Annotated in this window: 123 protein-coding genes and 3 tRNA genes (1 of these 126 cut by a window edge); 55 read left to right on the top strand and 71 right to left on the bottom strand. The window is 31.9% G+C overall.

Going from position 1 to position 114,478, the window contains the following annotated elements; all coding sequences use genetic code 11:
• On the bottom strand, positions 1-2,303 hold the 5' portion of the coding sequence (locus tag EU92_RS01100; RefSeq protein ID WP_032514626.1) for a RelA/SpoT family protein. 7 nt of this gene lie to the left of the window's left edge; the window shows 2,303 of its 2,310 coding nt (coding positions 1-2,303); it begins with the start codon at positions 2,301-2,303; its stop codon lies beyond the left edge, outside the window.
• A 55-nt stretch (positions 2,304-2,358) separates the two neighbouring features.
• Between EU92_RS01100 and EU92_RS01105 the strand changes: the two genes are divergently transcribed.
• Complete coding sequence (locus EU92_RS01105) at positions 2,359-3,957, top strand: ABC transporter ATP-binding protein (protein ID WP_032514624.1); 1,599 nt, start codon at positions 2,359-2,361, stop codon at positions 3,955-3,957.
• On the opposite strand, the gene EU92_RS01110 is transcribed toward EU92_RS01105, so the two are convergent.
• Both EU92_RS01110 and ylqF read right to left on the bottom strand, forming a co-directional pair.
• Positions 3,950-4,909: an RluA family pseudouridine synthase gene (locus EU92_RS01110; RefSeq protein WP_032514623.1), complete on the bottom strand. Its 960-nt coding sequence runs from the start codon at positions 4,907-4,909 to the stop codon at positions 3,950-3,952. The two genes, EU92_RS01105 and EU92_RS01110, sit on opposite strands and share 8 nt — an antisense overlap.
• Entirely contained in the window at positions 4,900-5,772 is an 873-nt protein-coding gene (gene ylqF, locus EU92_RS01115; RefSeq protein ID WP_032514622.1) for a ribosome biogenesis GTPase YlqF, read from the bottom strand. Before ylqF ends, EU92_RS01110 begins: the two co-directional genes overlap by 10 nt.
• Before the next feature lie 213 nt (positions 5,773-5,985).
• On the opposite strand from ylqF, the gene EU92_RS01120 reads away from it, so the two are divergent.
• On the top strand, positions 5,986-7,194 hold the full coding sequence (locus EU92_RS01120) for a phosphoglycerate kinase (protein WP_032514621.1): 1,209 nt from the start codon (positions 5,986-5,988) through the stop codon (positions 7,192-7,194).
• A gap of 1 nt (position 7,195) precedes the next feature.
• On the opposite strand, the gene EU92_RS01125 is transcribed toward EU92_RS01120, so the two are convergent.
• Complete coding sequence (locus EU92_RS01125; RefSeq protein ID WP_032514620.1) at positions 7,196-7,921, bottom strand: hypothetical protein; 726 nt, start codon at positions 7,919-7,921, stop codon at positions 7,196-7,198.
• A gap of 41 nt (positions 7,922-7,962) precedes the next feature.
• Between EU92_RS01125 and murG the strand changes: the two genes are divergently transcribed.
• Positions 7,963-9,054, top strand: coding sequence for an undecaprenyldiphospho-muramoylpentapeptide beta-N-acetylglucosaminyltransferase (murG, locus tag EU92_RS01130; RefSeq protein WP_032514619.1), 1,092 nt, complete (start codon positions 7,963-7,965; stop codon positions 9,052-9,054).
• Here the strand turns inward: murG and EU92_RS01135 are convergent.
• The 10 genes from EU92_RS01135 to EU92_RS01180 form a co-directional block, all read right to left on the bottom strand.
• Positions 9,033-10,157 carry a pyridoxal phosphate-dependent aminotransferase gene (locus EU92_RS01135; RefSeq protein ID WP_032514618.1) on the bottom strand — a complete coding sequence of 375 codons (1,125 nt, stop codon included), beginning with the start codon at positions 10,155-10,157 and terminating at the stop codon, positions 9,033-9,035. The two genes, murG and EU92_RS01135, sit on opposite strands and share 22 nt — an antisense overlap.
• A gap of 16 nt (positions 10,158-10,173) precedes the next feature.
• The gene (locus tag EU92_RS01140) at positions 10,174-11,343 is read right to left on the bottom strand and encodes a quinone-dependent dihydroorotate dehydrogenase (protein WP_032514617.1); all 1,170 of its coding nucleotides are present in this window, start codon (positions 11,341-11,343) and stop codon (positions 10,174-10,176) included.
• 6 nt (positions 11,344-11,349) lie between these two features.
• The gene (locus tag EU92_RS01145) at positions 11,350-12,069 is read right to left on the bottom strand and encodes a ribonuclease H family protein (protein WP_032514614.1); all 720 of its coding nucleotides are present in this window, start codon (positions 12,067-12,069) and stop codon (positions 11,350-11,352) included.
• A 47-nt stretch (positions 12,070-12,116) separates the two neighbouring features.
• The gene (gene rplL / locus EU92_RS01150) at positions 12,117-12,512 is read right to left on the bottom strand and encodes a 50S ribosomal protein L7/L12 (RefSeq protein WP_032514612.1); all 396 of its coding nucleotides are present in this window, start codon (positions 12,510-12,512) and stop codon (positions 12,117-12,119) included.
• A gap of 29 nt (positions 12,513-12,541) precedes the next feature.
• On the bottom strand, positions 12,542-13,069 hold the full coding sequence (gene rplJ, locus EU92_RS01155) for a 50S ribosomal protein L10 (RefSeq protein ID WP_032514611.1): 528 nt from the start codon (positions 13,067-13,069) through the stop codon (positions 12,542-12,544).
• Between the two features lie 189 nt (positions 13,070-13,258).
• Entirely contained in the window at positions 13,259-13,966 is a 708-nt protein-coding gene (rplA, locus tag EU92_RS01160; RefSeq protein ID WP_032514810.1) for a 50S ribosomal protein L1, read from the bottom strand.
• A gap of 67 nt (positions 13,967-14,033) precedes the next feature.
• Positions 14,034-14,459, bottom strand: a complete 426-nt coding sequence (rplK, locus tag EU92_RS01165; RefSeq protein WP_032514610.1) for a 50S ribosomal protein L11 — start codon at positions 14,457-14,459, stop codon at positions 14,034-14,036.
• Positions 14,460-14,526: 67 nt separating this feature from the next.
• The gene (gene nusG / locus EU92_RS01170) at positions 14,527-15,138 is read right to left on the bottom strand and encodes a transcription termination/antitermination protein NusG (RefSeq protein ID WP_032514609.1); all 612 of its coding nucleotides are present in this window, start codon (positions 15,136-15,138) and stop codon (positions 14,527-14,529) included.
• 55 nt (positions 15,139-15,193) lie between these two features.
• Complete coding sequence (gene secE, locus EU92_RS01175; RefSeq protein ID WP_032514608.1) at positions 15,194-15,436, bottom strand: preprotein translocase subunit SecE; 243 nt, start codon at positions 15,434-15,436, stop codon at positions 15,194-15,196.
• A gap of 59 nt (positions 15,437-15,495) precedes the next feature.
• Positions 15,496-18,252, bottom strand: a complete 2,757-nt coding sequence (locus EU92_RS01180; protein ID WP_032514606.1) for an ATP-dependent Clp protease ATP-binding subunit — start codon at positions 18,250-18,252, stop codon at positions 15,496-15,498.
• 264 nt (positions 18,253-18,516) lie between these two features.
• On the opposite strand from EU92_RS01180, the gene eno reads away from it, so the two are divergent.
• Positions 18,517-19,809, top strand: a complete 1,293-nt coding sequence (gene eno / locus EU92_RS01185; protein ID WP_032514605.1) for a phosphopyruvate hydratase — start codon at positions 18,517-18,519, stop codon at positions 19,807-19,809.
• 6 nt (positions 19,810-19,815) lie between these two features.
• Here the strand turns inward: eno and EU92_RS01190 are convergent, their stop codons facing one another.
• Together EU92_RS01190 and EU92_RS01195 are read right to left on the bottom strand one after the other, a co-directional pair.
• Positions 19,816-21,483 carry an ABC1 kinase family protein gene (locus EU92_RS01190; RefSeq protein ID WP_032514604.1) on the bottom strand — a complete coding sequence of 556 codons (1,668 nt, stop codon included), beginning with the start codon at positions 21,481-21,483 and terminating at the stop codon, positions 19,816-19,818.
• Positions 21,483-21,797 carry a hypothetical protein gene (locus EU92_RS01195; protein ID WP_032514603.1) on the bottom strand — a complete coding sequence of 105 codons (315 nt, stop codon included), beginning with the start codon at positions 21,795-21,797 and terminating at the stop codon, positions 21,483-21,485. The genes EU92_RS01190 and EU92_RS01195 overlap by 1 nt, the downstream gene beginning before the upstream one ends.
• Before the next feature lie 252 nt (positions 21,798-22,049).
• On the opposite strand from EU92_RS01195, the gene EU92_RS01200 reads away from it, so the two are divergent.
• Positions 22,050-23,006, top strand: a complete 957-nt coding sequence (locus EU92_RS01200; protein WP_032514601.1) for an NAD(P)/FAD-dependent oxidoreductase — start codon at positions 22,050-22,052, stop codon at positions 23,004-23,006.
• A gap of 22 nt (positions 23,007-23,028) precedes the next feature.
• Here the strand turns inward: EU92_RS01200 and EU92_RS01205 are convergent, their stop codons facing one another.
• From EU92_RS01205 to EU92_RS01215, 3 genes are read right to left on the bottom strand one after another with little or no spacing between them, the layout of a single operon-like run.
• A complete protein-coding gene (locus EU92_RS01205) occupies positions 23,029-23,310 on the bottom strand; it encodes a P-II family nitrogen regulator (protein WP_032514600.1) in 282 nt (93 codons plus the stop codon).
• 2 nt (positions 23,311-23,312) lie between these two features.
• Positions 23,313-24,311 (bottom strand): sodium-dependent bicarbonate transport family permease, encoded by a 999-nt coding sequence (locus EU92_RS01210; protein WP_032514599.1) that lies wholly within the window; start codon positions 24,309-24,311, stop codon positions 23,313-23,315.
• 6 nt (positions 24,312-24,317) lie between these two features.
• Positions 24,318-25,967, bottom strand: coding sequence for a SulP family inorganic anion transporter (locus EU92_RS01215; protein ID WP_032514809.1), 1,650 nt, complete (start codon positions 25,965-25,967; stop codon positions 24,318-24,320).
• A gap of 224 nt (positions 25,968-26,191) precedes the next feature.
• Here EU92_RS01215 and hemB point away from each other — a divergent pair, with 224 nt between their 5' ends.
• The 5 genes from hemB to EU92_RS01240 all read left to right on the top strand — a co-directional run bounded on the left by hemB (position 26,192) and on the right by EU92_RS01240 (position 31,360).
• A complete protein-coding gene (gene hemB / locus EU92_RS01220; protein WP_032514598.1) occupies positions 26,192-27,193 on the top strand; it encodes a porphobilinogen synthase in 1,002 nt (333 codons plus the stop codon).
• A 57-nt stretch (positions 27,194-27,250) separates the two neighbouring features.
• On the top strand, positions 27,251-27,643 hold the full coding sequence (locus EU92_RS01225; RefSeq protein ID WP_032523607.1) for a VOC family protein: 393 nt from the start codon (positions 27,251-27,253) through the stop codon (positions 27,641-27,643).
• 11 nt (positions 27,644-27,654) lie between these two features.
• The gene (locus EU92_RS01230) at positions 27,655-30,066 is read left to right on the top strand and encodes an endonuclease MutS2 (RefSeq protein WP_032523606.1); all 2,412 of its coding nucleotides are present in this window, start codon (positions 27,655-27,657) and stop codon (positions 30,064-30,066) included.
• 40 nt (positions 30,067-30,106) lie between these two features.
• Entirely contained in the window at positions 30,107-31,090 is a 984-nt protein-coding gene (gene cgtA, locus EU92_RS01235) for an Obg family GTPase CgtA (protein WP_032514595.1), read from the top strand.
• 87 nt (positions 31,091-31,177) lie between these two features.
• Entirely contained in the window at positions 31,178-31,360 is a 183-nt protein-coding gene (locus EU92_RS01240) for a hypothetical protein (protein WP_032514808.1), read from the top strand.
• A 69-nt stretch (positions 31,361-31,429) separates the two neighbouring features.
• Here the strand turns inward: EU92_RS01240 and EU92_RS01245 are convergent, their stop codons facing one another.
• Positions 31,430-31,648, bottom strand: coding sequence for a CP12 domain-containing protein (locus EU92_RS01245; RefSeq protein WP_011817713.1), 219 nt, complete (start codon positions 31,646-31,648; stop codon positions 31,430-31,432).
• 129 nt (positions 31,649-31,777) lie between these two features.
• The gene (locus EU92_RS01250) at positions 31,778-32,722 is read right to left on the bottom strand and encodes a glutathione S-transferase (RefSeq protein ID WP_032514594.1); all 945 of its coding nucleotides are present in this window, start codon (positions 32,720-32,722) and stop codon (positions 31,778-31,780) included.
• A gap of 23 nt (positions 32,723-32,745) precedes the next feature.
• Between EU92_RS01250 and EU92_RS01255 the strand changes: the two genes are divergently transcribed.
• Positions 32,746-33,651: an aspartoacylase gene (locus EU92_RS01255; protein ID WP_032514593.1), complete on the top strand. Its 906-nt coding sequence runs from the start codon at positions 32,746-32,748 to the stop codon at positions 33,649-33,651.
• A gap of 130 nt (positions 33,652-33,781) precedes the next feature.
• Here the strand turns inward: EU92_RS01255 and EU92_RS10330 are convergent, their stop codons facing one another.
• A complete protein-coding gene (locus EU92_RS10330; protein ID WP_275040540.1) occupies positions 33,782-33,910 on the bottom strand; it encodes a hypothetical protein in 129 nt (42 codons plus the stop codon).
• Positions 33,911-34,098: 188 nt separating this feature from the next.
• Between EU92_RS10330 and psbA the strand changes: the two genes are divergently transcribed.
• Positions 34,099-35,181: a photosystem II q(b) protein gene (psbA, locus tag EU92_RS01260; RefSeq protein WP_032514592.1), complete on the top strand. Its 1,083-nt coding sequence runs from the start codon at positions 34,099-34,101 to the stop codon at positions 35,179-35,181.
• A 106-nt stretch (positions 35,182-35,287) separates the two neighbouring features.
• Positions 35,288-36,385, top strand: coding sequence for a chorismate synthase (gene aroC / locus EU92_RS01265; RefSeq protein ID WP_032514807.1), 1,098 nt, complete (start codon positions 35,288-35,290; stop codon positions 36,383-36,385).
• A 32-nt stretch (positions 36,386-36,417) separates the two neighbouring features.
• Here aroC and EU92_RS01270 read toward each other — a convergent pair whose 3' ends face one another.
• The 6 genes from EU92_RS01270 to EU92_RS01290 all read right to left on the bottom strand — a co-directional run bounded on the left by EU92_RS01270 (position 36,418) and on the right by EU92_RS01290 (position 42,686).
• A complete protein-coding gene (locus EU92_RS01270; protein ID WP_032514591.1) occupies positions 36,418-37,044 on the bottom strand; it encodes a bifunctional 4-hydroxy-2-oxoglutarate aldolase/2-dehydro-3-deoxy-phosphogluconate aldolase in 627 nt (208 codons plus the stop codon).
• 15 nt (positions 37,045-37,059) lie between these two features.
• The gene (gene ftsH, locus EU92_RS01275; RefSeq protein ID WP_032514590.1) at positions 37,060-38,913 is read right to left on the bottom strand and encodes an ATP-dependent zinc metalloprotease FtsH; all 1,854 of its coding nucleotides are present in this window, start codon (positions 38,911-38,913) and stop codon (positions 37,060-37,062) included.
• A 46-nt stretch (positions 38,914-38,959) separates the two neighbouring features.
• Positions 38,960-40,135, bottom strand: coding sequence for a sulfate adenylyltransferase (sat, locus tag EU92_RS01280; RefSeq protein ID WP_032514589.1), 1,176 nt, complete (start codon positions 40,133-40,135; stop codon positions 38,960-38,962).
• Positions 40,136-40,208: 73 nt separating this feature from the next.
• Positions 40,209-41,003: a photosystem II manganese-stabilizing polypeptide gene (gene psbO / locus EU92_RS0109275; protein WP_032514588.1), complete on the bottom strand. Its 795-nt coding sequence runs from the start codon at positions 41,001-41,003 to the stop codon at positions 40,209-40,211.
• A 215-nt stretch (positions 41,004-41,218) separates the two neighbouring features.
• Positions 41,219-42,475 carry a bifunctional phosphopantothenoylcysteine decarboxylase/phosphopantothenate--cysteine ligase CoaBC gene (gene coaBC, locus EU92_RS01285; RefSeq protein WP_032514587.1) on the bottom strand — a complete coding sequence of 419 codons (1,257 nt, stop codon included), beginning with the start codon at positions 42,473-42,475 and terminating at the stop codon, positions 41,219-41,221.
• Positions 42,465-42,686 (bottom strand): DUF2555 domain-containing protein, encoded by a 222-nt coding sequence (locus EU92_RS01290; protein ID WP_032514586.1) that lies wholly within the window; start codon positions 42,684-42,686, stop codon positions 42,465-42,467. Before EU92_RS01290 ends, coaBC begins: the two co-directional genes overlap by 11 nt.
• A 223-nt stretch (positions 42,687-42,909) precedes the next feature.
• Here EU92_RS01290 and EU92_RS01295 point away from each other — a divergent pair, with 223 nt between their 5' ends.
• Both EU92_RS01295 and EU92_RS01300 read left to right on the top strand, forming a co-directional pair.
• Complete coding sequence (locus EU92_RS01295) at positions 42,910-43,110, top strand: hypothetical protein (protein WP_032514585.1); 201 nt, start codon at positions 42,910-42,912, stop codon at positions 43,108-43,110.
• An 11-nt stretch (positions 43,111-43,121) separates the two neighbouring features.
• Positions 43,122-43,463, top strand: a complete 342-nt coding sequence (locus tag EU92_RS01300; RefSeq protein ID WP_032514583.1) for a DUF565 domain-containing protein — start codon at positions 43,122-43,124, stop codon at positions 43,461-43,463.
• Between the two features lie 2 nt (positions 43,464-43,465).
• Here EU92_RS01300 and EU92_RS01305 read toward each other — a convergent pair whose 3' ends face one another.
• Both EU92_RS01305 and EU92_RS09610 read right to left on the bottom strand, forming a co-directional pair.
• The gene (locus EU92_RS01305; RefSeq protein WP_032514582.1) at positions 43,466-44,482 is read right to left on the bottom strand and encodes an aspartate carbamoyltransferase catalytic subunit; all 1,017 of its coding nucleotides are present in this window, start codon (positions 44,480-44,482) and stop codon (positions 43,466-43,468) included.
• Between the two features lie 21 nt (positions 44,483-44,503).
• Positions 44,504-45,019 carry a DNA-3-methyladenine glycosylase gene (locus EU92_RS09610; RefSeq protein ID WP_241432592.1) on the bottom strand — a complete coding sequence of 172 codons (516 nt, stop codon included), beginning with the start codon at positions 45,017-45,019 and terminating at the stop codon, positions 44,504-44,506.
• Between the two features lie 242 nt (positions 45,020-45,261).
• On the opposite strand from EU92_RS09610, the gene gatC reads away from it, so the two are divergent.
• Positions 45,262-45,555, top strand: coding sequence for an Asp-tRNA(Asn)/Glu-tRNA(Gln) amidotransferase subunit GatC (gene gatC / locus EU92_RS01310; RefSeq protein WP_032514581.1), 294 nt, complete (start codon positions 45,262-45,264; stop codon positions 45,553-45,555).
• A 1-nt stretch (position 45,556) separates the two neighbouring features.
• Here gatC and EU92_RS01315 read toward each other — a convergent pair whose 3' ends face one another.
• Complete coding sequence (locus EU92_RS01315; RefSeq protein ID WP_193741782.1) at positions 45,557-46,525, bottom strand: fatty acid desaturase; 969 nt, start codon at positions 46,523-46,525, stop codon at positions 45,557-45,559.
• 220 nt (positions 46,526-46,745) lie between these two features.
• On the opposite strand from EU92_RS01315, the gene EU92_RS01320 reads away from it, so the two are divergent.
• The 3 genes from EU92_RS01320 (at position 46,746) to ileS (ending at position 50,372) form a co-directional block, all read left to right on the top strand.
• Positions 46,746-46,827, top strand: a tRNA-Leu gene (locus EU92_RS01320).
• 68 nt (positions 46,828-46,895) lie between these two features.
• Positions 46,896-47,345 (top strand): hypothetical protein, encoded by a 450-nt coding sequence (locus EU92_RS0109270; RefSeq protein WP_032514580.1) that lies wholly within the window; start codon positions 46,896-46,898, stop codon positions 47,343-47,345.
• 120 nt (positions 47,346-47,465) lie between these two features.
• Positions 47,466-50,372 carry an isoleucine--tRNA ligase gene (gene ileS, locus EU92_RS01325; protein WP_032514579.1) on the top strand — a complete coding sequence of 969 codons (2,907 nt, stop codon included), beginning with the start codon at positions 47,466-47,468 and terminating at the stop codon, positions 50,370-50,372.
• Here ileS and EU92_RS01330 read toward each other — a convergent pair.
• Together EU92_RS01330 and EU92_RS0109265 are read right to left on the bottom strand one after the other, a co-directional pair.
• A complete protein-coding gene (locus EU92_RS01330) occupies positions 50,369-50,704 on the bottom strand; it encodes a hypothetical protein (RefSeq protein ID WP_032514578.1) in 336 nt (111 codons plus the stop codon). The genes ileS and EU92_RS01330 overlap by 4 nt on opposite strands.
• Positions 50,664-51,287 carry a DUF3177 family protein gene (locus EU92_RS0109265; RefSeq protein WP_032514804.1) on the bottom strand — a complete coding sequence of 208 codons (624 nt, stop codon included), beginning with the start codon at positions 51,285-51,287 and terminating at the stop codon, positions 50,664-50,666. The genes EU92_RS01330 and EU92_RS0109265 overlap by 41 nt, the downstream gene beginning before the upstream one ends.
• 121 nt (positions 51,288-51,408) lie before the next feature.
• On the opposite strand from EU92_RS0109265, the gene trmB reads away from it, so the two are divergent.
• Positions 51,409-52,038 carry a tRNA (guanosine(46)-N7)-methyltransferase TrmB gene (trmB, locus tag EU92_RS01335; RefSeq protein WP_032514577.1) on the top strand — a complete coding sequence of 210 codons (630 nt, stop codon included), beginning with the start codon at positions 51,409-51,411 and terminating at the stop codon, positions 52,036-52,038.
• A 7-nt stretch (positions 52,039-52,045) separates the two neighbouring features.
• On the opposite strand, the gene glmM is transcribed toward trmB, so the two are convergent.
• Complete coding sequence (gene glmM, locus EU92_RS01340; protein WP_032514576.1) at positions 52,046-53,398, bottom strand: phosphoglucosamine mutase; 1,353 nt, start codon at positions 53,396-53,398, stop codon at positions 52,046-52,048.
• 136 nt (positions 53,399-53,534) lie between these two features.
• On the opposite strand from glmM, the gene EU92_RS01345 reads away from it, so the two are divergent.
• Positions 53,535-54,080, top strand: a complete 546-nt coding sequence (locus tag EU92_RS01345; RefSeq protein ID WP_032514575.1) for a thioredoxin domain-containing protein — start codon at positions 53,535-53,537, stop codon at positions 54,078-54,080.
• Between the two features lie 3 nt (positions 54,081-54,083).
• Here the strand turns inward: EU92_RS01345 and thyX are convergent, their stop codons facing one another.
• Genes thyX through EU92_RS0109260 form a run of 3 tightly spaced genes read right to left on the bottom strand, consistent with a single transcriptional unit; the run spans position 54,084 to position 55,897 of the window.
• Complete coding sequence (gene thyX, locus EU92_RS01350) at positions 54,084-54,716, bottom strand: FAD-dependent thymidylate synthase (protein WP_032514574.1); 633 nt, start codon at positions 54,714-54,716, stop codon at positions 54,084-54,086.
• 1 nt (position 54,717) lies between these two features.
• Positions 54,718-55,311 carry a dCTP deaminase gene (gene dcd, locus EU92_RS01355; RefSeq protein ID WP_032514572.1) on the bottom strand — a complete coding sequence of 198 codons (594 nt, stop codon included), beginning with the start codon at positions 55,309-55,311 and terminating at the stop codon, positions 54,718-54,720.
• Between the two features lie 40 nt (positions 55,312-55,351).
• Positions 55,352-55,897 (bottom strand): cob(I)yrinic acid a,c-diamide adenosyltransferase, encoded by a 546-nt coding sequence (locus EU92_RS0109260; protein ID WP_052056063.1) that lies wholly within the window; start codon positions 55,895-55,897, stop codon positions 55,352-55,354.
• A gap of 201 nt (positions 55,898-56,098) precedes the next feature.
• On the opposite strand from EU92_RS0109260, the gene ntcA reads away from it, so the two are divergent.
• From ntcA to EU92_RS01370, 3 genes are read left to right on the top strand one after another with little or no spacing between them, the layout of a single operon-like run.
• Positions 56,099-56,833, top strand: coding sequence for a global nitrogen regulator NtcA (gene ntcA, locus EU92_RS01360; protein WP_032514569.1), 735 nt, complete (start codon positions 56,099-56,101; stop codon positions 56,831-56,833).
• A 39-nt stretch (positions 56,834-56,872) separates the two neighbouring features.
• Positions 56,873-57,832 (top strand): DUF3084 domain-containing protein, encoded by a 960-nt coding sequence (locus EU92_RS01365; protein WP_032514568.1) that lies wholly within the window; start codon positions 56,873-56,875, stop codon positions 57,830-57,832.
• Positions 57,833-57,837: 5 nt separating this feature from the next.
• Positions 57,838-58,275: a hypothetical protein gene (locus EU92_RS01370; RefSeq protein WP_032514567.1), complete on the top strand. Its 438-nt coding sequence runs from the start codon at positions 57,838-57,840 to the stop codon at positions 58,273-58,275.
• On the opposite strand, the gene EU92_RS01375 is transcribed toward EU92_RS01370, so the two are convergent.
• The 3 genes from EU92_RS01375 to psbH all read right to left on the bottom strand — a co-directional run bounded on the left by EU92_RS01375 (position 58,256) and on the right by psbH (position 59,460).
• The gene (locus tag EU92_RS01375) at positions 58,256-58,513 is read right to left on the bottom strand and encodes a DUF3146 family protein (protein ID WP_032514566.1); all 258 of its coding nucleotides are present in this window, start codon (positions 58,511-58,513) and stop codon (positions 58,256-58,258) included. The genes EU92_RS01370 and EU92_RS01375 overlap by 20 nt on opposite strands.
• Before the next feature lie 3 nt (positions 58,514-58,516).
• On the bottom strand, positions 58,517-59,119 hold the full coding sequence (gene pth / locus EU92_RS01380; protein WP_032514565.1) for an aminoacyl-tRNA hydrolase: 603 nt from the start codon (positions 59,117-59,119) through the stop codon (positions 58,517-58,519).
• A 140-nt stretch (positions 59,120-59,259) separates the two neighbouring features.
• Positions 59,260-59,460 (bottom strand): photosystem II reaction center phosphoprotein PsbH, encoded by a 201-nt coding sequence (gene psbH / locus EU92_RS01385; RefSeq protein ID WP_032514564.1) that lies wholly within the window; start codon positions 59,458-59,460, stop codon positions 59,260-59,262.
• A gap of 80 nt (positions 59,461-59,540) precedes the next feature.
• Between psbH and psbN the strand changes: the two genes are divergently transcribed.
• The 3 genes from psbN (at position 59,541) to EU92_RS01400 (ending at position 61,954) form a co-directional block, all read left to right on the top strand.
• Complete coding sequence (gene psbN, locus EU92_RS01390) at positions 59,541-59,693, top strand: photosystem II reaction center protein PsbN (RefSeq protein ID WP_032514803.1); 153 nt, start codon at positions 59,541-59,543, stop codon at positions 59,691-59,693.
• Positions 59,694-59,801: 108 nt separating this feature from the next.
• Positions 59,802-59,930 (top strand): photosystem II reaction center protein I, encoded by a 129-nt coding sequence (locus tag EU92_RS01395; RefSeq protein ID WP_002805124.1) that lies wholly within the window; start codon positions 59,802-59,804, stop codon positions 59,928-59,930.
• 17 nt (positions 59,931-59,947) lie between these two features.
• Positions 59,948-61,954, top strand: coding sequence for a DUF3769 domain-containing protein (locus tag EU92_RS01400; RefSeq protein ID WP_032514563.1), 2,007 nt, complete (start codon positions 59,948-59,950; stop codon positions 61,952-61,954).
• Here EU92_RS01400 and leuD read toward each other — a convergent pair whose 3' ends face one another.
• The 5 genes from leuD to EU92_RS01425 form a co-directional block, all read right to left on the bottom strand.
• A complete protein-coding gene (leuD, locus tag EU92_RS01405) occupies positions 61,955-62,578 on the bottom strand; it encodes a 3-isopropylmalate dehydratase small subunit (protein ID WP_032514561.1) in 624 nt (207 codons plus the stop codon).
• Positions 62,578-63,984, bottom strand: coding sequence for a 3-isopropylmalate dehydratase large subunit (leuC, locus tag EU92_RS01410; protein WP_032514559.1), 1,407 nt, complete (start codon positions 63,982-63,984; stop codon positions 62,578-62,580). The genes leuD and leuC overlap by 1 nt, the downstream gene beginning before the upstream one ends.
• Positions 63,985-63,997: 13 nt before the next feature.
• Complete coding sequence (locus EU92_RS01415; RefSeq protein ID WP_032514558.1) at positions 63,998-65,272, bottom strand: competence/damage-inducible protein A; 1,275 nt, start codon at positions 65,270-65,272, stop codon at positions 63,998-64,000.
• The gene (gene glyA, locus EU92_RS01420; RefSeq protein WP_032514557.1) at positions 65,269-66,540 is read right to left on the bottom strand and encodes a serine hydroxymethyltransferase; all 1,272 of its coding nucleotides are present in this window, start codon (positions 66,538-66,540) and stop codon (positions 65,269-65,271) included. The genes EU92_RS01415 and glyA overlap by 4 nt, the downstream gene beginning before the upstream one ends.
• 77 nt (positions 66,541-66,617) lie before the next feature.
• Positions 66,618-66,691, bottom strand: a tRNA-Arg gene (locus EU92_RS01425).
• A 90-nt stretch (positions 66,692-66,781) separates the two neighbouring features.
• Here EU92_RS01425 and EU92_RS0109255 point away from each other — a divergent pair.
• Entirely contained in the window at positions 66,782-67,033 is a 252-nt protein-coding gene (locus EU92_RS0109255; protein WP_032514556.1) for a hypothetical protein, read from the top strand.
• A gap of 14 nt (positions 67,034-67,047) precedes the next feature.
• Entirely contained in the window at positions 67,048-67,338 is a 291-nt protein-coding gene (locus EU92_RS01430; protein WP_032514555.1) for a DUF3181 family protein, read from the top strand.
• On the opposite strand, the gene murJ is transcribed toward EU92_RS01430, so the two are convergent.
• The gene (murJ, locus tag EU92_RS01435; RefSeq protein WP_032514553.1) at positions 67,335-68,918 is read right to left on the bottom strand and encodes a murein biosynthesis integral membrane protein MurJ; all 1,584 of its coding nucleotides are present in this window, start codon (positions 68,916-68,918) and stop codon (positions 67,335-67,337) included. The two genes, EU92_RS01430 and murJ, sit on opposite strands and share 4 nt — an antisense overlap.
• A 71-nt stretch (positions 68,919-68,989) precedes the next feature.
• On the opposite strand from murJ, the gene sfsA reads away from it, so the two are divergent.
• From sfsA to EU92_RS01455, 4 genes are all read left to right on the top strand, one after another.
• A complete protein-coding gene (gene sfsA / locus EU92_RS01440) occupies positions 68,990-69,730 on the top strand; it encodes a DNA/RNA nuclease SfsA (protein ID WP_032523345.1) in 741 nt (246 codons plus the stop codon).
• A 179-nt stretch (positions 69,731-69,909) separates the two neighbouring features.
• Positions 69,910-71,382: an ammonium transporter gene (locus EU92_RS01445; protein ID WP_032514552.1), complete on the top strand. Its 1,473-nt coding sequence runs from the start codon at positions 69,910-69,912 to the stop codon at positions 71,380-71,382.
• A 90-nt stretch (positions 71,383-71,472) separates the two neighbouring features.
• Positions 71,473-72,669: a 4-hydroxy-3-methylbut-2-enyl diphosphate reductase gene (locus EU92_RS01450; protein WP_032514551.1), complete on the top strand. Its 1,197-nt coding sequence runs from the start codon at positions 71,473-71,475 to the stop codon at positions 72,667-72,669.
• A 104-nt stretch (positions 72,670-72,773) separates the two neighbouring features.
• Positions 72,774-73,334, top strand: coding sequence for a DoxX family protein (locus EU92_RS01455; RefSeq protein WP_032514549.1), 561 nt, complete (start codon positions 72,774-72,776; stop codon positions 73,332-73,334).
• 1 nt (position 73,335) lies between these two features.
• Here EU92_RS01455 and purH read toward each other — a convergent pair whose 3' ends face one another.
• The gene (gene purH / locus EU92_RS01460) at positions 73,336-74,889 is read right to left on the bottom strand and encodes a bifunctional phosphoribosylaminoimidazolecarboxamide formyltransferase/IMP cyclohydrolase (RefSeq protein WP_032514548.1); all 1,554 of its coding nucleotides are present in this window, start codon (positions 74,887-74,889) and stop codon (positions 73,336-73,338) included.
• 33 nt (positions 74,890-74,922) lie between these two features.
• Here purH and EU92_RS01465 point away from each other — a divergent pair, with 33 nt between their 5' ends.
• Positions 74,923-75,540 (top strand): alpha/beta hydrolase, encoded by a 618-nt coding sequence (locus EU92_RS01465; protein ID WP_032514547.1) that lies wholly within the window; start codon positions 74,923-74,925, stop codon positions 75,538-75,540.
• Here EU92_RS01465 and EU92_RS01470 read toward each other — a convergent pair.
• Entirely contained in the window at positions 75,537-75,905 is a 369-nt protein-coding gene (locus EU92_RS01470; RefSeq protein WP_032514546.1) for a DUF3155 domain-containing protein, read from the bottom strand. The genes EU92_RS01465 and EU92_RS01470 overlap by 4 nt on opposite strands.
• A gap of 251 nt (positions 75,906-76,156) precedes the next feature.
• Here EU92_RS01470 and EU92_RS01475 point away from each other — a divergent pair, with 251 nt between their 5' ends.
• Positions 76,157-77,293, top strand: coding sequence for a sensor histidine kinase (locus EU92_RS01475; RefSeq protein ID WP_032514545.1), 1,137 nt, complete (start codon positions 76,157-76,159; stop codon positions 77,291-77,293).
• On the opposite strand, the gene EU92_RS01480 is transcribed toward EU92_RS01475, so the two are convergent.
• A complete protein-coding gene (locus tag EU92_RS01480; RefSeq protein ID WP_032514543.1) occupies positions 77,271-78,011 on the bottom strand; it encodes an adenosylcobinamide-GDP ribazoletransferase in 741 nt (246 codons plus the stop codon). The genes EU92_RS01475 and EU92_RS01480 overlap by 23 nt on opposite strands.
• Before the next feature lie 98 nt (positions 78,012-78,109).
• Here EU92_RS01480 and tgt point away from each other — a divergent pair, with 98 nt between their 5' ends.
• A complete protein-coding gene (gene tgt / locus EU92_RS01485; RefSeq protein ID WP_032514541.1) occupies positions 78,110-79,228 on the top strand; it encodes a tRNA guanosine(34) transglycosylase Tgt in 1,119 nt (372 codons plus the stop codon).
• 33 nt (positions 79,229-79,261) lie between these two features.
• Complete coding sequence (locus EU92_RS01490; RefSeq protein WP_011375837.1) at positions 79,262-79,402, top strand: photosystem II reaction center protein K; 141 nt, start codon at positions 79,262-79,264, stop codon at positions 79,400-79,402.
• 25 nt (positions 79,403-79,427) lie between these two features.
• Here EU92_RS01490 and EU92_RS01495 read toward each other — a convergent pair whose 3' ends face one another.
• From EU92_RS01495 to EU92_RS0109250, 3 genes are all read right to left on the bottom strand, one after another.
• Positions 79,428-80,432, bottom strand: coding sequence for a Gfo/Idh/MocA family protein (locus EU92_RS01495; protein ID WP_032514540.1), 1,005 nt, complete (start codon positions 80,430-80,432; stop codon positions 79,428-79,430).
• Between the two features lie 51 nt (positions 80,433-80,483).
• On the bottom strand, positions 80,484-81,752 hold the full coding sequence (locus EU92_RS01500) for a hemolysin family protein (RefSeq protein ID WP_032514539.1): 1,269 nt from the start codon (positions 81,750-81,752) through the stop codon (positions 80,484-80,486).
• A gap of 18 nt (positions 81,753-81,770) precedes the next feature.
• A tRNA-Ile gene (locus EU92_RS0109250) sits at positions 81,771-81,843 on the bottom strand.
• A 141-nt stretch (positions 81,844-81,984) separates the two neighbouring features.
• On the opposite strand from EU92_RS0109250, the gene pyrE reads away from it, so the two are divergent.
• Both pyrE and EU92_RS01510 read left to right on the top strand, forming a co-directional pair.
• A complete protein-coding gene (gene pyrE / locus EU92_RS01505) occupies positions 81,985-82,545 on the top strand; it encodes an orotate phosphoribosyltransferase (RefSeq protein ID WP_032514538.1) in 561 nt (186 codons plus the stop codon).
• A 10-nt stretch (positions 82,546-82,555) separates the two neighbouring features.
• A complete protein-coding gene (locus EU92_RS01510; protein WP_032514537.1) occupies positions 82,556-83,392 on the top strand; it encodes a folate-binding protein YgfZ in 837 nt (278 codons plus the stop codon).
• Here the strand turns inward: EU92_RS01510 and EU92_RS01515 are convergent.
• The gene (locus EU92_RS01515) at positions 83,378-84,796 is read right to left on the bottom strand and encodes a TM0106 family RecB-like putative nuclease (RefSeq protein ID WP_032514535.1); all 1,419 of its coding nucleotides are present in this window, start codon (positions 84,794-84,796) and stop codon (positions 83,378-83,380) included. The genes EU92_RS01510 and EU92_RS01515 overlap by 15 nt on opposite strands.
• Before the next feature lie 80 nt (positions 84,797-84,876).
• Between EU92_RS01515 and EU92_RS01520 the strand changes: the two genes are divergently transcribed.
• On the top strand, positions 84,877-86,331 hold the full coding sequence (locus EU92_RS01520; RefSeq protein WP_032514534.1) for a phosphoglucomutase/phosphomannomutase family protein: 1,455 nt from the start codon (positions 84,877-84,879) through the stop codon (positions 86,329-86,331).
• Positions 86,332-86,333: 2 nt separating this feature from the next.
• Positions 86,334-86,909, top strand: a complete 576-nt coding sequence (gene rdgB / locus EU92_RS01525) for an RdgB/HAM1 family non-canonical purine NTP pyrophosphatase (RefSeq protein WP_032514802.1) — start codon at positions 86,334-86,336, stop codon at positions 86,907-86,909.
• Positions 86,910-86,911: 2 nt separating this feature from the next.
• Here rdgB and EU92_RS01530 read toward each other — a convergent pair whose 3' ends face one another.
• The 3 genes from EU92_RS01530 to fabI form a co-directional block, all read right to left on the bottom strand.
• Positions 86,912-88,396: a carotenoid oxygenase family protein gene (locus EU92_RS01530; RefSeq protein WP_032514801.1), complete on the bottom strand. Its 1,485-nt coding sequence runs from the start codon at positions 88,394-88,396 to the stop codon at positions 86,912-86,914.
• Positions 88,397-88,468: 72 nt separating this feature from the next.
• A complete protein-coding gene (gene hisB, locus EU92_RS01535) occupies positions 88,469-89,074 on the bottom strand; it encodes an imidazoleglycerol-phosphate dehydratase HisB (RefSeq protein WP_032514533.1) in 606 nt (201 codons plus the stop codon).
• Positions 89,075-89,094: 20 nt separating this feature from the next.
• Positions 89,095-89,877: an enoyl-ACP reductase FabI gene (gene fabI, locus EU92_RS01540; RefSeq protein WP_032514532.1), complete on the bottom strand. Its 783-nt coding sequence runs from the start codon at positions 89,875-89,877 to the stop codon at positions 89,095-89,097.
• A 104-nt stretch (positions 89,878-89,981) separates the two neighbouring features.
• On the opposite strand from fabI, the gene EU92_RS01545 reads away from it, so the two are divergent.
• On the top strand, positions 89,982-90,575 hold the full coding sequence (locus EU92_RS01545) for a thioredoxin family protein (protein ID WP_032514531.1): 594 nt from the start codon (positions 89,982-89,984) through the stop codon (positions 90,573-90,575).
• A gap of 52 nt (positions 90,576-90,627) precedes the next feature.
• Complete coding sequence (locus EU92_RS01550) at positions 90,628-91,821, top strand: DegT/DnrJ/EryC1/StrS family aminotransferase (RefSeq protein ID WP_032514529.1); 1,194 nt, start codon at positions 90,628-90,630, stop codon at positions 91,819-91,821.
• On the opposite strand, the gene EU92_RS01555 is transcribed toward EU92_RS01550, so the two are convergent.
• From EU92_RS01555 to folK, 3 genes are read right to left on the bottom strand one after another with little or no spacing between them, the layout of a single operon-like run.
• Positions 91,818-93,254 carry an FAD-binding domain-containing protein gene (locus EU92_RS01555; protein WP_032514528.1) on the bottom strand — a complete coding sequence of 479 codons (1,437 nt, stop codon included), beginning with the start codon at positions 93,252-93,254 and terminating at the stop codon, positions 91,818-91,820. The two genes, EU92_RS01550 and EU92_RS01555, sit on opposite strands and share 4 nt — an antisense overlap.
• Positions 93,251-93,814, bottom strand: coding sequence for an NUDIX hydrolase (locus tag EU92_RS01560; protein WP_032514800.1), 564 nt, complete (start codon positions 93,812-93,814; stop codon positions 93,251-93,253). The genes EU92_RS01555 and EU92_RS01560 overlap by 4 nt, the downstream gene beginning before the upstream one ends.
• 43 nt (positions 93,815-93,857) lie before the next feature.
• Positions 93,858-94,427: a 2-amino-4-hydroxy-6-hydroxymethyldihydropteridine diphosphokinase gene (gene folK / locus EU92_RS01565; protein ID WP_032514527.1), complete on the bottom strand. Its 570-nt coding sequence runs from the start codon at positions 94,425-94,427 to the stop codon at positions 93,858-93,860.
• 49 nt (positions 94,428-94,476) lie between these two features.
• On the opposite strand from folK, the gene bchD reads away from it, so the two are divergent.
• Complete coding sequence (gene bchD, locus EU92_RS01570) at positions 94,477-96,651, top strand: magnesium chelatase ATPase subunit D (RefSeq protein ID WP_032514526.1); 2,175 nt, start codon at positions 94,477-94,479, stop codon at positions 96,649-96,651.
• A gap of 7 nt (positions 96,652-96,658) precedes the next feature.
• Here the strand turns inward: bchD and EU92_RS01575 are convergent, their stop codons facing one another.
• Entirely contained in the window at positions 96,659-97,504 is an 846-nt protein-coding gene (locus EU92_RS01575; protein ID WP_032514525.1) for an MlaD family protein, read from the bottom strand.
• A 5-nt stretch (positions 97,505-97,509) separates the two neighbouring features.
• Complete coding sequence (locus EU92_RS01580; RefSeq protein ID WP_080726906.1) at positions 97,510-98,295, bottom strand: ABC transporter ATP-binding protein; 786 nt, start codon at positions 98,293-98,295, stop codon at positions 97,510-97,512.
• A gap of 132 nt (positions 98,296-98,427) precedes the next feature.
• Here EU92_RS01580 and EU92_RS01585 point away from each other — a divergent pair, with 132 nt between their 5' ends.
• Positions 98,428-99,813, top strand: a complete 1,386-nt coding sequence (locus tag EU92_RS01585; protein ID WP_032523605.1) for a gluconeogenesis factor YvcK family protein — start codon at positions 98,428-98,430, stop codon at positions 99,811-99,813.
• Here EU92_RS01585 and EU92_RS01590 read toward each other — a convergent pair.
• The 3 genes from EU92_RS01590 to EU92_RS01600 are packed head-to-tail and all read right to left on the bottom strand — an operon-like array spanning position 99,810 to position 101,441.
• Positions 99,810-100,340 carry an NAD(P)H-quinone oxidoreductase subunit J gene (locus EU92_RS01590; RefSeq protein ID WP_032514521.1) on the bottom strand — a complete coding sequence of 177 codons (531 nt, stop codon included), beginning with the start codon at positions 100,338-100,340 and terminating at the stop codon, positions 99,810-99,812. The genes EU92_RS01585 and EU92_RS01590 overlap by 4 nt on opposite strands.
• Positions 100,340-101,074, bottom strand: coding sequence for an NADH dehydrogenase subunit K (locus EU92_RS01595; RefSeq protein ID WP_032514520.1), 735 nt, complete (start codon positions 101,072-101,074; stop codon positions 100,340-100,342). Before EU92_RS01595 ends, EU92_RS01590 begins: the two co-directional genes overlap by 1 nt.
• Before the next feature lie 4 nt (positions 101,075-101,078).
• Positions 101,079-101,441, bottom strand: coding sequence for an NAD(P)H-quinone oxidoreductase subunit 3 (locus EU92_RS01600; protein ID WP_032514519.1), 363 nt, complete (start codon positions 101,439-101,441; stop codon positions 101,079-101,081).
• Positions 101,442-101,517: 76 nt separating this feature from the next.
• Between EU92_RS01600 and EU92_RS01605 the strand changes: the two genes are divergently transcribed.
• The 6 genes from EU92_RS01605 (at position 101,518) to EU92_RS01625 (ending at position 103,847) form a co-directional block, all read left to right on the top strand.
• Positions 101,518-101,946, top strand: a complete 429-nt coding sequence (locus tag EU92_RS01605; RefSeq protein ID WP_032514517.1) for a rubredoxin — start codon at positions 101,518-101,520, stop codon at positions 101,944-101,946.
• Between the two features lie 9 nt (positions 101,947-101,955).
• On the top strand, positions 101,956-102,972 hold the full coding sequence (locus EU92_RS01610; protein WP_032523342.1) for a photosynthesis system II assembly factor Ycf48: 1,017 nt from the start codon (positions 101,956-101,958) through the stop codon (positions 102,970-102,972).
• A 136-nt stretch (positions 102,973-103,108) separates the two neighbouring features.
• Positions 103,109-103,357 carry a cytochrome b559 subunit alpha gene (gene psbE, locus EU92_RS01615; protein WP_002806020.1) on the top strand — a complete coding sequence of 83 codons (249 nt, stop codon included), beginning with the start codon at positions 103,109-103,111 and terminating at the stop codon, positions 103,355-103,357.
• A gap of 2 nt (positions 103,358-103,359) precedes the next feature.
• On the top strand, positions 103,360-103,506 hold the full coding sequence (psbF, locus tag EU92_RS01620; RefSeq protein ID WP_011375863.1) for a cytochrome b559 subunit beta: 147 nt from the start codon (positions 103,360-103,362) through the stop codon (positions 103,504-103,506).
• A gap of 11 nt (positions 103,507-103,517) precedes the next feature.
• Entirely contained in the window at positions 103,518-103,637 is a 120-nt protein-coding gene (locus EU92_RS09605) for a photosystem II reaction center protein L (RefSeq protein ID WP_072013190.1), read from the top strand.
• A 9-nt stretch (positions 103,638-103,646) separates the two neighbouring features.
• The gene (locus EU92_RS01625) at positions 103,647-103,847 is read left to right on the top strand and encodes a photosystem II reaction center protein J (RefSeq protein ID WP_012007096.1); all 201 of its coding nucleotides are present in this window, start codon (positions 103,647-103,649) and stop codon (positions 103,845-103,847) included.
• 35 nt (positions 103,848-103,882) lie between these two features.
• Here EU92_RS01625 and mtnP read toward each other — a convergent pair whose 3' ends face one another.
• Complete coding sequence (gene mtnP / locus EU92_RS01630; RefSeq protein ID WP_032523603.1) at positions 103,883-104,785, bottom strand: S-methyl-5'-thioadenosine phosphorylase; 903 nt, start codon at positions 104,783-104,785, stop codon at positions 103,883-103,885.
• A 10-nt stretch (positions 104,786-104,795) separates the two neighbouring features.
• On the opposite strand from mtnP, the gene selD reads away from it, so the two are divergent.
• Positions 104,796-106,967 carry a selenide, water dikinase SelD gene (gene selD / locus EU92_RS01635; RefSeq protein ID WP_032514513.1) on the top strand — a complete coding sequence of 724 codons (2,172 nt, stop codon included), beginning with the start codon at positions 104,796-104,798 and terminating at the stop codon, positions 106,965-106,967.
• On the opposite strand, the gene EU92_RS01640 is transcribed toward selD, so the two are convergent.
• From EU92_RS01640 to EU92_RS01650, 3 genes are read right to left on the bottom strand one after another with little or no spacing between them, the layout of a single operon-like run.
• Entirely contained in the window at positions 106,968-108,215 is a 1,248-nt protein-coding gene (locus EU92_RS01640; RefSeq protein WP_032514510.1) for a CCA tRNA nucleotidyltransferase, read from the bottom strand.
• Between the two features lie 5 nt (positions 108,216-108,220).
• Positions 108,221-110,629 carry a UvrD-helicase domain-containing protein gene (locus tag EU92_RS01645; RefSeq protein WP_032514509.1) on the bottom strand — a complete coding sequence of 803 codons (2,409 nt, stop codon included), beginning with the start codon at positions 110,627-110,629 and terminating at the stop codon, positions 108,221-108,223.
• 22 nt (positions 110,630-110,651) lie between these two features.
• Positions 110,652-110,882: a hypothetical protein gene (locus EU92_RS01650; protein WP_241432583.1), complete on the bottom strand. Its 231-nt coding sequence runs from the start codon at positions 110,880-110,882 to the stop codon at positions 110,652-110,654.
• A 145-nt stretch (positions 110,883-111,027) separates the two neighbouring features.
• Here EU92_RS01650 and EU92_RS01655 point away from each other — a divergent pair, with 145 nt between their 5' ends.
• Positions 111,028-111,540 carry an R-phycoerythrin subunit beta gene (locus EU92_RS01655; protein ID WP_032514508.1) on the top strand — a complete coding sequence of 171 codons (513 nt, stop codon included), beginning with the start codon at positions 111,028-111,030 and terminating at the stop codon, positions 111,538-111,540.
• On the opposite strand, the gene EU92_RS01660 is transcribed toward EU92_RS01655, so the two are convergent.
• The 3 genes from EU92_RS01660 to EU92_RS01670 all read right to left on the bottom strand — a co-directional run bounded on the left by EU92_RS01660 (position 111,524) and on the right by EU92_RS01670 (position 112,982).
• Positions 111,524-112,075 (bottom strand): phycobiliprotein lyase, encoded by a 552-nt coding sequence (locus tag EU92_RS01660; RefSeq protein WP_032523340.1) that lies wholly within the window; start codon positions 112,073-112,075, stop codon positions 111,524-111,526. The two genes, EU92_RS01655 and EU92_RS01660, sit on opposite strands and share 17 nt — an antisense overlap.
• Positions 112,050-112,229 carry a hypothetical protein gene (locus EU92_RS01665; protein ID WP_032514506.1) on the bottom strand — a complete coding sequence of 60 codons (180 nt, stop codon included), beginning with the start codon at positions 112,227-112,229 and terminating at the stop codon, positions 112,050-112,052. The genes EU92_RS01660 and EU92_RS01665 overlap by 26 nt, the downstream gene beginning before the upstream one ends.
• 117 nt (positions 112,230-112,346) lie before the next feature.
• On the bottom strand, positions 112,347-112,982 hold the full coding sequence (locus EU92_RS01670) for a TVP38/TMEM64 family protein (protein ID WP_032514505.1): 636 nt from the start codon (positions 112,980-112,982) through the stop codon (positions 112,347-112,349).
• Positions 112,983-113,131: 149 nt separating this feature from the next.
• On the opposite strand from EU92_RS01670, the gene EU92_RS01675 reads away from it, so the two are divergent.
• Positions 113,132-113,551, top strand: a complete 420-nt coding sequence (locus tag EU92_RS01675) for a hypothetical protein (RefSeq protein WP_032514504.1) — start codon at positions 113,132-113,134, stop codon at positions 113,549-113,551.
• Between the two features lie 584 nt (positions 113,552-114,135).
• Entirely contained in the window at positions 114,136-114,399 is a 264-nt protein-coding gene (locus EU92_RS01680; RefSeq protein WP_032514503.1) for a hypothetical protein, read from the top strand.
• Positions 114,400-114,478: the final 79 nt, after the last annotated feature.

Below are 114,478 nucleotides of genomic sequence, written 5' to 3'. Positions count from 1 at the left end.
TGTCCAACTCTGGCAATATCTAAAACATCTGCCATTGATTTAATTTGGTCAATTGTTTTGTTAAGTTGATTATAACTTTCTAGACCTACGCAGAGATTGATAATAGCTGGTTTACCAAAAGCAGTTTTTACATTGGCATCGCTAACGTTTATACCTTTATCAGATAATCGCATAAGAATATCTTTAAGAACTCCAACCCTATCAATCACTTCTATTCGCAGCTGAATAGGAAATTTATTATCACGAGTTTTATTATCTTGATTCCATCCAACAGGTAATCTTCTCTCTATTGGAATTGGCATAACATTTTCACAATCTGACCTATGAATGGTTATCCCATGGTTACCAAGGCATACGGTTCCGATTATATCTTCGCCTGGAAGTGGGGTACAGCATTTTCCTATTCTGAAATCAAGACCTTCTATCCCAGAAATTGGAGATTTAGTTTTTGTATGAGTTTTATTAGTGGATAAATTACTATTACTTTTGAGAGATTTTGCTATTTCAGAATCAGAATTATTTTTTATATCTTCCGTCTGTAATTTTATTTCTTCTCTCAGCCTGTTTAATACTTGATGTAAAGTTAAACCACCAAAACCAAGTGATGCCAGAAGATCTTCCGTATTCTTTAGATTGCATCGATTAGCAACTTTTTTCATAGCATCACTTGAAAGCAAAGTTTCAAAACCGTTGCGACCTACTTCTTTTTCGAGTAATTCTCTGCCTCTCTTAATCGTTTCATCCCGGTGGCTTTTCTTATACCACTGACGAATTCTATTTTTGGCAGTTGGCGTAACTACAAAGTTCAGCCAATCCAAGCTTGGAGTGGCATTATTATTTGTCAAAATTTCTATAAAGTCCCCATTTTGTAGTGATGTAGATAATGGAGAAAGTTTTTCATTAATTCTTATTCCATTGCAGTGATTTCCAACTTCAGAATGAATTCTGTACGCAAAATCTATTGCGGTAGATCCTTTTCTTAACCCAACAACATCTCCTTTAGGAGTGATTACAAATACTTCTTCATCAAATAAATCTTCTTTAATTGAAGATAAATAGTCATTATGGTCACTTTTATTACCTTCTTGTTGCCATTCGACTAGTTGTCTTAGCCAATTAAATCTTTCAGCATTGCTTTTAGCAGGAGAACCACCCTCTTTATATTGCCAATGTGCAGCAATACCATATTCCGCAATTTGATGCATGGAAGTAGTTCTAATTTGAACTTCAATAGGTCGATGTCTTCCAATCACTGACGTATGTAGGGACTGATATCCATTGGGTTTTGGTAATCCTATATAGTCTTTAAATCTGCCTGGAATTGGTTTGAAAGTATCATGTACAACCGCTAAAGCTCTATAGCAACTATCTGAATTATCAACGATAATTCTTAGAGCAGCAACATCATAAATTTCATGAAACTGTTTTTGTTGTCTTTGCATTTTGCTCCAGATTCCATAAAGATGTTTTGGTCTTCCAGTGATTTCAAAGTTTTTTAAACCCGCTGAGAATAAGTTTTCTTTCATAAGATTCAGGGTTACTTTTAACCTTTTTTCTCTATCACTCCTTTTAACAGCGATTTGATCTCTTAGATCTTGATATTCTTTAGGCTCCAGAAATTTAAATGCTAAATCTTCTAATTCCCATTTAAATCTATTTATTCCTAATCGATTAGCTAAAGGTGCATAAATCTCTCTTGTTTCTCTCGCTATTCTTTGTTTTCTCTCATCATTGAGCCATTCAATTGTTCTCATGTTATGAAGTCGATCTGCAAGTTTTACTAAAACAACTCTGATATCGCTAGCCATAGCCATAAACATTTTTCTAAGATTTTCAGCTTGTGCTTCAGTCCTGTTATTAAAGTGAATACCTCCTAATTTTGTTACACCCTCCACAAGTATTTTTACTTCTGATCCAAAATTTGTTTCTATTTCCGATAAATCAATGCCTGTATCTTCAACAACATCATGTAAAAGTCCTGCAGCAATAACAGATGAACTAGCCCCTATTTCTTTGAGAAGATTTGCAACAGCCAATGGATGAATAATATAAGGTTCACCACTAGCACGAAGTTGTCCTGCATGAGCTTTATAAGCAAGTTTAAAGGCTTTTACAATAAGGTTTTGATTTTCATCGTTAATATTATTTGATTCTTCGTAATTATTGATAGCTTTAAAAAGCCAACCGGGTATTTTTATCTCATAATTCAAAGATTCACTTTCAAATTTTTCATTTTCAGGCAAAATAGTTTTGGAAACTTCAATTTCTTTTTTTTCTTTTGAATTTGCAGCTGCCTCAGACATTTTATATTGCTTTAGATTTATTTTATTTAGGACTAGAAAAATTTGCTATAAAATCATGGAAATAAAAAAAGAAAAAATTCTTACAGTTAAAAACCTTACTGTTCAATATAGTTTAAAGAAGAGCCCAATAATCAAAAATTTTAATCTTGAAATAGATAGAGGGGATCATTTAGCTATCATTGGTCCCTCTGGTTGCGGAAAAACTACTTTTGCAAAAACATTAGTAAATATGTTGCCTGAACAAGCAACTTTTCAAGGCCATATATCAATTTCATGTTTAGACCCTAGAAAAATAAATAATAAAGAATCTCAATTATTTAGAAGAAAAAATTTTGGATTTATCTATCAAGATTCTATAAAAAAACTTAATCCACTAATGAAAGTTGGGGATCATTTATATGAATTATTTAAAACTCATGATCCAACTAAATCATCTTTGCATATTAAACAATTAGTGAAAGAAGTTTTTCAAAAAGTGGGCATTGAAGAAAGTATCCTTGATGCTTTTCCACATCAATTTAGTGGTGGAATGAGACAGAGAGTTTCTATAGCAATGGCTCTTGCTTTAAAACCTAAATTATTAATAGCTGATGAACCTACTACAAGCCTTGATTCCATAACAAGTTTTGAAATTATGAAAGAAATAATTCACTTATGTAATACATTCGAAACTACTTTAATTCTAATTAGTCATGATATTAATCTTGCAGCAAAGTGGTGTAAGAAAATTGCAATAATTGAGAAAGGTTCGATTATTGAAAATGGAAATATATCAGACATTCTTCAATCACCAAAGTCAGATATTGGCATAAAATTAGTAAATGCTTCGAATATAGTTTTAGAACCAAATACTAAAAACAATGTTTTAAATGAAGTAGTTTTAGAGGTTAATAACTTAAGGCATTGGTATAAATTAAATTCTTCAATTTTTCGGAATAAATGGAATAAGGCTTTAAATGAAGTAAGTTTCAAATTATATAAAAATGAGACTCTTGGAATAGTTGGTTCTTCAGGAAGCGGTAAAACTACATTATGTAGGGCTTTAATTGGCCTTCTTAAAGCAAGAGGTGGTGAAATAAAAATTTATGATACAAATCATTTATCGAAAAAAAATAAATCTTATACAAAGCACAATTTTATACAAATTATTTTTCAAGATCCTTTTTCAAGTTTGAATCCAAAAATGACAATTAAAAATCTTTTGGAAGATATTTTTTTTATTCAAAAAATTTCAGATAAAAGAAAAATTGAAAAGGAAATAAAACTCATGTTTAGAAATTTAAGTCTTCCCTTTAAGAGTGAATTTTTAAATTCTTATCCTAGCCAATTATCTGGTGGTCAATTGCAAAGAATTTCATTAGCAAGAGCGCTATTGTTGAAACCAAAAATTTTGATTTGTGATGAGAGCGTAAATATGTTAGATGCTTCAGTAAAAATAGAAATTCTTGAATTACTTAGAGACTTGCAAGAAAAAATGGATTTAACCATTATCTTTATCACTCATGATTTAGGAATTGCTCAAAGATTTTGTAATAGGTTACTAGTAATGAATCACGGAAAGATAGTTGATGAAGGAGAAAGTTCTACAATATTTACTAGAACTCAAAACATGTATACAAAATCTCTTCTAAATTCTTCTTTAAATCTTATTTAACTTTAAGAACTTTTAGTAATTTTTGAAAATCTAATGGTAATTCTGATTCAAATAACATTTCTTTTCCATTTATTGGATGAATAAGGCCAAGCTTAATAGCGTGTAACGCTTGGCCCTCTAATTTACAGGGAAGTTTTTTACATCTTCCATATAAAGGATCACCCACAATAGGATGATTAATGTGAGCGCAATGAACCCTTATTTGATGCGTTCGCCCTGTATCTAATTTGAAACTCATTAATGAGTAATTTCCTAATCTTTCTTTTAATTTCCAATAGGTGCAGGCATATCTTCCTGAAGTTTCTTCAACTACTTTATATTTCAATCTATTTAATTTATCTCTACCAATATTCCCCACTATTTGACCTTCTTCAGAATTAGGTGCTCCATGTATTACTGCAATATATTCGCGTGAAGCTATTTTTTCTTTTATTTGTTTCTGGAGATTTACTAATGCTTCTTGGCTTTTTGCTACCACCATACATCCAGAGGTATCTTTATCTAATCTGTGAACAATACCAGGTCTTAGTTTACCATTAATTCCAGGAAGATCATTACAGTGAAAAAGTAATCCATTAACTAGAGTTCCTGACTTGTGTCCAGGAGCAGGATGAACAATTAGTCCTGATTGTTTATTGATTACTATGATGTGCTCGTCTTCAAAAAGGATTTTTAAATCCATTTTTTCAGGTTTCAAATATATAAGAGGTTCTGGCGGAGGCATCCAGATTTGAACATTGTCGCCATTCTTTAATGGGGTCTTTGCTTTCGCAGTCTTATAGTTTACAAGTACTAATCCTGAATTGATGAAATGTTGAATTCTTGCTCTACTTTGTTCTGGCCTTTTACTTACCAACCATCTATCTAGTCTCATAGGAAGAGGTAGCTCATAAATAATTTCTATAAGTTCACCCTCTCCAATGCCGAAAGAATTTTTATTATTTAATTCCATGGTGGAACTTCTAATGCAATTTTACCAAGCATTTGGTTTCTATAATCTTCCAATAATTTATGAGACATTCTTCTTTTATCGCCTGAGGTATGTTTTGAAGCTGCTTCATCGATCCAATCAGATGGACTCTCAAAGCCTTTTGCAATATCAACTCCGTATCTATTAGATATTTGTTTTATTGAGATATTCGCATTCTTATCTTTTTTTAGAGTGGATATAATTTTGATAAATCCAATTGCGACACTCTCTATTTCGTAAGCAGCTTCTCCAATATCGTCACATAGTGCAAGATTAAGTGCTGATTTTTGATCTTCTAAATTTGGAGGTATAACACCAGGCGCATCTAGTAGATCTATACCACTTTCTAATTTTATCCATCTTAAATTCTTAGTCACGCCTGCTTTCCTGGCACTATTAACCACTCTTTTTTTCGCAATTCTATTAATTAATGCTGACTTGCCTACGTTAGGGAAACCAAGTGTAAGGGCTCTAATTGGCCTAATTCGCATTCCTCTAGAGATTCTTCTATGGTCAATTGTCGACCTATATTCTTTAGCTGACTTACAAATTTCTTTAATACCTATTCCTCTTTTAGCATCACACCAATGCGGATATTGATCTTTAGCATTAAACCATTTATTCCAACTAGTGATTGTATTAGGAGAGATCATGTCTGATCTGTTAATAACAAGAATATGTTTTTTATTGTTGATCCACTTGTCTAAGTGTGGATGTCCTGTTGACAAAGGAATTCGTGCATCTCTAACTTCTATAACTAAATCTACTTTATTGATAACTTCAGATAATTTCTTTTCTGCTTTTGCAATATGGCCTGGATACCATTGAATTTTGGGTATGTCCACTTCAATAAATCAAATAAAATTTTGTATTCCTTTTAATTTTTATAAGTTTCAAAAGTATTTACCTCTAAATTTTAGTATAAATTTAATAATTAAAAAATTTTTATAATAGTCAATTCTTAAAATTTATTAAGGCATAGGTAACAGTTACTACTTTTTTACCCAATAAGCCCAAATTAACGTTAGGGTTTTAAAATTAAAAATTAAGTTTGCTTAATGTCCAAATTATCTCTTTCCAGTCTTGACAAGACACATTTAGAAGGAAAAAAAGTTCTTGTCAGAGTAGATTTTAATGTTCCATTAAATGAAGATGGCCAAATAACCGACGATACACGTATTAGAGCAGCGATCCCAACTATAGAATATCTCATTAATCATTCTGCAAAAGTTATCTTAGCTGCTCATTTTGGAAGACCAAAAGGTCAGGTAAACGAAAAAATGAGATTAACCCCTGTAGTAGCAAGATTAAGTGAATTGTTGGGAAAAAATGTTGCTCTTACTAACAGTTGTATAGGTGATGAATCAGTTGCAGAATCTAATAGCTTAAATAATGGAGATGTTCTATTACTTGAAAATGTTCGTTTTTTTGGTGAAGAGGAAAAGAATGACTTGGATTTTGCTAAAAATTTAGCATCACATGCAGATATGTATGTAAATGATGCTTTTGGTGCTGCTCATAGAGCTCATGCCTCTACGCAGGGAGTTACTAATTATTTAAGTCCATCAGTAGCGGGATTTCTTTTAGAAAAAGAATTGAAATACCTTCAAGGAGCAATAGATTCTCCAAAGCGTCCATTAGCAGCAATAGTTGGAGGATCAAAGGTCAGTAGCAAAATAGGAGTGCTTGATTCTTTACTAGATAAGTGTGACAAAATTATGATTGGCGGAGGTATGATTTTCACTTTTTATAAAGCTAGAGGTCTAGATGTTGGAAAAAGCCTTGTAGAAGAAGATAAACTTGAGCTCGCCAAAGATTTAGAAGCAAAAGCAAAAGCAAAAGGAGTTGAATTATTATTACCTACTGATGTTGTTTTAGCTAATGAATTTTCACCTGACGCCGAAAGTAAAGTATCTCAAATTGATTCAATTAGTGGGAATTGGATGGGTCTAGATATTGGCCCTGATTCCATTAAAGTTTTTCAGAACGCTCTTGCAGAATGTAAGACAATAATTTGGAATGGTCCAATGGGAGTTTTCGAATTTGATAAATTTGCAGAAGGCACAAATGCAATAGCTACGACCCTTGCGGACTTAAGTGCTTTTTCTGAAGTTTGTACAATAATTGGTGGTGGAGATTCAGTTGCAGCAGTTGAGAAAGCAGGATTAGCAGAGAAAATGTCTCATATATCTACTGGAGGTGGGGCTAGCTTGGAACTTTTAGAAGGTAAAACTTTACCTGGTGTAGCTGCTTTAAACAACGCTTAGGCTATATCTCATCAACGATATCAATACTCTTTGTGAAAGTAATCATTCCCTCTGGATGAGCTATGATTCCTGACCAAATTTGTATCCCTGTTTTTGAAGGGGCTCTAGTCATTTTAAAAATTCCTCCAGACGCTAATGGCTCCAATAATATTTCTTGTTCAAATAATGAATTAACTTGATGAGGTTTTATAGCTCCCGCAATAATTACTTCTTCAAGAGGTTTATTAAGAATTATATCGATATCATATTTTGAGCCAGTAAGAACTTTATCAGGAATTTTAAAACTAATATCTACGTTATTATTATCATTTCTTATTGTTGTGAATAAATTTTTGATGATCCCTTTATCTATTTTTCCATTTATAATTGAAAAAAAATAATCAAAATTGGATTCGAGTATATGTATTTCTCCGTTAACTATTTTTTTTCCTGAAACTTTTATTCGAAAAATATCTTTATTTGGAATTTGTGATTTTAATCTTTTGATTTTCCATTTACTATCGGGGAAATCATTAATAATCTTTGAAAATTGTTTTGTTATATTTTTGTTTTCTTCATTTCTAAAATATTTTCTAAAAAATTCTAAATCTCTCCCATTTAAAGAGTTCTCTAGATTTCTTTCAAGGTTAACACTTAAAGTTTGCGTTATTGCTGAATAAGGAATAATGAGATAAATAAATAAGTAGAGAGGAACACCTATATTTTTAAATAAGTTTAATTTAAACATATTTCTTAGTTGTTATTTTCATTCTACTAATTAAAGTTTTTATGTCTAAAAAAAATAATTTATTAATTGCAGCTAGTGGAACAGGAGGGCATATTTTCCCAGCTTTAGCAGTTTCTAAAGAGCTAGAAGATGAATGGAATATTCATTGGTTGGGGGCCCATCAAAGACTTGATGCAAATTTTATTCCCAAAAAATATAATTTGACCACTTTGAATATAAAAACACCAAGAAAAAATATTTTTTTATTTTATCAATATATAGAAATTTTAATGTCAACTTTCCAAATAATTCGAATTTTAAAAGAAAAAAAAATTAATTTGGTTTTTACTACTGGAGGTTATATCTCAGCTCCTACTATTGTTGCTTCAAAACTTCTCAGGATACCTGTCATTATTCATGAATCAAATTTAATGCCAGGTATGGTTACGAAATATTTTGGTTTTTTATGTGACTATGTTCTTTTAGGATTTAAGAAAACAAATTCCTATTTAAACAACTGTAAAACTATTTTCACTGGTACCCCTTTACGGGAGCAATTCTATAAATCTAATCTCTTGCCAGAATGGGTCCCAAAAGGAAAAGGACCTCTTTTGATTGTTATGGGAGGTAGTCAAGGAGCAAAAGCCATAAATCAAATTGTTTACGAATCTCTAGAATTTTTACTGAAAAAACAGTTTCGGATAGTACATATTACTGGAAAATATAATCAAAAAACCTTTCAGATGAAAAGTTCAAAAAATTATGTTCAAAAGAAATTTACTAATGAAATCGCAGCTTTAATGCAAAATTGCGATCTTGTAATATCTAGATCAGGTGCAGGAACAATAAATGAATTAATAGAGACTGAAAAACCTTCAATTTTAATCCCATATCCTTATTCTAAAAATAATCATCAGGAGAAAAATGCAATAATTCTTGCTGAAAATGGAGTCTCAGTTTTAATTAATCAAAGCAAAATTTCTAAAGAATTATTTGAAGAAACAATAGAAAGAATTTTTAAAATAAAATTAAAAAATGGAAAAAATCAATATGAAATATTAGATCTCATGAAGAGCAACATGGAAAATAATAATAAAATTAAATCTAAAGTTGAGATAAAAAAATTAATTAATTATTTTTTAAAGGAATTTTGAATCTCTCTACATAAAAGACTATTATTTTCCTTGCTCTGCAAACTTATTCTCGCCCATTTTTCGTCAAGAAATCTAAATGAAGTACATTCTCTAAGTAATATACCTTTCTTTTCTAAGTATTTTATATTCGGTGACAAAGATTTGTTACTCTCTATTAAAAAAAAGTTGGTTGAAGAATTATGAACTTTAAGGTTTTCTATTTTTGATAATTTTAAGCAAACTCTTTCCCTTTCAATATTTATCCAGGTGTGAATCTGCCTTGTCCATTGTTCATAGAATTTCTTGTTACTTAGTAGTTCAATTCCAGCTTTAATAGCAAAGGAATTTAATGGCCAAGGATCTCTAATTATGTTCCATTCCTTAAGTTTCTTCGATGAGCCAATAACATAACCTAATCTAAGACCTGGAATATTGAAGATTTTGGTCAAGCTTCTTAAGACTAATAAATTATCATATTTTTTGGTTAATGGTATTAAAGATTCTTTTTCTCCATTAGGTGTTATCGATAAGAAAGCCTCATCACAGATAACTAACTTATATTTATTTATAATTGCCTCCAATGAATTTTTCTCCCACAATTGGCCGGTAGGGTTATGTGGATTTGTTATCCAAATAACATCTCCTTTGGGATTAAATGGAAATGATTGAGGAAAAGTATTATTCCAGTTTTTTGGTAATTCGCAATGTACGAAATTGCTTTTCCAACAATTTAAAGATCTTTCATAATCAACAAAGCTTGGAGAAGGAATACAACTGATCCCAAATTTGGATGCTTCGTAACCTGCCCAAGTTATTAGCTCAGAAGCTCCATTTCCAGGCAATATAGTTTCTGGATTTATCCCATGAAATTTACCAATTATTTCTTTTAAATCACTCAAGTTTCTCTCAGGGTAATATCTAAATCCAAGATTCTTAATTTCGTCATTTAATGAATCTATTAGTATTTGAGGCGGGGGAAAGGGTACTAATGAGGCACTTGAGTCAATAATTTCAGAGGGTAATAAATTTAATCTTTTTGCATTTGCATATACATTCCCTCCATGTTTTAAGTTTGATATTTGCATTCCTTCTGTTGTGTAATCATTAGTTTCCAATTTATTCATTATTCAGTTTCTGAGTTTATTCAACCCATTTTAAATCTGAGCCAATGGCCTCTCTTATATTAGATAATTGATGGTTATTGAGTTGCTTTATAATTCCTTGAAGTATATCTGGTACTAATTGTGGCCCCTTATATATCCATCCTGTATAAAGTTGAATTAATGATGCTCCAGAACAAATCCTTTCCCAAGCTGACTCAGGACTATCGATCCCACCAACGCCAATTAAAATAATTTTTTTGTCAATATTATTTATATGTTTTATTATTTTATTTGCTTTTTTTTGTAGAGGCTTTCCACTTAATCCTCCATTTTCTTCTGAAAGTAATAATCCTGTTTGACTTATCTTTCTATTTTCAAGACCTAATCTATCAATACTAGTATTAGTAGCAATTATTCCGTCGATATTTTCCTCGATTATTAATTGACAAATATCTTCAATATCTTTAAGGCTTAAATCTGGCGCAATTTTTACAAATAAGGGGGGACAATTAGGTAAATCTTTAATTTCTTTAAGAAGTTCTTTTAGCAGAATTGGATCTTGCAACTTTCTTAGTCCTTCAGTATTTGGAGAACTTACGTTTATTGCTGCATAATCACAATATGGAATTAATAATTTTAGAGAAGTTAAATAATCATCTTTAGCTTGAGATAAATCAGTAATTTTAGATTTGCCGAAATTTATTCCCAAACAAATATTCTTCCTGTTTTCTTTAAACTCAATACCTTGTTCAAGAAAGTTTTTAACTAGATTTTCAGCACCATTGTTATTGAAACCCATCCTATTTAATGCGGCCTCTTCTTCTGCTAATCTAAATAACCTTGGTTTGGGATTCCCATTTTGAGCAAATTTAGTTACTGTACCAAGTTCAGCAAAACCAAAACCAAAATTTCTCCATATATTTGCAGCATTTCCATTTTTGTCAAAACCAGCAGCTAAACCAATTGGATTACAAAAATTTATTCCACATATTTTCTGAGTTAATCTTTTATCAACTATAGAAAACTCTTCATTTAGATTTTTTAGGATTGATGAAACTATAGGCCAATTATGTTTTCTTGAACTGAATGATAGAAGGCTAAGAGATAAATTAGTTAAATATTCTGCATCTATGCCAGAATCTTTTTTTAGTATAGGAGTCATCAAGTTTTTATAAAGATTTTTAAATACTTCCTTCTGTTCCTTCATAAAAAATTAGGATTCTTTTTTTTCTATTATCCAATATTTTTTATCTTTAGGAATGAATCTCCAATTGCGCCATTCAAAAAATAAATATTTTTCTATCTTTAACTGGTATTCTGCGCCCAATAAGTTAATTAGTTCTGGTGAACTTAATAAGTACTTTTTTTCTGCAAATTTTTGGATTAATACATTTCTTGAAAATAATTCTTGAATTTTAGGAGGTGCATTTTTTTCAAAAAAGTCAACAGAGGATTCTGCTTCTTTTGAGTTAATCTCTATAGAAATACCTTTGCTGTAATTAGTTGCGATTTTATCAACCCTGTCGTTTTGTCGATCTCCGCTATGACCCTTAACATATTCCATTATTAAGCCATTAATTCTTAATTGATCAATTTTTTGCCATAAATCAAGATTTTGAACTGATTTCCCTGAGCTTGTTTTCCATCCATTTTTCTTCCAATTAATAATCCATTTTGTATACCCTTCTATGACATATTTACTATCAGTTCTTAATTTAAAGTTCTCTTTTAATGTATAGTTTTTTAATTTCTCTAGAGTTTTTATAGCAGCTGTTAGTTCCATTCTATTGTTAGTGGTATTTTTTTCGGAACCACCTATTTCTAATTCACTGTTATCTTCGAATATTATTAAACCACCCCAACCACCTGGACCTGGATTACCACTGCAGGCTCCATCTGTTGCAGCTTCAATTGCAATAGTATTACTATTCATAATTTTTGAAGCCGATATTAATTTTACCGGCTTGAAAAAATGTACTTTTACTTAAGTGTAACTTTACCGCCAGCTTCTTCAATCTCTTTCTTTAAAGATTCAGCATCTGCTTTGGCAATTCCTTCTTTTACTGTTTTTGGTGCGGATTCAACAAGTGCTTTTGCATCTCCAAGACCTAAACCAGTTGCATTTCTTACAACCTTAAGTACTTTTATTTTTGCAGCTGCATCAAAGCTTTCTAGAACTACATCAAATTCAGTTTTTTCTTCGGCAGCGCCACCATCTCCATCACCACCAGCTGCTCCTGGAGCTGCCATTACTACACCTGCTGAAGCAGCAGCAGATACACCAAAAGCCTCTTCAATTTTCTTTACAAGCTCAGATGCTTCTAAAAGTGAGAGAGACTTTAATGATTCAAGAATTTCTTCAGTTTTTGCGGACATTTTCTTAAAAATTTAATTAGGTTTTGAATTTAAGATTCTGATTTTTCAGAATGTTGTTTAAGTGATCTAGCAAGTCCAGAAGGCACTTCGTTGATAGAGATCGCAATTTTTGTTGCAACGCCATTTAGAGCGCCAGCAATTTTTGCCATCAATACTTCTTTAGATGGAAGACTTGCGATTTCTTTTATTTCAGAATCGCTAAGAAGTCTGCCTTCAAATAAAGCTCCTTTGGTTTCGGATTTTTGGGTGTCTTTTTGAAAAGATTGGATCGCTTTTACAGCACCACCAACATCTTCTTTAATTAAGACAAAAGCATTTGTTCCGGAAAGTAAAGATTCAAGATCGTTCCAATTACTATCTCCATCAATAGCTTTACGCATTAATGAATTTTTAGTAACTTTGCAAATGCCTTTAGTTGTTTGCAATCTAGATCGCAAATCCGACATCTCTTTGATAGTTAAACCTTTATAGTCAAGAACCAAAGCCATTTCCGAATCGTTTAAGAGGGATTTAATCTCATTAACGATTTTTTGCTTATTCTCTAGTGTTCGGCCCATTGTTGTTTTTTGGATCGTAATTTAGGGAGAGCAGGAAATGCGGCAAAGTCCATTTAAAGAGGCCGCTTTTATTAGATCCAAAAAGAAATAATTAAGACGAGTCCTCGGTAGGGATTAAAAATTTAGAGAAACTAAATAAACCTACTTTCTTTGGCCGTATTATTGCACTTTAAATTATACTACAAAGGGTTAACCTTCAGATTGGTAATCTTGTACTGCATTTATGTCTACTTGAACTGAAGGTCCCATAGTTGAAGTTATATAAAAACTTTTCCAAAATTTTCCTTTTGCTCCACTTGGTTTGTTTTTATCAATTGATTCTTGTAAGGTTTTTAAGTTGTCAAATAGCGCCTCTTTTGTAAAACTTGCTTTTCCAAAACGTACATGAACGATACCTGCTTTATCTGCTCTAAATTCGAGCTTACCAGCTTTAAATTCTTTTATTGCATTCGCAATATCATTAGTTACTGTGCCAGCTTTAGGATTAGGCATTAAACCTCTAGGTCCTAAAACTCTTCCTAATTTTGCAACCTTTGGCATCATATCTGGAGTTGCAATAAGTAGATCAAAATCCATATTTCCTTTGTTGATACTTTCCACAAGATCTTCTTCTCCGAATAAATCTGCGCCTGAAGACTTAGCTTTCGATACATTCTCGCCGCTTGTGATTACTGCGATTTTAATGCTTTGACCAGTACCATGGGGTAAAGCAACTGTGGTTCTTAATTGTTGATCAGTATATTTTGGATCAATACCTAACCGTATATGCGCTTCTATAGTTTCATCAAATTTAGCGTTTGCATTTTCCTTGATAATACTAAGAGCTTCAAGTGGTGCATAAATGCGATCTTCTATCTTTGTTGATAGAGCCGCCATTCTTTTTGATAGTTTTTTCATATGTAATTTTGGGTACAAACGGTTATTGACTAACCTCCCCTAAATAGTGGGTAATTTTGTATTGAACTCAATCAGTAATAGAGACACCCATATTACGAGCAGTACCCTCAATTACTTTCATTGCTGATTCAATACTAGAACAGTTTAAATCAGGAAGCTTAGTTTTGGCTATTTCTTCTAATTGAGCTTTACTTATATTCCCAACAGAGCCATTCGCAGATTCACCTGATCCTTTTTCTATCCCCGCTGCTTTTGTTATTAAGACGGAAGCAGGTGGCGTTTTTGTAATAAAAGTAAAGCTCCTATCTTCAAAAACAGAAATCTCAACTGGAATAACAAAACCTGCTTTATCTTGTGTCCTTGCATTGTATTCTTTACAGAATGCCATAATATTGACCCCATGTTGTCCTAAAGCTGGTCCAACAGGGGGAGCAGGATTTGCTTTGCCTGCTTGTAGAGCAAGCTTAATAACTGCAACAATTTTTTTTGCCATTAGATTAGAGAATTTAAGCTGAGGTGGAAAATCATTATTTTACTCGATAAACAATAACAATTAGAAATTAATTTTGTTTATTGATTTGGGAGAATTCTAATTCTACAGGAGTCTCGCGCCCAAATATTGAAAGTAATGCTTTTAATTTATTTCTTTCCCCAGAAACTTCTATTACCTCTCCCTGGAAATCCTTGAATGGGCCACTAGTTACTATGATTCTATCTTTTTCTTCAATATCTAATTTGATGACAGCTTTTTTCTCTGATGCGCGCTTAAAGATTCTATTAACTTCTTGCCTGGATAATGGTCGAGGTTTGATATGACCTCGTGATCTCCCGCTGCCTCTACCGTCTTCAGCACCAACAAAGTTAATTACATTTGGAGTACTTTTTACAGCCATCATTGTATCTTCATCCAAAATCATTCTTACTAGGACATAACCTGGGAAAACTTTTTCTTCAGTAGTCTGTCTGCTTCCATCTTTTTTTAATTTAATTCCAGGAGTTTGGGGAATTTCAATTTCAATGATTCGATTATTAACTCCTAAAGTTACTGATCTCTGCTCCAGAGTAGCTTTTACTTTTTTTTCACAACTTGATGCAACTTGAATTGCATACCATCTTGCGATGCTAGTATTTGCTTTTGAAGAAGGAAGGTTTGTAGTTAATTCATTACTCATTTTTTTTTTGGAAAATTAATTAAAATCTGTATCAAAATGGATATTAAGGGATAATTCAACCAAAAATTTGAGAGGCTGCCCATCCAAAGAATCTGCTGACAGATGCTATGGCTGCCGCAGAAAAGGATACCATAATTATAACCGCAACCGATTCGCTAAAAAGTTGTTGTTTGTTTGGCCATACGACAAGTTTAAACTCATCGTAAGTAGATCTTAAAAAATTATTCTTTTTTTTAGGTTCTTCAATTTGAGGGGAATCTTTTTTAAGAGGTTCTTGATTAGTAGTAGGACTTGTCACAAGATTTTTTGGAATTTTGCTTTACGCATTAATTTTATTTTAGCTTATCGATTTACTCCTCAGCTAGGTCTGAAGACAATCTCATCTTTTTTAGCGGGGTTAAGTTTAATTGTGATATTTTTTTTGTTTTTAAAATTGTCCTCTAACAGTTTTGCAGCTAAGGGATTTTCTATCTGTCTTCTAAGTTCCCTGCCAAGTGGTCTAGCTCCATATTCAGGTTCGTAAGAATCGTTCGCAATTTTATTGATAACTTTTTTGTCTATAGCGATATTTATTTTCTGTTCAAGAAGAAGGTTCTTTAAATCTTCTGTTTGTAGAATAATTATTTTTTGAAGTTCATCAATAGATAATGGATTAAACTTTACTACTTCATCAATTCTATTTAGAAATTCCGGTCTAAAAATTGAAGACAATGTATTACTAATAGAATTTTCTAGAGTTTGTTGATCTTTTTCTAACTTTTCCTCACTTTTAGAAATCTTTTGTGAATACTCAAGTATAACTTTCCCTGCCAGGTTACTTGTCATAATGATAACGGTATTTTTGAAGTCCACTGTTCTTCCTTGAGAGTCAGTTAATCTACCTTCATCTAAGACTTGTAAAAGGATATTAAAAACTTCTGTATGTGCCTTCTCTATCTCATCAAGAAGTATTACTGAATAAGGTTTGCGTCTTACAGCTTCAGTTAATTGTCCTCCCTCTTCATAACCAACATAGCCTGGAGGAGCTCCTAAAAGTCTTGCTACTGCATTTTTCTCCATATATTCACTCATGTCTAATCTTAAAAGTGCTTCTTCTTCATCAAATAAAGCTGATGCAAGAGATTTTGCTAATTCTGTTTTGCCAACACCTGTAGGACCCATAAATAAAAAAGAACCAATGGGTCTTTTTGGACTTTTCATCCCAACGCGAGCTCTTCTAATTGCAGAAGAAACAGCTTCTATAGCTTTTTCTTGTCCAATAACTTTTTCACTTAATTCTTTTTCTAAATTAACTAATTTCATACGTTCACTTGAAACTACTTTAGAAATTGGAATTCCTGTGATTTTTGAAATAACATCTGCAATATCATCTGGTTCAACTTGATATCTAAAAGGGAAATTTCTATTTTTCTTTATTTTATTGAAGTTTTCTTCAACTTTTTGTATTTCATTCTCTATTTCACTTAAATCTTCTTCAAGCTTCTCTAAAAATTCCAGATCATTTGCAATCAAACGATTTGATCTATCTTTAATTTTTTTAGTTAGCTTATCTTCTTCTTTCATCAAAATAGATAATTGTTCCATTTCTTCTCGAAAAAAATTCCAATTGTCGAAAAGAACATTCAATTTTGCCTCTGATTGTTGCCTAACATTTAATAGTTTTTCTTTCTCTTCGATATTTTTACTTAGCAAATTATTCAATTTTTTATCAATAGTATAAATTTTGTTTTCTTGTTGGAGAATCAATTGGGGCTTGTTATTAGATTCGATTTTTAATTGTGCTGCTGCTTCATCAATTAGATCTATTGCTTTATCAGGGAGATATTTATCGCTGATATATCTGTCGGCCAACTTTGCAGAATAATTCACAGCGTCTTCAGAAATTCTTATGCCATGATGTAGTTCATATTTCTTTTTGATGCCTTGCAGTATTTGTGCACTCAATTCTACTGAAGGTTCATTAACAGCTATCTTTTGAAAGCAATTATTCAATGCTTGATCTTTTTCAATAGTTTCACGAAATTTTTCAGGTGTTGTTGTACCAATACATCTAAGTTCTCCCTCAGCTAGTAAGGGTCTCAAGATATTACTAATATCAGCAGTAGATCTGTCAGAACTTAATATTGAGTGGATTTCATCAATAAATAAAATCATTCCTTGGCTTGGATCGTTTAATTCTTGAAGTATTAAGCTTAGCCGTTCCTCTAATTGACCTCTAAATTTTGTCCCAGCAACTAATGCACCTAAGTCAAGTGAAATAATTTTAAAGTCTTTTAATGAATCAGGAACTTTTTTTTCTATAATTAATTGTGCTAGTAATTTCGCAATTGAAGTTTTACCCACTCCAGGGTTGCCGATAAGTATGGGATTATTTTTGTTTCTTCTGCATAGTACCCTCATCAAATTATTGATCTCATTTTCTCTTCCTATAACAGGATCAAGTAAAGCTTTTTTGGCTGATTCTGTTAAATCTTTTCCATAAAGTGAAAGAGCATTATCATCTTTTCCAATTTGTTTTTTGGTTTCGACTTGGAGTTCACTTTTAGGTAAAGGAACAATAGCTTTATCTAGATTCTTTTTATTCACTAAAGTCCCTTGGTTCGATTCAAAATTTGATTGATTATTGATCTCAATTACATTCTTAAAATCAACAGGATTTTTCGATTGATTAATATTTGGGGAAAACTTTAATTCTTCCTCTAATTTTTCAATTGAAAGATTGCCTTCTTGAAAAACATAATTACCAATTCTTAAATCTCTTCCAAGAGCAATTAGTAAATGTGGGATTTCTATTAATCTCGATCCCCATTGAATTTTAATCTGATTTGCATTATCTAATAAAATTTCTAAATCTTCTCCTATTGTGAAAATATCTGAATCATTTATTGGTGTCTCTTCTAAGAAATCTTCCGTTATATCTAAAACTGTATCTTGGTCTATTGATAATTTCTCAATGAAAGCAAAGAATTCACTTGATGTAAACAACGTATGAATTATGTGTTCAATATTAAATTCGCTATGATCCCATTTTTTTGCTGTTTCTTCCCCTAATAGAAGAAGATTCCAACTTATATCGCTAAAAAGTTCAGGACTTGATGTAAGGGTTTCTCTCATAAACTATAAAAAACTATAGTTGGCTATTATTAAATATTCTAAATAGGATATGCATTAATTATCATCTAATAATTTTCAAATTGTAAGATGAAATTGAAAAATATGTTCATGAAAGACATTGTTCAAAGTTTGGAATAAATAAGAGCCTTAATGTGCATCTAAGTTGTTCTCTAATCAAAAATTATATTTGATTAACATATATATTTCAGATGTTAGCCAAATAGTTCAGCTATTAATTAGGATTTAAATAGTAATAATTAAATTGTGAAAGAAACTATTGATTTTCTAATTGATACCATTGAAGCAAGGCAAGTCCTTGATTCAAGAGGTAATCCGACTGTAGAGGCAGAAGTATTTTTGGAATGTGGGGCAAGTGGTAGAGCGATTGTTCCTAGCGGAGCCAGTACTGGTGCCCATGAGGCTCATGAATTAAGAGATGGCGGTTCAAAATATATGGGAAAAGGAGTTTTAAATGCTGTTAATAAAATTCATGAAACAATATCGCCTGCCTTATGTGGTTTGTCAGCTTTAGATCAAACAGAGGTAGATAATTTAATGATTGAAATTGATGGGACTCCTAATAAATCTAATCTTGGAGCCAATTCAATCCTTGCAGTAAGTCTTGCAAATGCAAGGGCTTCAGCAAATGCCTTGGGCATACCTCTTTACAGGTATCTTGGAGATCCTTTATCTAATCTTCTTCCAGTACCATTGATGAACGTAATAAATGGAGGTGCTCATGCGCCCAATAGTCTTGATTTTCAGGAATTTATGCTTGTCCCTCATGGAGTGCAAAATTTCAGTGAATCACTAAGAATGGGTACTGAAATTTTTCATTCACTCAAATCATTGCTTGATATAAAAGGCCTATCTACTGCTGTAGGCGATGAGGGTGGATTCGCACCTGATTTATTATCGAGCGAAGAAGCCGGAGACTTACTGTTAGAGGCCATTCAAAAAGCTGGATTTATTCCTGGTGAGCAAGTTTCCTTAGCTTTAGATGCAGCTAGTACTGAATTTTATAACGATGGCATTTATAAATTTGAGGGGAAAAGTTTAAATAGTTCTGAAATGATTTCATATTTTTCAAGATTAGTTTCTAATTATCCAATAGTTTCAATAGAGGACGGTTTAGCAGAAGATGATTGGGAGGGTTGGTCAGAATTAAATAATGAACTAGGCAATAAAGTTCAGCTTGTAGGTGATGACTTATTCGTAACTAATACAGAAAGGTTAAGAAAAGGGATTATTGAAAAATCTGCTAATTCTATCCTAATAAAGGTAAATCAAATCGGAACATTAACTGAAACTTTGGAAGCGATTGAGTTAGCCAAAACTTCTGGTTTAACAAGTGTTATAAGTCATAGAAGTGGTGAGACTGAAGATACAACAATTGCTGATCTATCTGTAGCTACAAGATCTGGCCAGATCAAGACTGGCTCTTTAAGTAGAAGTGAAAGGATTGCAAAATATAACAGACTTTTGAAAATTGAGGAGGAATTAGGAAATAAAGCAAGATTTGCTGGTGCTTTAGGTTTAGGTCCAAAAAATATATAGTTTTTTCTAGCGCTTAAGTTTTTCTAATCGTGAGCCTTTACTCATACTTAATTGGCATTTTATCCAATCAATGGTTATTGGTAGTGCAAAAAATAATGGTAACAATGCAAAATTATTTTGCTTATTAGTTACAAGTAAAGCAGATGCAATTGATAAGCTTCCTATAAGAATTGAATGGCCTAATGTTTTTTGGGCAGTAAACATTTTTTTAAATTGTCTATCAGACTCTCCCATCCTAATTTGTAACTGTAAATCGCCCTGCTCTAATCTTTCTAAACTTTCATCAATTCTTTTAGGAATTCCCACAGCTTTGGATCCTATTTCACCTACTTGCCTTCCAAATTGGTTAATTAAATCGTTGGGAGTTTGATTATTAGAAGTCATAAGTTCTATTAAATAAGGCTTGGTAACTGATACAAGATTAAACCCTGGGTCAAGCATTCTGCCAACCCCTTCAAAAGTTGATAAAGCTCTCATAACAAAAATTAAATCCACTGGCAGTTGAAATGGTGTTTCATAAACAAGTTCATATAAATCTCCAGATAATTTTTCAATTATATTTGGACTAAATGGTGGAGTTAAGGCTTCTTTAAGCATCAATCTGACTAATCTTCTTACTGGTCCTATATCAATATCTTTTGAAATTAGTCCAGCTTGTTGTAATTGACTTACAAGGGATGAGGTATCTCTTAAAGCAGCTGCCTTAACCATTGCTCCTAATCTTGTTTGAAGTTTGATAGAGATATTACCCATCATTCCAAAATCGTAAAAAATTAATTTACCTTTATTTGAAACAGCTAGATTCCCTGGATGAGGATCTGCATGAAAAAAACCGTAATTCACTAATTGTTTCAAGTAGCTGATGGCGCCAATTTCTGCAATTTTTGGCAAATCAATTTTTTGAGATCGTAATTTTTCTAAATCACTTATTTTTGTTCCTCCTAGATAACTTAGACAAAGCACTTTTTCACTGCTCATGTCCCAAATTACTTTAGGAACTTCAACATTTTCATCATCAAGAAATTGCTGTCTAAATCTTGCTGCATATTGTGCTTCACAATTAAAATCAAGCTCCTTCATAAGAACTTTCCTACACTCTTTTGCAATCTCAACCCAGTTTCTTCCTCTACTCCAATTCCTGTTTTTCTGTAATAATCCTGCTATTTGCTGCATAATACCCAAATCGATAATAAATAATTCTTTTAAATTGGGCCTTTGAACTTTAAATACTACTTTTTTGCCATCTATTAAAGTTGCCCTATGAACCTGAGCCAATGATGCTGATCCAACCGGATCACATATTATTTGATCTATGTGATCAAATCTTGGCCCTAATTCTTCTCTAATGGTTTCTTTAACTTGCTCAAATGAAAATTTAGGAACTTGATCCTGTAATTTAGATAATTCCTTAATCCAGGTGTTAGGAATTAAATCAGGTCTCGCAGATAATAATTGTCCAATTTTAATAAATGCAGAACCAAGCTTGATTAATTGATTAGTAAACCATCTTGCCCGTTTAATTTGGACCTTCCTTTTTTTATTTATATTAGTTTGGAAGATTGTGAACCTAATATTATCTAGCCACAAATTCATTAAAAGAGAAATCAGGGTTATCCAAATACGAAAGCCCCTCTTAAATTTTTTTAAACGATAATTAAGAATGTGATGGCTCATTAAATTTGGTTATTCATTTTTTTATTAATTACGTCAATTTGCTTATTAATACCTTCAATTTCATTTAAAGCTTTTTTTATTTTGGAATTTTTAAAAGTATATGTGTTCTCATCATTTTGGATATCCTCTGTTTTTTCCATCTTTGAGGCTTCTTCGATGATGGATTCTTTCAAGTTATCAAATTCTTTTTTGAGAATCTCTGGAGTATCCTGTGCAATATTTGTTGCTTCTTCAATTTTTTCAACCAATATCTCATTTAATTTCTCGGTTACTTTTTTAATAGCAGCTTTTAAAAGATAATCAGAGTTGGTCATGAAAAATATACTGTTTCTTTAGCAATTATCTTAATGAACATGATCTAATAATAGATCAATTTAGAACAATTCAGGTAACTGATCGTTTTGATAGCTAGATTTTATATTTTTCCTATGTAAGTTTGTTTCTATATTATACTTTTTTCTTTTTTTTCTTTTACCTTATATTTATATATAGGTTAGGAATTAACATTAAATATATCTTCTAACCAAAAACTCATCTAATTAACTACTAAAAGGAGTTTTATTAAATTGGAAATTATTGAGTCAGATGTAGTTATTATCGGAGGAGGTCCAGCTGGATGCACTTGCGCACTTTATACATCTCGTTCAAACTTAAAGACAGTAATTTTAGATAAAAATCCATCTGTAGGCGCATTAGCGATAACTCATCAGATAGCTAATTACCCTGGTGTTCCTGTTGATATAAGTGGGGAGAAATTACTTAATCTAATGAGAGAGCAGGCTATTGAATATGGTACAGACTATAGAAGAGCACAAGTGTTTGGGATAGACGCTAGTGGAGAATGGAAAATGGTTTATACCCCTGAGGGTACCTTCAAGGCTAAAGCACTTGTTCTTGCAAGTGGAGCAATGGGCAGGCCTGCATCATTTAAGGGTGAAGCGGATTTTCTTGGTAAAGGAGTAAGTTATTGTGCTACATGTGATGGAGCTTTTTATAAGAATAGAGAAGTTGCTGTTGTTGGCGCAAATAAGGAGGCAATTGAGGAGGCAACTGTCCTCACTAAATTTGCATCAACTGTACATTGGATTACATCAAGTGATCCTAAACCAGATAATGAAGAAGCTTTGGAATTGATGGATAATTCAAATATAAAACATTGGAGTAGGACAAGATTATTGGAAATCTTGGGTGATGATATGGGTGTGAATCGAGTTATTGTAAAAAATAAACAAGATGAAAATCCTATTAATTTGAATTTAGATGGAGTCTTTGTCTATATGAGTGGGTCAAAGCCAATTACTGATTTTTTAGGAGATCAGATCGCTTTAAAAGAAGATGGAGGAGTAATTGTAGATGACTTTATGTCTACAAATTCTAATGGAGTATGGGCTATTGGAGATATAAGAAATACACCATTTAAGCAAGCCATTGTTGCCGCCTCTGATGGATGCATCGCCGCAATGTCAATTGATAGATATTTGAATAGTAGAAAAAATATAAGAGTAGATTGGATTCACTCTTAAAAATAACTTTAAATAAATTAATTTATAGTGGCGTTGCTTCTGAAATATAAGCAACTCCACCATAGTAACTTAGCTCGGCCTTAATATTATCTCTCATCTGATCAATTAATTCTTGCTCGCAAAAAACGATAACATGTGCATTTGCTCCTAATCCAGTAAACTCCATATCTTCAGTAACCACTCTTTCTGGACCTCTTCCAGTGGCATGTTTCATAATTGTATATCCAGGAACGTTAGCCTTTTCTAATGTTTTAATAATGGCATCAAGTTCTCTTTCACTAAAGATTAAATCTAATCGTTTCATTTTTATAATGTGGCAAGTGGAATAATTTTATTTACTAGACTCATATATATTGGGATTCCAAGAACTATATTGAAAGGGAAAGTTAAACCTAACGTTGTAGAAATATAGTAACTGGATTTAGCTTCTGGTACTGTCATCCTCATGGCGGTAGGTACTGCTAAATAAGAGGCACTAGCACATAAAACCACAAATAAAAGAGAATTACCAGGTCCTAAAGATAAAAATTTTGCAACGAAAACACCTATTAATGAATTGAATATCGGCATTAAAATTGCAAAACCGATTAGAAATGAACCAGCTTTTTTTAGACTAGGTAATCTTTGAGCTGCAACTATGCCCATGTCTAATAGAAAAAAACACTCTGCACCATAGAATAAATCTTTAGTAAAAGGTTCCATCTTTTCAATGCCTGAAGGATTAGTTGAGGCAATAAGAAATCCTATTATTAGACTAGAAATTAATAAATAAACTGAACCATTTAAAATAGACTCATGAAGAATTGCACTAAGGTGCATCTCCCTCGAGTTAGGTCTGTTCCTTGGGGCTGCAAATTTCACAAGTAGCAAACCAACAATAATTGCTGGAGACTCCATCAAAGCTAAAGCTCCAACCATGAATCCATCAAAATCTATATTTTGACTGTCTAAAAAACTTTCAGCGGATATGAATGTAACCGCGCTAATAGAACCGTAAGCAGCTGCAATCGCAGCAGAGTTGAAAACATTAAATTTGTACCTCAATATTAAGAATCCAATTAAAGGAATTATTAGCGACATTAGTATCGCAGCCCCTAGAGTAGGTAAAACCTGATCGGTAAACCCACTTTTCTGAATTTCTATTCCACCTCTAAATCCAATTGCTAAAAGCAGATATAAAGAAAATAGCTTTGGTAATGGTGCAGGTATTTCTAAATCAGATTTAAAAAATACAGCAATTGCTCCAATTAAAAAAAATAGTACAGGCGGTGCTAATACATTTTGCAGTATTGGATTTACTTCCATAGATTATTAAGTTAATTCATTTAAAGCCTTTTCTAAAGCTTGTTTTCTTGTTTCAATGATTCCATCAACGCCAAACTTTGAAAGTCTTTCTCGAACTTTTTCATTCGCGCCAGCAACAAATGCTTTCCTAGAATTGTTTTTAGCTTCTTGCATCATATCTTCAATAGCAAGGGTTGCTGTCACGCCAAGTCTTGGAACATCAGTAATATCTAATATCAGAATCTTGTAATTTCTTACCAGATTCATTCTGTCAGAGATACCTTTTGCGGCACCAAAACTAAGTGGTCCTTTGAGTCTAAATAACATTACTTCTCCAGAGCATCTATCAAGCAGTGCTTTTTCATCAGTCGGTAATGTATTTTGAACTTGATTATTACCTGTTAATGAAGGATTATCCTCTTCCATGCCTTCGAGTTGAGTTTCAGTAATTGAATCAATAGTCAACATGTTTGCAATAAATACCCCAACTAGTACTGCCCATATTAAATCCCAAAAAACTGTCATTAGGAGTACACCATACATAACAACTGAAGTTTTTAGAGATAATTTATGCGCCCTGAGCAAGAATCCCCAGTCAATTATATCCAATCCAACCTTGATTAGGATACCTGCTAAAAGAGCTGTAGGTATTTGTTCTGCTAATGGTCCTGCACCAACTAAAACTATTAGTAATACAATCGAGTGAACCATTCCTGATAAAGGAGTAGATCCACCTGATTTGACATTTATAACAGTTCTCATTGTTGCACCTGCACCAGGCAAGCCTGAAAAAAGACCTGCCACAGCATTTCCTATCCCCTGTCCAATCAGCTCTCTATCAGAATTATGTTTTGTTTGAGAAATATTGTCTGCTACTAGGGATGTTAGTAAGGAATCAATCGCACCAAGTACTGCTAATACGAGACCAGCTTTAAATATAATAGGAAAATACTGGTTGAAACTAGGAAAATCTAAAGATGGAACTCCTCTAGGAATTTCTCCAATTCTATCTATTGTTCCACCAAAAAAAATTGATATTGGAGTGACTATTAATAATGCTAAAAGTGGTGAAGGAACCCACTGAGTTATTTTTCTAGGAGTTAGAAATACTATCGCTAATGTCATTATTGCTACTCCAATGGCAGCACCATTGGGTTCGAAATTTGAGAAAACAGTACTTAAAGAGTCAACTACCCCTCCTCTTGTACTTATTCCTAATAGTGGTCCAATTTGAAGTGCAATGATTATTACACCGATACCAGACATGAATCCCGATACAACAGAATATGGTACAAGAGTTATATATTTTCCTAGCTTGAGAATTCCAAACGCAATTTGTAATAAACCACCAATTACTACTGCAGCCATTACTAAAGGTAAGATTTGTCCTGCAGATAAATCTCTAGGAACTCCAACTGCTGCTAAACCTGCAACCACTCCGGCAACAGTTACACTCATTGGCCCTGTTGGTCCGCTAACTTGAGCAGGTGTACCTCCAAATAATGCAGCCAAAAAACCAACTACTACTGCTCCATATAATCCGTAAATAGCTCCACCTGGACCCAAAGCTGCATTACCAAAAGCAAGGGCAAGAGGTAAAGCCACAACTGCGGCTGTAATTCCTCCTAAAATATCACCCCTAATATTTTTAAGATGGAATCCATTGATTATTTTCAAAGAAATTCTCCTCAAATAAATGTATTAACTAAGAAATATTATCTCTTTATGTAGTAAATTTGTAAAAAAATTAAGTTTACGCAAAATTTTTATATAACTTTGTTTAATTATTTATTCATTAATTACGTTAATTTTCCTGAACAAAAGACATTTTTTTTTGATTTATATGTAAGTTAACAGTCTATCGTAATAGATAAATATTTTTCAATTTAAATAATATTCAAATGAATTCGATTATTCGCCCAAGAAGATTAAGAAGGACTGAGGCAATTAGAGAGATGGTAAGAGAAAATTATTTAGATTCTTCGGATTTTATTTATCCATTATTTGTTCATGAAAAGGATTTTAAAGAAGAAATTTCGGCAATGCCTGGAACTTTTAGATGGGATATGAATGGATTAATAAAGGAGGTGATAAGGGCATGGGAATTGGGAATAAGATGTATTGTTCTTTTCCCGAAAATAAACGATAGATTAAAGACTGAGGACGGAGCAGAGTGTTTTAATGAAAAGGGTTTAATACCTAAAGCTATTCGGATTTTAAAAAAAGAGGTTCCAGAAATGGCAATAATGACAGATGTTGCTTTGGACCCATACTCATGTGATGGACATGATGGATTAGTTGATGAGACAGGAAAAATATTGAATGATGAAACAATTGATATTTTAAAAAAACAAGCTTTAACGCAAGCTAGAGCTGGAGCAGATTTTATCGGTCCTAGTGACATGATGGATGGGAGAGTTGGAGCTATAAGAAATTCGCTTGATAGTAATGGATTTAGTGATGTAGGTATTATTAGTTATACGGCAAAATTTTCATCTGCTTATTATGGGCCATTTAGAACTGCTTTAGATTCCGCTCCAAGAGAAAATAGTAAAAAAATAATTCCAGATAATAAATCTACGTATCAAATGGACCCTGCAAATTCAAAAGAGGCTTTAATTGAATCTGCATTGGATCAGTATGAAGGAGCAGATATTTTGATGGTAAAACCTGGCATTTCATATTTGGATATTGTTTATAGACTAAGTACTTTTTCAAATAAACCTATAGCTGCATATAACGTTAGTGGGGAGTATTCTATGGTGAAGTCTGCTGCTATGAAGAATTGGATTAATGAAAAAGATATTGTCTTAGAAACGTTACTTAGTTTTAAGAGAGCAGGAGCAAAATTAATACTCACTTATCATGCTTGTGATGCATCTCAATGGTTGAAGGATACTTAAAAACTCATTATTAACAGAAATTTGGTTTATTCTTAGTTTAATATTAAATTTAGCGCTTTGTTTTTAAAGTTTTCACAAGGAGTAAATAGGATAGGTCACATTGCACTTAGAGTAGAAAATCTCGAGAGGGCCAAATCTTTTTACCTTAAATTGGGAATGAATTTGATTTGGGATGATAAAGATTGGTCTTATTTGGAAGCTGGTAAAGGTAAAGATGGACTGGCATTGTTAGGCCCTAGCTATAAAGCTGCGGGACCACACTTTGCTTTTCACTTTGAAACTAAACAAGAAGTAATAAATATTCAGAATGATTTAAAAAACTCTGGAGTAAAAGTTGGGCCTTTACATGAACATAGAGATGGAACAGCATCTTTTTACATGAAAGATACTGAAGGAAACTGGCTTGAGATGCTATATGTTCCTCCAGAAGGGATTCAATCAAATGTTTGATCCTTTTTTGTATGCAAGAGCAAAATCAATCTAAAAATTCATATACAGAGACTGTGTTGGAAGATGAATCTATAAATCTTTTAGATTGGCATTTATTAAAAAGGCATTTATCTTCTTTTGCCTCTACAGAAATGGGTAAACAAGCAATCTTAAGTTTTGTAATCCCCTCTGAATATGATGTTTCTAAAAGACTTTTGAATGAAACTGTTGAAATAACTGAGCTAGAAAATAATCTTGATAAATCAATTAGCTTTTCTGATGTATTTGATATAAAAAGAAATATTGAAATTTGTTCAAAGGGAGGCGTGATCCTCTCTTCTGACTTATTAGAAATAGCCAAAACAATTGCTGCGGCAAGAAATTTAAAAGACATCTTATTAGATTTTGAACAAAGGCCTTTTATTTCCTCATTTACAAAAAATTTAATTGACCATCAAAATATCGAAACGATTTTAAAAAATGGAATCGAACCTAATGGAAGGATTTCAGACAATGCTAGTAGCAATTTATCTATTCTCAGAAAAGAATTATTATCTAAGAAACTGGAAAGAAAAACATTAGTTGATAAATTTATTCAAAAGAATTTAGTTTATTTGCAAGATTCTATAATTGGTGATCGGTATGGTAGACCTGTTGTAGCAGTAAAAGTCAATTATGTAGATAAATTTAGTGGCATAATTCATGACTCTTCATCTTCTGGAAATACTGTATACTTTGAACCTGATAGCGTAGTAAAAAAAGGTAATAAGATTGCTTCTTTAGAGGCTAGGGTCACAGCAGAAGAATTCAAATTACTGCAAAAATGGTCTCAAGTTATTAGTGATAATTCAGAGAATCTCATTGCAATGGTATCGATTTTATTGAGATTAGAAAATGCTCTAACTCGTTCAAGATATTCGAAATGGATTGGAGGTAAAACTCCTATTTTGGGAAAAGATCCTATTGTTTCCTTAATTGGTTTTTCTCATCCATTATTGATTTGGGAAAACAAGAAAAAAGGAGATCCTCCACCAGTGGCTGTTGATTTTCATATAAATAGAAATATTAAAGTTGTAGCTATTACAGGTCCCAATACTGGAGGTAAAACAGCTGCTTTAAAGGGTTTGGGTTTGTCATTATTAATGGCTAGATCAGGATTGTTGATTCCCTCAACTAATAGTCCAGTCATCCCTTTTTGTCCAAATATATATGTTGATATAGGGGATAATCAATCATTAGAAGAAAATTTATCTACCTTCAGCGGGCATATATCCCGCATAAAAAAGATCTTAGAATTACTTGAAAATAGGAGAGGATTATCAATTGTTTTGTTAGATGAGATTGGATCCGGCACAGATCCTGTTGAAGGTAGTGCTCTCGCAATGGCTTTGTTAAAAGAATTTGCAAACAAATCTGATATAACTTTAGCAACTACTCATTATGGAGATATTAAGGCATTAAAATATAATGACTCTAGATTCGAAAACGCTTCAGTTGCCTTTGATGACGATTCTTTTAAGCCAAAATATATACTCAATTGGGGCATTCCTGGGAGAAGTAATGCTTTGTCAATCTCCAAAAGATTAGGTCTCAATGAAAGTATACTTAGTGAAGCTGCAAATTATCTAAAGCCAAAAGAAGTTGATAATATTAACAGCATTATTAAAGGACTTGAGGATGAGAGGATTAAACAACAAAAATCTGCAGAAGCAGCTGCAGAACTTATTGCTAGAACTGAAATATTACATGATGAGTTAAAGAAAAATTATGAATTTCAAAAAATAAACGCTGAAAAAATTCAGGAAATTGAAAGATATAAATTATCCAAACATATTTTATCTGCTAAAAAAGAAGTAATAGATTTGATTAAGAAATTAAGAGATCAAAATGTTAGCGGAGAGGATACTAGAATTATAGGAAAAAGATTAAAAGAAATTGAGACAGAACATCTAACTCAAAAAAGAGTTGAAAAGTCAATATCATGGAATCCTAAGGTAGGCGATTTTGTGAAAATTAAAAGTCTAAATAGTAAGGGACAAATTGTAGATTTAGATAAAAAAGGTGGTTATTACGAAGTTAAATGTGGTTCATTCAGAAGTACATTATCTGCAAATGATTTTGAAGGTGTTAATGGGGAAAAGCCTAATTTCAAAAAGTCTAAAATCGATATCAAGTCTTCAAGAGAAGATTTTTCTTTTTCTAAAATTAGAACGAGTAAAAATACAATTGACGTAAGGGGGCTAAGAGTTCATGAAGCCGAAATAATTATTGAGGAGAAAATCAGAAAATTTCATGGACCGTTATGGATTGTTCATGGAATTGGGACTGGGAAATTAAAAAAAGGTTTAAGAGAATGGTTATCAGGGTTAAATTATGTTGATAAGATTGAAGATGCAGCCACCAAAGAGGGTGGACCTGGTTGCAGTATTGCGTGGATAAAATAAAATTAAAAATATTTAGAAACCCATTAAATAAGTGTATTAAGTGCAATTTATTGATCAGGCAAACATTATTCTTAAAGCTGGAAAAGGTGGGAATGGAATAGTTTCATTTAGAAGAGAAAAATTTGTTCCGGCTGGAGGACCTTCTGGGGGGAATGGTGGTAGAGGCGGTTCAATAATATTGGTTGCTGATAATAATCTTCAAACATTATTAGATTTTAAATTCAAAAGAGAAATAATTGCTGAAGATGGATTCAAAGGAGGTCCTAATAAAAGATCTGGCGCTTCAGGTGAGGATACGATCCTTAAAGTTCCTTGCGGTACAGAAATAAGGGATATTAAAACCGGCATTCTTTTAGGAGACTTAACTAAAGATAAACAGAGTTTAACTATTGCCATTGGAGGTAGAGGTGGTCATGGTAATGCTTACTATTTGAGTAATCAAAATAGAGCCCCAGAATCATTCACTGAAGGTAAAGATGGTGAGATATGGGAGGTTCGATTAGAACTAAAACTCCTTGCAGAGGTTGGAATTATAGGCCTTCCAAATGCAGGTAAAAGTACTTTAATTTCCGTCTTATCATCTGCCCGTCCAAAAATCGCAAATTATCCTTTCACAACTTTAATACCTAATTTGGGTGTAGTAAGAAAAGTAGATGGGAACGGCTGCCTTTTTGCTGATATACCTGGATTAATATCAGGGGCAGCTGATGGAGTAGGTTTAGGGCATGATTTTTTAAGGCACATCCAAAGAACGAAAATTCTTGTACATTTGATTGATTCAATGGCAGAAAATCCTATTAATGATTTTGAGATAATTGAGCAGGAATTAGCAAAATATGGGAAAGGTCTTTTAGATAAAGAGAGGATAGTAGTCTTAAATAAAATGGAACTTGTAGATGATGATTATTTGAAAATAATCACAAAAGAGTTAAAAAATTTATCTAAAATGAAAGTCTTAGTTATTTCTTCATCTTTAAAAAAAGGTTTATCTTCACTGCTTTCTGAAGTATGGAAAAGAATATAACTTAAAGTAGAAATTTTTTTTCAAATAAATATACTTGATTTAATCATAAAAATTAGCCATAAATAATATATTGCTTTAATGAAAAATATGAATTTTTACAATTGCTTTGACCAACAAGGGAAAATAATAGCAAGATGTCAAACTATCCAAGATATTGAGGTTCTGAAGAAAATGGGAAGACCAATTTTTGAGGTTAAGGAAATGAAAAATGAAGAGTCGGTTGTGTGTTCTCTGACAGGTAGTCCTTCTGATTTTAATATGGATTATTAACACATAATTTAAAAATAAAAAAAAGGGTTTTATACCCCTTTTTTTATGAATAATCTTTCAAAATAAAACTTAATCATCATAAACAAGACATTCTGGTTCATCTGGATTGGCATCGCAGAATAATTCCAAAGCATTTGGATCATGTTTATCCTCTGGATGATGATCCTTGTATTCTTCGAGTTCTTTAAGTTCTTCAGTTAGATGTCTGACCTTTGGAAGATTGCCCTCTGCTTTAGCAGATTCGATTTCCGATTGATCTTTTTGGATGTGTTCGTCAATGGATTTCATCTTAAGCTTTTCGTACTTTAGTAGACATATATAACATAGTTAATTTCTAATGGAATTGCATTATCTATGAACTAAATAAGTGTTCATTACAACATCATTTTTTTTTGTCGAAATTGATTTATCTGTTTTTTAAGACTCTAATCTCATTATTTCTTTTAGCGATGGTAAAACTGGGATTAGTTGATTTGGGTTTAAAGGGAATAAAGCTTTGTAGTAATCTTTTTTCCATTGATCGTCATAGCATGTCTTATATACATTAGATAATTTAAAAAATTTTAGTCTCCATTCAATAATCTTCTGGAACTTTGATAGTTCTTGTTCAGTACATTTAAAAAGGATGCTATATATAAGTTCCCACCTTATAAGTGTTGGGAAAAGATAAATATCTGCGTAAGTTAACTCTTCTCCACATATCCAGTCAGCTTTATTTTTCTGTAGTGAATTTTCAACCTCATTTAAAGCTGCGAAAAGATTTTTACTTGCTTTTTCGTATGAGGACTGATTTCTGGCGAATCCGCATCGATATACACCATCATTTATGTTGTTATGAATTAAATCTAAAAGTTCTTGATTACAGTCTTTGATTTTCAATGTATTGTGTTTGGATGAACTATTTATTGTGTTAAGTAATCTTATTATTTGAGAACTTTCATTAGATAAAATATTTACTTTATCTTTTCCAAAACTAATTAAAAGAGGTAAAGTCGCTCTGAAAATTATTTTTTTATTAGCTTTTTTGTAAAGGTCAGAAAGCCTTATAAATCCTTTAAAGTTTTTATTAAAAACCCATTCTCCATTTTCAATATCTGCTTTTAAAAAAATAACTTTAACTTTTTTAGATAAATGTTTGATTTCGTGGACGAGTAAAGTTCTTTGACACCATGGACAAGAATTTCCTACCAATAAATAAATTTGTCTATTTTCATTACTAATATTATATTCACTATCAATTGTTATTCCTTTAGGTCTTTTATAATTACCTTGTATGTCTGATGGCGCGAAACCATTCATTAATTGTTTCCAATACCAAAACCAGAATTTTTTGGAAGCTTTAATTAGGTATTTATTTTGCATAGAATTTTATTTTTAAAGAAAAAATGACTATTCAAAGAATACTTATAGTTTCAGGCACTCATGGGAATGAAATTAATCCTATTTGGGCTGTTAAGCAATTCAATACAGAGGAGAATAGTTTAAAACACGGTATTGAATATGAGTACATCATAGGTAATCCTATGGCTTATGAAAAAGGATGCAGGTATATAGATGCAGATTTAAATAGATCTTTTAAAGAAGGTAAGAATTATAAACAACAAAAGAATAGTTTTTATGAAATTAATAGGGCCAATTTTTTAGTCGATCAATTTGGAATTAATGGATCTAAACCCTGTCAAATTGCTATCGATTTGCATACTACTACAGCAAATATGGGAACAAGTATTGTTATGTATGGGAGAAGATTCAAAGATTTTTGTTTAGCTGCATTACTGCAGAACAAATTTGGATTGCCTATTTATTTACACGAAAAAGATAAAGATCAGACAGGTTTTCTTGTAGAAGCTTGGCCATGTGGTTTAGTTATCGAAATAGGAGCTGTCGCACAAAATTTTTATGATCCAAAAATCATAGATAGATTCTTAATAATAATTAGCTCTTTGAGGGAAGAGATAGATAAATTGAAAAAACACCTTATAGATCTACCAAAGGAATTGATTGTTCATGTTCATCAAGGGAGTATAGATTATCCAAGAGATGAAAAAGGAGATATTGATGGCTTAATTCATCCTGAGAGAATAAACCAAGATTGGAAAATGATTAAAAAGGGAGATCCATTATTTCTTGATAAGCAAGGGATTATTCACAAATATGATGAAGATCAGTTGATTTGGCCTGTTTTTATTGGCGAAGTTGCGTATAAAGAAAAAAAAATTGCGATGAGCTATACAAAGAAAGAAGTTATCTATTCCCAAAATCAATGGGTTCAAGAGCTTGAAAGCCTTTAAATTTAGAAATCAGAAAAATAAACTGCTGATAGCTGATAAGGATTTTTTATTCAATAGATAAGTTTATTTAATATTTAATGCTTTTAATGCTTTTATTTCCCCCCCCCCCTCACTTTTAAAACTCTTAAACTTAAATTCTTTCGCTCCAATAAATAACAGCTCCAAAAGCCTCTAATTGCAGTCTTCTATGCTTAGCCTCTTTTAGAGAAACTATCTCTTTCGATCTTTTTCCATTAAGAAGCCATTCGATTATTACCAAGTTAAACCATCAATCATAAAGAGAATATTAAGCTATGGAGGTTCTTCTCTTCATATGTTGCAAAAAATAAGTTTACTTACAGAAAAATAATTTACACATTTTTTGCGATTTTGGTCTAAAATCTTTAGAGCGGAATATATTTTCCGTTTTATTTACACGTCTCATATAGAGACATATTTTACGAACTCATGACAACTATTCAGCAGCAGCGTTCTTCGCTGTTAAAAGGTTGGCCACAGTTTTGTGAGTGGGTAACATCAACTAGCAACAGAATCTATGTTGGTTGGTTCGGCGTCTTAATGATCCCATGCCTACTTGCAGCAGCGGCTTGCTTTATCGTTGCATTCATCGCAGCACCACCAGTAGACATCGACGGAATTAGAGAGCCAGTTGCTGGTTCATTCCTATATGGAAACAACATCATCTCAGGTGCAGTTGTTCCTTCATCTAACGCTATTGGTCTACACTTCTACCCAATTTGGGAAGCAGCTACTGTAGATGAGTGGTTATATAACGGTGGTCCTTACCAGCTTGTAATTTTCCACTTCCTAATTGGTATCTCAGCATACATGGGAAGACAGTGGGAGCTTTCATACCGTTTAGGTATGCGTCCTTGGATCTGTGTTGCATATTCTGCACCAGTTTCAGCGGCTTTCGCAGTATTCCTTGTATATCCATTCGGTCAAGGTTCATTCTCTGACGGAATGCCTTTAGGTATCTCTGGAACATTCAACTTCATGTTTGTTTTCCAGGCAGAGCACAACATTCTTATGCACCCATTCCACATGGCTGGTGTTGCTGGTATGTTCGGAGGATCTCTATTCTCAGCTATGCATGGTTCACTTGTTACTTCATCTCTAATCAGAGAAACAACTGGTCTTGAGTCACAAAACTATGGCTACAAGTTCGGACAAGAAGAGGAAACATATAACATCGTTGCAGCTCATGGCTACTTCGGTCGTTTGATCTTCCAATATGCAAGTTTCAACAACAGCAGAAGTCTTCACTTCTTCCTAGGTGTATTCCCAGTTGTTTGTGTATGGTTAACTTCAATGGGTATTTGCACAATGGCATTCAACCTTAACGGTTTCAACTTCAACCAGTCAGTTGTTGATGCAAACGGTAAGATTGTTCCTACATGGGGTGACGTTCTTAACAGAGCAAACCTAGGTATGGAAGTAATGCACGAGCGTAATGCTCACAACTTCCCACTTGATCTAGCAGCAGCTGAGTCTACAACAGTAGCTCTTTCAGCTCCAGCTATTGGTTAAGCTTAAAGTTCTTAAATTCACAAGCCCCCTTTTGGGGGCTTTTTTTTTGTTTAATTTTCAATTGGTTTCATATAATGTTTATATAAACAAAATCTTTGATATTTCTATGAGTAGTAGTTTTGGAAAAATTTTTCGTGTTAGTACTTTTGGAGAATCACATGGTGGCGCTGTAGGAGTTATCCTTGATGGATGTCCACCAAAGTTGAAAATAGATATAAAGTTGATACAAAATGAATTAGACAGGCGTAGGCCTGGACAAAGTGACATTACAACACCCCGAAATGAAGAAGACAAAATTGAAATATTAAGTGGAATAAAGGAAGGTTTAACGCTTGGAACTCCAATAGCGATGATGGTTAGAAACAAGGATCAAAGACCAGGAGATTATAATAATTTGGAGCAAGTATTTAGACCATCACATGCAGACGGTACATATCATCTGAAATATGGAATTCAGGCTAGTTCTGGTGGTGGAAGAGCCTCTGCAAGAGAAACAATCGGTAGAGTAGCCGCTGGTGCTGTAGCAAAACAATTATTAAAAAACTTGTTTAACACTGAAATACTATCTTGGGTGAAGCGTATACATGACATTGATTCTGATATAAATAAAGAAAAGATTTCTCTTAATAAAATAGATTCAAATATTGTTAGATGTCCTGATGCAAAGGTATCAACAGAAATGATCGCAAGAATTAAGGAATTAAAACGTCAAGGAGACTCTTGTGGAGGTGTTATTGAATGTCTAGTTAGAAATGTACCGTCTGGTCTGGGAATGCCAGTTTTTGATAAATTAGAAGCTGATTTAGCAAAGGCTTTGATGTCTTTGCCTGCCACGAAAGGCTTTGAAATAGGTTCAGGTTTCTCTGGAACCTATTTAAAAGGAAGTGAACATAATGATTCATTCATTAACTCTGATGATATTAGTAAGTTAAGAACAACATCTAACAATTCAGGAGGTATACAGGGCGGAATAAGTAATGGCGAAAATATTGAGATGAAGATAGCTTTTAAACCTACAGCAACCATTGGGAAAGAACAGAAAACAGTAAATGCTGAAGGGAAAGAAGTATTGATGAAAGCAAAAGGTAGACATGACCCATGTGTGCTGCCAAGAGCAGTCCCAATGGTTGATGCAATGGTCGCTTTAGTACTTGCTGATCATTTACTTCTTAATCATGCACAATGCGGCTTAATGAATCATTAGTAGGATCATAAATAATTTGTTTTATTCTTGATTTAATTATTTTTAAGCCATTCAAAAATTTTTGGATCAAATTTTTGATTTTTGATACCTTTATCTCCAATTATGATTGATTTGTATCCTAAAGCTTTATAAGTTTTTACATCATTGATTGATAGACCTCCAGCAGCAATGAAATCAATATTTTTATAGTGGAGTATATCTATAGAATTATCTTTACTTTTTATTGGATAAATTTTGATAATGTTGCAATTTACATTTATCGCTTCCTTAAGGTCTTTTAAATTTTTAATCCCAGGTATTAATAAAAAGTTTTTTGACTTCGCATAATTGAAAAGATCTTTGTCCCAAAATTTCATCATCGAAAAATCTAATCCAATTTTTAAAGAATCTTCTATTGATTGCTTATTAATTATTGAGGCAGAACCTAAATTAATTTTTGGATATTTGATTTTGATATCGGATACAAAATCTAACCATTTTTCATTATTAGACCAACTTATTTCAATATTATTTAGTCCTAATTTTACTAAGCTTTCTAATTCTTTAAAAAATGAATCCCTTGTAGAGGTATTTGAGTAAATTTTATCTTCAGGCTTTATAAGCAAAAAAAAAGAAGAATTTTTCAGTAACTCCGAAAAAGAATCTTCTTTATTATTCATTAAAAATTTTTAAGACTAGATATAGTTTGCAACTTTAACATCTGACCGATTAAGCAAATCTTGAATATCTTCAGTATCTATTGTTTCTCTTTCAATGAGCATTTGCGCCATTTCGTCAAGGACAGTTCTATTATCTGATAAAACTTTTGTAGCTCTTTTGTAGGCAATGTCAACGAGTTCAGAAACCTCTTCATCAATTGTTGCGGCTGTGTCTTCAGAAAAGTCTCTTGAAGAGGTCATATCTCGTCCTAGAAACATTCCACCTTGGGATTGCCCTAAAGCGACTGGACCTATTTTGTCGCTCATTCCAAATTTAGTAATCATTTGTCTTGCTACATTAGCAACTTGCTGTAAATCATTTGAAGCTCCAGTTGTAACTTCTTCTTCTCCATACACTATTTCTTCAGCAACTCTTCCCCCTAAGGCTACAGCCATTTGATTTTGAAGGTAAGAACGAGAATAGAGACCTGATTCCAATCTTTCTTCACTTGGAGTAAAGAATGTTAGACCTCCAGCTTGACCTCTAGGAATTATTGAAACTTTTGCTACAGGATCATAATCAGGCATCAGTGCTCCAACAAGCGCATGTCCGGCCTCATGATAAGCAACTAATTCTTTTTTCTTATCACTGATAACTCTATCTTTTTTCTCTGGTCCAGCCATAACTCTTTCAATAGCATCACCGACTTCATCATTGCTTACTTTATCTAGATCTTTTCTAGCTGCTAGTATTGCTGCTTCATTAAGTAAATTAGCCAAATCAGCACCGGTAAATCCTGGTGTTCTTCTAGCAACTTTATCTAAATCAACATCTTTTGAAAGAGTTTTATCTTTAGCATGAACATTTAGTATTTGTAATCTTCCAGCATAATCTGGCCTGTCTACAGTTACCTGTCTATCAAATCTTCCAGGACGCATCAATGCTGAATCTAAAACATCAGGTCTATTAGTAGCAGCAACTATTATTATTCCAGAATTACCTTCGAAACCATCCATTTCGGTAAGAAGTTGGTTTAATGTTTGTTCTCTTTCGTCATTCCCTCCACCCATTCCTGCACCTCTTTGTCTTCCAACGGCATCTATTTCGTCAATAAATACTATGCAAGGAGCGTTCTTTTTGGCTTGCTCAAAAAGGTCTCTAACTCTGCTAGCACCAACACCAACAAACATCTCTACAAATTCTGAACCTGATATAGAGAAAAAAGGAACACCAGCCTCTCCTGCAACTGCTTTGGCTAATAAAGTTTTTCCTGTACCAGGAGGACCAACAAGAAGAACACCTTTAGGGATTTTTGCTCCAACTGCAGTAAATCTATCTGGACTCTTAAGAAAATCTACGACTTCAGTTAATTCTAATTTTGCACCTTCAACACCAGCTACATCTGAAAAAGTTACCTGTGTGGATGGTTCCATTTGAAGTCTAGCTTTGCTTTTGCCAAAGCTCATGGCAGGATTGCCTCCACCTGCATTTCCGCTTTGAGATCTTCTAAAAAGAAAAAATAAACCTCCAATTAAAAGTACAGGGAAAATTAAGCTACTCAAAGCCTGTTGCCATGGATTAGCTAATTTTGTAGGAGTTACAGCTATATCAACATTATTTTCAGTTAAGATTTTCAATAAATCTTTATCGGGGGCTAAATTCACCTCCGATCTGCTTCCATCATTTTCAACAACTTGAGCAGTTGCATTGTCTGGAGATATTAATACTCTACTAATTTCTTTATCTTGAACTGCCTCTATAAAATCACTATATCTTAAAGTTTTTGTAGCGTTCTCTGTACTAGGGTTATCAAAAACGGAAGTACCTATAAAAATGACAGTAATAACAGCTAGGACGTAAAGCCCTACGTTTCTCCAACGTTTGTTCACGATAATTTATCTTTATTAAATATATAATACTAATAATAAAACAATATTAAGACCTTCTTAGAACATCCACTACACTTTTGAATGCGAACCATTCTGGAATAGGTTCACCATTCCTTAATTTCTTTCTAAATTCTGTACCGCTAAGTTTCATAATTTGATAATTAAATTCCTTAGCTTCTTCAGCTGTAATATATCCTTTTTCTTTGGTATATACTAGATTTTTTGAAGGAACAGTTTGCATCATCAACTCGCCTGCACATTTATTCGCAAAATTTTGCGCGTCATATGGACTATAAAAGTCTTCACCAGTTGATGATGATTTACAACCAGCCATATCTCTACCAATAATAAAATGTGTGCAGCCATAATTTCTTCTAATAATCATATGTTGAAGAGCTTCTCTTGGACCTGCCATATGCATTGAATAAGGCAAAAATGCCCATCTTATTCTTTCATCAGATATTTCTTCTTCTAATTCTTTATATGTCAAATATCGAACTTTCCCAGGAATATCATCTTGTTGCGTTGGACCACAAGTTGGATGTACTAAAACAACCGAATTTGGTGAGACATTATCTGAAAGTAAGGCATTAGTAAATAATTCATAATGTGCTCTATGAATTGGATTTCTGCATTGAAATGCAACGACATCATAATTTGATGGAAGCGTAGATCTAACTTCTTCAGGGGTTTTGCAGGGAAATTCTCTTATTGGCAGTTCGAAACCATAAACTCTCCCTCCTATATAAAATCTTCCCCTTTCATTAAAAATCATCTTAACAGCAGGATGATCCAATGAATTAGTACCATAACAAAGTTCAGCTTCTAAGGATTTATCAGGCTCCCATATAGAACTAACTTCTAAAACTGCTATTTTTTGTTTTTTATAGGTAAGCAAGATTGTTTCTCCTGCTTTTACTTTTTCATTATTTGAATCAAATACAATCGGCAAGCCAAAAAGCATTCCGCTCATATCTCTATTATTTTTAATAACCGATTTGTAATTATTTTCATCCATAAAACCTTCCAACGGAGAAAAAGCACCAACCATCAAAAGTTCTACATCACATGCATTTCTCTCGCTGCATTCAAACTCATAAGTAACTTTAGATATAAGATCATTTTTAAGGTTTACATCTTTGAAAATTAAATTTTTTAGTTCTCCTCCATAAGGCGGAATTAATCCATTGGAGTCTTTTTTTGTTTTTTGTTGTAATTCCATTTTTTTAATTGATTAAGGAAAAATTAAAAAAAAAAAAAGGGGTTAAACCCCTCCTTTTTTTAAAAATTAGGATTTATGCCTTTCTTCCGTATAGCTCTCCGATTATTTTTACATCAAGTGGATCTTTTGAACCCATATCAGTATCTGATGGCTGGATGGCTTCAAAAGTACCAGTAAATTCGTCGGTATCTGAATCTACATTTTGTATAGATAAGGTAATTACTCCTGTACCATTTACATCTACTTTAATATTTTCTTTAGCAAGTTCTTCATCATCTCCGCCAAGTGCTACTAAGCCCTGAGCATATTCAACTCCAGTATTTTTTGCTCTCGCTTTGGGATCTAAGAAATCTCCAGTTCTGTAGTTAGGCGTAAATGTTGAACCACTAACTTCTGTACCTGGTTCAATAGATGAAGGTAAATCAACTGTTAAGTCTTTAGCAGAAAAAGCGAAGGGTACTTCTAATCCTCCTGGAGTTAAAACAGTAATAAGCTGAGAATCAATACCACCTTTTTCAGTAAATGTACCTTTTTCTATATCTCCATAAACTTCAGCAACTGTTGTGTTGTTTATAGGGCTAATAATTCTTGTAGAAACGAATTCTGAAGCTTTTCTCTTCGTTCCTGGAACTTTTACATAAACTTCTGTTGGATGCATGCATATTCCTTTAAGAGTGTCGCCACTCCCTAGAGAAATTGAACCAGTAAGAGAAGAATCTAATGTAGGACAATCATTAGCTTTTCCTGTATTAACAACATCTGTAAATTGCGCATTTCCTCTTTCAGAAAAAGCAAATGTTTTAAAGGGTACGAAAGCAAAAGTTATACAAAGTGAAATAACAAAAGCTAAGAAAGAACGAATTCTCATAATTAAAGTAGCAGTAAAGTTCTGTGACGGATGATTAAAGGTCACCTAAATAGTTCAGTACGGATATTACTAGGGAAAGGACCATAAAAGTTAGTACTTTTAAATCCTCGAAACAACCCGTAGCTTTTTAGATTTTAAAAAACTGGAATTATTGTAAGCTATCACATTATTTTTAATGATTAAGATTACAAAAAAATACAAATAAAAAATTTTTTTTATTTGTTTACTGAAATAATTTGAGTTATTAATTTATTTGCTAAATCAATTTTTGATGTTTTTTTTATGTGATATTCCATAATCTTTGTATCGAATAGCCAACCTTCATTTTGTGCTAAAACCCCAAATCCCTGACCGGCAAGATCAATTGGATTTGCAAATAGATAATCACAACCTTTTTGAATAATCTTTTTTTTAATTTTTATTTTTGCTTCTTCAATAGACCCTGTAAAAGCAGAAAAACCCACAAAAACTTGATTATCTTTTTTTGATTCGCTGATTTTTTTTAAAATATCTGGGACTAGCTCAAAATTTTCATTTAAATAATCATTAATCTTATTTTTAGGAATTTTAGCTGAAATATCAGAAGTTATCTTAAAATCTGATACTGCTGCATTCATGAACAAATAATCACAACTCGAAATTCTATTTTTTATTTCCCTAATTAAATCAAAACTAGTCTCAATTTGATATCTTTCAATTCCATCAGTAAGCTCTTTCTCGACTTTAAGAGGCCCATGGATGTATTTTACTTGAGCTCCTCTGAACTTTGCTACTTGAGAAAGAAGTAAGCCCATAGCTCCAGAACTTTTATTAGAAATATGTCTTGCCGCGTCAATGTTTTCTAAGGTGCAACCTCCAGTTATTAAAAATTCTTTATTAATTAAATCTTTGCGATAAGAATTGTCCTTGTGTAAAATTATAAATTCAATAGCTAACTGAATTAGATCATTAGAAGGTATCTTACCAATGCCAATAGCATCACATGCTAAAAGACCTTCACTTGGCTGCAAAGACAAAACATTTTCGTAAGTCTGTATATTCTCATAATTTTTTTGGACAGCTTGATTTAGCCACATTTGTGTATTCATTGCTGGAGCAACAATAATTGGCTTAATATTTGCTATTAAAATGCTTGGAATCAATCCATCTGCATTTCCAGTTACCCATTTTGATAATGTTGTGGCGGTTAGTGGGGCAACGATTAAAATATCAGCCCAATTGCATAGTTCTATATGAAGAGGTGTTGATTGAATATTTGACCATTGATCATCTTCTAAAATACAAGAGTTTCTACTTAAGATAGAAAGAGAAAGTGGCTGTATTAATTTTTTTGCATTTTTAGATAAGACGCACCTTATTTCATAATTTTCTTTTGCTAATTGACTAACTAATAATGGAATTCTTACTGCTGCAATACTCCCTGTTATTAATAAAAGAACCTTAATTTTAGATTCCGTATTTTTAGTTTGCATTGAAAGGTTCCTTATCAAGTAGATGAATATAATCAGATTTGAAATCAGGTCTCTTGATTGAAAGTTCTCTAAGATAAAATAAGTCTTTTAAACCATCAAATGGTGTTAAATAATTATCTTTCTCTAAACTTTTTGCAAGCCCAAGGTTCATTTCTTCATTAAAAGATTTTAATAGATCCTCACTTATTTTATTTTTAGAAATTAATTCCATATTGAATAAGGCCAATATTCTAATAATAAAGCCTCACGTAATTATGCAAAATTGATGGAGATATTAAATACATATTTATCAAGGTAAGAATAAAAATATTTTTAAGAGGTACTATCTTTATTAAATTCTTTTTAAGTGATTTATCTTCATTTTCGGTCATAAATATGCAAACTCTCCTTATCAAAAATATTCTTTCTTAAAATACAATTATTAAGTCTAAATCATGTCACAAAACAAAAGAGAGCAAGTCACTAGTCACATTCGCTATTTAAGGCAAGAATTAAGAGAAATGCATTTAAGCATAAAAGAAGATGGCCTTTTCCCTGAACCAGGCGAATTAAGAGGAATAATGGCTCAGTTTGAGGCTTTACTTGAATTAGTCGAGGGAAAGACTAAAATTCAATCAAACTCTGAAGCTATTTAGTTGAAAGCAAAATGGTTTTAAGACCTCAAAAGACAAATTTTCAACTAAAAATTGTAGAAAATATTCAGACATTTAGTATATGGGCTAATAATCCATGGAGAAGATATTCAGTATCATTAATCACTCTCTTAATTGGTTATTTTCTAGGAAGTTCTCTTGGCATGGTAAGTGCAGTTGTGGATCTCATGGACCCAGTAGCTGCTCTCTTAACAGTCGTTTTTATTGAAACTTTAATAATTTTTAGAAGAAATTTACGATTTGAGAAAAAAAGTAGATTTTTAGTACTTTTATTAGATTCTCTAAGACTAGGATTATTTTATGGTTTCTTTACTGAAAGTCTTAAGTTACTTTAAATTTATTTGTTGTATTTTTGCAATAGATAAAGTAACGCCATTCTTATTGGAATACCATTCTCAACTTGATTATTGATTAAGCAATTAGGATATTCATCTACTACTTTACTACTGATTTCAATATCTCTATTAATAGGTCCAGGATGAAGAATTGGAATATCTTTACTACTTAAAGATAATTTCTCTAGTGTTAAGCAATAATCCAAACTATACGAATCAATACTGCTTAGTAAATTTTCCATCATTCTTTCTTTCTGGAGTCTTAAAACAATAATTGCATCTGCAATTTTTATTGATTCTTCCAGTGATCTAGAAATTGTTATTGAGCCTCTTGTCTTAAGAGGATCTTTTAATTGATTTGGAGTAGGAGTTTTTAAAAAATTATTAAATTCATCAGGTATTAATGTTTTAGGACCACATAAGATTATGTCTGCGCCAAATGCACTCAAAGCCCAAAGATTTGATCTTGCAACCCTTGAATGATTAACATCTCCAATTATTAAAATTTTTTTGGAATTTAAAACCTCTGGAGTAAGTGATTTTTTGGAAAAAAATTTTATTAATGTGTAAATGTCCAGCAATCCTTGACTAGGGTGACTATGTAATCCATCTCCTGCATTTAGAACCGAAGTCTTGGAATTGATTGCATCAAGTTTTTTGGCGATCTCAAAGGTTATGTAACTCGATGAATGTCTAATAACTAAAGTATCTGCACCCATAGAAGAATAAGTTATCGCTGTATCAATAATTGTTTCGCCTTTAGTTAAAGAACTAGAGGATGGAGCAAAGGTTTGTACATCAGCAGAAAGCCTTTTTGCCGCAAGTTCAAAGCTATTTTTTGTTCTTGTACTTGCCTCAAAAAATAAAGACGTTACCAAAGTCCCTTGTAAGGCCGGTATCTTTTTCGTTCCTGCATTCTTTAGTGCATCAAATCTATTAGCTAATTCAAATACTGATTTGTAATCTTCAATTGAAAAATTAGCTAGTGTGTGGATATGTTTATGAGGCCAAATTTGCATTACGCGTCCAAAGATAAATGATTATTTGAATTTAGGTGTTCTGTCACCTTTTACTCTTTTACTTACACTCCTACTATTTTTGAGATACCAACGCCATTTTATATTTTTTGCCTTGGATATGCCAATTCTTGTAGCTTGCATAAGATCTTTTTGTTCTATGATTGATTCTCTTTGAGAAATCCATAAAGAGTCGTTATTTAGAACTTTAAGTGAGTTAAATGATGTGTCTATTCCAAATATCTTAGTAACTAGCCCCGGTCCAGAAGCTAATCTCTCATTCTTTTGAGGGATAGATACTGCCCTGATTAATACACCACTCGCAAAATTTTCTTTATAAGTAACTATGTTTAAACAATGATGAATGCCATAAGATTTGTAAATATAAAATGTTCCGGGTTGGCCAAATAATGATTTATTTGATTGCGTTATTTTGTGGTAGCCATGACAGGCTTCTTCTTCCTGTGAATAAGCTTCCGTTTCAACAATTACTCCCTTTATTTGATCCTTTTTAGTATTTTTTATGAGGTAACAGCCTATTAAATCTGGGGCAACGAGTTTAGAGTGCCTATGGAAAAATTTTTTTGGAAATAAGTTTTTTTCTATTTTTCAATATTTATCTAATATCATTTTTAACTGAGAAATATAATTGAGGCTATTAATTGAAATTGATTTTCAAAAATATGTGATTATTAGTTTTGATAATTATTTGAAATTCAAAGGATATATGAATAAAAATGTTCCAAATAAACTATTATTTAATAAATAAGAATATTAAAAGTATGACAAAAATAACTAAAGATGAGGTAAAAAAAGTTGCTAGCTTAGCGAGATTAGAACTTAACGAGGATGAAATTAACAGTCACTCAGAACAATTAGAAAAAATTTTAGACTATATTAAACAACTTGAAAAAATTGATACAGATGATGTGCCATGTACAACAAGAGCTATAGAGGTAATTAATGTATTTAGAAAAGATGAAAAGAAAAAATTTGATTGCACTGAAGAACTTTTAGAATTGGGACCATCTAAAGAAGATAAATATTTTAAAGTTCCGAAAATAATAAATGAATGAGTTAGTTGCTTCCTATAAAAGTCTTATTGACTATCTTTAACAAAATTTTTTTTATTTTATATCCTGGGTACAAGTTTATGATTTTTCTTATCTTCCCCCTCTTTTTGCTATGACTCCTAACACCTATTAATAAATCATAAATAAAATTATAAATATCTTCTTTACTTTCAAAAATTCCAACTCTTTGAGGTGAGCCTTTTATGTCCAGTAAAGGCTTAGTTTTTTCATATGCTACTTTGTATTCAAACCAAGGGATCGAAGGCCAAAGATGGTGTATGAGATGGTAATTTTGGCCCATTATTAATAAGTTCATAAATCTACTTGGATAAACTCGAGAATTTAACCATTTGTTTCTTGATCGAAAAGGTCTATGGGGTAGATAATCAAAAAATATTCCTAATGTTACTCCCACCATTAATGCTGGTCCGAACCATAAATTATAAATTAGATTCATGAAGTCGAACTTCAGCCCTGCCAAAATTATGGTTAAAAAAATGGATCTTTCAATTCCCCATTGAAGTAATTCATATTTTCGCCAAAGTTTTTTTTGAAAGAAAAATACTTCATGATAAAAAAATCTTGGGGCAATTAGCCAAATTGGACCAAAAGTACTGACAATATGATCAGGATCATTTTTTGGGTGATTTACGTGAATATGATGTTGTAAATGTACTCTTGTAAAAACTGGAAAACTAAATCCTAAAAGAATTGCAGATCCATGGCCCATTGCTTGATTTATCCAAGGAACTGGATGAGCGGCTTTGTGGCATGCATCATGAATAACAGTACCTTCCATATGCAAAGCTAAAAAAGCTGTTGCTACAAGTAATGGTAGAGGCCAAAACCCCCTATACCATTGCCATATACTAAGAAAAGCGAGAAAATAACCACCAAAAAAAAGACCTAATGTTGGATTCCAAAAATTTGGCGGATCTACGTAATTTTTAATCTCCTTTTGCCAATTTAATATTTTTGAAGAATTAGTAATTTTTGTTGTTTTTTTATTGGTTAAGTTAGAAATCGTTTCTTGTATTCTCTAAATAATATAACTAATATTTTTGTATGATTGTATGCTGGGATTTAAAAATTTTTTTAGAGAGATATTTAATTAAATTTTTATGTGTCAAATTAATCATCTTAAGTTAAAAATATTTTTAAAATAAACCTCTTTCAATTATTATTTTATTTGGGCGGTCGTGGCGGAATTGGTAGACGCGCGAGTTTTAGGTACTCGTATCTTCGGGTGTGGGAGTTCAAGTCTCCCCGACCGCATTTAAGGGAATTCTGATAGTAAGTTTGTTTATCTATATCAACTTCTTATAATTAAGTTTATAAATCGAATGAAAAGTTTGGTAGTTTATTTGGGCTCTTTCTATATCTTTATTGGCACTGTATTTTTATTAGTACCATTAATTTATCTTGAGCTAGGTAGACCAAAAGATCTTATAAAAGCTTTTCTAAATTTATCAATAGGTTTAATATTGATCATTAAAAATAAAACTATAGATGAATCATTTTTCTTAATTTTTCTATTATTGACGATACTAGTTGTTTTATATCTGGTTGAGCTTTTTAAATCTAGATGGAATCAATTGACAGATAAAGAAATAAATAAATTAACTACCTTTATGGAATTCAAAAATAACCTTTCGAAAATACTTGAGGCTATTAATCTTGGAGTTAAGAATTTATCAAAAACTTTAAATTTTTTTAATTTTGATAAAAATAATCGAAATATTAGCCCAAAAAAGTGGGTAAGAAATGATAAAAATGATAATATAAAAGTTTGAAATCAAATCAATTAGTTAATTGAACATGCCAAAAAAAATAAGGGTCAATTAATAAATAATCTAATAAATTAGATTTATTTAAACAATTCTATTGATCACTAATATTTCTTATATCGTCGTATGAAATCACAAAATAACAAAGAACACAAATCAGACTTTTCTTACAAAGAGACTTTAAATTTACTTAAAACTGACTTCTCAATGCGTGCGAATTCTGTTCTAAGAGAACCTGAGATTCAGAATTTTTGGGCTAGTAATAAAATTGATTTCGAATTAGGTTCAAATAATTCAGGAAAAAAATTTACATTACATGATGGCCCGCCTTATGCAAATGGAGCTCTTCATATGGGTCATGCTCTTAACAAAGTTCTAAAAGACATAATAAATAAGTACAAAACCTTGAAAGGATTTAAAGTACATTATGTTCCTGGCTGGGACTGTCATGGATTGCCTATCGAATTAAAAGTACTTCAGAATTTAAAATCTGAAGAAAGAAAGAAACTAGACACCGTCAAGTTAAGAAAAAAAGCAACAGATTATGCATATATTCAAATTAATAAACAAATGGAGGGTTTTAAAAGGTGGGGCATATGGGGAGATTGGAATAACCCTTACTTAACTCTAAAGAAAAGTTATGAATCAGCTCAGATTGGAGTATTTGGGGAAATGTTTTTAAATGGATACATATATCGCGGTCTTAAACCTGTTCATTGGAGTCCAAGTTCGAGAACTGCACTTGCGGAAGCGGAATTAGAATATCCTGAAGAACATTATTCAAAAAGTATTTATATTTCCTTGAAAATCACTAAAGTACCTGACGAATTTCTCTTGAAAATCTGTCAAAAAAATCCCAATATCAAAAAGGATATTTTTCTAAGCAATTCTTTCATAACTATTTGGACCACAACACCTTGGACAATACCAGCAAATGAAGCAGTTGCAGTAAATCCAAAAATAAATTATGTTTTTGCTTTTGATGAAGAGAAACGAATCTACCTTTTTGCAAAAGATTTATCTTCTGAAATTAGTAAGAAATTGAATAAAGATTTCAACATGATTTTAGAGGTTAAAGGTGCAACCTTGGAAAATATTGAATATCAACATCCTACTAAGAACAAAATTTGCAGAATTGTGATTGGGGGAGATTATATTACTACAGAATCTGGTACTGGAATTGTGCATACTGCACCAGGCCATGGTATGGATGATTTCAGTGTGGGGCAAAAATATAATCTACCTACAACTTGTGTCGTTGATGAAAAAGGGAATTTTAATGAGTATTCAGGCCAATTCCAAGGATCGAATGTACTTAAAGATGCAAATGATTTAATTATTCAGTACTTAAAGGAAAAAAATTTGCTTCTATTACAAGAAGATTATAAGCATAGATATCCTTATGATTGGAGAACCAAAAAACCTACTATTTTCAGAGCAACAGAACAATGGTTTGCATCTGTAGATGGTTTCAGATCATCTGCATTAAAAGCAATCGAAGATGTTGAATGGATGCCAGCAACTGGAAAGAAAAGAATATATTCTATGGTCGTTGGTAGAGGAGATTGGTGTATCTCTAGGCAAAGGTCATGGGGTGTGCCAATTCCAGTTTTTTATAAAAAAAATGGTAATGAAATTCTCCTAAATAGCGAGATAATTAATCATATTCAAAAACTTTTTAGTGAACATGGGGCAGATATTTGGTGGGACTGGGAAGTTAAGAGCCTCTTACCAGAAAAATATTTAAAAGAATCTGATCTTTGGGTAAAAGGGAAAGATACAATGGATGTTTGGTTCGATTCAGGATCTAGTTGGGCTGCAGTATGTGAACAAAGAAGTGAGTTAAAGTATCCAGCTGACCTTTATTTAGAGGGCTCAGATCAACATCGAGGATGGTTTCAATCTTCTTTGCTTACATCTGTTGCAGTTAATAACAAACCACCATACGAGAAAGTTTTAACGCATGGTTTTGCACTGGATGAAGATGGAAGAAAAATGAGCAAATCTTTAGGTAACGTTGTTGATCCAAATATAATTATTAATGGAGGTAGTAATAAAAAAAATGAACCTGCATATGGCGCTGATGTTCTAAGGCTATGGGTAAGCTCAGTAGATTATTCAGTAGATGTTCCAATTGGTTCAAATATACTTAAGCAGTTATCGGACGTCTATAGAAAAGTTCGTAATACTTCAAGATATCTTCTAGGTAATATCCATGATTATGAACCTAATATTGATAATTTTGAAATTCATCAACTGCCTCTATTAGATCAATGGATGTTAGGAAGATTAGTTGAGGTTACAGATCAAATATCAAATGCTTATGAAAATTATGAATTTCCCAAATTTTTCCAAATTTTACAAAGTTTTTGTGTTGTAGATTTATCAAATTTCTATTTGGATATTGCTAAGGATAGGTTATATGTCAGTTCTAAAACACAATTCAGGCGAAGATCATGCCAGTTTGTTATGTCTAAAGTTGTTGAAAATTTAGCTGTTCTTATTTCTCCAGTACTTTGTCATATGGCTGAAGATATTTGGCAAAATATTCCATATTCAACTAAAGAAAAGTCTGTATTTCAAAGAGGATGGCCAATTTTCTCTCAATCATGGAAAAATGAAAGTCTTAATGAACATGTCGCAAATTTAAGAAATTTGAGAGTTGAAATTAACAAGGCTATAGAGGGATGTAGAAACAAACAAATAATTGGCGCAGCTTTGGAAACAGAAGTGAATTATTTGCCTGAAAATAAAGAGGTAAAGGATTCTCTTCAGTGGCTTAAAAAATTTGGAAATGAAGATGTAGATTTATTTAGGGATTGGCTTATTGTCTCAAATTTCCAAGTTGTATCAAATTTAGTCGAGAATTCTCTAATTGTTGATAACAATAAACTTGGAAAAATTCAAATTCTTCAAGCACATGGTCAAAAATGTGATAGATGTTGGCATTATAAAGAAGAAATTTTCAATGGTATTCAAAATACAAAATTATGCAAAAGATGTTCAAAAATTATTAATTTTCAACTTAATTAAATCCAGTTTTTTTGATTTAAAAAGAAAATTAATTTTTGATCTTCTCTTATAAAGTTATCTTCGGTTTCTGTTAAGGGTGACTGATAAAGTCTAAAGTTTGTAAGTATAAAATCAAATTCTAAAACTTTTTTTTCTAAATCCATTTCAATTGGATGAGTAGTAGAGCTACTGAAACCTTTAAAAATAATTATTTCTAATTGTTCTTTATAATTTTTTTTTAAAATATAACCTTCTATTTTAAGTATCCTATTGGGTATCTTGGAACTTATCCTTTCTAGACAATTAATTAAATCAATTCCTTCCATTTTCGTAGAAGCAAGAGTTTCTTCCATTTTTAGGTAATTTAATTATTGACCATTGAATCAAGCCTAAAATATAAATTAAAAGTGAGAATAATCCCAAAAATTTTGCTATTGGTAGAGTGAAGTTAGCCCCAAAGAAAAAATTAAATAAATTTTTCATAATCATATAGAAATTTGAAGAAGGCGTAAGCCAAATTTCACAAGCAGCATTATTAATTAGTGAAAAGCAGCGAAAGTTTAGTAGACTTTGAATTAAGAAATTGAGAGATAGAAAAGTAAGCGACCATCTCCATACTTTTGTCGTTGTGGCAAGCAAGTAAGAAAAGTCATATTCTTTTAACTCATCATTAATATCGTTCCAAAACCAAACTGAAACTGTCATTAATAATGTCGAAATATTTGTAATAATAAGTGCATAATTATATTTGCCTATTAAAAGCAAAAGGCTTATAAAAAATAAAAGGGAAATTTTCCAATAAATAGAAAAAAGCTTATTAATAGCTTTATTTCTTTTTTTAATTGACCATAATGATAATGCAATAGGGATACCAATAAGGAAAATTATTGAAAGTTGAAAAGATAGCCAAACAGATAGTTGATTAAGAACATTCAAAACTTTTTCATCTGAATACATAATAATTAAACATCAAGCTGTTACTTTTTAACTTAATATTGTCATAGTTATGAACATTACTAATCTCTGTATTATTGCCCAGAAATGAATTAATAATTTCATGAGACAGCACGTTAACCCTCTTAGTAATAATTTTGATGAAGTTGAGAGAATTCCTGCTTTGATCGAAATGTTTGAAGATTCTAAATTGCCTATTCATTTGGATATAGGTTGTGCTGCTGGTGAATTTCTGTTCGATTTAGCTTTTGCTAATACCAATTGGAATTATTTAGGAATTGAAATTAGAGAGAAATTAGTTAAAACAGCTAAATTAAAAGTTCGAAATAAAGAAATCAAAAATTTATATTTTGTATTTGGTAATGCAAATAAGATTGTAAATCAGTTTCATAGTAAATTTATAAATAAGAATTTAAAAAGTATTTCCTTTTATTTCCCAGATCCATGGTTTAAGAAAAGACATCATAAAAGGCGGGTAATTCAGCCAGATTTAATTAATATTCTCTCTATTTATATGCAAACAGGATCCCTAATTTTTGTTAAAACTGATGTAAAAGATTTATTTGATTATATGGATTGCACTATCTCAAGTAATTCTAATTTTAAAAAAATATATGAAAATGGTTTTAATTATTCCCAAAGTTTTAATCCAAATAAAGTTCAAACTAATAGAGAAAAATATGCGATTGTTAATAAACTTGATATTTTTGAGAGGATTTATATAAAGATCTGATTAATGATTAATTAAAAATCTTTTTTATTTCTAAACTTAGTTTGTTTGTTATTTCTTGTGACAAAGATTGGACTGTATTCTTACTTTCGGCTTCTATGAGAACTCTCATTAGGGGTTCTGTCCCGCTAGGCCTTATGTAAATTCTACATTTATCGGAGTAAATTGCTTGAAAACTTTCTATAGTTTGGTCAATTAAGTTTCTGGTTTTTGGATTTAATTTATTAATAGTAAAATCTAAATTAATGTTGGTTAGTTTTTGAGGGAAAGGCTTGAAACTACTTTTTAACCAATCATTTAAAGGAATATTTTTCTTTTTACAGTATTTACAAATTTGCAATGCAGTCAATATACCATCTCCAGAGAAGTTATTTAGTTTTGAAAGTATATGGCCAGATTGTTCCCCTCCTAAAAAAGCGTTTTTTTCCTTAATCGCTTCATAAACGAATTTATCGCCAACGTCAGTTCTATATAAAATCCCGCCAATTTTTTTCCAAGCCTTTTCAAAACCTAAATTCGCCATTTGCGTAGATATTAGTAAATTATTTGTGAGGATCTTTTGTTCCATAAGTTCTCTACCCCACAGAAAGAGGATATGATCCCCATCCAAAATATTCCCCTTAGAATCTACCCCAATCACTCTATCGGCATCCCCATCGAAGCTAAATCCCATATCTGCGGGTGTCTCTCTTAATGCTTTCTTTAATGGTTCGAGGTTAGTAGAACCACATTTCATATTGATTTTTAATCCATCTTGTGAGTTATTTATAACTCTTACATTTGCGCCAAGATTCTGAAAAATTTTTTTTGCGCAGGTTGTGGCTGATCCATGGCATGTGTCTAATATTATTTTCATACCGCTTAAATTTTCACCACCCATTGTTTGCATTAGGCCTTGCAAATATTCATCCATAAGTTGGTCATTTGTTTTTAAAGATATATCTTTTGTGTGTACTGATATATTTAGATTTGACTCTTCAATTACTTTTTGAATTTTATTTTCAAAATTTTTAGAAATTTTTTGACCATTATGATCAAAGATTTTGATGCCATTGTATTCAGGTGGATTATGACTGGCAGATATCATTAACCCACTACTTAGCTTCACTTGTTTTATTAAAAAAGGGATAGCTGGGGTAGGGCAGATTCCAAGATTTATAAATTCCCCCCCACTGGCGTTTATACCTTGTGTTATTGCCTGAAGCAAAATATCTCCGCTAACCCTAGTATCTCTTCCTATTAATATTGGATTATTATTTTTTAAATTCAAACCTAGAGCATATCCAACTTTATATGCTAACGAATAAGTTATTTCTTTATTAAATTTACCTCTTATTCCATCAGTTCCAAACATTGATTGCATAATTAGATTTCAGGAATTAAAAATATGTTTTATATTATTTATTTACTATTTTATCAGTTGATTAAAAGTTGAAGCATTTTAATTCTCTTTCTTTGTTTACCTTATTTAAGATGTTTTAAGTTAGAACGTATCCATAATGCAATCTGAAAGTAGAGAAGAAGTTTTAAATAAAAGCCTAAAAGCAATAATTGTTATGCTGTTTGTGATTGTTATTATCTCTTTGATTTTATTCAAAAACCTCTTTTTTCAACCAACTTACCTTCTTAAGAGTTTTGGAGAATTATCTGTTGATCCTGCAATAGCTTTTAAAAACAACAAGCCTACTTTTCTTGAGTTTTATGCTGAGTGGTGTGAAGTTTGCAAAGAAATGGCTCCAAAAGTATCTACTTTAAGGGAGGAATATGAAAAAGATATTAATTTTGTTTTTTTAAATGTTGATAATCAAAAATGGGAAAATTATATCAGAAAATTTGAGGTAAATGGTATTCCTCAAGTTAATCTTTTTGATAGAAAAGGTAATTTAAAATCTACCTTTATTGGTAAACAAGAAGAATCAAGAATAAGAGAATCTATCGCTAATTTAGAGACACATAAGGAATCCCAAAAAGAAATTATTAATGCTGAATTTTCCTCAATTAAAGAAAATAAAAATAATGATGTTAATCCTCGTAGTCATGGATAATCCTTACCAATCTAGAGATTTTGATACAATAGGAAAACTTCTTTTGAAAATAGATTTGCAATTTTGAGCAATAGACTTGTGTTCTTCTTGGGTACCATGAGCTGATCTTAAATGTATGTAATGTATCCACGATCTACATGATCCTGACATGTAGATTCTTGTTGGAGTTGCTAATGGTAAAACAAATCTCGCACACTCTTTAGCTATTCCTTCAGAAAGTAATTCTTCATATAATTCTGAAGCAGCTTTAAAATGTGAAGCAATTTTTGAATTGAATCTTTTTTTTAACTCATCAGATATGTCAGGAATTGAATTTTGTCTATTTTTGAAATCTTGTCTTCTTAACTCTGGTAAAGGAATATTCCCCAATTGAGAACTATCTGCATATCTCTGAGAAAATTCCTGAAAAGTAAATGATCTATGTCTTAATATTTGAGCTGCAATTCCTCTGTTTGTCTCTATTTGTAAGGTCATAAATGCCTGTTCAAATACACTCCAATGTTCATTTTTAATGCAATAACTTAATAATTTTGAATAATCTTCATTATTTTGATTGTTTGGATTACTAACTCTTGCAATGTAAGCCATTGTTTTTTCTGCTTCAGGAGTTAGCGAGATTAGTTCGACTTTACTCATTTTAAATCTTTGCTAAAGTAACTCTCTCCGGTTGATTTTGATATTTACCTCTTCTATCTTCATATGTCGTAGAGCAAGGATCACCTTCAAAAAAGAGTAGTTGACAGATACCCTCATTAGCATAAATTCTGCAATCTGCACCTGAACTATTACTAAACTCTAAAGTTAGGTGACCTTCCCATCCTGCTTCTGCAGGGGTTGTATTGACTATAATCCCTAGTCGAGCGTAAGTGCTTTTACCTATGCAAATTACAGTTATATTTTCTGGCACTTTCATCTTTTCTAAAGCAACGCCTAAACCATAGGAGTGAGCAGGAAGTATAAAAAAGTCTCCATCATTATCATGGTGAAGAATAGTTTTTTCTAAATTATTAGGATTAAACTTTTTGGGATTCATCACAGTACCAGGGATGTGCCTAAAAATTAAGAATTCTTTTGATGAAAGTCTTAAATCATAGCCATATGAGGAACATCCGTAACTCAAAACTGGTTTTTGTTGATTATCAGGTTCAAGATGCCTTACCAAATTTGATTGGAAGGGGTTTAACATTCCTTCAGACGCTTTTTGATTTATCCAGAGATCATTTTTAAGCATTATTTTAAGAGCGAAGTTCGGTAATTTGGTTGGCCATTAATCAAAAATCTTTAGGAATATCTGTACCAGTAAGGATTACATCTCCTGATATAAATCGGTTTTCAAGTGTTGAAATCAAATCATCCTTATTGATGATTTTCCTCTCAATTGCAAGAAAAATTTCATCTAATATAATTTGATCATTTTCACCAGACAGTAATTCTTTTTTGCAAAAATTCCATAGTTCATAAGTAGATTCATGAATTGATTTTTTTAAATTTTTATTATTTTCAATTTCTTCAGAATCATATTGATCAAAGGAATGCGATGATCTTACCCAAGTTAAATTGCCACAAAGATTTACTGCATTATCAATCCCCTGTTTAACCCCCCCCTTCATGAATTGTACTAAAAGTACTTTTCTACCAAGAGCAGCATTTCTTAAAGAGTCTCTAATCATGGAGGAATAACTTCCTCTGTATGAAGATTGATAGATTTGAATTTGCCCGCTTTGTGTAAATCTTTTTAAGTTTGTTTTGTTAGCAGAACTTATTTTTAATACATCAAGATTACTTTTGTAATAACTATTAGATGAACTAATTACCATTATTTTAGATATCTTTTCTACATACAGTATAATTTGAATTTATTCACACTGCATATAGTGTAATGTTACTTAAAAAAGCCTAGGGAAAGTTTAAATAGCCAAGAAAAGTTGATGAAGAAATCAATGAGAATTAAAAATTGTTACTGTTGATACAAGATATTTTAAGTTGTCTTCTTAAATTTTTTAATAGTCAAGATATTTATGATAGCTTCTTCTCGAGGATTCAGTCGCTTCAATTCGCAGAAATCCGGACAAAGTAAAATTAACTCTATTGGAGAACGTTTTCCAATCAATAGAACTTTAATGGAAGTAATTAAAGGTTTAGAGGGTGCAAGCACTGAAATGGTTGAAAGATCTAAAACAATTTTTTTTCCTGGGGATCCCGCTGAGAGGGTTTATCTCATAAGAAGAGGAGCAGTAAGGCTTTCAAGGGTTTATGAGTCAGGTGAAGAGATAACAGTTTCCCTATTAAGAGAAAATAGTCTTTTTGGTGTTTTATCTCTGCTAACAGGCCATAGATCTGATCGTTTTTATCATTCGATAGCATTTACAAGAGTTGAAATGATAACAGCACCTGCGAGTTCTGTTTTAAAGGCAATAGAAGAAGATGCATCAGTAGGACTATTATTGTTGCAAGGTCTTTCAAGTAGGATTCTACAAACAGAAACGATGATAGAAACTCTTACTCATAGAGATATGTCTTCTCGTTTAGTAAGCTTTTTGATGGTTCTTTGTAGAGACTTTGGAGTTGCAAGTGAAAATGGTATTACAATAGATTTGAGACTTTCACATCAATCTATTGCCGAAGCTATTGGTTCAACAAGAGTAACCATTACAAGATTATTGGGGGATTTAAGAGATTCCGGGCTCCTGAATATTGATAGAAAAAAGATTACAGTATTTGACCCAATAGCTCTTGCAAAAAAATTTAATTGATTCATTATTAATTATGATGTATTGAGTGTATGAAATACTGTGGCTTGGATTTTAATTATTTTTTTAATATTACTAGGAGGATTAATTGCACCATTTGGGGACCTGCTTGGTACAAAGATTGGTAAAGCAAGATTTAGTATCTTAAAATTAAGACCAAACAAAACAGCCACAATTGTAACGATAATAACTGGAGGCTTTATTAGTGCCATATCTATAGGATTGTTGATTTTAGTTAGCGAAGAATTTAGGCAAAGACTTTTTGTTGATATTCCTTTTTTACAAAAAACTTTGGATGAGAGTAAAAAGGCGCTCCTTCCTTTGCAGGAAGAAAGGAAGAAGCTTGAAGATAAGATTAACAAAAAAGAAAAGGAATTAAACAAACTAAAAAGTGATGTTCAAGAATTTAGAAGAGGAAATGTAGTTATTAAAAGAGGGCAAACTTTATTCATTGCAAAAGTGACCTCTAATCCAAATATAAAAATTGATCTAGGAAATATTTACAAAAGCGCAGATAGATATGTTCAGAAAATTGTAATACCTAGTAAAAAAACAACAAAAAATATTCTTTTGTGGAGACCAAGTGATATTTCTGAAATTGAAGGTGTAACTGCAAAAGGCGGGAATTGGGTCATTTTGATTAAATCAGCAACAAATGTTTTAAAAGGGGATAATTTTGTTTTTGTATATCCAGAATTGCTGCAAAATAAAATTATTGTAAGAAGAGGAGAAGTTATTACCAGCGAAGTTCTTGAAAAAACAGATCTTGATTATAAAAATATCAATTTAAACATTAACACTTTGTTGATAAAAACTAGAGACAAAATCAAGTCTAGAGGATCTATTGTTAACGAAATTACTACGAGAGGTGACTTCATTAAAAAAATTAGAGATTCGTTAAAGGTAAAACAAAATAATAAATATCGATTAGAGGTTATATCTTTAAAGGATAGTGAAATTGTAGATCCAATAATAGTTGAGTTGAATATTACTAAATTATAATTTTTATGTTTAAATATATTTCTATCGATCCTGGTAAATCTAAATGTGGGTTGGTTTTAGCTGAAATAAGTAAAAAAAAAGTTTATAAAGCCATCATTCTTAGCAGTGAATTACTTGAGGACTATGTCAGGAATTTAAATAACGTTGAAGATATATCAAAAATTGTTATTGGTAACGGTACAAGTAGTAAAGAGATCAAAGAAAAACTGAATTTTTTTAAAAAAGAAATAATTACTTTTGAAGAAAAAAATACTACCTATAGAGCCAAAGCAAGATATTTCGAACTTTTTCCAATTAGCGGTTTCAAGTTTTTAATTCCAAGGGAAATCTTTATTCTTAATAAAAATTTAGATGCAATATCAGCTTTGATAATTTTAGAGGATTATTGCAAAATGAAGTTTACTTTGAATCAAAACATAGATTTTAAAACTTGGCTGAAATAGTGAACTTATATTCATTACCTGCCTCTAATTCATAATCTTTTTTTAATAAAAATCTTAATAAGGCATCCTGAATTAATGCTCTTCCCAAAGGAGGATTAACAAATAATAAACCTTTACTAAAAGACCATGTAAAAGTCCATTTAAATTGACTAGCCTCTACAACCCCCTTGATTTCCTGCTTTGAGAAGCAATATTCCTTAACATTTACATTGGCTATTGTTTCTGGTTTTGGTCGCATTTGTTATGTTTGGTCTTTATCAAAAGAATTTAATTCGTTTATTATAAGTTCTTCTTTTTTAGTATTTAATTGTTCGAGGGACTCTATCACCCTCTTATATACTTTATCCAATATTGATTTTTCTTCTAGAGAAATATTGCCTAAGACATGAGAAATAGTATTGAAATTATTTGTTTCTTTAAGAGATGGAGGAGAGCCAATCCCAATTCTTATCCTATTAAAGTCATGAGTTTGCAATTTTTCAATGATGCTCTTAAGCCCATTATGTCCACCTGAGCTGCCTTTTTTTCTAAATCTTATTTTCCCGAGGGGAAGATCTTTATCATCGACTACTATAAAAATCTGATTTAAATTAATTTTGTACCAATCAACTATTGCTCTAACTGCATCACCACTATTATTCATAAATGTATTTGGTAAAAATAACCTGTAAGTGTAATCATTGATTTTGAATTCTGAATAGAAACTTTTTAGTTTATCTTTTGGTGAAAAATTTGAATTGTATTTTTTTGAAAAATTTTTAAGGAGCAAAAACCCTATATTATGTCTACTTTTTGAATATTTTTTACCTGGATTTCCCAATCCAATTAGATATACTTCTTTCATGGTGTATTTCTAGACTCTTTTCATTGAGAGTTATTAATATAAACAAACTATAACTAAGTTAATTAAAACAAAAGTCCAAGAAAAGACTATCTATTAATACTCAGATTAACCAGATAAACTTTTTAGAAACTTTCAGATATTTAGTTCCCGTTCCAATCTACTGAGAAACCTTGTAAGAGTAAGGATTGGTTATAAATTTGTAGAAGAATAACTAAGAAAACCAAAAGTAGTAATCCTATGGCTGTCATCACAGGAGCTGCTCCCCAACCAGGTACAACTTTTCCTTGACCTGAATTGCCAATTGCTTTTAAAAGACTTCCTAAGGCTGTTTTTTGACCCATGTTGAATTCACAAAATCGAATATTATTTCGCTATTGTATAAGAACTTATACATAAATTGTTTACAAACTTAGCAAAATTGATGCAAACTTTATCATCTCCTCCAGATCCTGCCGTTTCCATAGGAGTAACAATTCTGGTAATACTTCTAGCTTTAACTAGTTTTGGCCTTTGGACTGCATTTGGATCTAAAGCTGCCAATCTTGTTGATCCTTGGGATGAACATGATGATTAATCTGCCTTAAAGTATTTCAAAATTTTCCAAAAATACAAAAAGTAAACCTTTTCTCATAAATTAAATATAAATTTAATAAGATATAAATCTGTCAGCACACGTAATTCCATGCTTGCCTTAAAAATTTCTGTTTACACAATTGTCTTTTTCTTTGTAGGAATCTTTCTCTTCGGATTTTTAGCAAGTGATCCAACTAGAACTCCAAATAGAAAAGATTTAGAAAGTCCTCAAGATTAATCTCTTAATTATTTAAATTGATTTTAGGAATATCAAAAAAAGTAATATTTCCTTCTCTTTTATTTATTAATTTTATTCAGCCAGTAAAATCTGCTCATTTCCATGAAATCAATAAAATTGATAGTAATTTAACCAACCAATTAAGTTGGTTAAATAAAAAAACTAAAAATATTTCTTCAAATTCATCAAAACAATCTTTGAAGAATTCAGAGGAATTATCAGATAATGAAATTATTTTAGAGAAAAATTCTGAGTTACCAATACCTGACTTAACTAACAAGCAAGAAGAATTAATAATCCAATCAGATAAACAGTCTGAAATAAATAACGTTATATATGCAGAAGGCAACGTATCTGTTTCATATAAGGGGAAACTTCTTAAAGCTGATTATTTAATTTACGATAAGTTCAATAAAATAATTAGGGCTAAAGAAAATATATCCTTGATATTTGGAGATCAATTTTTTGAAGTTTCACAATTAGAGTACAGTTTTATTAGTCAAAAAGGATATTTATTAGATGTTAAGGGATCTATTAATACAAATAGCTTGATGGATGACTTATCCTCAAATTTCAGCTATTCAGATTTTAAAAAGATAGAAAGTTTACTTGAATTAAATAAAAAGGAAGTTTTAAATACTCCTGGCAAGGTTGAAAATTGGATATTTTTCACAGATAAAATGACTATAGATGATAAAAAATGGAAAACTAAGAAGGCTTTTTTAAGTAATGATTTGCTTGAATTGCAACAAGTTAAATTAGTAATTAATTCATTAGAAGTTTTATCTGAAGCGGAGAAATTACGATTTAAGTCGTCGTTAAATTATTTAATTTTTGAAGAAAAAATATCTATTCCATTTTGGCTTGGAGATAGAAGTTTAAATAAGTCTGGAGAATCCTTTAACTTAGATAACAGATGGAATTTAGGATATGAAAATTTAGATAAGGATGGTTATTTTATTGGCAGAAAATTAAACTCTATAGATATTTCTGATAATTTTGTTCTTGATTTAGAGCCACAATTTTTAATTCAGCGCTCATTAAAAGGTTATACAAAAAGTTTTGTCAAGAAGGGCGAATCCATCACTTCAGATAGGGTTAAAAGAAATACAAGTTTTGAAGATTATTTCGCTCTAAATTCTCAGGTAAAAGGCACAATAAATGATTGGAATTTAGAAATAAATAAGAATTTTAATTCTCTTGATTTTGATAAATTTTCACATGCACTTAGATTTAAAACTGAATTGAGTAAAGAAATTAATTTTTTGGATACAAAATGGAAAAAAAGCTTTTATGGAATTTATAGAGAGAGGGTCTGGAATGGTTCATTGGGTGAGGCAGAAATTTACTCAGGTTATGGTTCACAATTGCAAAAAGAGAATACTTGGATTGTTGATGGAATTAAAAAGACAGAATTTTTATCTTTAGGTTTGGCTAACCTAACAGCAGAGGCTTTAAATACTAAAGATCTGGTAACTAACTTAAAAGGTAATTTGTTTTATTCTATTGACCAGAAATTTCCAATTAGTATTCAAGAGCCTAAAAAGAAATCCATTGATATTTCATATAGGTACATTCCTGAACCAATTACTAAAGGCTTAAGTCTAAATACAAGATTAGAAGCATCATCTTCTTTTTATGAAAATGGTGGGCATCAAGAAAATTTAGGTTTAGGTATAGGCCCAGAATTAATATTTGGTAATTTTAAAAATAAAACTTTTGATTATACTCGTATAAGTTTATTCCCTTTCTATAAACTTGGCAGTGGAGAGAGTGTGTTTAAATTTGATCATAATTATGAGAAATTCACCTTAAATATTTCTTTTGATCAGCAATTATATGGACCAATTATTCTCAAAAGTTTTGGGACTTTAAACTTAACAAATGATTCAAATGATTATGGTGAATTAATAGATTCCAAGATTTCTTTAAATTGGAAGAAAAGATCATATGAATTTGGTATTTTTTATCAACCTCATAATCAATCAGGAGGGATTTCATTTGGTCTCTTTGGATTTAAATAGCTATGTTAAATGAGAATTAAATTTTATATAAGGTAATTGGTTAAATTTATTTTCTATTAAATTTTCATTCTCAAGTAGTGTTGAAGTCGCATCCCATTCTCCTGATAAAAACATTTTTCTTGAGCTTTCTTTAATTTCAAGATTTAAAATTAAATCCTTTGTTTTTGCTAAGGAATTTTTCATATCAATTTCTAAAAATAAAAATTTATTATCGATATAGTTTTGGATCTCTTGTATTAATTTTTTTGAAAGAGTAAAACATGGAATGCCTATCGCAATACAATTACTATAAAAGATGTCGGCGAAACTCTCGCCTATGATTGCTTTTATACCCCATCTCATAAGCGCTTGGGGGGCATGCTCTCGGCTGGAACCACATCCAAAATTGCTATTGACAACTAGTATTGTGGCATCTTTGTTTTCTTCTAGATCGAAAGGATGCCTTCCTTTTAAAGTTTTTCTATCGTCTTCAAAAACAGATTCACCCAATGAATCAAAGTTAACACACTTCAAGAAACGTGCTGGAATTATTCGATCTGTATCAATGTCGTTACCATTCAATGAGATGCATTTCCCGCTTATATGTGAAATTTTTCCAATTGGGGGTGTAAAAACTGATTCCATTAGTTTATAAATTCTCTAACGTCACTGACTCTGCCATTAATTGCAGCAGCAGCAACCATTGCTGGACTCATGAGAAGTGTTCTTCCGCTAGGAGACCCTTGCCTACCCTTGAAATTTCTATTACTAGAACTAGCACTTACTTGATTACCTATTAGCTTATCTGAATTCATTGCTAAACACATTGAGCAGCCAGGCTCTCTCCATTGAAATCCAGAATCCTTAAAAATCTGATCAAGACCTTCTTTTTTTGCCTCAGTTGCCACTTTTTCTGAACCGGGAACTACAAAAGCTTTAACATTCTTAGATACTTTTTTGTTTTTTAATACTTTAGCTGCAACTCTTAAGTCACTGATTCGCCCATTTGTGCAACTGCCTATGAAACAAACGTCTACAGGAGTATCTTTTATTAATTGTCCTGGCTTGAAACTCATATATTCATAAGCCTCTTTAGCAACTAATTTGTCATTTGGGGACAAGTCATCTAAAAGAGGGATTTTTTGATTAATGCTTATACTTTGTCCGGGAGTAATCCCCCATGTTACGGTTGGTTCTACTTTAGATGCATCTAATTTAATTACATCATCATAAATTGAATGTTCATTGCTTTTTAATGATTTCCACCATGTGAGAGCTTTATTCCACTGCTCATTTTTTGGAGCGCATAATTTATTTTTAATGTAACTAAAGGTCTTTTCGTCAGGGTTTATGTAGCCACATCTTGCTCCTCCTTCAATAGACATATTGCATATTGTCATTCTTTCTTCCATTGATAATGTGCTAATCGCAGGGCCTGCGAATTCATATGCGAAACCTACTCCAGCCTTTACACCAAGTTCATTAATGATATGAAGCACTAGATCCTTAGCATAAACCCCATGAGATAATTTATTTTCACACCAAATTTGCCTTACTTTCAATTTGTTCATGGCTATGGTTTGGGTAGCAAGAACATCCCTTACTTGGCTTGTACCTATCCCAAAAGCAATTGAGCCAAAAGCACCATGAGTTGAAGTATGAGAATCTCCACAAGCGATTGTCATTCCTGGCTGAGTTAGCCCTAATTCTGGTGCTACTACATGAACTATTCCTTGATTACCACTACCAATATTAAAAAATCTTATTTTATTTTCTAAGCAATTCTTCTCAAGTGTTTCAATCATCTGTTCAGCGAGATTATCTTTGAAAGGCCTGCTTTGATTATCTGTGGGCACAATATGATCAACAGTAGCAACAGTTCTTTCAGGGAATTTTACTTTTAAGTTTTTGTCTTTTAAAGCTCCAAATGCTTGAGGACTCGTCACTTCATGAATAAGATGCAGACCAATAAATAATTGATCAGATCCTCCAGGAAGTCTTGAAACTTTATGTAAATCCCAAACTTTATCAAATAGGGTATCTTGACTCAATTTGTAAAAATAGTTACTTACTATTCGATAATAGGATTAATCTGAGGCTGTTCAAACAGACATTTACACTTAGTGTTTGAATTTCTATTCTATTTCGGGTTGTATTAAATAGTTTTCTTATATTAGTTATATGATTATTCGGTCCTGTAATTGAGATATAGACAAGTCCAACCGGTTTGTTTTGACTTCCTCCGTTAGGCCCAGCTATTCCACTAATTGCTATTGCCCAATCTGCTCCTAATTTCTCTTTTACATTAATTGCCATGGACTCACAAACTTCTTCAGAAACAGCTCCATATTTTGTAAGCTTCTCTTCAGAAATATTTAATAATGAATTTTTTAGCTCATTGCTATAGGAAATAATACTACCTTGAAAAACTTGAGATGAACCTGATATTGATGTGATTGAAGAAGAGAGCAATCCTCCTGTACAGGATTCGGCAAAAACGATAGTTTCGTTTCTCTTGGCTAATTCTTTTATTAAAACACTAGGAAGAGTATCATGATTTTCTCCAAAAATAAATTTTGAGAACTCTTTTTTTAATTTTTCTTTCACAGGTTTTATTATATTTTTTGCTTCTAGATCATTCTTTGCTCTAGCTGTTATTCTGAGTTTAACTTCCCCTAAGTTTGCATATGGGGCAACAGTCGGGTTTTTAAGATTTAGTAGATCGTTAATTTTTTCTGCAACGCTCGATTCTCCAATGCCTGAAAATTTGAGAGTATTTGAAAAGAAGGAATAACTATTTGAGAATTTGTTTTTAATAAATTCTAATGCAGTCTCTTCCCACATGGTTTTCATTTCACTTGGTACACCGGGGAAAGTAAGAATAGTAAATCCTTTTATAGGTTCCCATATCATTCCTGGGGCAGTGCCCCGAGGGTTATTGATTATTTGGGCATTTTTGGGGAAGAAACATTGTTTCCTTAAACTGGAAGAATTATCCTGCAGCTTTGAATTTGAAAGTTTTTGTTTAATTTCTCCCCATAAGAACTGTCTTTCAAAAAGGGATGCATTGAAAGACTTGGCTATTGCTTCAGTAGTTAAGTCATCTGGAGTGGGACCTAATCCACCTGTTGTAATAAGAAGATTACTTCTTTTAGAAATTTCTTGAACTACTTTTATAATACGATCACAATTATCTCCTACAGTTGATTGTCTAAAGTGATTTAAACCTAATTGTGATAATTGCTCGGAAATCCATTGAGCATTTGTATTTACAATATTTCCTAAAAGGAGCTCTGTCCCAATAGAAAGAATTTCAACCCCCTTGGAATTGGGATTCATTTAATTGATGCTTCAAGTTTACTTTCATAGAGAGGGAAACGATTACATAAGGCTAATACTCTGTCTTTACATTTACCTTCAATTAGTGAATCATTTGGATTAAGTAATCTATCAGCAATTATCTCTCCAACTTCAGCAAAAGCACTTTCATTAAAGCCTCTGGTAGTTAAAGCAGCAGTACCTAACCTTAGCCCACTGGTCACAAAAGGTGATTCAGGATCAAACGGAACAGTATTTTTATTGGCTGTGATATTCACTTCGCTTACTAATAAATCAGCAATTTTCCCAGTCATATTAATACTTCTTAAATCAAGTAAAACGATATGATTATCAGTTCCTCCACTAACAATATCAATACCTCTACTTATTAAAGTTGAAGATAGAACTTTGGCATTTTTTATTACTTGTTGGGAATAATTAACGAAATCGGGTTGTAAAGCTTCTCCAAATGCAACTGCTTTAGCGGCAATAATATGTTCAAGGGGACCACCTTGAGTTCCAGGAAAAACAGATTTATCAAATTTCTTTCCAAATTCTGCATCATTACATAAGATAAGTCCGCCTCTAGGCCCTCTCAATGTTTTATGAGTAGTTGTAGTTACGACATCACAATAAGGTATTGGATTTGGGTGAAGTTTACTTGCTACGAGCCCTGCGATGTGGGCAATATCCGCCATTAAGAATGCACCGACTTCATCTGCAATATTTCTAAATGATTCAAAATCAATTGTTCTTGGATAAGCAGAATATCCGCATATGATTAATTTTGGTTTTGCTTCAAGAGCTATCTCTTTTATTTCATCAAAATTCAACTCACTAGTTTCTTGATTTACACCATAGTGAACTGCATTGAACCACTTACCACTCATATTGACTGGAGATCCATGAGTAAGGTGCCCACCATGAGATAAATCCATTCCCATAATTGTGTCGCCAGGTTTAAGAAGACTTAAGAAAACGGCAGCATTTGCTTGAGCTCCGCTATGAGGTTGAACATTAGCCCAATTTGCATTAAATAATTTTTTCGCTCTTTGAATAGCTAATTCTTCAATTTCATCAACAAATTCACACCCCCCGTAATATCTTTTTTGAGGTAATCCTTCCGCGTATTTATTGGTGAGGACCGAACCTTGAGCCTGCATCACAGCAATTGATGCAAAATTCTCACTTGCTATTAACTCAAGGTGAGTTTCCTGTCTTTTTTTTTCGGAATTAATAAAATTAGATATTACTGGATCACTTTCTTTAAGATTTTGAAGAATATTCATTGAATTTGATGAGTAATATTAATAATATATACGATATTTTTTAGAAAAATATAAAAAAAATATTTCATAATTTAAAACGCGCCTGGAGAGATTCGAACTCCCGACACCCTGATCCGTAGTCAGGTGCTCTAATCCACTGAGCTACAGGCGCATAATATTGTAATATCTCTGTTTCAGGGTCTCTTAGTCAACTAGATTTCGGGTAAAATATCTATTATTAACAATCTCATACTTAAATAATATGCCCATAAAGTGGTACGGAACTGGTGACTTAGAAGAACCCACCTACAAACATTTTTCTCGAATAGTAAATTTTGTGATTCACTGCATGATATTTACTGCTGTCGTAAGTGGTACTTGGCTTTTAAAAGAAATTAAGTATGAATTTGCTTTTTTTAATAATTTTGCAATTTTCTGGTCAATTTTTTTAGCTTTCCACTTACTTTTTGTAATTTTTAAAAAGCCTAAAGATTTAGAAAAACAATCAACTTAAATCAATTTTTATTTATGGACTCTCAGATACGAATAAGTGATCTAGAAAATATTATTTCAGAACAGGTTTTTATAAAAATAGAAAAGTGGAATTTATATCTTGGAGATGCTGGCTTAGCTAGACGTCTTGCCATTGAATGTATTAGCAATAAAAATCAAGGCTCATTAGAGGCTGCAAAAATGAGTTTGAAAGCAATTAATGTCAAAGTTGGGGATGGATTAAACAGTATTCCACTTATTGATTTAATCACTACCTCACAAATTCTTGAATTAGAGGAGATTTTGGAGAGTTTTTTTGATAACTAAATCTTTTTTTGATAAATTTTAAATTTATTTACTTTCAAACATTTTGTAAGTAAAAAATAAATTATAAAGAAAGTGAGAGATCCAAATATTAATAATAAAAATCCCCTAAAATTTGAATCAAAGTTATTTGTAGTTTTGAAAATAGTTAAACAAATTGAGCCATCAATAAAAGATGCTAATGACATTAGAGTAATTTTCTTCAGTAAATCTAATTTAGGCAAATGTATATCTTCATTTCGCAGATTGAAGGAAAGCAAAATAGAAACTATAAAGTTGACTATTACTGAAGATAAAATTATTCCTACAACTCCAAAATTATATGGAGACAGATTACCAAAATTCTTAATTGGAGCACCAATTAAAAACCAATCAAAGAAAATATTAAATATTATCCCTGCGAATGACAACTTAAAAGGGAATTTTGTTTTTTCTATTGAGTAGTAAGTTCTTACTAATAAATCTCGATAAAGATAAAAAGGTATGCCAACTGCATAAGCAATTAATATATTCTTTACTTTTAAAGTCGCTGAATAATCAAAAGCCCCTCTTTGAAAAACTAATTGTACTATTTGGTTATTGAATGTTAAGAAAAATCCAGTTAAAAAAATAGTTGTCAAGAAACAATACTCTATTCCAGAGATTAAATTTTTTTGGAGCCCACTTTTGTCTCTGGAACTTATCAATTTAGAAAATTTTGGAAGTAATGGCAAAATTAAAGAGTTGGATAATATCCCTAATGGCGCTTGAATAAGAAAGTTTCCGTAAGCCAGTCCCGATGCTGCTCCTTCAAAACTGGAAGCAAAAAACATATCAATGAAAACATTTATTTGGCCTAGACCTGATGAGATAGATGCTGGAATAATTAGCTTGAAAATCCTCCTTTCTTCATCTTTAAAAAATTGGAAGGTTGACTTTAATCTCAAGAGGCCAATTGTATTTAGTTCCCAAATTTGAATACCAGCTTGAATAAAAGTTCCTGTTAAAGTTGCAAAAGCTAGCAAACCCGAATAAGTGAGTAAATTTAAAGATGTATTTTCTTGATTGACAATCCAACTAAATAAAATAAAAAAAATTGTAGTGATGCTTGTTATGGCTGGGCTTAAACTTGATAAAAAGAATTTTCCTCTGGCATTTAAGGCGCCAAAGCTTAAACCTATGAAGCCAGATAAAGGGATACAAGGCGTAAGTATTCTTAATTGATAAGTTGCGATAGATTTAGCTTCGTAACTTAAATTAGGGGCTAATAATTCAATTAATAAACTGGAATTAAAGTAAACCAATATAGCTAAACAGAATAATAATATTGAAAGTTTTATACTTACTTGAGTTAGAACTATTCCTCCCTTTCTTTTTGTAAGGGGAGTTAAAACTGCAACTACTGCATTATGCAAAGGACCATTAATTCCACCAATGATTATGAGCAAAAAACCTGGAATTATATACGCATAATTAAAAGCGTCGTATGTTACCCCAACCCCAAAAGCAGCAGCTATAAATATTTGTCTTATACATCCGGCAAATTTACTAAGACTAGTACCAAATGAAATTGAAAAAACATTATTTTTTAAAAATGAATGCATTTGGCTTTATCTGAAATTTTTCAAGAAGTTTAAGTTTCAATTATATTTGATTTTTAACTAACGACATATTTATGAATAATCGGATAATTGAATTTGATCCATTAATTGAGGGAATTTTCCTTAAAAGGTATAAAAGATTTCTCGTAGATATAAAATTAGAGAGTGGAGAGGTAGTAACTGCTCATTGTGCTAATACAGGTCCAATGAAGGGGCTTTTGAACGAGGGAGCAAAAGTAAGGCTAAGTTTCTCTTCTTCTACAAAAAGAAAATTGCCTTTTACTTGGGAACAGATATGTGTTTTAGATGCTAACAATGAGGAGGTTTGGGTTGGTATCAATACCCTTTTTGCAAATAAGTTGATCAAAAGGGTTCTTGAGAAAAACTTGCTTAAGGAAATAATTGGGGAAGTAGAGACAATTAAATCTGAAGTTCCTTATGGAAAAGATAAAAAGAGCAGAATTGATTTTTTTTTAACCCCAAAATCATCAAATCCTGATAATCGAAACATTTACATAGAGGTTAAGAATACGACTTGGATAAAAAAAAATGTAGCTTTATTTCCTGATACAGTAACGAAAAGAGGCCAAAAACATCTTATTGAATTAAAAGAATTAATTCCTGAAAGTAAAAGTGTTCTAATACTTTGTATTACTAGAAAAGATGCTAGTTTCTTTGCCCCTGGAGATGATGCAGATCCCCTCTATGGCAAACTTTTTAGAGAATCTGTAAGTGCGGGAATGATAGTTATCCCATGTTCTTTTGAATTCCACAAAGACCATGTAACATGGAATGAAATTAAACCTTTGAGATAAGTGAGAAATTTGATATTTTAAACTCTAAAAAAATTGATTTTTGAATTTAACAAATAAATTTTTGGTAGTCAACTGTAGAAATGGTAACAACGGATACTAGACACTAATAAGGTTTCTGAGCAAAATTGAATGTGAAAGGAAACAGCTCAAACTGTTTTTTGCAGATCTAATTTTTTTTTATGACCACTGCTTTGCAAACGCCTAAAAGGCGCTCTAGGTCCAAATTACAAGATTCAAGTCTTGCAAATGGACCTATGCTTCTTTTGAGGAGTATTCGAGGATTTAGTTCAAACCGCTCCATGTTGTGGCTTGCAACTGTTCCTCTGGCCTTGTTTGGTTTAGGTATTTTTAATCTTTCAGCACATGCCGCTGATTTCCCTGACCTCAATGCCCAATTCTTAGCCAATAATCTATGGCTACTTATCGCAACGATTTTAGTTATCTTCATGAACGCTGGTTTCGCAATGGTTGAAGCTGGTATGTGCAGGTCTAAAAATGCTGTCAATATTCTTGCCAAAAACCTTTTTGTTTTTGCTCTTGCAGTAACTGCATATTGGTTTGTTGGTTACAAAATTATGTATGGAGACAGCGTATTAGGGGGATGGTTTTACTGGGGTGGATTCTTCTTTGATCCAGAAGTTACAGCCGAAATGGTTACTGATGGTTCATTGGTTCCTACAGTAGACTTCCTTTTCCAATCTGCTTTTGCTGGAACAGCAGCAACTATCGTTTCAGGTCTTGTAGCTGAAAGAGTAAAATTTGGTGAATTTGTAGTATTTGCTTTAGTCCTCACTGCATTTATTTATCCTGTTGCTGGAAGCTGGGAGTGGAATAGCGGATGGTTAAACTCTGTATATGGAGCACCAGAATTTATTGATTTTGCGGGTTCTTCAATTGTCCACTCAGTTGGAGCATGGGCCGGGTTAGTAGGAGCAATGCTTCTTGGGCCAAGAATCGGTAAATTTGTAGATGGACAACCAAAAGCAATGCCTGGACACAATATGGCAATAGCTACATTGGGAGCTCTAATCCTTTGGATAGGTTGGTATGGATTTAATCCTGGTTCACAGCTCGCAATGGATCAATGGGTACCATATGTGGCGGTTACTACTACACTTGCAGCTGCAGGTGGAGGTATAGCTGCGACAATACTTTCGACATTAACTTCAGGTAAACCTGATTTAACAATGATCATAAATGGAATACTTGCAGGTTTAGTAAGTATCACTGCTGGTTGTGGAAACCTAACAATGGTTGGTTCATGGGTAGCAGGATTTATCGGTGGTATTATTGTCGTATTTTCTGTCGCCGCATTAGATGCTGCTGAAATTGATGATCCTGTAGGCGCATTCTCCGTTCACGGTGTTTGCGGTGTATGGGGAACTATTGTTATTGGACTTTGGGGTTATGATATCCAAGGTTCAGGTGCAGCTTTAGGTTTATTTAATGGCGGAGGCATCGGACAATTAGGTATTCAAGCACTTGGAGCAGGGGCTTATGCGATTTGGAGTATTATCACTTGCTGGATTGCTTGGTCTATTATCGGAGGATTATTCGGAGGTATCCGTGTATCTGAAGAGGAAGAGACTCAAGGCCTTGATATAGGAGAGCACGGAATGGAAGCATATCCAGACTTTGCATCTGCTAAATAATCTAACCAAAAATTGATTAAAGAAACCTGACTTATGTCAGGTTTCTTTTTTTTTACAAATAATTATTTAAAATGTTGTAATATCAAAAGCATGGATACTCAAACCGTAAAACACGCAATTCAACATTCTGGTAGATATAACCGCAGAGGTTTTGAGTCGCCAACTAAAAGAGCAAAAGCTTTGGGAGAATCTTACCAGAGCGATTTAATAGCCTCAATAAGAGAGAATAATTTCAGCTTTAAAAAAGGGAGATTACAGATTAAGCTTGCAAAATCTTTTGGATTTTGTTGGGGTGTTGAGAGAGCTGTGGCAATGGCTTACGAAACTAGAAGACACTACCCTAACGAAACCATATGGATGACGAATGAAATTATTCACAATCCTTCAGTTAATAACCATCTAAGTAAGATGAATGTAAAAATAATTTCTGCCAAAAATGGTGTTAAGGATTTTTCACCAGTTTCTTTAGGTGATGTTGTTATACTTCCTGCTTTTGGAGCGACTGTTCAAGAAATGCAATTATTACATGAAAAAGAGTGTCATATAATCGATACAACTTGCCCTTGGGTCTCTAAAGTTTGGCATACAGTTGAAAAACATAAAAAGCATACCTTTACATCTATCATTCACGGTAAATATAAACATGAAGAAACACTTGCCACTAGATCTTTCGCTGGAAATTACTTAGTTGTTTTTGACTTAGATGAAGCAAAATATGTTTCAGACTTTATTGAAGGGAAGGGAGATAAAAATGAGTTTATGAAAAAATTTTCTAAAGCATTTTCTAATGGATTTGACCCGAATATTCATCTTGAAAGAATTGGTGTTGCTAATCAAACAACAATGTTAAAAAGTGAAACAGAGGAAATTGGAAAACTTTTCGAAAATACCATGTTAAGAAAGTATGGCCCTGCGAATATTAATGATCATTTTCTAGCATTTAATACTATATGTGATGCTACAGAAGAGAGACAAGATGCGATGTTTTCTTTAGTAGATGAGGATTTAGATATCCTTGTTGTAATTGGCGGTTTTAATTCTTCAAACACCACCCATCTGCAGGAAATTGCTATCACTAATAATATAGAATCTTTTCATATAGATATTTCAGATAGGATTTCTGTTGAAGATAATTCTATTTTTCACAAACCTCTCGAAGCTGAACTTGTCTTAAAAGAGAATTTTCTTCCTGACGGCGAAATTAACGTAGGAATTACTTCTGGAGCATCTACTCCTGACAAAGTTGTTGCGGATGTTATTGAAAAGTTAATTGATATAGCTTCCTGAATTTGGAATATCATTCATAACTTTGCTTAGTTTTTTTAATTTATTACTCATATATTTCCTAAAGATCTACTTTATTAACTAGAATAATGAAAAATTTATGAAGTATGGAAGACAAAACACAGACAAATTCAGTTCAAACAGCAAGTATGAATAGAACTAAAGCCCCCCAAAAAGTTGAGGTTGTAGTTGCTAATTCATCTTCTGGGTCCGAAGTTAATATTCTAGGAGAATTATCAATTCTTGTTTTACGAATCGGATTTTGTGCTTTGATGATTCATCATGGCCTAGAAAAACTGCAGGATCCTCAGGGTTTTGCCGAGTTTGTAGTTGGTAAGTACTTCCCATTTTTACCAGGTGATCCTGTTATTTGGACTTTTGGAGCAGCCATAACACAATTAGTTTGCCCATTAGGATTGGCTATAGGTATTTTTGCAAGGCTTTCTTCTCTTGGACTATTTTCAACAATGGCATTCGCTGTCTATTTTCATCTTCTAGATACTGGATTAGAAGGCTTTCCTTTAGCAGTAGTTGAAAGTCACAACTATGCTTTCGAACTCTCTTTTATATACGGAGCGATTTCTCTCTACTTTTTATGCGCAGGTCCAGGAAGACTTTCTTTGTTTAGAAAGACTAACAAAATTACATACTATCCAAAATCAAACTAACCTAATGCAAAAAATGTCTTTTATGGGTGAATACCATTGAGATTCCTTTTGAATTACACATATCAATGCTTTCTTGGTCTCTTAAACTTCCACCAGGTTGGATAATAGCTTGTATTCCGTACCGACTTGCAAGTTCTACAGTATCAGCGAATGGAAAAAAACCATCGCTTGCTAAAACAGCTTCATAACATAATCCTTTAGCTGCTTCTAATGCGATTTTTGCAGCACCAACTCTATTCATTTGTCCAGCTCCAATTCCAAAAGTTTTTTGGTCTTTTGCTATCACAATTGCATTTGATTTTACGTGTTTGCAAATTTTCCATGCAAAATCAAGATCTAAGTTCATCTGATTACTTGGATTCTTTTTAGTTACTGAAACCCAACTTTCATTTTTATCTTCACTATCATCAGTTTCTTGAACTAGTAATCCTCCCATTATTGATTTAGAAGAAGTTTGGTTCTTTTTTAAAAGTATATTTTTTGATAACTTTAAAATTCTTAAATTCTTTTTTATTTTTAGAATTTCTAAAGCTTCTTCATCAAAAGATGGAGCGACGACACACTCTAAGAAAATATCTTTCAGGTTATTTGCGGTTTCACTATCTATATTTGAATTAAAAGCAACTATTCCTCCAAATGCACTAATTGAGTCGCATTCCAAAGCATTTAAAAATGCTTGTGAGGCTGAATTGCTGACAGAGGCGCCACAAGGATTATTGTGTTTCAGAATTACAGAAGCGAATGTGTTTGTTGTTGGATAATCTTTTTCTTCATAGCCAAATTCTAAAACTGTTGAAAGCGCTGACTCAAGATCCAATAGATTGTTATAGCTTAACTCTTTACCTTGTAGTTGCTCTGCTGAGTTCCATCCAATATTGCTTAAGCCATACCAATAAGCCTTTTGATGAGGATTCTCTCCATATCTTAAAGTTTTGATTAGTGGATATGACTCAATATATTTGGAAGATTGTAAACCTCTCTCTTTCCTTATCCAATTAGATATTGCAGTGTCATAGTCAGCTGTATGCTGAAAAGCTTCAAAGGCTAATTTTGCTTTATATGATTCTTCTAGAACCCCTTTTTTACTTTCTTCAAGAAATTCTTGATATTGAATAGGATCTACTAAAACGGAAACGTCTTTATGATTTTTAGCCGCAGAACGAATCATTGATGGCCCTCCGATATCAATATTTTCAATAGCATCTTCCCATTTAGATCCCTTCTCAACAGTTTGCTTAAAAGGATATAAATTGACAACTACCAAGTCAATAAGTTCAAGAGAATTCAATTCAATGTCTTTTTTATGTTCCTCATCAGTTCTTTTAGCTAATATTCCTCCATGGATTTTAGGATGTAGAGTTTTAACTCTTCCTCCAAGGATTTCCGGAGAATTAGTAAAATCTGTGACTTTAATAACTGGAATTTTTGCCTCCATAAGATGCCTAGCAGTTCCTCCACTTGATAGAATTTTATAATTAAATTTTTCTACCAATTCTTTACAAAATGGGATTATATTTTTTTTATCAGAGACACTTACTAAGGCTAATGGTGACATTATGAAAAAGTTTAATTACTTAAGAATATAAACATGAAATACGATATCAATCATGAATTTGTCTCGATTAGCTCTCAAACTGCAACTCATCGAATTATTTTGATACATGGTTGGGGAGCTGATGCAGATGACCTTTTAACACTTGGAAAGGAGATTTCAGAAAAAACAAATCTAGATTTTGAGGTAATTTCTTTAAGAGCTCCCGGCTTACATCCAGGTGGTACGGGAAGACAGTGGTATGGATTGTACCCACATGATTGGGGTGAGGCTGAGGTGGAAGTGAATAAACTTATAGATACATTAAAAAAATTTGATTCTGATAAGATTCCACTTAGAAAAACAATTTTGTTGGGTTTTTCACAGGGAGCAGCAATGGCAATTGATGCAGGATTCAAATTAAACTTAGGATTAATTGTTGCTTGCAGTGGTTATCCTCACCCAACCTGGATTCCAGGAGAAAAATGCCCACCATTTATTGCAAGTCATGGCTTATTTGATGATGTGGTGCCTATAGAAGCTTCTAGGATTATTTATGAAAAGGTTAAAAGTAAATCTTCTGAAATTTGTGAATTAATTGAATTTGATGGATTTCATCAAATTGATTCAAATTTAATTGATGTAATAAGTTCAAGGATGGCTAATATTTTTTAAACAAAAGCATATTCGTATTCTTCAATTTCTTCCCAATCATCAGCAGTAAGTTCTAGTCCTTCAAAAATTTTGCTTTCACCAATTCCTTCTACTACATCTTTTAGCGATGGAAACAAAAAATGATTTTCTTCAGCATATTGGGCGCTAAATAAACCTTTTTCACCCCAAAAAAACCTATCTGTGGTGTGTTCATTTCTTCGGACGTTGAAAACTGAAGGCGCAGACAAGGCATTTTCGGCTATGAATCTTCTTGCTGCTGTAACTGGTTTATGTTTGCCAGTTTGGATATGATAAATAGGCACGTGTGCCATGACTCTTTGGCCAGCCAATCTTCTTCTACTAATTCTTTTTCTTTTCTTTGACATTGATTGGTACTCCTGAAATTATTAATGAGATTAGTCTTATTTATTTTTACTAATCTTACTATCTGTGATTTTGAATTCACTTTAATTACATAGAGGACCCATCAACCTCTGATGTAGCTTAAAATATGATCAAATATTCATATTTAAGGCTGGCGAAAGTCAGACCTCTTTATATATCTTAATACTTTTTTCAGATTTTACAAGCCTTTTTCAAATTTTTCTCTAAAAATTACTCAAAATTTCATTAAATTATGAATCTCTCTAAAAAATTTGAAGAACTAATCTTAAAACAGCTTGAGAGTTTTGGATGCTCGATGGGAGTGACTCATTTGGTTATGTATCTTGCTTCAGCTAAACAAGGTACTAAAGCCACTTTCGAAATGATTGGACAATGGCCACAAATTGATAGGATTTTAATTTCAATAGAAGATGATCCTTCATTAAAAGTTTCTTCTCCTAATAGAAGATGGTACCCTTTGCAAGAAAACGATATTCTACTTGGTGTTCTTAGGGTGGAAACTGATTTGAAAGGTGGAGATTGGCCAGTTTCACTTGATTCTAGATTAAAAGCCCTTTCACTATCTTTAGCTAAATGCGTTTCTATCGAATTAGAACGTCAAAATAAAAATAAAGAAATCAATTATTTAAAAAATCAGGTTAATGTTGTAATCCATCAATTAAGGAATCCATTGGCTGCCTTGAGAACATACGCAAAATTACTAATAAAAAGACTTGGTTCAGATTATGATTCTATTGAAATAGTCGAACGTATGCTGATAGAGCAAAAACAAATTAATCAATATATGAACTCTTTTGAGCAATTAAATGAACCTATTCATCTTCCTCTAGAGATAGGAGAAGAAAGATTATTGTTGCCCCCAAATTTAGATAATAAGAAGGAAATAACTGTTCAGAGTTTATTGAGGCCTATTTTAGAAAGAGGCGAGGCTAATGCGAAATTAGATAATAGAGACTGGTCCGAACCTTCTCTTTGGCCAGATTGGACTTTATCGCCAGTAAAGGGAAAATATGTTGTAATTGCTGAGATTGTTGCCAATTTATTAGAAAATGCTTTTAAATATGCTCAAAAAGGTTCTGAGATTGGAATAATCATAACGAGTAAAGGTATATGCATATTTGATGATGGGAAAAAAATATCAAAAAATGAAAATGAGAAGATTTTTCAAAAAGGCTTTAGAGGAGCTGCTTCTAAGAAGAAGGATGGCACTGGGGTGGGACTTTTCTTAGCGAGGAAATTAGCACAACAAATAGGGGGAGAGTTGAACTTGCTTGAAAAGTCCTCAATTAATAATGTTGATGAATTGAAAAATCTTAAGAAGAAAAATATTTTCTATTTAGAACTTCCTACAACAGAATTGCATTCATAAATAACATCGCGGTTTCTACAAGAACGACACTTGCACCGCAAGCATCTCCATTGAAACCTCCAATTTTTTTCCCTAGCATATTTGGAACAGAATAACTTAAAAAAATACCAATCAAAATAAGAAATAAAAATTTAATTAAAATTGTTTGGGAAGTTATTGAAATTAATTGGCAAGCAATAAAGATGAAAAGAAAACCCATGGAAATCAGAGATTCTTTTTTAAATCCATTCCAGAACTTTTTGTGATTAATAGATTTTTTCTTATAACTAATATATTCAAACTTTTCTATGAAGAATAAGTTTGAAAATCTTCCCCAAAATAAGCATATTGGTAAAACAAAAATTATTTGGTTTTGAATCTTTAGTAGGCAAGCAATCTGAATTAATGTTATGAAAACTAAAGATTGCACACCGAAGGAGCCAACTTTACTATCTTTCATAGCTTTTAGGCGTTTCTTTTTGCCAGCAAAAATTCCATCAAAAGTATCCATTAAACCATCAAGATGTAGACCACCAGTTATTAAATATCCAGACGCCAAGCAAATGAATCCACAAGAATAAATGGACCATGAAGTTGCTCTTAAAAAAATAAAAATACAACTCTGTATTATTCCAATAAAAAAACCTATAGATGGTGCAAATTGTGCAATATTTTTAAATTCGGGATTAATTAGAGGTATTTTTGGAAGTGTCGTGTAGAAAATCCAAGATCCTGCCAAATTTTTTATTAAATATTTTGCGATGAGATCAAAATGGCTTCAATAATTAATAATAGGTTAGATTAATAAAAAAGGTAAAGAAAATTTTATGATTAATCGTGTTTGAATTTGAAATTACATCAAATTGTAGTAATACAGATGCAAGAACTGGTATATTTCATACCTTACATGGTCAGGTAAATACTCCTAGATTTATGCCTGTGGGCACTTTGGGTACTGTTAAAGGTATTTCATCAAAACAGTTAGCCTCTACTGGATCAGAAATGATTCTTTCTAATACCTTCCATCTTCATTTGCAACCTGGAGAAAAACTAGTTAAAGAAGCTGGTGGTATCCATAAATTCATTAATTGGTCTAAGCCTATACTTACTGATTCTGGCGGATATCAAGTTTTTAGTTTAGCCAAATTGAATAATATTTCTAACAAAGGGGTCGAATTTAAGAATCCCAGAGATGGTAGCCATGTTTTTTTGTCACCTGAAAAAGTAATGCAGATACAAATGGATCTTGGTTCTGATATCGCGATGGCTTTTGATCATTGCCCTCCGCACACAGCTAATGAAAATGATATAGAAGACTCCTTACAAAGAACTCATTTATGGTTGCAAAAATGTGTTGATAGTCATCAAAAGTCTAATCAAGCATTATTTGGAATAGTTCAAGGTGGGAAATATCCGAAATCAAGAGAAAAAAGCGCTAAATTTATAAGCTCTTTTGATCTACCTGGAATAGCTGTAGGAGGGGTCAGCGTTGGAGAGTCAGTTTCAGAAATACATAGTGTAATTAATTTCGTTCCGAAATTCCTACCAAGAAATAAACCAAGATATTTAATGGGAATTGGTTCTTTAAGTGAAATTTCTTTAGCTGTTGCAAGAGGTTTTGATCTATTTGACTGTGTGTTACCTACAAGACTTGGAAGACATGGAACTGCATTTTTTAACGATGAAAGATTGAATTTACGAAATGCACGATTTAAAAATGACTTTTTCCCGATTGACAAAACTTGTAAATGCGAAACCTGCAAGTCCTATTCTCGTGCATATTTGCATCATCTAATTAGAAATGACGAAATATTAGGTCTGACCCTCATCAGTTTGCATAATATCCATCATTTAATAAGATTTACCAATGCAATTTCTAATGCAATTAAAGATAATTGTTTTACAATTGATTTCGCTCCTTGGAAAACATCCTCTATTGCTCACCATACATGGTAACGTCTTATCATAATTATTTAAATTATTAAAAAGGTGCTCATTCTATTTAATACATTCGCTGAATTGCCTGAGGCTTACAAGGCTTTTGCTCCAACTGTTGATGTCCTTCCTCTAATTCCTTTATTTTTCTTTTTATTGGTATTTGTTTGGCAAGCTGCAGTTGGATTTAAATAAATTCTTATCGTTAAGATAGGTAATCTTAAAAGGGATTTTCAAGTAAAATTGCATCTCCAGAATTTTCTACAGCACACTCTATAAAATCAGCAATTTTTAAAGCTCTTGAGGCTTGCTCACCATCTACCTCAGGTTTTTCTTTGCCTTGAACACATTTTAGAAAATGCTCCAATTCTGCATAAAGAGGCTCAATGGAAGTTGTGCTAACTTCTTCGACATACCCATCATTTCTATAAACTAATTCGCCATGATCTGCTGTGTATGATTCATGAGACTTGCGATGAATTTGTAGAGAGTGATTTAAGAAATCAGTTTCTACCAAACCATTTTGGCAGTGAGCACTTAAACTTCTAATCTTTTTGTGACTCATTTTGCTCGCCGTTAAGCTTGCAATAACATTGTTTTGAAAAACTAAAGTAGCATTTACATAATCTATTAATCCTTCGTTATTTCTGCCTCCAACAGCTGCTAATTTTTGTATTTTGGAGTTTACAAGCTCTAAAATAAGATCAATATCATGAATCATTAAATCCATTACTACAGATACATCATTAGCTCTATCTGCATGAGGACTATGTCTTCTTGCTTCCAAAACAACAATTTCTTCATTGTGAACTATTTTATTTAATTCTCTAAAAGCAGGATTAAATCTCTCAATATGCCCAACTTGTAAAAGACAATTACTTTTATTAGCAGCATCTATTAAAGATTTTGCTTCTAACTCGTTAGCGGCAATTGGCTTTTCAATTAGAACGTTGGTAGCACTCTTGAGACAATCTAGTCCTACTTTTTGATGAAGTAGTGTTGGGACAGCTATACATATTGCATCAACTTTAGGGATTAATTCCTTATAGTCTCTGAACCATTCACATTGAAATTGCTCAATAGCTAACTTGCCTCTCTCTTCATTAGGATCTGCAACTCCAACGAGATTTGCATCTTTGAGTAAACTTAGTACCCGGGCATGATGCCAGCCCATATTTCCTATACCTATGACTCCAACCTTTACCGGCGATGAGGTTGGTTGCATAATTTTGAATCCATTTATTTAAATATTATTATCCTCTATGGTGAACCGCATTTAGCTTTTGGGGAAAATTATTTTAACACGATCAATTTTTGGACCTGACATAGAAATAACTTCAAATTTAATTTTATTAAAATTTAAAACATCGCCAATTTTTGGAACCATTTGAAATTTTTCTAGCAAAAATCCAGCAAGGGTATGATAGTCTGCACCTTCAGGGATCGTACATCCTAACTTTTTATTGATATCTATAATTTCTGATTTACCAGCTATTGACCATTTTTTAGAAAAATTATCTAACATTTTCATATCTGAATAAATTCTATTATTAAGCATTTCCTCTCCAACGATTTCGCCATTCAGATCAGCTGCAGTTATAAGCCCCTCAGTCCCACCATGTTCATCTACTACTAGTAAAAAAGGATTGTAGTCTCTGACTATTGGTAATATTTCTGCTAAAGAGCATGTTTCTATTATTTTTGTAACTGGTAAAAGGAAGGGCTCCAATAATGTATCCGCTTCCATTTCGCTCTTTGATATTGGCTTAGCTAAATAACGCAAATCTAATACACCCAATACATCATCTAGAGACTCGCCAATCACAAAGAACCGCGCGTGACGAGTTTTATCTACTTGTTTCATAAGTTCTGCAAAGGTTATGTTTTTGGGCAAAGTTACCATTTCAGATCTTGGAATCATTACTTCTTTAACTTGTGTATCTTTTAAAGCAAAAACTCCTTCAAGTATATTCTTCTCATCTGGTTTTAAACCTGTAACATTATCAGTTTCTATAAGAGTTTCTAATTCGCCTACAGATAAACCCGAATTTAAAGAATCCCATTTGCTATTAAGATTGAATAAACCTAAACAGGCGCTGGCAAAGAATTCGATTATCGTAACTATAGGTTTCATCGCCTTTCTAACTGCATCGAATATGGTGGTTAACTTTAGTGCAGCAGATTCTGGATTGTTAATTACTAGGGCTTTAGGAATTAGTCCAGAAACAAGAGTTACAATTAACACCACAAATAAAAATAATAGAAGATCATAAAATCTATTTGGTAAAATATTTCTTTCCCAATAGTCATTCGCAATGCTATTGCTGAGCCATCCAATTGCAATTAATGAGACTGTTACTCCAAATTGAGAAGCAATTAAGGAAGATCTAAATCGTTTTTGAATTTTTAAAATTGAAAATGCCCCTTTCTTTTTTTCTTCTATTAGCCTTAAAACTTTACTTGGCCTTATCAATAAAAAAGAAAGTTCACTTGCTGCAAAAAAAGCTGGGAAAAATAAAAGAAATAAAAGTAGAGTTATTTTCATTCAATGACAAATGAATAATGGGGGTGGCGAGGATCGAACTCGCCTTAGCCAAATTATGAGTTTGGTGCATTCACCAGATTGCTACACCCCCAAGGGAATTTATGTAATTTTAATTACATTGAATTTCAATATACAATATAAAAATAATATTTCAAAAAACACCTTATTAGTAAGTTTTTGTGAGATTTCTTCTTTTTCTTCTAATCTTTAAATATAAATTTAACTTTTACTAATGGGTAATTTTTCGGAAAAGTATGATTTAAATAAAGCGAAATTGTTAAAACAGTTAATTGACAAATCTTATAAGAAAGGAAACTTCACTTTAGCTTCTGGTAAAAAAAGCAGTCATTACCTTAATTGTAAACCAGTCTCCCTAAATGGCGAAGGTCTAAACTTAATAAGTGATTTATTTTTAGAGTTAAAGGACTCAAGGTCAAAAGCTGTAGCGGGACTAACATTAGGCGCAGATCCTCTTGTGAGTGGATTAATAGTTACGGCAGCTTCTCAAGGCATAGATCTTAATGGTTTAATAATCAGGAAAGAAATCAAGAGTTATGGTACCAAGGCTGGAATAGAGGGACCTAATTTAGAAAGAGGAACTTTGGTAACTGTTTTAGAAGATGTAGTTACTACTGCTGGTTCAGTGATAAAGGCCATAAAAAAGTTACGAGAAAATAATTATGTTGTTAAGGAGGTTTTGTCTATTGTAGATAGAAAAGAAGGGGGATACGAAGCACTTGATAATGAGAATGTAAACTTAAAAAGTCTTTTTACAATAAAGGACTTTTTATAATCATCTTAAAATGCAAGATATTAAAAAGATTTTTTGGCTTGAAAAATTTGATTCTTTTTACGTGTCTGGGAAAGATGCCAAAAAATTTTTAAATGGAATAACTACTGGCAATATTCTAAATGCAGAAAATCAAGTTATTAAAACTTGTTGGCTAACTCCAAATGGAGTCTTAAGGTCAATAATTGAAATTATTTTTTTTGAAGATAAATTAGAAGTAATTATCTTGGCTGGCAATGCAAGTGAAATAATTGATTTCTTTAATCAAATTATTTTCCCAGCGGATGATGTATTTCTAAGTGAACCTTTATCGGTAAATAGAATTCAAGAAATTGATGAATTAAGTTCATGGAAAACTTATAAACCTATTTTCTTTAAAAATAATGATAAAGAATTTGAAATATATAAAAAAAAATTAAATTTGCTGAATTCTAATGATTTAAAACATTGGAAGATTAATCAGGCTATACCAGCCTTAGATATGGAAATAAATGGAAAAAATAATCCTCTTGAGCTGGGAATGAAAGATCTTATAGATTTTAATAAAGGTTGTTACTTAGGACAAGAAACTATGTCAAAAATAAAAAATGTTTCTTCTTTAAAACAGGAAATAAGAGTCTGGAAATCATTTGACTCTGATTTTAATTTAGAAGTTGAAGATAAAAATTTATACACAAATTCTGCTAAAGAAAATTCTGTAGGCAAAATAACTAGTTTTTGCAAATCAGCTTCTCATGTAAAAGGCTTGGCTATGATAAAAAGGAAATATTTAGTAGAGGGAAGTTATTGTTATTCGGAAATTTTTGGAAAAATTATTATAAATAAATCTGTTGGATCAAATTTCCTTTAACTGATTTGAGATTAACCATTTCGCGATATGAAGTGTAGCCAAACAATCATCTTTATTATATTTGATAATTTTTTTTAGAAAAATTTCGTTATTTGTAATTTGATATTGAATCCACCAGTAAAGGGCTTTCGATCCGTTTACATTTTTCTGGTTCCATTTAAAATCTAGCCAATTAGACACCGATTTTAAGCTATAGTTTTTTATTGGTAATATCCAAGAATTTCTTATTAAGGTATGTAAGTCTATGAACCTTGATTTAAGTAAATCAATTTCCTCAAAACTGAAATTTAATTTTTTAGCAATATTAATTATTGCAATTCTCTCAGTCTCTCCATAATGTAAAATTGACCATTCCTTATTTGAAAAAAGCAATCTAATAATTTGTTTGTAAGATTCCTCTTTATCATTTTTGAGATTTAATATTGGTTCATAAATAAGATTTTCTTTTTTTGTTAATAAATTATTTACTTTTAAAAATCCATATAAAAAGTCATGATTAATGTCTGGATTTGACTCAATATCAAAGACATAGAATCCTGAAACTGTTTCCTCTATGAGAGGGAAAGAATTATTGTTGTTAGGAATGAAAAATGGTTTTCCAGAAATATATGCTTGTGCTTGCTTTATAAATTTCGAGGCTTTTTCGTACTTTTTTTCGTTAAATTTAGATAATTTCTCTCCAAGTTCTTTTTCGCTAAAAGAAGCTAATTTTTGAATATTAAATATCCCATTTGATTTAAGTAATGAAGCCGTTTTAGATCCTATTCCATCTAGATCTGTTAGATATCCATTTTCTTTTGCTTCATTTTCACAAAAATTTTGCCATGAGCAAATAGTACATTTTTTTCTATCTTGAGTTATTTCAGGAATCAATCCCTCCAAGGATTCATCCAAACTCAATAAAACATTTAAAACTTTTTTTCTTAGTTTTTTATTCAAATACATTTCTTCAACATTGATTTTATTGCCAAAGTTTGAAATTACTAATCCTTTTTCAATTTTAGATTCTTGAAATGTGCTTAATAAAATTGAACTAAAAGTTAAATCGAATAAATGTTCTTTAGTAGTTCTGTGGCCTAATTTATAAACAGCAGGTAAATATTTATATTTCCCCCATTTACTTTTACCTACTGTCTTTACAAGTAATTGGGGATTTATCTCTGCGTTAATATTCTGAAAAAAATCCCCTTTAATTTTAAATCCAATTACCCCCTTGGCCCCCTTCTGGCAGGCTTTTAATCCTGTATATATTTCACCATTACAAAACTCAGAGAAAACTTGATACTGATTAATCTTATCTATGGCTTTATGAGGAGACCAAATTTCAAGAGACTTATTTCCTTTGAAATCTAGCCAAGCTTTTCTCTTGCATCTTATAAAACTTTTTAAATAATGATTATTCAAATTATTTTTTTAAAGTTGGTTTAAATTTTTACTTATATAAATTAATATAGATATTTAAAGATATTAAGGAACTCTTTAATTTGCTAGCTGAAACATTAAATAAAATAAAATTTGGAACTGATGGTTGGAGAGGAATAATTGGATTTGATTTTAATCTCTTCAATCTTTCGAGAGTTGTTGTAGCGGCCTGTCAAGAGTTACATTATCAATACTATAAAAAAGTTAATTCAAAGAAAATTCTAATTGGATATGATCGCAGATTTATGGCAAGTGAATTTGCCAAGCAAATAGTTCCTTTTGTAAAAGGATGTGGTTTTGAACCGATCCTATCTAATAGTTTTGTCACTACTCCGTCTTGTAGTTTTTATGCCAAAGAAATGAGGTATTTGGGGGCTTTAGTTATTACAGCAAGTCATAATCCATATAATTGGTTGGGTCTAAAAATAAAAAGTTTTAATGGATGTTCTGTTGATGAATCTTTTACAAGTGAAATTGAAAAAAGATTAACGCTTGGTAATCCAATAGATAAAATAGAGGCTTCTTATGAACTTGCAGATGTAAAGAAGTTTCATTTGGATAGAATTAAATCTCTTTTTGATATTGAATTTATTGCCAATGAATTGAAAAAAATGAAAATGAGAATTTTTGTCGATCCTATGCATGGTTCGGCTGCAAAATGCATCACTGAGATTTTTGGTTCTAATGATTTAGGAGTAGTTTCAGAAATCAGAAAAGATGCCGATCCTTTATTTGGAGGAACTCCCCCTGAACCTCTTTTAAATTATCTAGATGATTTAAAAGAAACACTTATGAAAAACTCAAAAAATGAAGTGAAAACTTTAGGAATTATATTTGATGGTGATGGTGACAGAATTGCAGCTATTGATGAAAAAGGGAGATACTGTAGTACACAAGATTTACTCCCATACTTTATTAGCTATTTGGGAGAAATTAATGATAGTTCTTATCCAGTTTTAAAAACAGTTAGTGGTTCAGATATTATTAAAAATATTTCAGAGAGTCAAAATAGAGATGTTTTTGAACTTCCAGTTGGCTTTAAATATATTGCTGAAAAAATGATTAAAGAGAAAATATTTATTGGAGGAGAGGAATCTGGAGGAGTTGGTTTTGGTGACTTTATGCCTGAAAGAGATGCTTTATATGCGGCAATGATTTTACTTAATGGAATTGCTAAAAAATCTCAATATTTATGCGAAACTTTAGATCAAATTCAAAAAGATTTTGGACCAAGTTTCTATAAAAGAATTGATATTAATTTCCCAAATCAGTTAGAAAAAAATTACGTTAAAGAATTCATTATAAATAATATTCCTGAGAAAATTAATAATCACAAAATAATAAATATCTCAAAGATTGATGGAATAAAGTTGAGAATCAATAAAAATTTTTGGCTTCTTTTTAGGTTCTCGGGAACTGAACCTCTTTTAAGGTTGTATTGTGAGTCACCAAAAGAATCTTATCTAGATGAGGTATTAGAGTGGGGCCAAAAATTTATAAATTTAGCAAGAAAATAACAATGAAAAAATTATATTTAGCTAGTAAGAATAAGGGGAAAATTGAAGAATATAAGAAATTGCTCTCAAGAGTTAATTGTCAATTATTACTTCAACCAGAAACATTAGAAGTTGAAGAGGACGGTTTAACATTTAGAGATAATGCAATTAAAAAAGCTAATGAAGTTTCTATAAAAACTAATAATTTCTCCATAGCAGATGATTCTGGAATTTGTATTGAAGCATTAGATGGAAAACCAGGTATTTATTCATCAAGATATGCAGAAAATGATCAAAAAAGAATTGAAAGAGTTTTAAAAGAACTTAATGGAGTTCATAATAGAAGTGCTTTCTTTATTGCCAATATTTGTGTTTGTTCTCCAAATGGTGAAGTAATTATAGAATCTGAAGCTAAATGTTATGGAAATATTATTTTAAAACCAAGAGGAAATGACGGTTTTGGGTATGACCCAATTTTTGAGGAGAGTTCTACCAGATTAACTTTTGCAGAAATGAATAATTTAGTTAAAGACTCTATTAGTCATAGAGGTAAGGCAATAAAAAAAATTATTCCAGATTTGCTTGAAATTTTTTCTTGAATTTAATTAACCCAAGATCCATGAAGGCCATGAGGAATTGAAATGGGTAATTCATAAACTGCTAATTCTTTTAAGTCTTTTGCGTCTAAAATCACTAAATCGCTTCCTCTTCGTTCTCCATTCCATAAAAGTATAAATAAAAATCCTTCATCTTCTTTAGAAGAAATTTCTGATGGAATCATAATTGGTTCACTTACAAATCCACTTGGACCTGCTGACCAATAAATCTCTTCCTTTGAAATTAAATTTATTTTTTTTATTGCTTGAAGTGGACCGTTCCCAAGCTTTTGAGATGTGCTTGCCATCCAACTAAAAGTTGCCGTTAATCCTAAATTTCTTGGATTAACAACGGCAAATTCACAACATTGTTTACTTATAGTTTCAAGTGCACTAGTTTTTTTCTTTAGGTCAATAGTTGATCTTTTTAGTTTTCCTTCTGGATATTTATTAAAGTCAATATCCCTAAAGTTCTCATCTGGACCAACTGATGGAAAATCATCATAAAAAATACTATCTAATATTATTTCGGAATCTTTTTCATATGCATTTACATGATGAAAAACAAAACCCTCCGGAGCATCGATTACTAATGGTGGTTGACCTTTAAACAATCCACTTTCTCTAGGTATGATAAAAAACTTTGCTTTCTTATTTGGATTCGATTTTAAACATTGAGCCGCCCCTTTTTGACCCATCAAAAATGGAAGAGGGTTGAAGTCGATAGCATTTTGTAAGAATATTGCCCAATTAGGGGTAATTGCGAAATCATGAAGGAATGCAAACCCATTAAAAGTATCTTTTCTATCTATTAAGAGCTCACCAGCATTTTCACCGGCATTATTAAATTCCATTAATCTAATGGTACTTTTTGGCCCGGTTTGAACTCCAAAAGTGACTAAGAGTTCTGAAGATGCATTTGAGTTTAGGTCTATCTTGGGGTGAGCACTGAATGCTTCGTTAGGCTTTAGTACCCCCTTTAATGTTGTTAAACCAATAGTGTCAAGGCTTTCAGGATCTAATGCATGTGGTCCAGCTGCTTCCCATAATGCAAGAACTTCATTCCCTAATTTAACAACATGAGTATTAGCTATATTTTTAAATTTTAGGTCTAAAGCATTTTTTAAAATACCTCCATTTTTTTGAGTCCCAAAAACACCTCTGTAAATAAATTTATTTATTTTTTCTTCTTCCAAATAACCTTTTGTTTTTACAAATCTATTGGTCAAAAATGGCTGACCATTCTCGAATTTTATGGATGTGATCATCCCATCTCCATCAAATGGATGGTGAACCCATTGTCCACCTCTCTCTAATATCCCAGGACCATTCCTTAATAAAGTTCCATTTAAATCTTTAATATTCTCACCTTTGCTAATTGTTAGCGGTACCTTTGTTAACTCTTTTTCTACATTTTTATAAGCACTAGACCAATCTTCCTTATTAAAACTTTGAATTTTATTAATTTTTTTATCTTGTAAATTTGTCACAATTAAATGATTACTATAATCATTTTCGCCAAAAATCAACTTAATTGTGGCTTATTCGAAAAAATTCCTATTTTATTGATTTTCTAGCATTCCTTTACTGCTTGGAACTGAATTAGATCTTCTTAGATCTATTTCAGAAGCCATTCTCATTGCTCTTGAAAAAGCTTTAAAGCAAGCCTCAACTATATGATGCGAATTACTACCTCTTATTTGATTAATATGGAGAGTAATACCGCTGTTATTTACGAAGGCAATAAAAAACTCTCTTACTAGTTCAGTATCATAATTTCCTATGCTAGGAGCTTTTAGTTGAAGATCATAAGATAGATGTGGTCTGCCAGAACAGTCCAGAGTGACTTGAACTAATGCTTCATCTAAAGGGGCAAAGAAATGTCCAAATCTGCTTATCCCTTTTCTTTCTCCCAAGGCTTTTGAAAATGCTTTGCCTAATGCAATGCCGACATCTTCATTTGTATGATGATCATCAATATGGGTATCTCCAATTGCTTTTATTTTTAAATCGAATAAACCATGACTCGATATTTGGTGAAGCATATGATCTAAGAATGGTACCCCAGTATCAATGTCGGAAATCCCATCCCCATCTAAGTTTATAAATACAGAAATATCTGTTTCATTCGTTTTTCTTTTTATTTCAGATTGCCTTAGAGTTGACATTTTTATGCAAAAAACTTTGTTTACATTCCATTAATGCAGTAACCCGCATCAACATAAATTGTTTGGCCCGAGATGCCGCTGGAGAGATCACTTAATAAAAAAGCAGCAGTATTACCTACTTCTGTTTGAGTGACTGTTCTTCGCAAAGGAGCCTTTTCTTCAACATTGTGAATCATATCTAAAATGCCACCTATAGCAGAACTCGCAAGTGTTCTTATTGGTCCTGCACTTATTGCATTAACTCTGACTTGTTTTTCGGGTCCAAGTTCTGCAGAAAGATATCTCACTGAAGCTTCTAATGCTGCTTTTGCAACACCCATTACGTTGTAATTAGGAATTGCTCTTTCTGATCCTAGATAAGTTAAAGAGACAACTCCAGCACCATCACTAAAAAGTGGTTTCGCTGCTTTACATAGAGGCGCTAATGAATATGCACTTATATTAAGAGCTCTATCAAAACCTTCTGATGAGGTAGCACTATAATCTCCAATCAATTCGTCACGACCTGCAAATGCCAAGCAGTGAACTAATCCGTCAATTTCTCCCCAATTGTTTTTAATATTTTCAAAGATTTCTTTTATTTGAGATGGATTTTGAACATCAAGAGGTAAAAATAACGATGGGTTTAATGGTTTAGTCAGTTCTTTAACTTTAGATTCGAATCTTCCCTTATCATCAGGCAAATATGTGATTCCTAGTTCTGCACCAGCTTTTGAAAGTTGTTGAGCGATACCCCATGCTATTGAACGATTGTTGGCAATTCCTGTAACGAGAATTTTTTTGCCAGTTAGATTTAGAAGCATTTTGTTTATTATTTCTAATATTCTCCTATATAAAAGTACCTATCTTTACGGATTACTGCAAAATATACAATAATTTTCAAATATAAGAGAAATTTATTTTAATCATGGTCAGAACAAATTCTATGGTAATTGAATTAGGTTTTCAATTGCCTACTTTCGAAATGTTAAATGCTAATTCTTCAAATAATGAATATTTTAATTCTCAAAATCTAGATAATAGGCATTTACTTTTAATGTTTATTTGTGCCCATTGCCCATTTGTTAAATATATTGAAAATCAAATTTACACCTTAAGTAAAGAAATTGAGAAGACTGTTCAAACAGTTGCAATCTCTAGTAATGATATTATCACTCATCCCTCAGATTCTCCTGCAAATTTGAAATTACAAGCACAATTACAAGGATGGAGTTTTCCTTATTTATATGATCAAAATCAAAACTTTGCTAAGGCGTTAAAAGCGGCTTGCACCCCAGATTTTTATCTTTTTTCTAATGGTGGAGAAGGTATTTTTTCATTGTATTATCACGGCCAATTAGATGATAGTAGACCAGGTAATGATATCTCTATATCTGGCGAAGATTTGCGCTCCGCTGTAAGAGATTTGAATCAAGATAATTCTTATCCTTCAAATCAGATTCCATCTTTAGGGTGCAATATTAAATGGACCCCTGGCAAAGAACCTAGTTGGTTTCAATGAATTAATATATTTTTACCCATAGAAATATGTTTAAGGGTTTAATATATTTAATATGCAGATACCTCCATTTACTCTAAATAGGCAGTACCAAGAAATTGGCTCTGAAATAGAGCGTGAGGTTTTTAAAGTTTTAAAAGGGGGCCAATATATTGGAGGAAAAGAGATAAACAAATTTGAGGAAAATTTCTCTAATTTGATTGGCGTCGATAATACTATTGGATGTAACAGTGGAACTGATGCTTTAGTGCTTGCTTTACGTGCATTAGATATTGGTGAGGGGGATGAAGTTATTACCTCATCTTTTAGCTTTTTTGCAACTGCAGAGGCTATTAGTGCAGTTGGTGCTAATCCAATTTTGGTAGATATAGATCCGGAAACTTATCTTATTAATACTGAACTAATAGAACGAGAAATAAATTCCAATACCAAGGCAATTATGCCAGTTCATCTGTTTGGAAATGCAGTAAATATGACATTAATAAAATCATTGGCTCACAAATATGACTTAAAAGTAATCGAAGATTGTGCTCAGGCAACATGCACAATGTGGGAAAATTCTAATGTTGGCAGTATCGGTGACATAGGTTGTTTTAGCTTTTTCCCTACAAAGAATTTAGGCGCTGCTGGAGATGCTGGAGCAGTCACAACATCAGATGAGAAGATTGCCTCCAAAATTAGAGAACTAGCTGTTCATGGAAGTCCAATTAGATATCACCATACTCAAATTGGATATAACAGCAGACTTGATACTGTTCAAGCTGCCATATTAAATATTAAAATTAAATATATTTCAAAGTGGATTAATAATCGCCAAAAAATAGCTAATAATTACTTTGATTTATTAGAAAAAAATTCATTTATTAGTTTTCCTAAAATTAGTTCTGATGCAACCTTTCATTCTTGGAATCAATTCGTCATTAAATTGAGAAATGAAAAATATTTTTTAAATGAAGATTTTTCAAATTTATTTGATACTGATTGTAAAAAATATTATTCGTTAAGGAATTTGGTAAAGCAACAACTTTATGAAAAAGGTATTAACTCAATTATTTATTATCCAATTCCAATTCATGCACAATTAGCATACAAATATAAAAATTTTTCTAGAACAAAACTGATAAATACAGAGAGAATTTGTACAGAAGTTATTAGTCTTCCAATGTTTCCTGAAATTTCTTATGAAGAACAAGTTTATGTGGCGAATAATTTAAATAAAGTTTTAAAAAAATGTATAGAGGAAATTTAAATTTCAGCATAAAGTGATTTAAATAATCTTTGTTGCATATTGTGATTAACGATAGGTCTTGCATAATTATTTTTTTCTAAATTAGATATTTCCCCATTTAATAGATCTGAATTTGACAATTTAGATAATTCAGGAATCCAAGCTTTTATATATTCACAAATTGGATCAAATTTGCTTGCTTGGGTATATGGATTAAAAATTCTCAGTGGTTTTGGATCCATGCCGCTACTTGCGCTCCACTGCCATCCCCCATTATTTGCGGCTAAGTCTCCATCAACTAATATATCCATAAATTTTTTCTCACCCATTTGCCAATTGCAAATCAGATCTTTTACAAGAAATGAAGCGACTATCATCCGACATCTGTTATGCATCCAGCCAGTACTATTTAGTTGACGCATTGCAGCATCAACTATAGGTACACCAGTTTCGCCGTTGCTCCAAAGCTGAAACCATTCATTATTATTTTGCCACGGAAATTGATCCCATTTTTTTCTATATGGACCCCTCTCTAGTTCTGGGAAATGAAATAAGCAATGTTGATAAAATTCCCGCCAAACAAGTTCTTTTTGCCAAGTTTCAATTGATAAATAGTTTTTATGACTTTCAAAACTTGAATTTAAATTTAATGTTGCGTTCCAAACTTTTCTAATGCTGATGGTCCCGAATCTTAGAGATGCACTTAAAAAAGATGTTCCATTATATGAAGGAAAATCTCTTGCAGAATTATAAGAAAAAATTTTTTTTTTGTTAATAAACTCTCTTAATAAAGTTTCTGCACCCTTTTCACCAGGTCTGCAGGGACAAATTTTAGCTCCAGAAAATTTGATATTTTTAAGAAATTTCTCCAGTACCAAATCAGATGATTTTATTTTCTGATTTTCTTGAAATTTATTATCCATATCTTTAAAAATTAAATTTTGTTTATCTTGTTCATATGAACCTAATAAATTCATTTTTGATTTAAGGTTTTTATAAAATGGACCATAAACAGAATAAGGTTTATTATTTCCTGAAAATATTTTCGAAGGCTCTATTAATAAATGATCCCAAGATTCAATAACTTGAATTTTTATTTCTTTTAAAATTTTTTTTATTTGTAAATCTCGATTAATCTCATAAGGTTCAATTGATTTATTCCAAGCAACAAATTTAGCATCTATTGTTTTTGCTAATTCAGGAATTATTAATACTGGATCTCCCTCTCCTATTAAAAGCCTGCTGCCCATTTTTTTCCAATTATTTCCTAATTCTTGAAGTGTTTTTCCTAGAAACCAAGCTCTTGAATTCGCATTGAAATCAAAGGAATAATTTTTATCCAATATATATGTTGAGGTGATAGCATTTGATAATGAAAATGCTTTTTTTAAAGCTTGATTATCAATGATTCTTAGATCTTTTCTATGCCAGAAAAGTATTCTAGGGTTATTCATAATTTATCTAAAAATTGTTTCGCTCTAAACCAAGCAGTCACAGTTTTTGCGTCAAGAATTTCATCTCCACTAGCAATGAGATCATCTAGTTTGTTGGGATCCAAAATAAGTACTTCTATATCTTCATCTAAATCTCCTTTAACCTCGGACTTTAGTTTGCTTAAATCGCGCGCTAAAAATAAATAGATTTTTTCATCTGCATAGCCAGGAGCTGGGACAAGAGTTCCTAATTCATTCCATTTATCTGCACTAAATCCAGTCTCTTCTTGAATTTCTCTTTTAATTGAATTAATAGGTGTTTCACCTATTTCTAATGTTCCTGCTGGAAATTCTAATAAATATCTAGAAACAGCAAATCTATATTGCCGAAGAATTATAACTTTATTGTCTTTTGTTATTGGTACAGCTAAAGCAGCCCCAGGATGCTTTATATATCCATATTCCCCTTCATGCCCATTTGGAAGTTGGATTCTATTGATTTCAAAACTAAATTTTTTTGACTTCAATTCAGATATTTTTTCTATGAAAATAGATCTTTTTATGAAATTTTTATTAAACATAATTTTAAATAAAATTACCTTAACAGTTATTTTTGCGATTTGTCTATTGACTAATAGACCATCTTGGCTCATCAATTTTTTTTATTTTTTGGCTTCTACTTAAAATCTCAGAAAGTGGAGTAATAACAAAATTACGATTCATAAATCTGGGGTGAGGCAATATTAATTGCTTATCAAATGTATGAAAATCTTCCCACCATAGAATATCTAAATCAAGACATCTTGATAGCCATTTCTTCCCCTTTGGAGTCTTTATTCGTCCAAAAATAATCTCTAGTTTTTTTAGCTTTTTTAAGAGCAATTTTGCGTTTATTTTTGATGGCTTTGGAAAATAATTACTCTTAATAAGGACAAGTGTATTAAGGTAATTTGGCTGTTTATCTTCAACTCCATATGGTGATGTCTCATATATTGAAGACCATAAAAAATTTGGATTAGATTTTCTTTTTTGTTCTTTTTGAGTAATAGATTGATATCCCCACTCTTTCACTATTTCTTCAACTTTTGGTTTGCAAACTAATAATGACTCCAAAGGGCTTCCAAATTTACTATCAATATTTGCTCCGAGGGATATACATAGTCCATTTTTGATATTAAGATTTGATAATTCCACTACAAAAAACAAAGTTATTGGATAAATTCTATATCAGGCATTTTTAAAAGTGATTTTGAACTCAGAATTAAAAAATAAAGAAGAAATAAAAGATTTAATGAACTCAAAGGACTCTTTTAGGGCTTTTCCTTTGGCAGCAATTACTGGTCATAGCTTATTGAAATTATCTTTACTCCTTGCGGCAGTAGACCCTAGTTTAGGCGGCGTAATTATTGCTGGTGGTAGAGGTACTGGTAAGTCTGTATTGGCAAGAGGTTTGCATACTTTGATCCCTCCTATAGAAGTATTAGATACTGAATCGGTCCTGGAAAAGTTAACTAAAAGTAGTACTACTTCATTAAGACCTATTGGTAGGAATCTAGATCCAAATAGGCCAGAGGAATGGGATATCAATACTAATAAATTGTTACAGGAGACAATTGGGAGTGATTACCTTAACCAAATTGAAGAAATTCCTAAAAAAGTAAAAGAGGCACCATTTATTCAAATACCTATTGGAATAACTGAAGATAGACTTGTTGGATCAATTGATGTCGCTGCTTCATTAAATACGGGGGAACAAGTTTTTCAGGCTGGAATTTTAGCAGAGGCTCATAGAGGTGTTCTTTATGTGGACGATATAAATTTATTGGATGAAGGAATTGTGAATTTAATCCTTGAAGCTACAGGAAGAGAGCAAAATAATATTGAAAGAGATGGTTTAAGTCTCTCTCATCCTTGTAAGTCACTTTTAATAGCAACTTATAACCCTCAAGAAGGTGCTTTGAGGGATCATGTTTTAGATCGTTTTGCAATTGTACTTTCCGCAGATCAATCTATTGATAATGCTCAAAGAGTTGAAATTACAAAATCTGTTTTATCTCATGCGGAAAATAATATTAAATTTTCAGAAGAATGGTCTGAGGAGTCTGATAATTTATCTACTCAATTAATTTTGGCAAGGCAATGGTTAAAGGATGTGAAGATAACAAAAGAGCAAATAACCTATTTAGTAAATGAAGCTCTTAGAGGGGGTGTAGAGGGGCATAGGTCTGAATTGTTTGCGGTAAAAGTGGCTAGGGCTAATGCGGCTCTTCGAGGAGATGAGAATGTAAATTCTGATGACCTGAAAGTCGCAGTCAGATTAGTTATCCTTCCAAGAGCCATGCAAATTCCACCTGAAGATGATGATATTCAACCACCGCCTCCAGAGGATCAGAGTCCACCTCCCCCTCCTCAATCAAACAATGATGACTCTGAACCTGATTCTAATGAAAATGAAGATAATCAAGAACAAGAACAAGAGGAAGATAATTCTAATGGAGAAGAAGAATCTACTCCAGAAATACCCGAAGAATTTATATTAGATCCTGAAGCGTGCATGGTTGATCCTGATTTATTACTTTTTTCATCAGCTAAGGCAAAAGCAGGAAATAGTGGAAGTAGATCAGTGATCTTTAGTGATAGTAGAGGAAGATATGTAAAACCTATTATTCCAAGAGGTAAAGTAAAAAGAATTGCGGTAGATGCAACTCTACGAGCTGCCGCTCCTTATCAAAAATCAAGAAGATTAAGGAATCCTGATAAATCAATAATTATTGAAGAAAATGATTTTAGGGCAAAGCTTCTTCAAAAAAAGGCGGGTGCTTTAGTTATTTTTCTTGTTGATGCTAGTGGGTCCATGGCTCTTAACAGAATGCAAAGTGCTAAAGGCGCAGTAATAAGACTTTTAACAGAGGCTTATGAGAATAGAGATGAAGTAGCTCTTATTCCCTTTAGAGGTAATCAGGCCGAAGTTCTTTTACCTCCAACAAGATCTATAACTGCAGCAAAAAGAAGGCTAGAAACAATGCCTTGCGGTGGGGGATCGCCTTTGGCTCATGGACTAACTCAATCAGCGAAAGTAGCAAAAAATGCTCTTTCAACTGGAGATATAGGACAGGTTATTGTTGTGGGGATTACTGATGGGAGAGGAAATGTGCCATTGGGCATATCTCTAGGACAAAATGAAGTTGAAGAAAAAGATAATGAAAATATCAATTTAAAGCAAGAGGTCCTTGATATCGCTTCAAAATATCCAATGCTCGGAATAAAGCTTTTAATAATTGATACAGAGAGGAAATTTATTGCAAGCGGCTTTGGTAAAGAATTAGCAGATGCAGCTAATGGGAAATATGTCCAACTGCCAAAGGCTACAGATAAAGCAATCGCATCTATGGCTTTAAATGCTATAAATGAATTTTAGATATTACTTATGGATAAATTTCGTTAAGGAATTTTGAAAGCCCAATAGCTAAATCTCTTATAGATTTAGTTAATTCTTTATCTTTCTTTAATTTCTCAAAATCATCACTCATATCATCTATTTTGCTGGAGATAGATCTTGCAGCATTAATGGTCAATTGAATGTCATTAAGGGTTTCTTTATCATCAATAGTAGATAAAATGTTATTCAGATGATTAGCAGCAATCCTAATTTCTTTTATTAAAGGTTCAACTCTTAGTATTTCTTGTTTCGATAAAAAAATTAATTCATCAAGATTTTCTTGTGTTCTATCAAATTGGTCAATAGATTTAACTATATTCTCAATTAAGTTTTCTTGATTTGATTCCTTTAAAAGTTGACTTATTCTATTTGTTATGTTTGAAAGACTTGATAGTTTTTTACCAGTGATAATATCTCCTTTACAAATGATTAATTTGGAATCGCATTTTTCGGATGTAGGTTTTGCTATATTTTCTGGAATTCCTTTTTCACTAGTTTCTAAAGCGACTTGCACATCTCCACCAAGGAAAGAATTTGTTACCACCCTTGCAAATGCTGGCCTGGTAAGAATAATTTCAGGATTATTTAAAATTATTTTGGCTTTAATTGATTGATTCGTAAACAAGATATCTTCTATTGATCCCACTAAAATGCCTCTATAGGTCACTGGAGATTTTTTTGATAAACCACTGGCGTTATTAAATTCAGCAAAGATGTGCCAATTTTTTGAAGATAATCTTACTCCTCTTAGCCAAAAGGAAAAAAATGTGAAGACTAAGATTCCCCCTAATAAAGAAAATCCAACTATTGAATCTCGTAAGCTTCTACGCATAATTTCTAAATTTCTTTGGGTTGCATTGGACCAGCAAGTTTACCGTGCCTAAATTGAAATACATAAGGATCATTACTCTTTTTAAATTCATCCATAGAACCTGCCCATCTAAATTTGCCTTCGTAAAGCATTAAAACTTTGTCTGAAGTCCTTTCTATAGTACTAAGAACATGGCTAACTACAATAGATGTCCCTTTGGTTTTTTCATTTGTCTTATTAATTAAATCTTCAATTCTTGATGACGCAATTGGATCGAGCCCAGCAGTTGGTTCATCAAAAAGTAATAAAGGGTTAGTTCTTGCATTAAGTGTTTGATCGGTAATTAAAGCTCTAGCAAAACTTACTCTTTTTTGCATGCCTCCGCTTAATTCATTAGGGAGTTTATTTTCAACATTAAATAATCCTACCTCAGCTAGACATTTACATACGATTTCATGGATTAACTTTTTAGATATTTTCTTATTTCTATTAAGGATGAAACCTACATTTTCTGCAATAGTTAGAGATCCTAATAATGCTGGGTTTTGAAAAACTAATCTTACATCAGGAGGATTAGTTTGATCTAGTCTCAAATATGTTTGTTTTTCCCCAAATATTCTTAATTCTCCTTTGGTAGGCAAAATGAGGCCTGCTAATATTTTCAAAATAGTAGATTTACCTGAGCCTGAAGGGCCAACAATAGCTAATCTCTCTCCGATATTAAGTTTAAAATTTAGTTGATTAAGCACATTGACTTCCCCCCAGCTTATGGAGAGGTTTTTTGTTTCAACTGCATGCTTTGATTTTTTCAAAACCTATATTAATGAAAAATATCTTTTAATACATTTTGCCTATTTTTAGAAATAAAAAAAGGATGTATGAATTTGATTTATACTAATCTTATGTAGTTTTTAATTTTAAAGAATATTTTTACAGGTTTTTTAATGAATAAGCGCAAAAAAAGAGTAAGAAGATTTTATAAAAATTTTAGAAAGTCTAATTTTTTATTATTAAATAAAATTTTAAGAATTTTGAGCTGGCTTTTGCCAGGACTGGTCATAAAAAGATGGATGATTACTTCTGCGATAGGATTTTTGACTAGTTTATTAGGCCTAGCCATTTGGACAAATTTTAGGCCACTTTATTGGCTTATAGAAATATTTTTTTTGTTAATAACAGGTTTAACTAGTATCTTGCCTGTTTCATTATTGGGACCATTAATTTTTGTTATTGGACTATTATTGATTGGGATTGGACAAAATAGGAGTATTAACTCGATTCAAAAAGCCCTGGTTCCAGAAAAAAATACATTTTTAGTTGATGCATTAAGAGTTAAGAGTAAATTAAACAGAGGTCCTAATATTGTTGCTATTGGAGGAGGGACAGGCTTATCTACTTTATTGAAAGGCTTAAAAAACCATAGCAGTAATATTACAGCAATTGTAACCGTATCTGATGATGGTGGAAGTAGTGGAATTCTTAGAAAAGAATTAGGTGTGCAACCTCCGGGAGATATTAGAAATTGTTTGGCTGCCCTATCTAACGAAGAACCAATCTTAACAAGATTATTTCAATATAGATTTTCAGGAGGAACTGGTCTAGACGGACATAGTTTTGGAAATCTATTTTTGTCAGCTTTAACAACAATTACAGGTAGTTTAGAAAAAGCAGTTCAAGCCTCTAGTAAGGTTTTGGCAGTACAAGGTCAAGTTTTGCCGGCAACAAATATTGATGTTATGTTATGGGCCGAATTAGAGGATGGTGAAAAAATTTATGGCGAAAGCAATATTAGCAAATCTAAAAAATTAATTTCAAGGATTGGTTACTTACCAGAAAATCCTTCTGCTCTTCCTAGTGCTCTCGAATCTATAAAAGAGGCTGATTTGATTGTTCTTGGGCCAGGCAGTCTATACACTTCTTTATTGCCTAATTTGTTGGTCCCAGAGATAGTAGATGCTTTATTGCAAAGTAATGCTCCTAAAATTTACATAAGCAATTTGATGACTCAGCCTGGAGAAACAGATGGACTTGACGTTTATAAACATATCAAATCAATTGAAAAACAATTATCGAATTTTGGAGTTAATACTCGAATTTTTAATGCAATCTTATCTCAGGGCCAATTTGAAAAGTCTCCATTAGTAGACTATTACGAAAGTAGAGGTGCAGAACCTGTTAGGTGTAATAAAGAAAAATTATTATCTGAGGGTTATTATGTTTTGCAGGCTCCATTATATTCAAAAAGAATAACTCCAACTCTTAGACATGATCCTAGAAGACTCGCAAGGGCAGTTATGTTTATTTACCGCAAATTAAGGAAATCAAACTAATAAGCATCTTGAAGTTCATAGAAGTCTGGCTGAATATAGTCTTTCCTCAATGGCCATCCTCTCCAGTCTTCAGGCATTAATAGTCTTTTGGGATTTGGATGATCAATAAAATTTATTCCATACATGTCATAGGTCTCTCTTTCTTGCCAATCACTTCCTTTAAAAATTTTATACAAACTAGGGATTGATAAATCAGAATCTCTTTCTAAGAAAACTTTTAATCTAACTTCTTTAATCTTTTCGATTTTTTGTAAGTCATCAACAGTTATAAAATGATAGAAACTAACTAGCTTTTTACCTGGCCCCTCATCATAACCACCTTGACATTGAAGATAGTTGAACCCGTAATTTCTTAAAGCCGATACTGCTTCATATAATTTGCTAGGTTCCACTGAAATATTCTCTATTCCAATGTGATCATCAGCTAATGATTCATTAGTTATTCCATCTTTAGACAAACTTTGACTTATAAATCCTTCTTTTTCTATTGAAGAATCTGAGGATTTAGCTAAACTATCTTTTTCCATTAATCCTCTTGAGTATTCATAATTTCATTTTTTTCACTGTTACTAGATAATTCATTTATTTTTTCTTTTTTAGAGGAAGAAATGGTATTCGTTGAAGTTTTGTTTAGATATTCACCAGTATTTTCAGAGAAAACAAGATTCATTTCGTGATCAGATGTTATGTATCTGTGAGTTTGTTCTGTTTTTGTCCGTTCTAAAATTGATTCATTACCTACTTTTTTTCTTAATTTTATTACTGCATCAAAAATTGCTTCTGGTCTTGGTGGACATCCAGGTAGGTATAAATCAACTGGTATCAATTTATCAACGCCTCTAACAGCAGTAGTAGAATCAGCGCTAAACATTCCACCAGTAATTGTACAAGCACCCATTGCAATTACATATTTCGGTTCGGGCATCTGCTCATAAAGTCTTACAAGGGCAGGAGCCATCTTCATTGTTACGGTCCCTGCAACTATTAATAAATCGGCTTGCCTTGGCGAACTTCTAGGAACTAATCCAAATCTATCAAAATCAAATCTAGATCCAATTAGGGCAGCAAATTCAATGAAACAACAAGCTGTTCCATATAGGAGAGGCCATAGACTACTTAATCTAGCCCAATTATGAAGATCATCTAAGCTGGTTAATATTATATTTTCGCTTAAATCTGTAGTAACTTGGGGAGCTCCAAGAGGATTACAAGTTCCTTCTCTAATTTCTCGTATTGCTTTTGGGGATAGTTGTGGGTTCAATTTTTTAACTCCATTCTAAAGCACCTTTTCTCCATGCGTAAGCAAGAGCGATAACGAGTATTGCAATGAAAATTAGCGCCTCAATAAATGCTAATAAGCCTAATCTATTAAAGGCAACAGCCCAAGGATAAAGGAATACTGTCTCAACATCAAATATAACGAAAACCAAGGCAAACATGTAATAACGAATATTAAATTGAATCCAAGCTCCTCCTATCGGCTCCATTCCTGATTCATATGTTAGTTTTCTTTCGCCAGTTCTGCCTTTAGGGGCAACTATTAAGTTAGTAACAAGAGCTAATATTGGAACAGCAGCAGCAATTAGTAGAAAGCCTAAGAAATATTCATAGCCAGTTAATACAAACATCTTAAAAATTAATTTTGAATAAAATTCGCTTAATTAAGCAAAATCTTTTAAAGTTCTTAAAGAACAATAATAAACTGTGAGTGAAAACATTCAACCAGCCTCTGAGGAAAACAAAAGAGTTGAAAATTTTGAGAAAGAAAATTTTCCCGAAAACTCCCCAGGAGTAAATGTTGAACAACCTTCCATTAATTTAGAACAAAATAGATTCGAATGTAGAAGTTGTGGATACATTTATGATCCCTCTGAAGGGAATAAAAAATTAAATATACCCCAAAATACACCCTTTTTAGAGTTGGATGGGAATACATTTGCTTGTCCAGTTTGTAGAGCTGGTAAGAATTTTTATGAAGATATAGGTCCAAAATCTAAACCTAGTGGTTTTGAAGAAAATTTAACTTACGGATTTGGTTTTAACAGTTTACCTTCTGGCCAAAAAAATATACTAATTTTTGGAGGTTTGGCATTTGCAGCTGCCTGCTTCCTTTCTTTGTACTCTTTGCATTAATATAAACAGATGAAAAAATTTATTACCAGTCTTCCTAATCTACTTTTACCATTACTTCTATGTTTTATCCTGAGCAGTTGTTCATCATCAGGAGTGAAAGTAAATGATAGCAGCCCATGGAAAACAATTCATTTTGAAGACCAGGCAAATGCTTTAGATGTTGATTTTATAGATGATAAAAATGGGTTTTTAGTAGGTTCTAACAGACTTATTATGGAATCTAATGATGGAGGAGAAACTTGGGAGAAAAGAAATTTAGATTTACCAAGTGAAGAGAACTTTCGTCTGCTAGACATTGACTTTAAAGGTGAAGAGGGATGGTTAATAGGCCAGCCCTCATTGGTTATGCATACACTTGATGCGGGAAAAAATTGGACTCGTTTATCTCTAGGTAACAAATTGCCAGGCCAGCCATTTCTAATAACGACTGTTGATAATGGCGTTGCAGAATTGGCTACCACAGCAGGTGCAATCTATGAAACATCAGATAGTGGTGAATCATGGAACGCAAAAGTTTTAGATGCATCTGGTTCTGGAGGTGTAAGAGATTTAAGAAGAACTAATAAAGGAGATTATGTGAGCGTAAGTAGTTTGGGTAATTTCTTTTCTACTTTGGAAAAGGATAGTGATACATGGATAGCTCATCAAAGAGCGAGTAGCAAAAGAGTTCAAAGTATTGGTTTCAATCCAGAAGGAAGTTTATGGATGCTTTCTAGAGGGGCAGAAATTAGATTTAATGAAGATACTGATGACCTTGAAAATTGGTCAAAGCCTATTATACCTATTCTTAATGGATACAATTATCTAGACATGGGATGGGATCCAAATGGCGATATATGGGCTGGGGGAGGTAATGGCACTTTAATAGTAAGTAAAGATCAAGGTAAAACTTGGAATAAAGATCCTATTGCTTCTGAATTGCCAACAAACTTCATTAAAATAGTTTTTCTTGATAAGGAGGCTTTAGATAATCAAAAAGGATTTGTTCTTGGCGAACGTGGTTATATCCTTAAATGGAATAGCTAATTTTAAATAACTTGAGTGAAAAGTAAAAAAAAACTTAATTTTTGACAGATTTAGCAACTGTCTGTAACCAAGCTGTTAATTTCTTCGCGAACTTATGATTTTACACTGTAAGATCGTAGGGTAAACATTTGTGATTATGGCCGCAGGTTCAACGGGTGAACGCCCATTCTTTGAAATAATCACCAGTATTAGATACTGGATTATTCATGCAGTAACATTACCAGCTATTTTTATAGCAGGCTTCTTATTCGTATATACAGGCTTAGCCTACGATGCTTTCGGAACTCCTCGTCCGGATAGTTATTTTCAATCATCTGAATCTAAAGCACCTGTAGTAACACAAAGATATGAAGCTAAATCTCAACTAGATTTAAGAACAAAATAACAATGACTAATTCTCAAGCTCCAATGCAGGCTGCAGAAGTCCGCGTTTATCCTATATTTACTGTTAGATGGTTAGCAGTTCACGCTCTAGCTATTCCTTCAGTATTCTTTTTGGGTTCAATTGCAGCAATGCAATTCGTCGCCAGATAAATTTAAACATTATGCAAGTAAACGAAAATCCTAACAAAGTTCCAGTTGAACTTAATCGTACAAGTCTTTATTTAGGCTTATTATTAGTATTTGTTTTGGGAATTTTATTTTCCAGTTATTTTTTCAACTAAATCCAAACTATGAGTAAAAAATTAAAAGGACCTGATGGAAGAATCCCAGATAGACTTCCCGATGGAAGACCAGCAGTAGCATGGGAAAGAAGATGGACAGAGGGAACTCTTCCTCTATGGCTCGTCGCTACAGCAGGTGGAATTGCAGTTATCTTCGTTTTAGGAATATTCTTCTATGGTTCCTACCAAGGTGTCGGAGCTGGAGGCTAACTAAAGTCTTAATTTAATCTGACAATCACTTATTCCTAATAAGTCCAATAAGAATCAGTAAATATCCTTAGCTTTTCTTTTGTTGAGCTTGGGATATTTTCTTTTTGAGTTATCAAGCCATCTTTTAATGAAAAATGAGACTTACTTTTTGGTCTCTCTTTTTCTATCAATTTAGCGATTTCAAAAATTATTTTATTAGCTACTTCAGTATTAGACCTAAGATTATCCAAAACCATTTCTAAAGAAACTTCTTGATGTGTTTGATGCCAGCAATCATAATCAGTAACCATAGATAATGAGGAGTAAGCTATTTCAGCTTCTTTAGCTAATCTTGCTTCTGTATGGTTCGTCATTCCTATTATTGAACATCCCCAACTTCTATATAAATTAGATTCTGCTCTAGTTGAGAAAGCAGGACCTTCCATTGCTAGATAGATACCTCCTCTATGCAATTGTCTACCGCCAGGAATATTTTTTTCTCCGATTTCAATTAATATACGGGATAAATTTGTGCAGAAGGGATCTCCCATCGTTACGTGTGCTACAGCTCCCTCGTTAAAGAATGTTGCTGGTCTATTTTTTGTCCGGTCTATAAATTGATCAGGCACCACTATATCAAGAGGCCTTATCTGTTCTTGTAATGAACCAACTGCTGATGGAGCAATAATCCATCTTACCCCGATTGATCTTAGAGCCCAAATATTAGCTTTGTAAGGGATTTCAGTAGGATTTAATCTATGTGTTCTTCCATGTCTAGGAATGAATGCTATCTCTAGATTCCCGAGATTATATACTCTTATTGAATCAGAAGGTTTACCATAGGGAGTATTGATTTCTATCTCTCTTAAGTACTCTATTTGATCCATTGAATAAAATCCACTCCCACCTATTACTCCTAATCTTGATTTTTCAATTGGTAATAAATGTTCTTTATTCATTGAGATGTAAATGACTTTTAATCATCTAGTACTAATTGGAGGAGGACACACAAATGTTCTTTTAATTAAGAAATGGTTAATGTGTGAGAAATTAATGCCAGAGATTCCTATTTCAATTATATCTAGAGATTCTCATTTGGTTTATTCGGCGATGTTCCCATCGGTGATTTCAAAATCAATTTCTTTAGAAGAGAGTTTAATTGATATAAAATCATTAGCAAAAAACGCAAAAGTATCTTTTATAGAAGAAGAAGTAAAGGATATTGATTTCAATTTAAAGAAAATTGTTTTAAGTAATAGACCCTCAGTTAATTATTCGAATTTAGTGCTTAATTATGGAAGTCAAACAATAATTCCAAAGGAATTTGAGTCACACGTTAAAAATCAAAATGCTTTTTCAATTAAACCTTTTTTGAGGGCTTATGAATTAATACAAAAAGAGGACATTTTTGATTCAGTTAATGAACTTCCATTTGTAATAGTTGGAAGTGGCCTTGCTGCAATTGAAGTATCATATGCTTTGAGAAAAAGATGGAGAACTAGATCTTTAAAATTATTATGTGATACAAGAAAAATTAATAATACAATCCTAAAAAGTTTACGGAATTCCAATATTGATTTAGTTGAAAACCTTAATTTTGCTTATGGCAAGATTCTTTTATGTACTGGGAATACATCTCCTTTATGGGCACAAAAAAAATTATTAGATTCAGATTCTCATGGCAGAATAATCACAAATCAGAATTTGCAGTTGAAAAGTTTCTCTGGAATCTTTGCTGCGGGTGATTGCGCATTTGTAGATTCGGCAAAAAGACCAGCATCAGGAGTTTTTGCTGTAAAAGTTGTAAATACATTAGTACAAAATCTAAAAAAGGATATAGAAGGGGGATCATTAAAAAAGTGGTTTCCTCAAAGGATCGGATTGCAAATAGTTAATATATTTCCAAGCCATCATCCAAAGGCTTTTGCTATTTATCGCAATTTTGTTTTTGGCCCTTCTTTTCTTTTTTGGATTTTAAAGCATAAAATTGATCTGAATTTTATTAATAAGTTCAGATCAAAAAGGCTAATCATGAAAAATTGTCGAAAAAATATTTCATTGAATGATTGCAGGGGATGTGCCGCTAAAATTCCTCAGATTGTTTTGAATAAATCATTAATAAATTCTAATTTAGATTCTTTTGCTTCATCCCCTGAAGATGCAGTTGAGATCTATCAAAATCGTCAAGATTTTATCTTGCAAAGTGTAGATGGATTTCCTGCTTTGGTAAGTGATCCTTGGCTTAATGCAAAAATTACTACTTTGCATGCTTGCTCAGATTTGTGGGCATGCGGAGCAAAACTTTCATCCGCGCAGGCTTTAATTTCATTACCAAAAGTTGAAAGGGAATTTCAGAGTTACCTCTTTTCTCAATCCCTTCAAGGGATAAAATCAACAGTTGAGGATCATGGAGGTGAATTAATTGGAGGCCATACTTTCGAGTCAAGAAGTTTAGTAAATAAACCTTATTCATTAGGAATAGATATTTCTTTAACTGTCCAAGGCATCTTAAAAAATGGAGCAAAACCATGGCTTAAATCTGGAATGAATGATGGAGACATTCTTATGATGTCTAGACCTCTCGGAGTTGGGATTTACTTTGCCGGTCAAATGCAAAATATTAATATGCTAGGTAGTTCTTCTGAAATAATTAATAATTTAGTAAAGAGTCAGCAATATTTGATTGATGAAATTTATCTTTTTCAAGACCAATTTAGAGAATCATTTGTTAATGCCGCTACTGATATTACTGGATATGGATTTATTGGACATCTTAAAGAGATGGTTGAATCATCTAATTTTTATAGGGAAAGAAATAATCTAGAGCCTGTAAAAGTTTTATTAGATTTATTTGCATTTAAAGCTTATCCCGGAGTATTTGATTTAATAAGAAAAGATATTAAAAGTACTTTCTTTGAATCTAATAAAGAAATTTTTGACAAAATTTATCAAGGAAATTCCCAAAAAAGAATAATTAATTTTTTAAACGCAGATTCATTAGATAAAGAAACTTTTAACGAAAAAATATCATTACTACTAGATCCTCAAACTTGTGGCCCCTTGTTGATTAGTTGCAATCGTAAATATGAAAATACTCTTAAAGATAAATGGTACAAGGTTGGAGAAGTTGTAAAAATGTAATCAATTTCTATTCAGTTTGTCAATTTCCAAATACCTTAATCTTTTGATTTCCTTACCCATTTCCTTCCCTGGATTCCATCCTTCTTTTTTTAATATTTCTCCATCTTTTTTAGATTTTATTGATTTGTAAATAAATAACCACTTAAACAAGTTACGCCAGTACGGACCTCCATCACTAATTAATAATTTGACTGTCTCTTCATTAAGGTTTCTGTCCTCAATAAATTTTGTCCAACTTGATGGAGAAAAATGCATGAATTTTTTTTGGTTGGTTTTTAATATCTTTTTTATATTTGAATAATCTTCTAATATTTTTATCTCACTATTATTTACCAAAAATCTTTGACATGCTGTTTCTAAATCTTCTGAATCTTTTAACAAGTAAAGCATATAATTTCCATTCAACTTCTTAATCCAATTTAGTCCTCTTAAAAACCTTTTATCGACTTTAATATTTTTATTTAGGATTGAGATAATTTCCCATTTATGAATTATCGAAATTACATTATTCAAATTATCGTGTTTGCATATTTCAGCTAGTTCCATCCTTATTCGTATGCCTAGTGCAGGAGGGTAAATCATTTTCTGATGAGTTTCTGAACTTTTCCATGGCCATTGTCTAACTGTTTCTTGAGCTTGTTTGAGGGAATTATTTGAAATATTGAAATCTAACCTTGAAGCATATTTTGCACATCTAATTAATCTACTTGGATCATCTGAAATACTATTACTGTGAAGTAAGTTCAATTTTTTACTTTTTATATCAGAAATTCCTCCATAAAGATCATAGATTTTCCTTGTCGAGACCTCGAAAGCTATTGAATTTATAGTGAAATCTCTCCTCTTGAGATCCTCCTCAATAGTACTTTTAGTTACTGTGGGATTTAACCCTGGAGCAGAATAAATTTCTTTTCTTGCAGAAGCGATATCAATTTTATAGTCATTAATATTTATTTCTACAGTGTTGTATAAATTAAATTCCTTAATTAAACATAAATCTACATTTACAATATTTTTTTTTATGAATTTTGCCAGAGCAATAGAGGAACCTTCAATAACAAGATCTAAATCTACTGGTTCAGAAAAGGATTTTTTGTGGAATTTACTTATTAATAAATCTCTTAAATAACCTCCAACAAAAGCCACCTTAATATTATTGTTAGATTCGATGTATTTAGTAATTAGGTTATATAGATTAAATGGAATTTTAATTAATTCCTCGTGTATATATTCAGAAATATCATTCATAAATTTTAACTTACATAACGAATTGGAGCTAATCTAGGATCTAGAATTTTACTTCCTTTATCACCAAATTTTACTGCTAAAGATATTTTTTCACCGCTCCCAAAAATATGTATGATTTCACCTTTCCCAAATTTTGAGTGAATTAGCTTATCTCCAACTATCCAGCTTTTTCCCTTACTGGGCCCTGAATATAATTTTCTTACAGCATTTATTGGTTTGTTAACATACTCATTTGGATTATTTCGATCAACTCTTGTTAACCGATCAAGATGCCAATCTCTTCTAATTGAAGCACCACCAGTTTGGGGTAATTCACCATCTATTAACTCTTCAGGTATTTCCGAGAGAAATATTGAAGGAATTGTTGCTTCACGCATTCCACCCCATAATCTTCTTTCTCTGGCATGACTTAAGAAAACTCTTTCTTTCGCTCTAGTGATACCTACGTAGCATAATCTTCTTTCCTCCTCTAGAAGTGAGGGAGTATCTATTGATCTATGGCTGGGAAAGAGACCTTGTTCTAGTCCAGTGATAAAAACATTTTGAAATTCTAAACCCTTACTATTGTGCAGAGTCATAAGAGTTACTGAGTTGGGATTATTCTTCTTCGTATCATTATCAGTTGTTAAGGCTGCTGTAGAAAGAAAACCCTCTACATCTCCACTTTCTGTTTCTTCTTCATATTGAGTAGCTGCATTAATTAATTCTTGTAAGTTATTTCTTCTATCTTCAGATTCTTCCGTCCCACTAGCTATCAAGTCACTTAAATAGCCACTTTTTTCTAAGATTAATTGTAGTAGTTGAGCTGGGCCTGAATTTTTTAGATAACAAAGTAGATCATTCATAACTTCAGTAAATTTATTAATTCCTTTTGATGATCTGCCTATTGTTTCTTCAAGACTTTGCTTATCATTAAGAACCTCCCATAATGGAACATTTAACCTGTTAGATAGTTCATTAAGTTTTTGAATAGTAGTCTTACCAATCCCTCTTCTAGGAACATTTATAATACGCAAAAGACTAACGTTATCTGAAGAATTAACCAGAACTTTCAAATATGCTATTGCATCTTTAATTTCCCTTCTATCGTAAAAACGTAATCCTCCGAAAATTGTATAGGGAATGCGCCACCTTACAAGAGATTCCTCTAATACTCTTGACTGAGCTCTTGTTCGATATAAGATTGCAAAATTTTTCCAAATTGGGTTTTGATTGTAATTATTGAGTGATTTTATTTTATTGGTAATTGCTTCTGCCTCAGAAATTTCATCATCACAGCTGAGTAACTTTAAAAGTTCTCCTTTTTCTTTAGTAGCCCTTAAAACTTTCTCAATTCTTTCAGAGTTGTTTTCAATTAGTGAGTTTGCAGCATCAAGGATATTAGATGATGACCTATAATTTTCTTCTAATTTAATTAAAGATGGTTTTATATTTTCATCAAATGCAGTTTTAAAATCTTTTTGAAAACCAATTAGAATTCTGAAGTCAGCTGATCTGAAACTATAAATACTTTGATCAGCATCTCCTACTACAAAAATTGAACGGTCTTCCCAATTAAAGAATTTTTTGGGTTCAGTATCCCCAGCAGTAATTAATTTTATAAGTTCATATTGTGTTCTATTTGTATCTTGATATTCGTCAACTAGTATGTGTTTAAATCTTTTGTGCCAGTAATCTCTCACTTCATCATTTTGCCTCAATAAGAAAACAGGTAAAAGTAGAAGATCATCAAAATCTAAAGAATTATTTTTTGAAAGTGAAATCCTATATCTCTTGTAGGCCTCTGCAACTGTTTTATCAAAATTATTATCTGCTTTTTCTAGAAGATCATTCGAAGTTAGGCATTGATTCTTAGCATTACTTATTAATCTTTTAATCTTTTTGGGATCATATTTTTTGGGATCAAGATTCATGTCTTGACTGATAATTTCTTTTACTAATGTTTGAGAATCTGTTTCATCGTAAATTGAAAATTGTCTTGTCCATTTTAATCCTTCTGGATCATGATATTTTTCAATATCGTATCTTAGAAGTCTTGAAAACAAAGAATGAAAGGTACCTATCCAAAGATTTTGAAGTCTCTCTTGATGAACGTTTGTTCTTAATTGATTTTGTTCAATTTCTTTAAGAGTTGACCATGGCTGACCAAATTGATTAAAAGCTAATTCTTGTGCGAGAAGAACTTCTAACCTTGCTTTCATTTCTTTAGCAGCTTTGTTTGTAAAGGTGACCGCAAGAATGTTATGGGGATCTATAGAGTTGTTTTCAATAAGATTTGCAATTCTGTGGGTAAGAGCTTTTGTCTTTCCGCTGCCTGCACCTGCAACAACTAAAAGTGGTCCATAAACATGTTCTACCGCTTGAAGTTGTTCATTGTTTAAAGACTTAAAAAGAAAATCGTTGGTTTGAGGCACTTTTGGGAGGGTTTTTCAGAAATTAGACTTTATTATTAGTTTCAGATTCTTCTTCTAGCTTTTCTAACGCTTTTTTTAAATTAATAAGTTCATTATTGTTATGAATTATTTCTTCAAATTTATTTTGAGGCATTTTTAATTTAATACTTCTGTCAAGAATTTCTTTTTCCAATCTCTTTTTATAAGAGGAAATAAGTTTCTTTGATAATTTTAAATCTTGCTGATCCAAAACTTTATTAAAAAGTAATCTCATATTAGCGGAAAAAATTTTTTTATTTGAATTATTTCAACTATCACTTTGGAATGAAGTTATTAATTAAGAAGCGTTGCTTTAATTTTGAAATTAGATTTTTTTTACCGGCTTTATACTATTCTAAGGTTCGAACTTTAATTTAAGAATGTCAGTTTTAAAGAATAATCAACTATTGTCCTCTTATAAGAAATTAAATGACTTAAGCAATATAAAAGAATTTATTAATAGTGCAAACTCGAGATTAGATGCAATAAACTCAATAACCAAAAATTCACATGCAATTGCAGCAGATGCTGTAACAGCAATGATTTGCGAAAATCAAGGTTCAGTTAATTCAACAATATCTTTAAATACTACTAACAAGATGTCCGTTTGTTTAAGAGATGGAGAAATAATCCTAAGGATTGTTGCTTATCTTTTAATTTCTAATGACGAATCAGTTTTAGAAAAAAGTTGTTTGAAGGACCTTAAAAATACTTATCTTGCTCTTGGGGTACCTTTAAGAAGCGCAAGAAGGGTTATTAAATTAATGCGAGATGCAACTATCTCTGATTTAAGATCAACAGTTAATAATATGGAAGGAAACAAAGGCTTTCTTTCTAATTTGATTTCTGAAACAGAGTTTCAATTTGAAAGGATAATTAATCTTTTAAACTAGCTAAATTCCTTATCTCTGAAGTATGGGACGTCTGTATTACTGATTTATTTTCATGATTTCTAATAGTAGAAAATCTGGATCTTATGTGAGTTGATAAGAAGGAAATCCTTTCTTCGGAAATTGTTGATTTGTAAATAGTTTTAATGTGTAAATTATTTTTTTCATCAATAAAATAATTTGAAGATGAAATAAAGGATTCAGTATAACCTTTATTTCGTAAGACAATTCCTGAAGTTTCATCATTGGGTAAAAATATTAAAATACTTTCATCTCCATCACTTATATCATCATCATCCCAATCACTAATAGTTTCCCATTTTATAGAAATTGCTATGTTCTCCAGGTTTAAACTGAATTTATAATTTTTAAAAATTTCAACTACTTTTTTATTTTTTGAGTTGATATGTTTTATATAGATCTTACTAGTTGAATTTTCAAATTCCTGAAAAGCTAAAGTGTGAGTACTTCTAATAGATTTCCACTCTCCTATACTTTTATCAATAAATTGATTAATTTTTGTTAGATTCTTCGTCAAGTTTATCTTCTACAGAATGATTTTCTGCCTTTTGTATCATTCTTACCAATGAATCTACCATTAATCTCTTTGCAGAAGTTACTTTTAATCCAGAAGGAGTGGTTGATATTTGTTCTCCAGGGCGATCATATGAAGTTGGTCTAAATGGAGTCATCTAATAACTTTAAAAAATAATCGATTTACATTCTTGCATGAATTCTTATTTATAAAGTTATTGTTTGCGAAAATGTCATATCTTTCTTCTTTGACTAAAGAATTATTAATTGTTTTGTTATTTAGGAATTTTATTTTTTGCTAATCCTGAAATAGTCGCTAAAGCAAACATTCCCAAAAGAGCTACCCCTAGAAATATACCTGCTCCCTGACTAACCCCAGCTCCGACAGCTACTAGTATAGAGTCACTGATTAGAAGACTTATTAATAATGCTGGAGTGAATATTTTCCAGCGAGTCCCTCCAATACCAATTGCGTAGCTTAGAAAATCAAAAAGGCCAGTCATTAGCAATCCTGTCATGAGAAAGAAATTTTCTTCTAGTTGGTTTTGATTAAAACTTTCAATCTTTTTCATTGCTTTTGGTCCTACTAAATTACGCACAGGAACTCGACCATAATTTCTTGCAATAAAGAAAGCAGCTTGGCAAAAAACGATATCAGAAAAGATTATTGTCATGTAACCTTTTTGAAATCCTAGTAATGAACCAGCTAGAAGTGAATAAGTTGAACTTGGAAGAGCTGGTAAAATAATACTTACTCCTCTAAGTATGAATATTCCAAAAGGAGCCCAAATTCCCATACTATCTATTTTGTTCCTAAGAGGTTCAATCCCATAATTTTGAATAAAGTAAATCAATACAACAAATATTGCTATAAAAAAAACTAATGAGAGAAATTTCTGTATTTTATTCATTATTTTTTCTAATAAATTTATTGGAAGTAAATTCTTAATTTAATATTTGATTGTATCTATAATAGAAATACTAATCAATAAAAATTTTTACAAATTTTTAATCTTATATTTACTCCTGTACAAAGGGTTATTGTATTTCATAATTAGCTATGGTTGATTCCAAGAATAAAGTTATTTCAATATTCTTTAGAAATAGTATTTACTTAATCCTTTCGATAATCGTTACCTTTTGTGTTTCAATAAAACAATCAGATGCTTTGCCTCATGAATGGATTGGAGTCCCTAAAAGTGAATATGGAGAACAGTTATGGGATAAGCAAAGTATAAAAAGGAATGAAGATGGGTCTGTGAGAGTATTGAGTAAATTTATTCCCAAAACAAGAAGCGAAATTACTAATAATATTCTTTATACAATGGATATAAATTGTTTTGAAAAATCATTTAGAGACGTTGATATCTCCATAGATGAAGTAAATAGTAATTTAAATAATCTCGCTGATTGGCAAGATCCAAATGGAGATGAACTGATTTTAGGTGTGATTGGTCAAGTCTGCAGAGTTCAAAACTAAGAATTTTGAATTATGAGAAATAAAATCAAAAAAAATATGACTTATTGTATTTCTTCAAAGAATCTGAAAAAGACTGTTAGGACTAAAATTAGGTATTAAAAAATAACTCTTCAAATGCTCATTTAATTCTTTATTAAATGTTCAATAATCCAGATTTGGAAAAGGTGCTAATAGGTTCTAATACTTGAAAATGTAGTTATAACTTAATTCTTACTTTATAAAAAACATTACTTCCATACCACTTTAAAAATTATAATCCCAGTCATAGAGTAGGATTAAAGGTGCCAGGACCCAGATTTGAATTGGAGACAATATTTAAAATAGTTAATTTTTAGTATCATATTGATACTATCAAGACCCTTTTGGGGGGTTAATTTTTAACTGACATTCCACTAACATTCCATATCCATTTAATAAGAATGGATGTGCAGGATAATTTCTATTCCAAAATGGAATGTTATTAATTCCATTAAATATTAGTTGGCTTAATAAAGTATTAAGTATTATTTCGAAAAGGCTTTAAAAAAAATATATGTTTTATTTTTAGACAACCAAAATTTTAGATAATATAAAGGGATTTTAATATGAAAGATTTCCTAATAAGAATTTTTAACTTTCTAAAAGATCTTTACAATAAACTTATTAAATTTTTAAAAAGTATTTCACCTGATGAGAAGCCAGTTGAGGATGTAAAGCCCGCTGAAGAAGAGAAGCCAGTTGAGGATGTAAAGCCAGCTGAAGAAGAGAAGCCAGTTGAGGATGTAAAGCCAGCTGAAGAAGAGAAGCCAGTTGAGGATGTAAAGCCAGCTGAAGAAGAGAAGCAAGCTGAAGATGAAAAACCAGTTTAAAAAAAAGATGGTGTACTGAATGTAATGCTTATGCAACTACAGCAAGCATTTTAAAAGGACTAAGAAATGGATGATATGA

The organism is Prochlorococcus marinus str. MIT 9107 (genome assembly GCF_000759855.1).
Taxonomy (GTDB): Bacteria; Cyanobacteriota; Cyanobacteriia; order PCC-6307; family Cyanobiaceae; genus Prochlorococcus_A; species Prochlorococcus_A marinus_N.
The sequence above is the reverse complement of the archived record's forward strand: the minus strand, read 5'-3'. Positions and strand labels throughout refer to the sequence as shown.

What these genes read in the sequence shown, in the direction of transcription:
- murJ (WP_032514553.1), bottom strand. Translation starts at nt 68,918, where the DNA reads ATGCATTCATTTTTAAAAAATAATGTTTTTTCAATTTCATTTGGTACT.
- EU92_RS01195 (WP_032514603.1), bottom strand. Translation starts at nt 21,797, where the DNA reads ATGACCAACTCTGATTATCTTTTAAAAGCTGCTATTAAAAAAGTAACC.
- rplL (WP_032514612.1), bottom strand. Translation starts at nt 12,512, where the DNA reads ATGTCCGCAAAAACTGAAGAAATTCTTGAATCATTAAAGTCTCTCTCA.
- EU92_RS01495 (WP_032514540.1), bottom strand. Translation starts at nt 80,432, where the DNA reads ATGCAACCAACCTCATCGCCGGTAAAGGTTGGAGTCATAGGTATAGGA.
- EU92_RS01600 (WP_032514519.1), bottom strand. Translation starts at nt 101,441, where the DNA reads ATGTTTGTATTAACTGGCTATGAATATTTCTTAGGCTTTCTACTAATT.
- EU92_RS01145 (WP_032514614.1), bottom strand. Translation starts at nt 12,069, where the DNA reads ATGAATAGTAATACTATTGCAATTGAAGCTGCAACAGATGGAGCCTGC.
- EU92_RS01655 (WP_032514508.1), top strand. Translation starts at nt 111,028, where the DNA reads ATGTCAGTTTTAAAGAATAATCAACTATTGTCCTCTTATAAGAAATTA.
- EU92_RS01135 (WP_032514618.1), bottom strand. Translation starts at nt 10,157, where the DNA reads ATGAATAAATTGGAAACTAATGATTACACAACAGAAGGAATGCAAATA.
- EU92_RS01575 (WP_032514525.1), bottom strand. Translation starts at nt 97,504, where the DNA reads ATGCGTAGAAGCTTACGAGATTCAATAGTTGGATTTTCTTTATTAGGG.
- EU92_RS01610 (WP_032523342.1), top strand. Translation starts at nt 101,956, where the DNA reads ATGAAAAAATTTATTACCAGTCTTCCTAATCTACTTTTACCATTACTT.
- EU92_RS09605 (WP_072013190.1), top strand. Translation starts at nt 103,518, where the DNA reads ATGCAAGTAAACGAAAATCCTAACAAAGTTCCAGTTGAACTTAATCGT.
- EU92_RS01300 (WP_032514583.1), top strand. Translation starts at nt 43,122, where the DNA reads ATGGTTTTAAGACCTCAAAAGACAAATTTTCAACTAAAAATTGTAGAA.
- EU92_RS01255 (WP_032514593.1), top strand. Translation starts at nt 32,746, where the DNA reads ATGACTATTCAAAGAATACTTATAGTTTCAGGCACTCATGGGAATGAA.
- EU92_RS01625 (WP_012007096.1), top strand. Translation starts at nt 103,647, where the DNA reads ATGAGTAAAAAATTAAAAGGACCTGATGGAAGAATCCCAGATAGACTT.
- psbO (WP_032514588.1), bottom strand. Translation starts at nt 41,003, where the DNA reads ATGAGAATTCGTTCTTTCTTAGCTTTTGTTATTTCACTTTGTATAACT.
- EU92_RS0109255 (WP_032514556.1), top strand. Translation starts at nt 66,782, where the DNA reads ATGCCCATAAAGTGGTACGGAACTGGTGACTTAGAAGAACCCACCTAC.
- EU92_RS01395 (WP_002805124.1), top strand. Translation starts at nt 59,802, where the DNA reads ATGCTTGCCTTAAAAATTTCTGTTTACACAATTGTCTTTTTCTTTGTA.
- EU92_RS01190 (WP_032514604.1), bottom strand. Translation starts at nt 21,483, where the DNA reads ATGAGCCATCACATTCTTAATTATCGTTTAAAAAAATTTAAGAGGGGC.
- EU92_RS01510 (WP_032514537.1), top strand. Translation starts at nt 82,556, where the DNA reads ATGCAAGATATTAAAAAGATTTTTTGGCTTGAAAAATTTGATTCTTTT.
- rplK (WP_032514610.1), bottom strand. Translation starts at nt 14,459, where the DNA reads ATGGCAAAAAAAATTGTTGCAGTTATTAAGCTTGCTCTACAAGCAGGC.
- EU92_RS01345 (WP_032514575.1), top strand. Translation starts at nt 53,535, where the DNA reads ATGCAATCTGAAAGTAGAGAAGAAGTTTTAAATAAAAGCCTAAAAGCA.
- EU92_RS01545 (WP_032514531.1), top strand. Translation starts at nt 89,982, where the DNA reads ATGGTCAGAACAAATTCTATGGTAATTGAATTAGGTTTTCAATTGCCT.
- EU92_RS01290 (WP_032514586.1), bottom strand. Translation starts at nt 42,686, where the DNA reads ATGGAATTAATTTCTAAAAATAAAATAAGTGAGGATCTATTAAAATCT.
- psbH (WP_032514564.1), bottom strand. Translation starts at nt 59,460, where the DNA reads ATGGGTCAAAAAACAGCCTTAGGAAGTCTTTTAAAAGCAATTGGCAAT.
- ntcA (WP_032514569.1), top strand. Translation starts at nt 56,099, where the DNA reads ATGATAGCTTCTTCTCGAGGATTCAGTCGCTTCAATTCGCAGAAATCC.
- selD (WP_032514513.1), top strand. Translation starts at nt 104,796, where the DNA reads ATGACTTTTAATCATCTAGTACTAATTGGAGGAGGACACACAAATGTT.
- mtnP (WP_032523603.1), bottom strand. Translation starts at nt 104,785, where the DNA reads ATGAATAAAGAACATTTATTACCAATTGAAAAATCAAGATTAGGAGTA.
- ileS (WP_032514579.1), top strand. Translation starts at nt 47,466, where the DNA reads ATGAAATCACAAAATAACAAAGAACACAAATCAGACTTTTCTTACAAA.
- EU92_RS01650 (WP_241432583.1), bottom strand. Translation starts at nt 110,882, where the DNA reads ATGAGATTACTTTTTAATAAAGTTTTGGATCAGCAAGATTTAAAATTA.
- EU92_RS01665 (WP_032514506.1), bottom strand. Translation starts at nt 112,229, where the DNA reads ATGACTCCATTTAGACCAACTTCATATGATCGCCCTGGAGAACAAATA.
- psbA (WP_032514592.1), top strand. Translation starts at nt 34,099, where the DNA reads ATGACAACTATTCAGCAGCAGCGTTCTTCGCTGTTAAAAGGTTGGCCA.
- psbF (WP_011375863.1), top strand. Translation starts at nt 103,360, where the DNA reads ATGACTAATTCTCAAGCTCCAATGCAGGCTGCAGAAGTCCGCGTTTAT.
- EU92_RS01560 (WP_032514800.1), bottom strand. Translation starts at nt 93,814, where the DNA reads ATGTTTAATAAAAATTTCATAAAAAGATCTATTTTCATAGAAAAAATA.
- coaBC (WP_032514587.1), bottom strand. Translation starts at nt 42,475, where the DNA reads ATGCAAACTAAAAATACGGAATCTAAAATTAAGGTTCTTTTATTAATA.
- EU92_RS01680 (WP_032514503.1), top strand. Translation starts at nt 114,136, where the DNA reads ATGAAAGATTTCCTAATAAGAATTTTTAACTTTCTAAAAGATCTTTAC.
- EU92_RS01430 (WP_032514555.1), top strand. Translation starts at nt 67,048, where the DNA reads ATGGACTCTCAGATACGAATAAGTGATCTAGAAAATATTATTTCAGAA.
- rplJ (WP_032514611.1), bottom strand. Translation starts at nt 13,069, where the DNA reads ATGGGCCGAACACTAGAGAATAAGCAAAAAATCGTTAATGAGATTAAA.
- glyA (WP_032514557.1), bottom strand. Translation starts at nt 66,540, where the DNA reads ATGAATATTCTTCAAAATCTTAAAGAAAGTGATCCAGTAATATCTAAT.
- EU92_RS01585 (WP_032523605.1), top strand. Translation starts at nt 98,428, where the DNA reads ATGAATAAGCGCAAAAAAAGAGTAAGAAGATTTTATAAAAATTTTAGA.
- EU92_RS01210 (WP_032514599.1), bottom strand. Translation starts at nt 24,311, where the DNA reads ATGGAAGTAAATCCAATACTGCAAAATGTATTAGCACCGCCTGTACTA.
- EU92_RS01250 (WP_032514594.1), bottom strand. Translation starts at nt 32,722, where the DNA reads ATGCAAAATAAATACCTAATTAAAGCTTCCAAAAAATTCTGGTTTTGG.
- EU92_RS01555 (WP_032514528.1), bottom strand. Translation starts at nt 93,254, where the DNA reads ATGAATAACCCTAGAATACTTTTCTGGCATAGAAAAGATCTAAGAATC.
- dcd (WP_032514572.1), bottom strand. Translation starts at nt 55,311, where the DNA reads ATGCTTAAAAATGATCTCTGGATAAATCAAAAAGCGTCTGAAGGAATG.
- EU92_RS01640 (WP_032514510.1), bottom strand. Translation starts at nt 108,215, where the DNA reads ATGAATGATATTTCTGAATATATACACGAGGAATTAATTAAAATTCCA.
- pth (WP_032514565.1), bottom strand. Translation starts at nt 59,119, where the DNA reads ATGAAAGAAGTATATCTAATTGGATTGGGAAATCCAGGTAAAAAATAT.
- EU92_RS01475 (WP_032514545.1), top strand. Translation starts at nt 76,157, where the DNA reads ATGAATCTCTCTAAAAAATTTGAAGAACTAATCTTAAAACAGCTTGAG.
- EU92_RS01240 (WP_032514808.1), top strand. Translation starts at nt 31,178, where the DNA reads ATGAATTTTTACAATTGCTTTGACCAACAAGGGAAAATAATAGCAAGA.
- EU92_RS01470 (WP_032514546.1), bottom strand. Translation starts at nt 75,905, where the DNA reads ATGTCAAAGAAAAGAAAAAGAATTAGTAGAAGAAGATTGGCTGGCCAA.
- EU92_RS01105 (WP_032514624.1), top strand. Translation starts at nt 2,359, where the DNA reads ATGGAAATAAAAAAAGAAAAAATTCTTACAGTTAAAAACCTTACTGTT.
- EU92_RS01205 (WP_032514600.1), bottom strand. Translation starts at nt 23,310, where the DNA reads ATGAAACGATTAGATTTAATCTTTAGTGAAAGAGAACTTGATGCCATT.
- leuD (WP_032514561.1), bottom strand. Translation starts at nt 62,578, where the DNA reads ATGGAATCAGTTTTTACACCCCCAATTGGAAAAATTTCACATATAAGC.
- EU92_RS01330 (WP_032514578.1), bottom strand. Translation starts at nt 50,704, where the DNA reads ATGGAAGAAACTCTTGCTTCTACGAAAATGGAAGGAATTGATTTAATT.
- EU92_RS01295 (WP_032514585.1), top strand. Translation starts at nt 42,910, where the DNA reads ATGTCACAAAACAAAAGAGAGCAAGTCACTAGTCACATTCGCTATTTA.
- EU92_RS01375 (WP_032514566.1), bottom strand. Translation starts at nt 58,513, where the DNA reads ATGCGACCAAAACCAGAAACAATAGCCAATGTAAATGTTAAGGAATAT.
- hisB (WP_032514533.1), bottom strand. Translation starts at nt 89,074, where the DNA reads ATGTCAACTCTAAGGCAATCTGAAATAAAAAGAAAAACGAATGAAACA.
- pyrE (WP_032514538.1), top strand. Translation starts at nt 81,985, where the DNA reads ATGGGTAATTTTTCGGAAAAGTATGATTTAAATAAAGCGAAATTGTTA.
- EU92_RS01500 (WP_032514539.1), bottom strand. Translation starts at nt 81,752, where the DNA reads ATGAAAATAACTCTACTTTTATTTCTTTTATTTTTCCCAGCTTTTTTT.
- EU92_RS0109260 (WP_052056063.1), bottom strand. Translation starts at nt 55,897, where the DNA reads ATGGTAATTAGTTCATCTAATAGTTATTACAAAAGTAATCTTGATGTA.
- EU92_RS01445 (WP_032514552.1), top strand. Translation starts at nt 69,910, where the DNA reads ATGACCACTGCTTTGCAAACGCCTAAAAGGCGCTCTAGGTCCAAATTA.
- EU92_RS01450 (WP_032514551.1), top strand. Translation starts at nt 71,473, where the DNA reads ATGGATACTCAAACCGTAAAACACGCAATTCAACATTCTGGTAGATAT.
- EU92_RS01270 (WP_032514591.1), bottom strand. Translation starts at nt 37,044, where the DNA reads ATGAATAATAAAGAAGATTCTTTTTCGGAGTTACTGAAAAATTCTTCT.
- murG (WP_032514619.1), top strand. Translation starts at nt 7,963, where the DNA reads ATGTCTAAAAAAAATAATTTATTAATTGCAGCTAGTGGAACAGGAGGG.
- EU92_RS01550 (WP_032514529.1), top strand. Translation starts at nt 90,628, where the DNA reads ATGCAGATACCTCCATTTACTCTAAATAGGCAGTACCAAGAAATTGGC.
- EU92_RS01675 (WP_032514504.1), top strand. Translation starts at nt 113,132, where the DNA reads ATGGTTGATTCCAAGAATAAAGTTATTTCAATATTCTTTAGAAATAGT.
- fabI (WP_032514532.1), bottom strand. Translation starts at nt 89,877, where the DNA reads ATGCTTCTAAATCTAACTGGCAAAAAAATTCTCGTTACAGGAATTGCC.
- nusG (WP_032514609.1), bottom strand. Translation starts at nt 15,138, where the DNA reads ATGAGTAATGAATTAACTACAAACCTTCCTTCTTCAAAAGCAAATACT.
- hemB (WP_032514598.1), top strand. Translation starts at nt 26,192, where the DNA reads ATGAATTCGATTATTCGCCCAAGAAGATTAAGAAGGACTGAGGCAATT.
- EU92_RS01110 (WP_032514623.1), bottom strand. Translation starts at nt 4,909, where the DNA reads ATGGAATTAAATAATAAAAATTCTTTCGGCATTGGAGAGGGTGAACTT.
- EU92_RS01305 (WP_032514582.1), bottom strand. Translation starts at nt 44,482, where the DNA reads ATGCAAATTTGGCCTCATAAACATATCCACACACTAGCTAATTTTTCA.
- aroC (WP_032514807.1), top strand. Translation starts at nt 35,288, where the DNA reads ATGAGTAGTAGTTTTGGAAAAATTTTTCGTGTTAGTACTTTTGGAGAA.
- rdgB (WP_032514802.1), top strand. Translation starts at nt 86,334, where the DNA reads ATGAAAAAATTATATTTAGCTAGTAAGAATAAGGGGAAAATTGAAGAA.
- rplA (WP_032514810.1), bottom strand. Translation starts at nt 13,966, where the DNA reads ATGAAAAAACTATCAAAAAGAATGGCGGCTCTATCAACAAAGATAGAA.
- EU92_RS01370 (WP_032514567.1), top strand. Translation starts at nt 57,838, where the DNA reads ATGTTTAAATATATTTCTATCGATCCTGGTAAATCTAAATGTGGGTTG.
- sfsA (WP_032523345.1), top strand. Translation starts at nt 68,990, where the DNA reads ATGAATAATCGGATAATTGAATTTGATCCATTAATTGAGGGAATTTTC.
- EU92_RS01140 (WP_032514617.1), bottom strand. Translation starts at nt 11,343, where the DNA reads ATGAAGGAACAGAAGGAAGTATTTAAAAATCTTTATAAAAACTTGATG.
- psbN (WP_032514803.1), top strand. Translation starts at nt 59,541, where the DNA reads ATGCAAACTTTATCATCTCCTCCAGATCCTGCCGTTTCCATAGGAGTA.
- EU92_RS01245 (WP_011817713.1), bottom strand. Translation starts at nt 31,648, where the DNA reads ATGAAATCCATTGACGAACACATCCAAAAAGATCAATCGGAAATCGAA.
- EU92_RS01120 (WP_032514621.1), top strand. Translation starts at nt 5,986, where the DNA reads ATGTCCAAATTATCTCTTTCCAGTCTTGACAAGACACATTTAGAAGGA.
- EU92_RS01230 (WP_032523606.1), top strand. Translation starts at nt 27,655, where the DNA reads ATGCAAGAGCAAAATCAATCTAAAAATTCATATACAGAGACTGTGTTG.
- gatC (WP_032514581.1), top strand. Translation starts at nt 45,262, where the DNA reads ATGACAAAAATAACTAAAGATGAGGTAAAAAAAGTTGCTAGCTTAGCG.
- EU92_RS01125 (WP_032514620.1), bottom strand. Translation starts at nt 7,921, where the DNA reads ATGTTTAAATTAAACTTATTTAAAAATATAGGTGTTCCTCTCTACTTA.
- purH (WP_032514548.1), bottom strand. Translation starts at nt 74,889, where the DNA reads ATGTCACCATTAGCCTTAGTAAGTGTCTCTGATAAAAAAAATATAATC.
- psbE (WP_002806020.1), top strand. Translation starts at nt 103,109, where the DNA reads ATGGCCGCAGGTTCAACGGGTGAACGCCCATTCTTTGAAATAATCACC.
- trmB (WP_032514577.1), top strand. Translation starts at nt 51,409, where the DNA reads ATGAGACAGCACGTTAACCCTCTTAGTAATAATTTTGATGAAGTTGAG.
- sat (WP_032514589.1), bottom strand. Translation starts at nt 40,135, where the DNA reads ATGGAATTACAACAAAAAACAAAAAAAGACTCCAATGGATTAATTCCG.
- EU92_RS01455 (WP_032514549.1), top strand. Translation starts at nt 72,774, where the DNA reads ATGGAAGACAAAACACAGACAAATTCAGTTCAAACAGCAAGTATGAAT.
- EU92_RS0109270 (WP_032514580.1), top strand. Translation starts at nt 46,896, where the DNA reads ATGAAAAGTTTGGTAGTTTATTTGGGCTCTTTCTATATCTTTATTGGC.
- EU92_RS01670 (WP_032514505.1), bottom strand. Translation starts at nt 112,982, where the DNA reads ATGAATAAAATACAGAAATTTCTCTCATTAGTTTTTTTTATAGCAATA.
- EU92_RS01180 (WP_032514606.1), bottom strand. Translation starts at nt 18,252, where the DNA reads ATGAGAGAAACCCTTACATCAAGTCCTGAACTTTTTAGCGATATAAGT.
- glmM (WP_032514576.1), bottom strand. Translation starts at nt 53,398, where the DNA reads ATGCAATCAATGTTTGGAACTGATGGAATAAGAGGTAAATTTAATAAA.
- EU92_RS01590 (WP_032514521.1), bottom strand. Translation starts at nt 100,340, where the DNA reads ATGGAAAAAGATAGTTTAGCTAAATCCTCAGATTCTTCAATAGAAAAA.
- EU92_RS01415 (WP_032514558.1), bottom strand. Translation starts at nt 65,272, where the DNA reads ATGAATCCCAATTCCAAGGGGGTTGAAATTCTTTCTATTGGGACAGAG.
- thyX (WP_032514574.1), bottom strand. Translation starts at nt 54,716, where the DNA reads ATGAGTAAAGTCGAACTAATCTCGCTAACTCCTGAAGCAGAAAAAACA.
- EU92_RS01465 (WP_032514547.1), top strand. Translation starts at nt 74,923, where the DNA reads ATGAAATACGATATCAATCATGAATTTGTCTCGATTAGCTCTCAAACT.